The following is a 115,343-nucleotide window of genomic DNA, read 5'->3' as shown; positions in this document are numbered from 1 at the left end:
ACGCTTTATGACCAGTTTTGGCAATGAACGCGGCTCACGACTGAGCTGTAATTGTGTCTGTTCCATATGGTTGTTATAAAGATGAGTGTCACCACCAGTCCAGACAAAATCCCCCACTGCCAGATCACATTGCTGTGCCATCATATGAACCAACAATGCATAGCTGGCGATATTGAACGGCAAGCCAAGGAATACGTCACAAGAGCGCTGGTAAAGCTGGCAGGACAGTTTGCCATCCGCAACATAGAACTGGAAGAAAGCATGGCACGGTGCTAATGCCATTTTATCCAGTTCACCGACGTTCCAGGCCGAAACAATGATCCTGCGTGAATCCGGATCGCTTTTAAGCTGATCCAGCACCGTTTTCAGTTGGTCGATCTGGCGGCCATCTGCCGTTCCCCATGCACGCCATTGTTTACCATACACAGGCCCCAAATCGCCGTTCTCATCCGCCCATTCATCCCAAATAGTGACACTATTTTCATGCAGGTATTTGATATTCGTATCACCATCCAGGAACCAAAGAAGCTCATGAATAATTGAGCGGATATGACAACGTTTAGTTGTCACCAGTGGGAAACCATCCTGCAAATTGAAACGCATCTGATGCCCGAAAATGGAGACAGTCCCCGTCCCGGTGCGGTCTGCTTTCGGAGTGCCTTCTTCAAGCACTTTTTTCATTAAGTCCAGATACTGTTTCATTTTACCTCTTGTACCTTATTACCTTGGTGTTTGTATGCCCATATCATCATTAAAATTCCCGCAAGGATCATTGGAACAGAAAGAATTTGTCCCATGCTGATCCCATCGAATAAACCCAGTTGTGCATCCGGTTGACGGAAGAATTCCACTATTATCCTGAAAACACCGTAGCCAATTAAGAATAGGCCGGAAACACTACCCATTGGACGAGGTTTACGGATATATAAATTTAAAATAATAAACAGGACGATCCCCTCTAACGCCATTTCGTAGAGTTGTGAAGGGTGACGGGGAAGAACGCCATATTGTTCAAGTATGGATAACAGTGAAGGGTCAGTTGCTGCCAGTGCCATATCTTCACCACGGGAGCTTGGAAACAGCATAGCCCACGGTGTATCCAATGTGACACGCCCCCATAACTCACCATTAATAAAATTGCCAATTCGCCCCATACCTAGGCCAAAAGGGACTAACGGTGCAATAAAATCAGCAACTTGTAAGAAGTGGCGTTTAGTTCTGCGGCCAAATAACCACATTGCGCAGATAACCCCCATCAAGCCACCGTGGAAAGACATTCCTCCATCCCAAACTTTAAACAAATAAAGCGGGTTATCGAGAAAGGCAGGGAGATTATAAAACAGTACGTAGCCAAGACGGCCACCAACAAAGACGCCAACAAAACCTGCATAGAGCAAGTTCTCTACTTCGTTTTTTGCCCAACCACTATTGGGTTTCGCGGCCCTGCGTGTCGCCAGCCACATGGCGAATACAAACCCTACCAAGTACATAAAACCATACCAATGAAGGGATACGGGACCTACTGAAAAAATAACCGGGTCAATATTAGGAAATGCCAGGTAGTTGTTACTCATCGTTCCCCACTTAATATTTAAAATGAATACCCTAAAGCAAATGATTGCGAATCATAGTATAAGCCGTTAAACGGATTAAATTCCGCCTCTGACCAAACCACCAATCCCATGCTGCTCCATAAACGCTGCTGACAGCTCCTTTACTCTTACACTGGTTTCAGCCTGTAGTATTTCAGTCATCAATTTCTCAACCTGAACCCTCTCCAAATGACGTAATAAATATTTAATCCTTGGCACACTACAACCACTCATACTCAGGCTACGATAGCCAAGGCCAATTAATAGCAGAGCACCCATAGGAGAACCTGCCATTTCACCACAAATATTGATAGCAAGACCTGCTTGCCGGCTATTTTCAAATACCAGTTTTAATGCCCGAATTACAGCCGGGTGCAAACAGTCATAAAGGGAAGCGACATGGGTGTTATTTCGATCTACGGCCAACAGATACTGGGTCAAGTCATTGGTGCCAATAGAAACAAAATCGACTCTGCTTTTTAGTTGCGGCAAGAGAAAAATAGCCGAAGGAACTTCTATCATCACGCCAAGTTGCGGCGTAGGTATCTGACGTGCCAGAATTTGCTCAACTTCCTCTTTCGCTCTGTCAATTAACCGCTTGGATTCATCAATTTCTTCCATACTCGTGATCATGGGCAGAAGTATTTTCAAATTACCGCGATTAACGTTAGCTCGGAGCATAGCCCTAAGCTGAATAAGAAAAATTTCCGGTTGATCCAGTGTCACCCGTATACCGCGCCACCCCAAACAAGGGTTTTCTTCGCTGATGGGCATATATGGCAGTTGTTTATCCGCACCGATATCAAGTGTACGCAATACCACCGGTTTATCGGGAAATAATTGCAGCATCTCCTGATAACGGGCTTTTTGTTCCTCTTCGGAGGGGAAACCACTGTGCAACATAAAGGGTATTTCGGTTCGATAGAGACCAACACCATCAATATTATTGCCTATCTGTAACTCATATTTCAGACTCAACCCCGCATTAAGCTGAACAAGAATACGCTCACCACTTTTGAGACGCGCTTCCCGATCAACATCCCCTTCAGCCAGTTTGCTAAGTGCTTTTTCTTCTTCGATGATCTGTTTATATTCCTGAGAAATCAGCGGTTCAGGTTCAATAAAAACTTCGCCACGGAAACCATCAAGGATCAGCATACGATTGTGCAGGAGTTCCGGCTGGATATCAGCCCCCATAATGGCCGGGATCCCCATCGCACGAACCAATATGGCAGAGTGTGAATGCGTCGCGCCATCACGAACAATAACCCCGGCTAATCTTTCCTGCGGCATTTCTGCCAATAGGTTAGCACTCAGTTCATCAGCAACCAGAATAAACCATTTAGGCCACTGATGGCTGACAGTCGGTGAATCATCCAGATGGAACAGTAATCGTTGCCCAAGTGCCCGCAGATCCGATGCCCTTTCCCGCATATAGGCGTCTTGTAAGCGGGTGAATTGCTCTGCGTATTTCTCAATAACTTGTTTAACCGCCCATTGCGCGACAGACCCTTGTTCAATACAAGAAAACAGATCTTGTTTCAATTGAGGATCATTCAAAAGGTAGGAATAGAGATCAAAAATCGCAGCGCTCTCTTTTTGAGAACCGGTAGTAAAACGCCTACTGAGCCGCCGGCATTCCGCCATCGTATCTTCAAGTGCCTGAATCAGACGAGAACGTTCCGCTGCATGATCAAGGGTTGATGCTTCAAAAATTTGTTCAAGTGAGGGCTGGGAACAATCCTGCCACCCTTGGGCCATGACGATGCCATTAGAAATTGCCAACGCTTTAATTCGAGTCTGCCGGTAGTGACCAAACACGCCCTTGGTCTGAGCCTGAGCAAGGATCACGGCCAGCTGCGTCGCAAGCGTCACCATAAAGGATTCTTCGGTTTCATTAAACAAGCGTTGTTCCTGCTGCTGAACGACCAGAACCCCTTGCAACTGACGACGATAAATAACCGGAACCCCTAAAAAAGCACGGAAGTTATCTTCCTTAACCTGAGGCAGGTATTTGAAACTGGGATGGCTGCGTACATCCGCCAAATTAATCAGTTCAGATAATTGACCAACTTGCCCAACCACTCCCTCACCAAATGCCAGGCTGACAATTCTTCCCCGGGGTTTCCTCAATCCTCGGGTTGCCATCAGGTAATAACATTGCCGTTGATGATCAGCAAGATAGATAGAGCACACATCTGTGCTCATCGCCAGGCAAGTCTCATTCACCAATAGCTCAAGCGCTTCGGCCAGATTGGTTGCCATAGCAACTTTTTCAACAATTTCCCGTAAGCGCATAAGCATGGTGTTAACCTAACTTCTTTTGCGACGATAAGAATATGAAGAACGCGACAACAATATGCTTTCTTGCATTGGCATCACAACCGAAGCAAATTCTTTCATCACACGCCGGTAAACATCACGTTTAAAAGAGACAACCTGCCGGACAGGATACCAATAGCTGACCCAGCGCCAGCCATCAAACTCCGGGGTATTACTGTGCTGCACATTAATATCTTCTTCATTACAAAGTAGTTGTAATAAAAACCACCGCTGTTTTTGACCAATACAGACAGGTCTTGTATCCCAACGCACCAAACGCTTGGGTAATTTGTAACGTAACCAATTACGGGTAGAGGCCAGAACGCGTACATCCTTCCGGCCCAAACCCACTTCTTCATACAGTTCCCGATACATAGCCTGCTCTGGTGATTCCCCCGGATTAATCCCCCCCTGAGGGAATTGCCAGGAATGTTGCCCATAACGCCGGGCCCACAAAACCTGGCCTTGTCGATTACAAATTACAATTCCTACATTCGGGCGGTAGCCATCATCATCGATCACCAGACTACCTCAATAAACTAAATTTGAAAGATGACTAATTGTTTCACACTACCCTCAAGTGGTAAACCTCTATCATTGGACTTTGCAGTCGCTAGCTAAATCTCTACAATAGCGCCATCTCAACGGGGTGCTGGCTGTTTAAAACAGTCTTGCTGAGAGTAAACCCGCCGAACCTGATCTGGCTAATACTGGCGTAGGGATTTGAGCTGCTAATTGTTTCACTGAAATTATCTTTTCGTTTAGCGCGCCCTCAGATCCTTTGCCAATCCTCTTAAATTAAGGAGAGCAAAGTGTTTAAGACGTTATTTTCGAAATTAATCGTACTGACGGTACTGTCAGCCTCTGCTTTGTTATTGAGTCAGGTTGCACAGGCAAAGCCGGTATTAACTGTCTACACCTATGATTCTTTTGCCACCGAATGGGGACCAGGGCCTGCGATTAAAAAAGCGTTTGAAGCTGAATGTGACTGTGAACTGAAATTTGTTGCTCTGGAAGATGGTGTGTCCCTGCTCAATCGCCTCAGAATGGAGGGAAAGCGAACGGCTGCCGATATTATCCTTGGTCTGGATAACAACTTGATTCAAGCGGCCCAACAAACCGGTCTGTTCACTGAAAGCCAAGTAGATACCCGCAAACTGAAACTGCCTGTGCCATGGAATAACAACGTATTTATTCCTTATGACTATGGTTACTTTGCTTTCATTTACAACAAAAATACGTTGCCAAATCCGCCAAAGAGCATGGATGAACTGATCAACAGTCACAATAACTGGAAAGTGATCTATCAAGATCCCCGTACCAGCACACCAGGGCAAGGTTTGCTGTTGTGGATGCAGAAAATTTATGGTGATGATGCCCCACAAGCCTGGCAAAAACTGGCAAAGAAAACACTGACAGTCACCAAAGGCTGGAGTGAAGCTTATGGTCTGTTCCTGAAAGGCGAAGGCGATTTGGTCCTGAGCTATACCTCTTCACCGGGCTATCACATTTTGTCTGAGAAGAAAGACTATTATGCTGCGGCAACGTTTAGTGAAGGTCATTACTTGCAAGTCGAAGTTGCCGCCCAACTGGCCTCCAGCAAGCAACCGGAACTTGCCCAGAAATTTATGCGGTTTATATTAACTCCAGCTTTCCAACAGGAAATTCCAACCACTAACTGGATGTATCCGGTCATTGATATTCAACTACCAGAAGTTTATTCACAGCTTTCAATACCAGAAAGATCATTACAGTACCGTGCGGAAGACGTCGCAAAACACCGTAACCAATGGATTCGTGCATGGCAAAGCGCTGTCAGCCGCTAATAGCCGGATGGCTGTTGCCGGGGGCGATTGCCTCCGGTTTTTTGCTATTGGTCGCTTTACTGGCATTCGGTACACTTTGGTGTAACGCGCCTGAAGGCGACTGGTACTTGCTGACAGAAGATCGCTATTTGTGGCATGTGGTGTGTTTTACATTCTGGCAAGCTTTTTTATCGGCTCTGTTTTCTGTTATGCCCGCTATTTTTCTTTCCCGGGCACTCTATCGCCGTCATTTTCCAGGCCGAACTTTGTTTTTGCGCCTGTGTGCTATGACGCTGGTTTTGCCTGTACTGGTCGCTCTGTTTGGCATTCTGACTGTCTATGGCAGAGTCGGTTGGCTGGCGCAGTTCTGTGAATGGGCTGGTATCAATTACCATTTTACACCTTACGGTTTAAAGGGAATTTTGCTGGCGCATATCTTCTTTAATATGCCACTGGCAACACGGCTGTTACTGCAATCACTGGAAAACATTGCGGTGGAACAACGGCAGTTAGCCGCACAGTTAGGCATGAGTGAATGGCAACATTTTCGTTTCGTTGAATGGCCTTACCTGCGCCGCCAAATCCTGCCAACCGGCGCGCTGATTTTTATGCTCTGCTTCGCCAGTTTTGCCACAGTGCTGGCTTTAGGTGGCGGGCCTGCGGCAACAACTGTCGAGTTGGCAATCTATCAGGCGTTAAGCTATGACTACGATCTCGGCCGTGCCGCGTTACTGGCTTTGATTCAGCTGACTTGCTGTCTTGGTTTTGTTCTTCTTAGTCAGAAACTTAACAGTGCTCTGTCCATCGGCTATAGCAATCAACAGCAGTGGCGTAATCCACAGGATACTTTGCTGAGAAAAATCTGTGACAGCATGTCAATTACCGCGGCATTGTTACTGCTGGTTCCCCCATTGTTGGCTGTTGTCGTGGATGGTCTGAACAGCGGGTTATTCAACGTATTACGCCAGCCTGTATTGTGGCAGGCATTTATCACATCCATTGTGATTGCGTTAGGCGCCGGATTACTGTGTGTTTTATTTACGATGATGTTGCTGTGGAGCAGCCGCGAGCTGTGCCTGCGTTATTCACCCCGCTGGGGACAAGCGATGGAAATAAGTGGTTTGTTGATCCTGGCTATGCCCGGCATCGTGCTGGCAACCGGTTTTTTTCTACTCCTTAACGACACCATCGGCTTACCCCGCTCACCCTATGGTCTGGTGATTTTAACCAACGCACTGATGGCGATTCCTTATGCATTGAAAGTTCTGGATAATCCCATGAAAGATCTGGCAGCCCGCTATAATCCGCTGTGTCGATCCCTGAACATTCAAGGTATTAACCGACTGCGTTGGATTGAGCTAAAAGCATTGAAAATCCCGCTGGCGCAAGCTCTGGCTTTTGCTTGTGTCCTTTCGATTGGGGATTTTGGTGTTGTCGCGCTGTTTGGTAATGAAGATTTCCGTACACTTCCTTTCTATCTGTACCAGCAAATAGGGGCTTACCGTAGTCAAGATGGCGCAGTCACCGCCTTATTGCTGTTATTATTATGTTTTATGCTGTTTAGTTTACTTGAACGCTTACCGGGGCGACGTAATGCTTAAACTTAAGAATTTGGCTTACACCTATGAACATCTGATGATGCTCTTTGACTTGCAGATTCAGGCTGGGGAGCGTATCGCCATTCTTGGGCCCAGTGGGGCAGGTAAAAGTACATTACTGAACCTGATCGCCGGTTTTCAAACAGCAGAAAAAGGTTCCGTATGGCTGAATGGAGAAAATCACACCAATACGCCACCTTCTCAGCGCCCGGTATCCATGTTATTTCAAGAAAATAACCTCTTCTCTCATCTGACGATTGAACAGAATATTGGGTTGGGATTACATCCCGGATTACGCCTTAATAGCAAACAGCAACAGACGTTACAGCAAATAGTCTCCCAGGTTTCGTTGGAAGATTGTCTTACTCGTTTGCCTGCTCAACTTTCTGGTGGACAACGACAACGGGCAGCATTAGCGCGTTGTTTAGTACGCCAGCAGCCAATTTTGTTACTTGATGAGCCCTTTTCCGCTCTTGATCCAGCCTTGCGTAATGAAATGCTGGTATTGCTGGAGCAAGTTTGCAATGAACGCCAGCTTACTTTGCTGATGGTTTCGCATAATCTGGATGATGCCGCCCGTATAGCTGACCGCGCTTTATTAATTGTTGATGGCAATATTCATTATGACGGTTCAACCAATGCATTGGTTGCCGGTACTGTTTCTGAAGCGGCTATTTTGGGTAGGAAGGTCGATTCTAGTTAGGCGTTATTAATGCCATTGCTGTCAGAATAAATGGGAACAGGATATGGCTTGGTATTTCGATTACTTCCTTCTGTGACCATGCGGGTACTTCTGCTTATAGCATCAGAGATGATGAGCCGCAACCAGAACGTCCATCATCACCCTGTCAGCTTTGTGAAGCTCCTTGATAAATCCTCGCCCTTGTTAGCGATGGCGATAGATGGTAACGAGTTGTTGGATGCGAGATTTATGTGTTATCGGACAAGCCCAATGGGGCAGTTGGAGTTTTTTTATGAAATCAAACTGACAGGTGCCACCATTGTTAATGTTTCCTACAATTATCCGCATTCAATAGACGACAACGGAGTAATTCCGTATGAAGTCGTTATGCTTGATTACAAGTCTATTTCGTGCAGTCACCTTGCAGCCGGAACGACAGGTTATAGTATTTCGCAATTAGCTGGGCGTGAAGAGGAAAAGCCGCTACTTTCTGGATTCTCAAATATTAAGCCACGGATTGAAACGGTTATCACTTCTTTGTTTAGCAAGCAATTCAAACTTAAACATCAGGGCGATGTTTGTCCAAATATTGCATATGGAGTGAGAACAGAAAAAGGATTAATAGAAGATATGTTTAAAACATCTGGTGTGACAAAACAGTTCGAAACAAAAAAAGAAGAAACTATCGAAGTTGAATATTTATATCAAACAAGAATAGGGCTCTAATTATGGCTATTTTAAAAACTAAAACGGTTAAGGGTGGGGCTGTTACAGAGATTGAAATGGATATCTTTTATTTAAATCAAATTCCTGATGCAATGGAGAGAATGGGTTGGGAAATGGCTCCAAAATTAATGCGGCATTGGTTTGATACTGAGCCAGTATTTTCATTTAAAAATGTAGAAGAAAAGAAAAAATATGCTGTAGAAATGGATTCAGTGGATATACCAAAAGAAATAATTAATGATTCTATTGTGAAAATGACGTGGGCAATAAATTATACACAGGTAAGAGCGCTTGTAGAAGAATTACATTATATGTGGGCTTCACCTTTAGGAATAAGACTACTAAGAAAAAGACTAAGCAAAAGCGAAGATAAACGCATAGGGTATACTGACTCAGCTATTGAATTAGATACATATGCTTAGGTGAGTGCCAGAGAGATAGGAGCGATGACCGATACAATTGATGATTATTATGGGGCCATAGGTAAAGCAACAATCAAATTAGCAGTAAGAGGTCATATTGATAAAAGAAATTCGAAAGACGTTTTTGTTACAGAACTTATTGGTATTTATCTGAAAGACAGTTATGATTTTGTAACGAAAAGTGAGTTTCTTGGCATATGGCATAAAAATGGGGTATTAAATAAGGCTAAGACACTGGCTTATATGGGACTTTATGAAAAAAGTGTATGGAAAGAGTTAGCTGGTGAATATTCAGGAACCGTTCCTATCTATAATGACGATTTCAAAGCATGGCAAAGAAAATATAAAAAAGGCGGTGATTTTATAGTGTTTTCGGATGTTTTATGGATGTTCGCATTACCTGAGCATAGGGTTATAGAACTATGATTTCCAAAAATACCATGAGAAAAATATTGTTCTCGATATTGGGAGTTATTTTACTTTGGTGGTTTTTCTTATCACACGTTACCTTTCTGAAAAATAAGGCTGAAATACATGAGAGTAAAAACGATGGATATATTGCCAAATATTATAAGCCCTTGCCAGTAAATTTGTTTGGAATGTATTTTCTTACAGTGGAAAGAGAATCTTTTTTTGTGGTTCTATATGATATTAACAATAATTATATAGGCCAAAGCTCTCCATTTTATATGTCTGGAATAATAAATGTATTAGAGAGAAATCCTATGTTTCCAAATAATGACGATTCTGATCCTTTTAACGACCGTTTCGTTGTTGTTAACTCAGAGGACTTTTCCAATGCTTATGAAATATCAATCAACCATAAGAAATGGTGGAGTAAAATACTTAAGTATTTTCATTAATTTTTCGGTAGTTAACTTTAGAAAATTCGGTTCTAAATTTGATACAATTAATGATTGGTATGGTGCTATGGGTAATTAAAATATGAAGATGTCTGTTAGAGGTTATGTGGATAAATTAAGTGGTAAAAATGTTTTTATATATCCAAGCGATAATGGATATGAAAGTGTTGATATAAATTAGAACGATAGGTTTCAATAAAAATGAGGGGGATACTACGGTATTCCTTTTTTTTACACTATTGGCGGGTTCAACCCCGAAATTCAACTTTTGTTATTACAAATTAAAAATGACGGTTTTATCACATATGAGATAATCTCATGGATATCACCAACAACCTATGTGAAAAATTTTGCTCTCATGTTTTCGTTTGTTTAATTTCGAATTTAAGAGAATTTTTTATTATTTTAACGGTGTTAAATCATGCCTTATCAAAATAATGTAAAAAAGGTAATTATTGAAGCTATCCTTAGCTTGGAATTAGAATGGGTACTAAATTGCCTATACTTCCTAATCGACCTGTCTATTAACGAACATAGGTACATCACTCTATTTAAATTGATTTTTAGACGATCACGTTACCGAAATCATTCCTTATCATAAAGAGGGTTTCTATTGCATCCTAATAGTTCAAAAAAACAATTAAACGCAATCATTTTTTAAGGTGATGAACATCACACTATCTGTTAATTTTAGTTTTAAAACCGAATAATAAATGTAACATATTTCTTCTTTTGAGGTTATTTAACATTATTATTTTTCAAAGAGAATGATGAATGGATTATCAGAATTTATTTCAATTAACCATGCAAGAAAAACATGACCTCTTTTTAGCATTAAACAAAATTGATTACGATCCTACCGGGAGTGATTCATATATTCATGCAGTAAGATCCGCAATGATGTCTTTTTTACCTATAAGGATAATATCAGCGCTAAATAAACAGCGGGCATCTATAAATCCTCGGCCATACATAATTTTAAAGAATGTTCCAATAGATTGTGAAATATTTTTCTCTCCATCACCAAACCAATATACCCCATCAGCAAAATCAGGAAATATTAGTGAAAATATTTTAACCGGCATAGCGTCACTCATCGGTGAGCCATATTCGATGTTTTTTGAAGGTAAAGAATTAATTAATAACCTTATTCCGACTCATGAATCAAAAAGCGAATATACGGGTTTAGGGTTTGATGTTGAACTTGACTTTCATATTGAAAATGCAGCTTTAAAGCATTTTGAACAATATAATGTTTCACCACTCGGCTTGCTACTTACAGGAATCAGGCATGATCCCAATGGCCCTCTGACACGAATATCCGATTCACGTCTATCCATTGCTCAATTAGAAAAAGAGGATATAGAAACATTAGCTGCACCATTGTACAGTATTAAATTGCCTTACCGCTGGAGACAATCCACATTGATTGGAAAAGAAGAAACCCACCTCGTTTCACTTATATCAGAAAATCATATATTACCCGACATTAGCGCTGTATTTTATCCTGGTATGATAGCAGCCAGTACAGCAAAAGCTGAAGTTGCTTTGGAAAAATTCTATAGTTTGATTAAAGAAAATTCGGTAGGAATACATATTAACCCAGGTGATTTATTATATATCGATAACAGATTTACTTTGCATTCAAGAGATAAATTTTCTCCAACATTCGACAATATAGGAACGCCATTACGTTGGTTGCAACGTGTATTTATCTCATCAAATCTTTGGAATCATAGATATTTAAACCAAATTGAACACAGAGTTTTCTCTATTTAGAAGGAACTTCAGATGTTAAATGTTTTCTTTTCAATTCTGCCCATATTCATGCTAATTACTCTTGGTTTCTTATCCAAGAAATACATAAAAGACGTTTCTAATTTCTGGCACTTTTCTGATAAATTTGTTTACTATCTCTTTTTTCCTACTTTATTAATCTTAGATATTAGCGAAGCTAATTTCTCTGGCTCTAATAACTTCTACCCAATAGTATCAACGATAAGTTCAACAATCATCATTGCTATTGTTATTTTTACTGGCAGATTTTTCTTTAATACTACTCCTGCTCTATTTACCTCTATCTTTCAAGGTGGAGTTAGATATAATTCATATGTTTTTATCGCACTTTCACAATCACTATTCGGCAGTGACGGGGTTGCATTATCTGGATTTTTCGTAGCCTATATGATAATTATTACTAATATTATGAGTGTATTGGTAATGAATCATTATGGCAGTGGAAGTAAAAAGAGCCTCAGTGGTGCTATTCTTGCTTTAGCCAAAAATCCGCTAATTATTGGTGCTATCATTGGTGTGTTACTAAACTTTTTTAATATTCATATTACCGGTCCAATTAAGCAACTTTTCGTCTATTTATCGAATGCAGCGACACCATTAAGCCTAATGTCTGTAGGAGCGGGGTTGATCATTAACATGCATATAAGAAAGATACTTTCGATCTCCTACGCAACAATACTCAAATTGCTTGTAATGCCATTGATAACCATATTAATAATTAAATACTTAGGTGCATCAGGCGTTCCTGCAAACATTGCTATTCTATATTCCGCAGTACCTTGTGCTGGTAATGCTTATATATTAGCTAGACAAATGGGAGGCGACCATGAAGCAATGGCATCTATTATCACATGGACTACGTTATTATCCATCATTACTGTCACTTTAATTCTTGGCAGTGTAAAATTATAGAAATACGTATAAGAATAAAGCCAAATAATATTAAAAACGTATTGCTAAAAATAAATGCAATACGTTTTATATTATTCTATTACTATGGATAAATTAAAAGTAACTCAAGATATTATAAATATCACCACAAATAAATAATCCATCCGCCTAATTTCATTAATATTTAAATAATCAAGAAATTAAACTATACATATTAAATTCTTATTAATGATTTATTATTATGCTGTTCTTGTAAAGCCAACATTTAAAGCCCAAAGATTATTTTCACATAAAAAATTTAATCTCTTAATAATATAATTTCTTACATGTAAACATATTTCACAATTATATTTTTTCGTTTTTATAAAATGTTGAATAAATAATGATAAATTTTAGGAAGGTTATTTATTAGCGAATGGTTATGTCTGATTCTTCTAAATTTGATATTTCAAGTTGTTGGGTTTTAATTGCGTAAGTGAGGGATTATACTTGCCTGTACTGAGAGAAACCCTTTCCCTCGATGACTACCTGAAACAAGTCAGGGAACGCACTGCATTTATTATCTCCGATGTTTTTGATGAGCAGGATTGGGTGCCTTTCGAACACGATTGCACCAGTCTCAGACGTTTTATCTATCAACATTACTCTATGCTGACCAGACACCTCTGGCTCAGGATTTTCAGAAGCAACTGTATGCACTGGTTTTTCTTGAACAGTCTTATCAGGCGTTTATTCGTAGTTATGTTACCAGTACCCTAAAAGGAAAATTTGGTGATAAACTAATCTACCGTAAACGATTGGACCGTATCGCTGATGCTATCCTGCCATTTTTACAGGATGATTTTATAACTTTGCTCACCGGACAGTTGATCATGCCTTTTGGTTAAATACTATTTGGTTGATTACTATTTTTTACAGGTGACGACCGGCTTTGCTTCCATTAACATATCGCCCCTTTAACGAGTGATCAGGCGATTTGTGAGCATCTTGCTATCTGCCCATTATCTTCGTTAGATCAAATAAAAGCTGTCGTCCTTCACCTATAAATAACATTTATCTAACAGAAACTGAGTCAAAATTTATGCCATTTACCCTCGGTCAACGCTGGATCAGCGATACAGAAAGCGAACTTGGATTAGGAACCGTTGTTGCATTGGACGCACGAATGGTCACTTTGCTTTTTCCTGCCAGCGGTGAAAACCGCCTTTACGCCCGCAATGATTCTCCTATTACCCGCGTTATGTTTAACTCGGGGGATGTTGTCACCAGCCATGAAGGCTGGCAACTCAAAGTGGATGAAGTCCAGCAAGAAAATGGCCTGATTATTTATACAGGTACACGTCTTGATACTCTAGAAGAAAATGTCAGTCTGCGCGAAGTGTTCCTCGACAGCAAACTCACCTTCAACAAGCCACAGGATCGCTTGTTTGCCGGTCAGATTGACCGCATGGATCGCTTTGCCTTGCGCTTTCGCGCTCGCAAATATCAAAGTGAACAATTTAAACTGGCTGAAAGTGGTCTGCGGGGTATCCGCGCGAGCCTGATCCCCCATCAGCTTCATATCGCGAATGAAGTCGGCAAACGCCACGCTCCAAGGGTATTGTTGGCTGATGAAGTCGGCTTGGGTAAAACCATTGAAGCCGGGATGATCATCCACCAGCAACTGCTGGCAGGTCGCGCTGAACGTGTTCTGGTTATTGTGCCAGACAGTCTTCAACACCAATGGCTGGTAGAGATGCTGCGCCGTTTCAATCTGCGTTTTGCCCTGTTTGATGACAGCCGCTATACCGAAGCCCGACATGACAGCGATAATCCATTTGAAACAGAACAATTGATACTTTGTTCACTGGATTTTGTCCGCCGTAATAAACAACGTTTTGAGCATATGCTTGAAGCTAATTGGGATCTGATGGTGGTGGATGAAGCTCACCACCTGGCCTGGAGTGAAGATGCACCCAGTCGTGAATACCAAGTTATTGAAGAATTAGCTGAACAGATCCCTGGTGTACTGCTACTAACCGCCACACCAGAGCAGTTAGGGCAGGAGAGCCATTTTGCCCGCCTGCGTCTGCTTGATCCAAGCCGTTTTCATGATTATCAGGCTTTTATTGACGAACAACAAAACTACCGCCCAGTTGCTGATGCTGTAACTCTGCTGTTATCGGGTGAACAACTTAACAATAATCAATTAAATCTGATGGGTGAGCTGATTAGTGAGCAGGACATTGAGCCTTTGCTGAAAGCCGCCAACAGTAATAGTGATGAAAGTGAAATCGCACGCCGTGAACTGATTTCCATGCTGATGGATCGCCACGGCACCAGCCGTATTCTGTTCCGTAATACCCGTAATGGCGTGAAAGGCTTTCCTCATCGGGAACTGCACCAGATTAAATTACCTCTGCCAACTCAATATCAAACAGCCATTAAAGTCTCCGATATTATGGGCGCTAAAAAATCGCTGGAATCACGCGCAAGGGATATGCTTTACCCAGAGCAGATTTATCAGGAGTTTGAAGGCGAAAATGCCACATGGTGGAATTTTGATCCCCGCGTAGAATGGCTGCTGGGTTTCCTGACGGCAAACCGTGATGAAAAAGTGCTGGTAATTTGTGCTAAAGCGACCACAGCTCTGCACCTGGAACAGGTACTGCGTGAACGCGAAGGCATTCGCGGTGCCGTTTTCCATGAAGGATTATCACTGGTTGAACGTGACCGCGCCGCAGCCTACTTTGCTTCTGAAGAAGGGGGGGCACAGGTGTTGCTGTGCTCCGAAATTGGCTCAGAAGGCCGTAACTTCCAGTTCGCCAACCAGTTAGTCATGTTCGATTTGCCATTCAACCCGGATTTATTGGAACAACGTATCGGACGTCTGGATCGTATCGGCCAAAGCCGTGATATCCAAATCAGTGTGCCCTATCTGGAAAATACCGCACAGGCCGTTCTGATCCGGTGGTATCACGAAGGTCTGGATGCATTCGAACACACCTGCCCAACTGGCCGTACTATCTACGATAACTATTATGAAACTCTGCTGAACTATCTTGCCAAACCGAATGAACAGGATAAATTTGGTGAATTTATTGAACAATGCCGCCAACAACATGAGCAGCTCAAATCACAACTGGAGCAAGGCCGCGACCGACTGCTGGAAATGAACTCCAATGGCGGAGAACATGGCTTACAGTTAGCAGAACAAATTGCAAAGTATGATAATGATACTGAACTGGTGAATTTCTCTCTCAACTTGTTTGATATCGTTGGTATCAATCAGGAAGATCGCAGCGACAACATGATAGTGTTGACACCCTCCGATCATATGTTGGTTCCGGATTTCCCAGGGCTGCCACAAGATGGCTGTACTATCACATTCGATCGTGAACAAGCACTGTCCCGTGAAGATGCCCAGTTTATCAGTTGGGAACACCCGATTATCCGTAATGGGTTGGATCTGATCCTTTCCGGTGACACCGGCAGCTGTGCTGTCTCTCTTTTGAAAAATAAAGCCTTACCCGTTGGAACCTTGCTGGTAGAGCTGATTTATGTGGTTGAAGCACAAGCGCCAAAACATCTGCAATTGACCCGTTTCCTGCCGCCAACCCCATTGCGGGTACTGATGGATTTGAAAGGCAACAATCTGGCTGGTCAGGTGGAATTTGAAAGCTTTAACCGCCAGCTTAATGCAGTTAATCGTCATACTGCGAGTAAACTGGTTAATGCGGTACAAAAAGAAGTTCACGCTATTTTACAACAGGCAGAAGGTTTGATAGAAACTCAGGCTCAATCATTGATTGAACAAGCGAAACATGAAGCTGATGAAAAACTCACCGTTGAGCTTTCCCGCCTGGAAGCACTTAAAGCCGTCAATCCGAATATTCGTGATGATGAGTTGGAAGCGATTGAATCTAATCGCCAACAGTTACTGCTTAACCTGAATCAGGCAAGCTGGCGTCTGGATGCTATCCGCCTTGTTGTTGTTACACACCAGTAAGTATTAGCAATACCCAGAGGCTAGACCGGGATGGGGTGTTTCTCACCAAGCCCTCCATTCCTGTGCCTCCCTTGATATTCTGCTACCGGAGCCTCAATGGAAGCTTATAACCCTCCCACCGACCCCTGGTTACATGTGCTCTATCAGGATCAACACATCATTGTGGTTAATAAACCCAGTGGGCTACTCTCTGTTCCTGGCCGGGCAGAAGAACATAAAGACAGTATTATGACGCGGATACAGCAGCAGTTTCCGACAGCAGAGTCTGTTCACCGGCTGGATATGGCAACCAGCGGCGTAATGGTGGTTGCATTGATCAAAGATGCGGAGCGTGAATTGAAACGCCAGTTCCGTGAACGGGAACCGAAAAAAACCTATATTGCACGGGTTTGGGGACATATGGAACCAGAAACCGGCATTGTCGATCTACCATTAATTTGTGACTGGCCGAACCGACCAAAGCAGAAAGTTTGTTTTGAAACCGGAAAATCAGCTCAAACTGAATACGAAGTACTCGCTTATGAAAATGAAGCGACCCGGGTAAAACTCTCACCGATAACAGGTCGTTCACATCAGCTTAGGGTACACATGCTGGCACTTGAGCACCCTATTCTGGGAGATCGGTTTTACGCCCATCAGCAGGCAAGAGCAATGTCACCTCGCCTGCAATTACATGCACAAGAGCTCCATATCACCCATCCGGCCTATGGAACCCCAATGCATTTTCAATGTAAAGCCGATTTTTAATTAATAAAACTGCGGAATTCTCCCCCCTAAATTCTCATTGAGCGTGAAACGAACTTTTAGGATTAGGGGAGATGGATAGCTAACAATCCATAGGGCTGTCAGCGCAGGGATTGCAACGAAAGCGATTAGCCGCTGTGCTAATAGGAGTCATAAGAAGTCTCCGCCAGAGTCACGGGTGACTTAGCGGTGGAAACAAGTCACCTTTCATAATATTTTACGACATGAGATATTTATCGGTGGAGGGATAAAGCTTTAGTAATTCTTAACAGGAAATTATCTTCGTAAAGAAAGGCAATAGAATTTTTTATTGCATGATGATCTCTTGTTTTATATTCATCAATAATGAGTTGTAATTTTTTAGACAACTCAAGAATACTACCTGATTCATAAAGTTCACCATTTAAATCATTGATAATATCGTTTGGACCACACTTACAATCTGAACTTATACAATAGATACCATAAGATATTGCTTCCGCTAATACCATACCAAAACCTTCATATTTTGATGTTAAAATAAAAGCTGACACTTCTTTTATACTATCCATAACAAATTCCCAAGGCTGATCTTTCCAACCGTGCCAAATAATATTGTTATTTATATTAAGTTGTGAAGATAATTCTTTTAAATAATCCTCATCATCACCGGAACCTATCATATGTAACTCCCAATGACCATACAATTGGGAAAGAGCTAAAAATAGTTCAGTTAGATTTTTTGACTTGTAGGCAAGAATTCTTCCAACATATAAGAATCTAGCTATATTTTTAGGTTGAGAAATTATAAAAGAGTTCATTTTGATAGGGTTGAAAATAAGATGAAGTTTCTCTCTTTTTATCCCAAAGGATAACATTTGGTCTCTTAAACCAGAACTAATTACAATGTGCTCGTCAGCACAGCACAAATCTTTAATTTTCTGTAAGGTAGGATCCCTAATGGAGGTATGCAGCCAAGAGTAAGTTCTTACCGGGAAATTAATTTTTTTACAAGAAAGTCGAGCAATATTGCAGGATGTAGTGTCTAAACTTATTAGAATCTCGGGGTGGAGTCTTTCTAATATCAAGGACAATTCACATGCAATATCTTGGTGAGATTCGTCACTGCTTGATGCCAAGGAGATATGCTGAGCATGAGATAACCAAGTACGGTTTTCAATTCTGTTTATCTTATTTAGGGATATGAAAATGAAATTAATTTCAATGTTGGCACGGTTAATCAAATCTATTAAATTTGAACATACAGTTTCTACTCCGCCATATCCATTCAAGAAGAGATCATGGTATATTATAAATATTTTTTTCATTATGAATCCTTTACTTAATTAACCAAAAACGTTCTTGGATTTGGGTTTTACTAATAGAGTGATGATATTCTTTCAATGAGATTGAAAGATTTGATTTGTTATCAAACAGAGGTTCTAATTGAGACTCATAAAAGAGGATATTTTGCATTTTTTCTTTTAAATCAATATCCACCAATATGGCATTCTTATCAAATTTGTTATTTCTTAATAAAGCACTTTCCAAACTATCTGGGTTAATAGTAGGATATTTACCTAAAACATAGGGAAAGTCTTCATAAAGTAATATTTTAAAATTACGTGAACCTTTTATGTTATATGCCAGATTGTTTATTATGATGTGATCTACATGTCGACCTATACCTAAAGGGGCATATATATAATCAGGTTGATAATTTGACAATGTTTTGTTGATAAGATCTTCAGCCATATCAGATGCGTAGTCTGATTTATGTACCAGACCACTATAAATCATGGCAGAATGCTTATATATAGGCTCACCGCATTGATCGACTCTGTAAATACAATCTAAAATTTTACCATGTATTGGAATAGCTGATGATTTTTTGCAAAAAGCGATATCCTCATTAACTCGCTTTGAATAAAGTTTCGTAAATGAATTCATATTATCATTATTTACAGAGTCTAAATAATGAGATGTAAGATATTGGTCATGCTCAGTAAAAAATGTTAAAATAACCACTTTTTGATTTTCTGAAATTAATTTATATATTAAACCACCAGCACTTAAGGCTACATCATCTAAATGGGGTGATAGAAATAAATGAATCATTTCAAATCTCCATGCAAAGGCTGTTATATTTTATTTCCATTAGTACTATATAAATAGCTGCTAGATCAATACGTATCCCATCCCTGTTTTTTATAAAATCTGAGTTGTTAATGTTTGGCTTTTCTTGGAATTGAACTCTTTCATCATGGGCATAAAATTCTTTCATTATATCAAACCAGCTAGCATGGATTTTTTTTGCTGCAACTTCTATTATGCTGTCACTGTGGCCTAATATTGTCATTAAATCTGAAAAAATAGCATCGTTTGTAGAAATTAGAATTTCATAATTAAAATTATCAGATACGATATTATCATCGTATAAATAAAGATTTTCTATTACTTCTGATATAATACTTAAATCGCTCTTTATTAACCTTTTCTCAAACTTCTTCTCTTTTTCAGTGAATGCTTGATAAGGTTTTAAAAAATTGATTTGCAAGTTGTACTCAATTTCAAGTTTTGTTATTGAATCTTGTATAGCCGTTTTATTGTCGATTAAATATTTTGCACACCATAGATCATGTATGCAAGAAGCAAGGATATCTAAGTTGTCTTCCCGTTCCAAAAACACACATATCTCAGAAAATAATTTAATTTGTGAACTACTTAGCTGGGAATTCAAAGTTGTATGGCTTGGATTAAATATAAATGACGCTTGCTTTAATCTTCTCTGAATCTCTTTAGTTAAATATGTTGAATTTAAATTAATTTTGCTATCCAGCAATTTTTTATTATTTTCTTTACTCATGATCTATCTCCTGTTCTTTGTTCATTAACCTTATTTCCGTTGATGATATATCTAAGCGAAATAAATTTTCCGGAATAGATTCAAATAAAAAACGGTGTTCATTTCTAATATTTACCAAATCATTAACTGTATGATATCTATTATTAAAAAAACGTCCAGCCACAAGAAACCTACAATCATTACTCTTAATTTTCATAAGAGATTTTTTTAATTCCTCTTCACCTCCATAATAAACAGGGTTATTAATTTCTTGACATAAATCAGCTCCAATGACGAAAATTGCCCCTTGATAAATATGTGATTTTTCAATAAAAAATTTAGCATCACTTAAAATAACATCACCTTTTCCTTTGAATTGCCTTATCCTCTTGAAAATTTCATCAGTTGAAATTGTAAGTTTTACCGCATTCTTGATTGACAGTTCATAATATGGTTTTCTTTTAGTCATTTCTGTAGCGATTTCTTTTAATTCTTCATGTCCTTTATGAAGTGGATTGAAAGAACCAGATAAAATTATAGAATTTTTCCAGTCTATCTTTGTATTGTTAAAATATCCGTTTCTATCAATATGTATATAATTCGACTTACCATTAATTAAATCGATTAGATAATTATCATTCTTGTTAGGAATATTCATATATATTCTCATATGCTATTATTGTTAATCAAATTTATAATACTTCCTTATAAACTCACATATTTCTGAAGTTATATCATTGTATTCTTTACCAATAGTGATTAATGACATATTTTCATTCTTTTGAAAGAAATATAAAATTTATTTCCCTAGTGATCACTTGGCCGTTTGTCAGTAGCAAATCCTTTGTGTTTTAACATTAAGACTATGAGCTTTAAATATTTTACTCGCAGCTTCGCTGATCGCTAAATCGCCTAAGTTGTCTGAACGATTCTCATTAATTATAAGTACTTCCTTCATAACTTTCCTCAGTGATTTTAGCTAAGGCTGATTTTATTTTTAAAATATCTTCCATTGTATGCGACGTATCAATACTAACCCGAACAGCACCATCGGGATAAGTTCCAAATTTTTTATGGGCTAACGGTGCACATTGTAATCCGGGACGTGTAATAATATTGTATTTATTTTCTAGTATATGAATCATGAAATATTTTATTTTATGATCTGTATCATGATTTAAAGATCCAACAGGAGCAAAAAATGCAATTATTTATTCTGAGAAGTTAAATTTAAGTTTCCCCCAATCATGCAAGACCATAGGGCTGTCAGCGCAGGAACTGCAACGAAAGCGATTAGCACCTGTTAATTGGGGTTATTAAGAAGCGCCCACGATAATCACGGGTGATTTAGTGGGGAGAGCAAGCCACTAGACAAATACGGTAACCGAATTCAATGAAGCTAATATTAGGCACAAGGCCAAGCCAAAATAACCTACGAGAATACGGATATTTGCCATTTTTTGCATTCCTTTTTAATTGAAAGTAAAAAATATAAATTTTTCTAATATTCTAGAGGAATGAAAAATAAACTCAATAACAATAGGGGATTTTATTCCCCCATATGTTAATAGGATGTTTTTAAAAAGAAAATAGGATTCATTTAAAACCTTTCTCTTTTTTAATCAGATCATAAGCAGCTTGAATTGACTGGGCTTTTTGTTTAGCAATCTCCATCATTTCCGGTGGTAAACCTTTTGCCACCAGCTTATCAGGATGGTGCTCACTCATCAGTTTACGATAGGCTCGTTTAATTGTTGTCACGTCATCACTTTCACGCACACCCAGCACCTTACAAGCGTCCGCCAGTGTTGGCCCCTGAGCGGCTCTCTGGTAGCTGCCATACTGCTGTTGCTGCCACTCTCCTCCACCACCGAAATTGCGGCCACCTTCCATCATGGCAAGAAATTGTTCAAACTGGCTACGGGAGATCCTAAGTTCATCAGCAATGATAAACAGCACGTTCCTTTCATTTGGATGCAGCTGACCATCAGAAAATGCAGCCTGTAACTGAATCTCCAAAAACATCCGAATTAAGTCAGATCGGCCAAAGCAAGCACGACGCAATTGTCTGAGTGTCTCACGCAAAGGAAAATTCAGCTCTTTACCTTCACGAAAAGCATGCTGTGCCGCAGTCCTTGCTTGCCCGTGAAGTTGCATTCGGTCCATTAACTGGCTGGCAAGCTGGATGTCTGTTTCGGTCACCCGTCCTTTTGATTTAGTAATATGCCCCATCACCTGAAAGGTACTGCTGAAAAACAGCATCTGGCGGGACTGATTATCCGCAAAAAAACCTTGGTTTCTCCGTACACTGGCCCTATCAAACAGATGACCAATAAACAGGCCAATGACAATACCCCAGAAGCCTGCTCCAGACATGACACCAAAGATCAGTCCAAGCAATTTTCCCCAATAATGCATATACTCCTCAATTCATCAATGCTCTGAGTGTAGTTTTGCATTATCATACTATTCATTCAGCTCCGTGCCTAACGGCAAGATAAATAAAGGCATGACTTTACACTAGCGCATATTCATTGAGTGCGTTAGTCTCTTGAGGTTTGCCGGCATAACGCCACTGATGACGGAACCGCATAAATATCTATGAAGAAATGTTATCCAACTTTGCTGGCCACAATGGTATGGGCCGCACTTTATAGTCAGCATGTACATGCTGATCTCGCAGCACAATGTATGCTGGGTATACCTATTTACGATCAGCCAATAATTAATGGTGATCTAAATCAACTTCCTGTCAATATCCTGGCAGATGATTCACGCACAGATTATCCGCGTTCTGCTAAGTTCAGCGGTAATGTCCATATTAAACAGGGTAATAAAACGCTGACCGCTGATAAGGTACAACTTGATCAGACAGAAGATGAAGTTCCGCTAAGGACTGTTACTGCAACGGGCAATGTTCATTATGACGACCCCCAAATTATTCTGAAAGGTCCACGCGCCTGGTCTAATTTAAATAATAAAGATACAGATATGGATCAAAGCGATTATCAGATGGTCGGGCGTCAGGGACGCGGCATCGCAGATAAAATGAAACTGCGTGGTGAAAACCGCTATGCCATTCTGGATAATGGTTCTTTTACTTCCTGCCTGCCTGGTAATGATAGCTGGAGCGTTATTGGCTCCGAAGTCATTCTCGACCGTGAAGAAGAAGTGGCTGAAATATGGAACGCCCGTTTCAGAGTGGCGAATGTTCCGGTATTTTATAGTCCGTATCTGCAATTACCGATCGGTACTAAACGCCGCTCCGGTTTCCTTATTCCTAACGCCAGCTATTCCAAAAATGATGGCTTTGAATTTCTTTTGCCCTATTACTGGAATATTGCACCGAATTATGATGCCACGATTACGCCGCATTATATGAGTAAACGTGGTTTAAAACTGGATAATGAGTTCCGTTACTTAACGAAAGCAGGTATAGGTACACTTGCGTTCGACTGGCTGAATAATGACGATCAGTATATCAAAGATAAAAATGCAAGAACACGCACCGCCAGAGAGAGTGATAATCGCTGGTTATTTTACTGGGGACACAATGGTGTGATGAATCAGGTATGGCGCTTTAATATCGATTATACCAAAGTCAGTGACCCTGAATACTTTTCTGATTTTAGTTCTCAATATGGTTCTACCACCGACGGCTATGCCACACAGAAATTCAGCATGGGATATGCTCAACAAAGCTGGAATGCCACCTTATCGACTAAACAATTCCAGATTTTTTCTAAAGATACCAATAGAAAAGCCTACAGAGCTGAACCACAGTTAGATCTGAACTATTACAAAAACGATCTGGGGCCATTTGATCTTAAGGTCTATGGTCAGGCGGTAAAATTTACCAGTGTAGGTAAAGATAATCCGGAAGCAACCCGTTGGCATCTGGAACCCTCCATTAACCTGCCACTTTCCAATGGCTGGGCCAGTATAAATAATGAAGTTAAGCTGATGGCGACTCATTATCAGCAGGATATTCCCAAGGCTCTTGAAAATGCTGAATATAAAGAGTCGGTTAACCGGGTTCTGCCGCAGTTCAAAAGTGAGGCCAAAATGGTGTTTGAGCGTTCAACATACCTGAACAGCGATTACACCCAAACGTTAGAACCACAGATTCAGTATCTGTACGTGCCATACAAAAATCAGGCTAATATCAATAACTTCGATTCATCTTTACTGCAAACTGACTATACTGGCCTGTTCCGTGAACGCTTTTATGGTGGCCTGGATCGCATTTCATCTGCTAATCAAGTGACTACTGGCCTCACTACTCGCATTTATGATGAGAGTTTGGTTGAACGTTTTAACTTGTCGTTAGGTCAAATCTATTATTTTGAACGTCCGCGCACCGGTGAGGAAAATATCATTAACAGTAAAGACAGAACAGGTATGATGACCTGGGCTGGTGATACTTACTGGCGAATTAATGATTCCTGGGGTTTGAAAGGCGGTATGCAGTACGATACTCGTCTGGGCAGCGTAACGATGGGGAATACAGTACTGGAATATCGCCGTGATGCAGACCGGCTTGTGCAGTTGAACTATCGTTTTGTTGACCGAGATTATATCCAGGCCACAGCTAAAAATGCCCCCGCTTTCCAGCAAGGTATTTCTCAACTTGGTCTGGTTGCAAGCTGGCCGTTGAGTGATCGCTGGGCTTTGGTCGGCGCTTACTACTATGATACCAAAGAGCAGCAACCTGCAAGTCAGTTAGTGGGCTTGCAATACAACACTTGTTGCTGGGCGGTTAACGTCGGTTATGAGCGTAAAATCGTGGGTTGGAAAGACAACAATAGTGAATTTGACAACAAATGGTCATTTAACTTTGAACTCCGAGGCTTAAGTAACAATCATAGTCTGGGTAGCCAGAAAATGTTGCAGTCTGGCATCATGCCATACCAGCGTGCATTCTGATGCTAATAACGCTTTGATATTAAACAATATAAGTCCGCTATCGCGGAACCTACATATGATGGGAAAAGTATGAAGAATTGGAGAACTCTCATTCTCGGATTGATGTTTTCAGTGAGTACTGCCTTCGCTGCACCTCAGCAAATGGATAAAATCGCTGCGGTTGTTAATAACGGGGTAGTACTGGAAAGTGACATCAGCAGCCTCTTACACTCGGTTAAACTGGATGCGCAACGCGCAAACCAGCAAATACCGGACGAGAAAATGCTGCATCGTCAGATCCTTGAGCGTCTGATTATGGATAATATCCTGCTACAAATGGCAAAGCAGATGGGGATTACCATTCCTGATCAAGCGCTGGATTCCACAATTGCAAATATTGCAGCCCAGAACCACATAACCGTGGATCAGATGAAACTCCGTATCGCTGCTGACGGAATGAATTTCGATACTTATCGTAGTCAGATCCGTAAAGAGATGATAATCGCAGAAGTGCGCAACAATGAAGTTCGCCGTCGTGTCACCATTCTGCCTCAGGAAATTGACGCCTTAGTGAAACAAATTGGCAACCAGAATGCCTATGATACTGAACTGAATATCAGCCACATTCTGATCCCATTACCAGAAAACCCTGACCAGGCACAAATGGAAAAAGCCACGGCTGTAGTACAGAAAATTATGTCTGAACTTAAGCATGGCGTTGACTTCGGTAAACTGGCTATCGCTTATTCCGCTGATCCACAAGCCCTGAAAGGCGGTAATATCGGTTGGAGCAAGCTTCAGGAACTGCCAACCCTGTTTGCCGAACAGCTGCAATCAGCCCCGAAAGGTGCCATCGTTGGCCCAATCCGCTCCGGTGTGGGTTTCCATATTCTTAAAGTCAATGATATCCGTGGCGGTAATGCGACAATCGCAGTCACTGAAGTTCATGCCCGTCATATTCTACTGAAAACTTCACCTGTCATGACCGATGATCAGGCACGCACTAAGTTGCAGCAAATCGCCGGTAATATTCGCAGCGGAAAAACGGATTTCGCTGACGCCGCGAAAGCGTTTTCAGAAGATCCCGGTTCAGCCCTGCGTGGTGGTGATCTCGGCTGGACAACCCCTGATATCTATGATCCGGCTTTCCGTGACGCGTTAATGCGACTGAATAAAGGTGAAATCAGCCAACCGGTTCATTCCTCTTTTGGCTGGCATCTGATTCAATTGCTGGACACCCGCAAAGTCGATAGAACAGATGTCGCTCAGAAAGATCGTGCTTACCGTATGTTATTCAACCGTAAATTCACCGAAGAAGCACAAAGCTGGATGCAGGAACAACGCGCCTCAGCTTATGTGAAAATTTTAGATGGCAGCGATGCACAACAATAAACCTATTGTTATCACCCCCGGCGAACCAGCCGGGGTTGGGCCTGATTTGACTGTCGTTCTTGCTCAACAAAGCTGGCCAATACAGTTGGTCGCCTGCGCAGACCCCAATTTGCTTCTGGGCAGGGCCAGACAACTCAATTTACCTTTGCAATTATTGGAATATTCGCCAGATAAAACACCCGAACCCCAGGCTGCCGGAACGTTGACTATACTGCCAGTTCCTCTTCATGTACCGGCAATCGCCGGCGAGTTGATGCAGGAAAACGGTAGATATGTGACTGAAACTCTGGCAAGAGCCTGTGACGGTTGCCTGAATGGAGAGTTTTCAGCGTTAGTCACAGGGCCGGTTCATAAAGGGAATATCAATGACGCCGGCGTGCCTTTTATCGGCCATACTGAATTCTTTGCTGATCGCAGTGGGTGTCAACGGGTTGTCATGATGCTTGCAACAGAGGAACTTCGGGTTGCTCTGGCAACAACTCATCTGCCCATTGTTGATGTGCCAAAATCCATCACTTCTGATAGCCTGCGGGAAGTTATCACGATCCTTAACCATGACTTAAAAACAAAGTTTGGCCTGGCAAAACCCTGTATTTATGTTTGTGGCCTGAATCCCCATGCAGGAGAAGGCGGCCATATGGGGCGGGAAGAGATCGATGTCATTATTCCCGTGTTAGAAAGCCTGAGAGCAGAAGGTTTCGTATTAGAGGGGCCTCTGCCGGCAGATACCCTGTTCCAACCTAAATATCTTCAACATGCAGACGCCGTTCTCTCGATGTATCACGATCAGGGATTACCCGTGTTAAAATACCAAGGTTTTGGCAGAGCAGTGAATATTACGTTGGGCCTGCCGTTTATCCGTACTTCTGTCGATCATGGCACAGCATTGGAACTGGCTGGCACAGGTCAAGCTGATGTGGGAAGTTTTATCACCGCATTGAATTTAGCAATTAAAATGATACAAAACAGTAATGAATAATAGAGTCCACCAAGGGCATTTTGCCCGTAAACGCTTTGGGCAAAACTTTTTAACCGATCAGTTTGTCATTGACAGTATTGTTACCGCTATCAATCCACAACCGGGCCAGGCCGTACTGGAAATTGGCCCCGGTCTTGGTGCATTGACAGAACCGGTTGGTGAGCGCATGGATAAAATGACTGTGGTTGAGCTCGACCGCGATTTAGCCGCACGTCTACAAGTTCATCCGCAATTAAAAGATAAGCTGACCATTATCCAGCAAGATGCAATGACCGTTAATTTTAGTGAATTGTCTCAGCAAAGAGAGTTGCCGCTGCGGGTTTTTGGTAATTTACCTTACAATATTTCCACGCCATTAATGTTTCACCTTTTCAGCTATACTGATGCTATTGCTGATATGCATTTTATGCTGCAAAAAGAGGTAGTAAACCGCTTGGTAGCCGGCCCCGGCAGCAAAGCTTTCGGACGTTTGAGTGTCATGGCCCAATATTATTGTCAGGTTATCCCTGTGCTGGAAGTACCGCCAACCGCATTTACTCCCGCACCTAAAGTCGATTCAGCAATTGTACGTCTGATACCGCACAAAAGCATACCTCACCCGGTCAAAAATATTCGTATGCTGAGTCGGATCACAACTCAGGCTTTCAACCAACGGCGTAAAACTATCCGTAATAGCCTCGGTGACCTTTTTACTGTAGAACAGCTCATAGAACTGGGTATCGACCCAGGTACACGTGCAGAGAATATTTCTGTTGAGCAATACTGCAAAATGGCAAACTGGTTATCGGCACAAGCTGAAATGCAGTCATAACAGGAGTCAACCATGATTAATGCGCCCAGAGTTTCTATTCAGGTACAAAGTGTTTATGTCGAGAGCCAATCGTATCCCGAGCAACAGCGTTTCGTTTTTGCCTATACAATCACTATCCGTAATCTTGGGCGCGAACCGGTTCAGTTAATCAACCGTTATTGGCTAATTACCAACAGCGATGGTCACCAGACTGAAGTGCAGGGGGAAGGCGTTGTTGGTGAGCAACCAATAATCCTGCCAGGTACAGAATACCGTTACACCAGTGGCGCTATATTGGAAACGCCTTTAGGCACGATGGAAGGCCATTATGAAATGGTCGATCACAATGGTGATCCATTCCGCGTTGCCATTCCGGTTTTCCGTCTGGCTATCCCAACGCTGATTAATTAATTATGTCTACCTATCTGATCGGTGATATTCATGGCTGCTATCATGAATTACGAACTTTATTAACTAAAGCCAATTTTGATCCTCAAAAAGATACATTATGGTTGACTGGAGATTTAGTTGCCCGTGGCCCGGATTCTCTTGAAGTTTTGCGGTATGTTAAGCAATTAGGTTCAGCCGCAAAAATAGTATTAGGCAATCATGATCTTCATTTATTAGGCGTTTATGCCGGGATCAGTCGCAATAAACCGAAAGATAAAATTAATGAATTACTGTCCGCTCCAGATGCAGACGAATTAATTAATTGGCTACGCAAACAACCGCTATTACAGTGCGATGATGATCTGAAACTGGTCATGACCCATGCGGGTATTACGCCCCAATGGGATCTGGAAACAGCTAAAATATGCGCTGGCGAAGTTGAAGTCATGCTCAATAGTAGCAGCTATCCCCTGTTTCTCAATTCAATGTATGGGGATATGCCGAATAACTGGTCACCGGAACTTTCTGGGCTGGCACGCTTACGTTTCAGTACCAATGCATTAACACGTATGCGTTACTGTTTTCCAAATGGTCAGTTGGATATGCTTTGCAAAGATAAACCCGAAAGTGCTCCCGCGCCGTTAAAGCCCTGGTTTGAGCTGCCACAGCAGATCTCAGCAGAATACTCTATTGTTTTCGGTCACTGGGCATCACTGGAAGGTCAGGGAACATCAGAAAGATTTTATGCATTGGATACAGGTTGCTGCTGGGGAGGTGAGCTAACAATGTTACGTTGGGAAGATAAGCAATATTTTACACAGCCATCCCTGTCAGCCGTAAAACAGCACTAAAGCCAGACACGCCGTGAAGAAAGTTCATCGGCGTGTTTTATCAATTAGGTACGACGTTGTAGAATCTCAAAACAGTAGCTGTGAGAATTTGATTCATCTGCATCATGGTATTCAGTAAATTCAGAATCCCACTCATCTGGCTCATAATCAGGGAAATGAGTATCACCTATCACTTCTGCATCAATATGGGTTAGGTACATACGGCTAGCCAGCGAGATGAACTGGTCATAAATTTTGCCGCCCCCCATCACCATAATCTCTTCTGTATCACCAGCTACTGCCAGTGCTTCATCAACTGAACTTACCCAGGTTACACGTTCATCATTACCCGGTTGATTACTCAATACAATATTGAGCCGCCCCGGCAATGGGCGACCTATGGATTCATAAGTTACTCGTCCCATAATGACTGGTTTATTCAATGTATTACGTTTAAACCAGGCCAAATCCCCCGGCAAATGCCACGGCATTGCATTCTCCATGCCGATAACCCGATCCATAGCTAAAGCAGCGATCAAGCTGATATTCATTGAGTCACCTTATAGGCAAATAGTATAAAAATTGGTGACACTATACGGAAAGGGATGTACCCAGTCGATAGGATCAACACTTTCTTAAGTGCAAAAAATTCATTTATACTTGATTTGTTGTTTAAGACATTTATTGATCAAAATAATAACAAATCTAATATTAACTATAGGGTACATTATGCTGGAAACATCGCTGCTCGTCATCACCATCTCAACTTTGGGCATGCTCTCTCCTGGTCCCGATTTCTTTCTGGTAGTCAAAAATGCCATACGTTATCAACGCTCTGCCGCAATGATGACGGTAATGGGATTAATTGCCGCTATCGCCTGTCATATGACTTATTGCGTCGCCGGGCTGGCTATTCTTATCACCACCACTCCGTGGCTGTTTAATCTGATGAAATATGCCGGAGCGGCTTATCTTATTTGGATCGGGATCAATAGCCTGCTTTCCCGCGGAGGAAATACCGTCACTCTTGATGATCAAACACGACAAATTGTCACTTTTAAAAAAGCGTTTATGCAAGGATTTCTATGTAATCTGCTGAATCCAAAAGCAACCTTATTCTTCCTGGCAATATTTACTCAGGTACTAAACGTCAATTCGGGTGTTGATGAGAAATTATGGTATGCCTTTATTATTTGGAGTCTGTCGGCCATCTATTGGCCATTATTGGTAATATTGATCCAGAGTGCACCAGTTCGCTGCGGATTAGTTAAATCCCAAAAGATTATTGATAAACTGCTTGGCGTTGTTTTGATTGGCTTAGGTGTCAAAGTGGCTCTGGGATAACAGGAGTTCATTCCCTCCCTTTAGGTTTTCAATGAACATAAAAAAGTGCGCTTAATCGAGCGCACCTTTTTATTACTTCAATTAATCAGAATACGGACTAGCTATTAATCTCCGCATGCATTTCCTGTACAGAGGTCACCTGCTCGGTTGGATCTGCGCTCTGTGCCATTGTTGTAGCAAAACCACCATTCAATGTGGTGTCATAATGCACTTTATATTGTAGTGCACTACGGCGAATAAGCTTGGAATCCTCAATCGCCTGACGACCCGCAGTGGTGTTCACAATATAGCTATACTCACCATTTTTGATTCTATCTTGAATATGCGGACGCCCTTCATGAACTTTGTTCACCAAGCGAGGATTGATACCTGCTTCACCTAGTACAACTGCCGTACCGTGAGTCGCATCCAATTCAAAGCCCTGTTTCAGCAACTTAGCAGCCAAATCTACGACCCGGCCTTTATCACCATCACGCACCGACAAAAGAGCTCTGCCACTCTGTTGCATTCTGGAGTTACATCCCAACAGTGCTTTTGAGAAAGCTTCTGCAAAAGTACGGCCAACGCCCATCACTTCCCCGGTTGAGCGCATTTCAGGCCCAAGAATCGGATCCACACCCGGGAATTTGTCGAAAGGCAGTACAACCTCTTTCACCGAGTAGTATGGCGGGATGATCTCCTGAGTTGTGCCCTGCTCTGTCAGAGACTGACCCACCATCACTCGAGCTGCAACTTTCGCCAGTGGCAAACCTGTAGCTTTAGAAACAAATGGTACAGTACGGGCCGCACGAGGGTTGACTTCAATCAGGTAAACCTCGTCGTTCTTAACTGCAAACTGAACATTCATCAAACCACGGACACACAATTCAAACGCCAGTTTTTCTACCTGCTGGCGCATGACATCCTGAATTTCCTGACTCAATGTGTAAGCCGGCAGTGAACAGGCGGAATCACCAGAGTGAACACCTGCCTGCTCAATATGTTCCATAATGCCACCAATCAGCACGCGTTCACCGTCACAGATAGCATCAACATCCACTTCTATTGCATCATCAAGGAAACGATCAAGCAGTACCGGAGCATCATTAGATACACTGACCGCCGTCTGGAAGTAACGACGCAAGTCAGCTTCGTCATATACGATTTCCATCGCACGGCCGCCCAGAACATAAGATGGACGAACTACCAGCGGATAACCTAACGCATTCCCTTTCTCAACCGCTCGTTCAATCGTCGCCACAGTGGCATTTTCTGGTTGTTTCAGGCCAAGACGATTGACCGCCTGTTTGAAACGTTCACGATCTTCAGCACGATCAATCGCATCCGGACTGGTCCCAATAATTGGCACACCTGCGATTTCCAGCTCACGGGCCAATTTCAGTGGGGTCTGCCCGCCATATTGAACAATCACCCCTTTTGGCTGCTCAACACGCACAATTTCAAGCACATCTTCCAAAGTAACCGGTTCGAAATAGAGGCGATCCGAAGTATCATAATCTGTCGAAACTGTTTCCGGGTTACAGTTCACCATGATGGTTTCATAACCATCTTCACGCAGTGCCAGTGATGCATGAACACAACAGTAGTCAAACTCGATCCCTTGTCCAATACGGTTAGGACCACCGCCCAATACCATGATTTTTGGCTTGTCGCTATTCGGATTGGCTTCACACTCATCTTCATAAGTGGAATACATGTATGCGGTATCGGTCGCAAATTCTGCCGCACAGGTATCAACCCGTTTGTAAACCGGATACAGATTATATTTGTGACGCAGCTTGCGGATCTCTTTTTCCGCCACACCGACTAAGTTCGCCAAACGCGCGTCAGCAAAACCTTTGCGTTTCAAATGACGCAGGAAATCGACAGTCAGGCTGTTAATTCCCTGTTCAGCTACTTGCTCTTCCAGTCGCACCAATTCTTCAATTTGCACCAAGAACCAGCGGTCAATATCAGTCAGATTGAAAACACCATCAACCGACATACCGGCACGGAAAGCATCGGCGATATACCAGATACGCTCCGCACCAGCATCTTTCAATTCACGGCGTATTTTGGTCAATGCCTGTGGATCATCCAGACTAACTTTCGGATCAAAGCCAGTTGCTCCCACTTCCAAACCACGCAATGCTTTTTGCATGGACTCCTGCTGAGTACGGCCAATCGCCATCACCTCACCAACAGATTTCATCTGAGTTGTCAGGCGATCATTGGCACCGGCAAATTTCTCGAAATTGAAACGAGGAATTTTAGTCACTACGTAATCAATTGAAGGTTCAAAGGAAGCCGGCGTGCGGCCACCAGTGATATCATTCATCAGTTCATCAAGGGTATAACCTACCGCTAATTTGGCGGCAATTTTGGCAATCGGGAAGCCTGTCGCTTTCGAAGCCAACGCAGAAGAGCGGGAAACGCGTGGGTTCATTTCGATGATAACCAAACGACCATTTTTTGGGTTCACCGCGAACTGTACGTTAGAACCTCCGGTTTCCACACCGATTTCACGCAGTACCGCCATCGAAGCGTTACGCATGATTTGATACTCTTTATCGGTCAGCGTTTGTGCCGGTGCGACGGTGATGGAATCGCCAGTGTGAATCCCCATAGCATCGAAGTTTTCAATTGAGCAGACGATGATGCAGTTATCATTTTTATCACGCACCACCTCCATTTCATACTCTTTCCAGCCAATCAAAGATTCATCAATCAATAGCTCGTTGGTTGGCGAAAGATCTAAACCACGTTCACAAATTTCTTCAAATTCTTCGCGGTTATAGGCAATACCGCCACCACTTCCTCCCATAGTAAAGGAAGGACGGATAATACAAGGAAAACCGACTTTATCTGCGATGGCCAGCGCTTCTTCCATCGAATGGGCGATACCAGAACGTGGGGTTTCCAAGCCTATCTTTTTCATTGCTATATCGAAACGGCGACGATCTTCCGCTTTGTCAATCGCATCTGCGGTGGCACCAATCATCGTCACGCCAAATTCTTTCAAAACCCCCTGACGTTCCAGTTCCAACGCACAGTTCAGCGCAGTTTGTCCACCCATGGTTGGCAAAACCGCATCAGGACGCTCTTTTTCAATGATTTTACGTACCACTTCCCAGTGGATCGGCTCAATATAAGTGGCATCCGCCATGTCTGGATCAGTCATGATGGTGGCAGGGTTTGAGTTCACCAGCACAACACGATAACCTTCTTCCCGTAACGCTTTACAAGCCTGTGCACCTGAGTAGTCGAACTCACAAGCCTGGCCGATAACAATTGGGCCAGCACCCAAGATCAGGATACTTTTAATATCAGTACGTTTTGCCATTTTATTTTCTCCTGATTACTTGGTGTTATGACGATTATTTTGCTGACAATACTGTTTAATCAGCTCGATAAAGTGATCGAACAATGACGCAGTTTCATGTGGGCCAGGGCTGGCTTCCGGGTGCCCCTGGAAGCTGAATGCCGGTTTATCTGTACGATGAATTCCTTGCAACGTACCGTCAAACAGGGATTTATGGGTCACACGCACATTTGCCGGCAGTGATTTTTCATCCACAGCAAAACCGTGGTTCTGTGCCGTAATCATCACAATATTACGATCAAGATCTTTTACCGGATGGTTGCCACCGTGATGACCAAATTTCATTTTCATTGTTTCGGCACCACTCGCCAATGCCAGCAATTGGTGCCCAAGGCAAATACCAAAGATCGGAATATTTATTTCAAGGAAAGTTTTAATTGTTTCAACCGCATAGCCACAAGGCGCTGGGTCACCTGGACCATTGGACAAGAAAATACCATCTGGATTTAACTTTAATACATCCTCAGCCGGTGTCTGAGCGGGAACCACTGTCAGGCGACAGCCACGATCTACCAGCATCCGCAAAATATTGCGTTTTGCGCCAAAGTCATAAGCAACGACATGATAAGGCAGCTCCTGTTCTTGTTTCTCTTCCGGTAACCCATCTGCCAGCGTCCAGCTTCCCTGTAACCATGGATAAACCTGCTCCGTTGTCACCTCTTTTGCTAAATCCATCCCTTCCAACCCTGAGAACGCTTGTGCTTTTTCCAGAGCAACCTGAGCGTCAATCTGCTTACCTGCGATAATACAACCATTCAGTGAGCCTTTTTCCCTCAACAAGCGAGTCAGTTTGCGGGTATCGATATCCGCTATCGCAACAATATTATGGCGTTTAAGGTAATCAGAAAGTGTTTCTTCGCTGCGGAAATTACTGGTTAGTAGTGGTAGATCACGGATTACCAGCCCCTGAGCCTGTACTTTTAGTGATTCTTTATCGACTGAGTTAACACCGACATTACCAATATGGGGATAAGTAAGAGTGACAATTTGGCGGGAATAGGAAGGGTCTGTAAGAATTTCTTGATATCCGGTCATTGAGGTATTGAAAACCACTTCCCCAACTGCCGCCCCTTTAGCCCCTATGGCGCGACCGTGGAATTGGGTTCCGTCTTCCAGAACCAATATAGCTGACTTAATCAAAACACCCTCCAGAGAATAATAAATCACAATTAGTGCATATTAATTCAGATTTGTTCGTCAAAATCAATGCCAAAGCTGCTTTTTAGGCAAAATTTTGGCAAATTGCGCGCATTCTAATGATGAGAAGGATAGTTGTCTACAAAAAATGTTACTTTTATTATTTTTTTGCACACTTCACCGAAAAAACCAACAAAAGAAGACTAAAAACAGAAATAAAGTTAACTTAGAAAACGGTTGCCAGCATAGAAGATTTAATTTTCAGACGAAAAACTGAAAAGAATCATAAAAAGGAGAAAAAATAAGACAATAAAGGTAAAAAATAAGACAAAAATAAGAAAAACCAATGATAATCAAATAAAAATAAACAAAACAACTAAAAATCGCACAATATATAAATTAATTATGCGATATCAGGATGTTATAAAAATACTTTTTTAAAGTAAATCGAGATCCAATACATCTTTCATATCAAAAAGACCTCTATTTTCACCACTTAACCATAATGCTGCCTTCACTGCTCCATTTGCAAATGTCATCCGGCTTGAAGCCTTATGAGTTATTTCAACTCTCTCGCCGATATCTGCAAACATAGCGGTATGTTCACCTACGATATCCCCGGCACGGATGGTGGCAAAACCAATACTTTTCGGATCACGTTCACCGGTATAACCTTCACGAGCATAGACCGCACATTCTTTAAGATCCCGCCCTAAAGCATGGGCAATCGATTCTCCCATCGCTAACGCCGTTCCTGATGGAGCATCCACTTTATGGCGGTGATGTGCTTCGATAATCTCAATATCAGTATATTCACCCATCACTTTCGCCGCTTTTTCCAGTAATTTAAGCACTAAATTCACACCAACACTGAAATTCGCAGCAAATACTATCGGGATATCCGCAGAGGCATCTTTAATCGCCTGTTTACCTTCATCATCAAAGCCTGTGGTACCGATAACCATTGCCTTACTGTTTTGACGGCAAATTTCAAGATGGGCAAGTGTTCCTTCCGGGCGGGTAAAATCGATAAGCACATCAAAATTATCAACAACTTTTTTCAGGTTATCACAAACAGTAACGCCTGTATTACCAATACCCGCCAATTCTCCGGCATCCGTGCCAATCAGAGAAGAGCCTAAGCGTTCTAAAGCTGCACCAAGAGCGACGCCACTTAATTGATGGATAGCCTGTATTAACTGACGCCCCATACGCCCACCAGCACCAACAATAGCAACACGAATTTCTGTATCAGCCATAAGCCCTCACTGTGAATTAGTCCGTTTCCTGATTTAACACAGGCGATCAGTCAGATAAATATTTTAAATCAATATATTATGAGCAATCTCACTCTTAATCTGGCGCAGTACTTTTTAACTAATCTGTTTAACCTCAACACGTAACTCTTTGGGCACTTCGAAAACAATATTCTCTTCTCTGCCATGTAATTCCTCGACAGAATCAGCACCAAGATTTTTCAGCCGCTCAATGACTTGTTGAACTAAAATGTCCGGTGCCGAAGCTCCCGCAGTCACTCCAACCAGAGAAACGCCAGTTATCCATTCTTTTTTAATATCATCAGCAGAATCTATCAGGTAAGCAGGTTTACCAACACGTTGAGCTAACTCCGCAAGGCGGTTAGAGTTAGATGAATTCTTCGAACCAACAACCAATACAACATCAGCATCAGATGCCAGATCCCGTACCGCTTCCTGGCGGTTAGTCGTCGCATAACAGATATCATCTTTACGGGGACCGACAATGTTGGGGAATCGCTCATTAAGCGCATCAATCACTTCTGAAGTATCATCAACTGATAACGTAGTTTGAGTCATAAAACACAAGTTATCTTCATCTTTGACTTTCAGATTCCACACATCTTTAGGAGATTCAACCAGATACATTCCACCATCAGCATTATTGTACTGACCCATTGTCCCTTCAACTTCCGGATGCCCAGCATGACCGATCAGAATAGCTTCTTTGCCTTTGCGGCTGGCTCTGGCCACTTCCATATGGACTTTAGTTACCAAGGGACAAGTCGCATCGAACAGCATTGTCAGATTGCGGGAACGGGCTTCTGCGCGGATCGCCTGTGAAACGCCGTGGGCAGAAAAAATCAGAATCGCATCATCGGGTACTTCTGCGATGTCTTCAATAAAGATAGCCCCCCGCTTGCGCAGGTTATCCACAACATAGCGGTTATGTACAACCTCATGGCGAACATAGATCGGTGCACCATATAATTCCAGAGCACGTTCTACAATACTGATGGCCCGGTCAACGCCGGCACAAAAACCACGAGGGTTAGCCAGCAATATCTGCATGGTTTTTCTCCAACTGTGGATCAATTTCCAACACTTCAATCTCAAATGTGATGTTCTGATCAACTAACGGGTGATTGAAATCAACAGTGACGGACTCCTCTGCCACTTCTTTTACGATGCCTGGCATTTCACTGCCATTCATTGCCGTAAATAACATTATAGTTCCAATTTCAGGAATACCCGTTTCGGCAAAATCACGCGGCGTAAAATATTGGATCAGATCAGGATTCGGTTTACCAAATACTGCTTCACCAGCCAGAGTAAATGTGCGTTTATCTCCCTCTTTCAGACCGGTAAGCTGCTGTTCCAAAGGTGAAGAAAGGGTTCCATCACCTAAACGGAATAATGCAGGTTTGCCCTGATGGTGGGTGGAATCGGCTGTAGAACCATCTTGCAGTTTTAAAGTGAAGTGCAGTAAAACTGCACTATCTGCATGTACCTGCTTTGACATATTACTCAGAACCTATTTTTATTTGCTGCTCTTTATCGTAAAAAGCGAACTTGGGCACTGCCCAAGTTCACTATTCACTCACAAGAACCGCCTGAACAATAACGCCTACTGAAATAGGCTTTTATCCCGCTTTAATTGTCTTTTCATCCGGGCTTGAAAAACTATCAATAATAACCAATGCTGCTCCGATGCATATCGCCATATCAGCGATATTAAAGGTTGGAAAGTGCCAATCACCGACATAAAAATCAATAAAATCAATGACAAAACCATGAACCAACCGGTCAAACAGATTGCCCAATGCTCCACCAATAATCAGGGCATAAGCGATATTACTCAGTTTCTTCTTTGCACTGGAGCGATACATCATCACCATCAATATGACTGAAATAGCAACGGCAATTAATGCAAATAACCAACGCTGCCAGCCGTCTTTATCCGCAAGGAAACTGAAAGCCGCCCCCAAATTCTGGGCATAAGTCAGGTTGAAATAAGGTATTAATGGAACGGATTCATACAGATAAAAGTGTTTCAGCACCAACTGTTTACTACCCAGATCCAGAATCAATACCACGACAACTAACCAAAGCCAGCGAAGGCCAGTGGAGCAAATGGGTCTATTCATCAGGCAAACTTACGCTCTTCGCCGTTACCGGCAACATTAGTTACACAGCGGCCACAAAGTTCTGCATGCTCCGCCACCAATCCCACATCTTTAGCGTAATGCCAGCAACGAGGGCATTTTTCACCATCCGCTTTATGGAAAGCAATTTTCAGGCTGTCGATTTCGCTTTGCTGCGCATCGTCACCCGCCTGTTTATAAGCTGCAACAGAAACCTGAGATGTCAGCAGCACAAAACGCAATTCATCTCCCAGACTGTTCAATTTATCAGCCAGTTCATTATTTGCATACAGAGTGACGGCGGCTTCTAAAGAGCTGCGAATATGTTTATCTGCACGTGCCTGCTCCAGCACTTTGTTGACTTCACCACGAACAGCCAGTAAATCAGCCCAGAAAGCATCATTCATTTGTTCGCCTGCGGCCAAACCAAACAAGCCGTCATACCACTCTTCGGTAAATACATATTGAGCATGTTTACCAGGCAATTCCTTCCAGACTTCATCCGCGGTAAAGGAGAGAATAGGCGCCATCCAGCGAACCAGTGCTTCTGCAATATGATACAGCGCAGTCTGGCAACTGCGGCGAGCCAGACTATCACCCTTCGCGGTATACTGACGGTCTTTAATGATATCGAGATAGAACGACCCCATTTCTACAGAACAGAACTGCATTAAACGCTGAACAACAGAGTGGAAATCATACTCATCGTAACATTTTGTAATGTCTGCTTGAGCAGCCTGAGCACGACCCACAGCCCAGCGATCCAACACCGCCATCTCTTCCGGTTTAACCCTATGTTGTTCCGGATCAAAACCATTCAGGTTTGCCAGCAGAAAACGCGCTGTGTTACGGATACGACGATATGCATCAGCAGAACGTTTCAGGATTTCATCTGATACCGCAATTTCACCGGTGTAATCAGTAGAAGCAACCCACAGACGCAGAATATCCGCCCCTAATTTATTTATCACATCCTGCGGACTGATGGTGTTGCCGATAGACTTAGACATCTTACGGCCCTGACCATCTACAGTGAAGCCGTGTGTCAAGACCTGGCGGTAAGGCGCTTTGCCTTTCATTGCGGTTGAGATCATCAGGGAAGACATAAACCAGCCACGATGCTGATCTGAACCTTCTAGATAGATATCCACAGCGTTGCTCTGGAATTCAGGACGGGCATCAACAACCGATGAATGGGTTGAGCCAGAATCGAACCATACATCCAGAGTATCAAAGATTTTGACATAGTTAGCCGCATCATCACCCAGCAGTTCGGCTGGATCCAGATCCCACCACGCCTGTATACCATCAACTTCAACACGTTTAGCCACTTCTTCCATCAGTTCGATAGTACGTGGATGAAGTTCTTCCGTCTCTTTATGGACAAACAGGGACATAGGCGTACCCCAAGTCCGCTGACGTGAAATACACCAATCAGGACGATTCTCAACCATTGCCTCAATACGGGCCTGCCCCCAGCCTGGGATCCACTGAACACCTTTGATCTCTTTCAGAGATTGCTTGCGCAGACCATTTTGATCCATGCTGACAAACCACTGTGGCGTGGCACGGAAAATGATAGGTGCCTTGTGACGCCAGCAGCAAGGATAGCTATGCTGTAATTTTTCTAGGTGGAGCAACGCATTATTTTCACGCAGGATATTCAGCACAACATCATTCGCCTTAAAGACAAACACGCCATCCAGAGAAGGATAAGTACCTGGCAGATAACAGCCATTCGGACCAACTGGGTTTGCCACTTCCAAACCATATTTCTGACCAATAACAAAATCGTCCGGACCATGACCTGGCGCAGTATGGACAGCACCGGTACCCGCATCCAATGTAACGTGATCACCCAGTACAACTGGTGAATCGAAGCCCATAAACGGATGTTTGAAGCGCAACAGTTCCAACGCAGAACCCGCACAGTGTCCCAGCACGGTCCACGATGTCACACCCGCACGCGTCATCACACTTTCGACCAAATCAGCAGCCAGGATCAAACATTCACCCTCAATCTGTACTAATTGATAGTCAAATTCAGCATGCAAAGCGATCGCCCGGTTAGCCGGTAACGTCCACGGCGTGGTTGTCCAGATCACCAGAGAAACAGGTTGATCTGATGCCTGTACGCCAAATTTCTCGTAAACAGCTGCCGTATCAACAGCGTCAAAACGCACGTCAATAGATGGAGATGTTTTGTCGTAATACTCAACTTCCGCTTCCGCCAATGATGAACCACAATCAGTACACCAGTGAACGGGTTTAGCGCCTTTCAATAAATGTCCATTGGCAATAATACGGCTCAGTGCACGAATAACGTTGGCTTCAGTCTTAAAGTCCATCGTCAGGTATGGGCGATCCCAGTCACCTAATACGCCCAGACGGATAAAGTCTTCCTTCTGACCTTCTATCTGCTCTTTAGCATATTTGCGGCACTCGGCACGGAATTCAGCAGCGGAAAACTTTTCTCCCGGCTTACCAATAATCTGCTCAACCTTAAGCTCAATCGGTAAACCATGGCAATCCCAACCGGGTACATATGGCGAATCATATCCCGCCATCCCTTTGGATTTAATAATAATATCTTTGAGAATCTTATTGACTGAGTGACCAATATGAATGCTGCCATTCGCATAAGGAGGGCCGTCATGCAGAATAAATGTTTTTTTACCGGCTTTTGCTTTACGAATTACCTGATACAACTCATCTTTGTACCAACGTTTTAGCATGTCTGGTTCGCGCTTTGCTAAGTCTCCGCGCATTGGAAACCCTGTTTCTGGTAGGTTCAGGGTATTTTTATAGTCACTCATTCGATTCTCAATTCCAATTTTCCGCTAGATACATGACACTGGTTGCTGTTTAAAAAATGCCTTCGCAGCGACCAAATCATTAGCAATTTGCTGCTTGAGTGCATCAAGAGAAGCAAACCGCTGCTCATTACGCAGTTTTTTGCGTAACACCACATCAATATGACGCCCATACAGATCCATTTGGGTATCAATCAGATGTACTTCAAGTTGTTGGCCCTGACCAGAGACGGTTGGACGTGTACCAATATTGGCAACACCCGGTAAAGGTTTATCTCCCAGGCCATAGACTTCAACGACATAAACGCCCTGTACAGGAGCCACTAAACGTTTTAATGGCAAATTCGCTGTTGGAAAACCAATAGTACTCCCCAGCCGTTTGCCATGAACGACCCGGCCACAAATGCTATATGGATGGCCCAATAATATTTCAGCTAGTACCAAATCATCATCTTGCAGTGCCTGACGGATAGCTGTACTGCTGATCCGCAAGCCACTGTCACAAAAGCTTTCGCTGTTGGTCACGTCAAAACCGTATGTTTCGCCGGCTTGCTGTAGAAAGGCAAAGTCACCACTGCGGGATTTGCCAAAACGAAAGTCATCGCCTACCGCCAGAAACTTAACACCCAATTTTTCCACGAGCAACCGCGAAACAAAGGCTTCTGGCGTATTTGCCGCAAAATTCCTGTCAAATTTCACACATAATAAATAATCCACTCCATACTGGGCGAGATATTTAGCTTTATCCCTCAATCTCGTCAGACGGGCTGGTGTATTATCCTTGGCAAAAACTTCCAAGGGTTGTGGTTCAAAAATCATAACCGTTACTGGTAAACCCAGACGCTGCCCTTCGCGTTTTAAGTGCCTCAATAGTGCTTGATGGCCTCTGTGGACGCCATCAAAATTACCAATCGTCAGCACGCAACCATGGTGATGCGCCCGGATATTACGTATACCGCGAATTAGCTCCATAGCTGGCTCAATACCCTGGAAATTACCAAATTATACCTTGTACAAAGCGCAAGGTTAACCCACCATCATAAGATGGCTAAAATTAATAACCCTGATTCATACAACAAAAACGGGCAGGAATCCCGAAAAATATTTATTTTATTTCTCATTAGGACTATTCAATGAGATTTTTATTGTGAAAGACTGTATTCCAACTAACTAAGCTGATAAAATCCTGCGCCATCACAACGTAACAAGTGCCGCAGTACAACGGCGCTTATTTGCACAAATCCATTGACAAAAGAAGGCTGAACAGGCATATTCCTCGGCCTTTGAATTGTCCTCGATAGAATATATTTGGGAGTTGGACCTTGGCTAATATCAAATCAGCTAAGAAACGCGCCATTCAGTCTGAAAAACGTCGTCAGCATAACGCTAGCCGTCGTTCTATGGTGCGTACCTTCATCAAGAAGGTCTATGCTGCTATCGCCACTGGCGATAAAGAATCTGCACAGAAAGCATTTAATGACATGCAACCTATTGTCGATCGTCACGCCTGTAAAGGTCTGATCCACAAAAATAAAGCAGCACGTCATAAATCTAATCTGGCTGCTCAAATCAACGCAATGTAATCATTTGCGTTTAGATTACTGAAAAACCGGCTTTCGCCGGTTTTTTTGTTGTTTGCAATTATTATCAATTATTTTTTAAGTCCGCTTCTTAGATGGCGCATTAAACAACGCGGAAAAATCTTTATTACACACGCGCTGAACAGCCGGATGTTGAATCATTCGTTCAGCAAAAATCACATAATACTCTTCCTGCACTGCATCCAGCCGGCCAATTTCAGCAATATCGTTGTCAGCAAAAATATCATTGGTATACAAAGACGGCGCAACGAAAATCGCATTATGATACATACCAAACGCTTTCATTAATGCTGCATCATCAAATTCACCCAGAACTTCAACCTGAAGATTTTTATTACGGATCCAAGTCAACAGTTTACGCCCTAACATAGAGCGACGTCCTGGAACCAACAGGCGACGTTCCTCTAAACATTCTGGGAAAGGCTTTTCCGGAACAGGTTGCCGGCAGAAGAAACTGACGTTGCATTCACCCAGTTTTACCGAGAACAACCCTTCCTGCTGGGAAGAATCCACCGGGCAATCAGACAGTATCATATCGAGTTTGTGCTGACTAAGTTGCTCAAGCAGCAATTCATGGGTTGATTCAAAACAGCGCAGATGGATCTGCTCATGTTCCACTACCGCTGTTTCCAATACCTGGCTAACCAGACGTTTGGATAATGCATCAGCAACACCAACATCAAACAACAGGTTGGATTCACGGCTGTAGTTAACAATATCCAGCATCTCCTGACTCAGCATAAACATCTTATCCGCATAGCGGAAAATAAGCTGTCCCAGTTCTGATGGCACCAGACCCCGTCCTTGGCGTTTGAACAGCTTCCCGCCTAAACGCTCCTCCAGTGCTTTTATTTGCCCTGTAATCGTCTGCGGCGTCAGATAAAGCGCTTCTGCCGCCCCAACCACAGATCCTTCCTTGCAAACATGCCAGAAATAATAGAGATGATTAAAATTCAGATGTGACACCCGCATATGTTTTTCCTTGTGTATCGCTTTCGTCTGATAACCAACGCCAGCCATACATTCCTAATTTACCGTTTTACGGCGATTTCCTGTTTTTTCGCTACATAAAATATTCGCGATACAATTTTTTGTTGTACCGCGAGTACAAAAATGAGAGTCAGTTCGGAAATTCTTTCTGAAACTATCAGGCTAAATTAATTAATTTATCACGGCTCTGCCATTACTTTTTCGTTGGTAAGACCATTCGTAACAAGCCATAACCCATTAACGCGGCAGTTGTTGAGCCAATCAGAATTCCCAGACGGGAATAGGTACTGAAAAATTCACCTGCACCTTCAAAAGCCAATCCTGAAATAAAGATGGACATGGTAAAGCCTATCCCACAAAGAACCGAAACAGCAAATATCTGTTTAAGACTAATCCGTTGCGGCAATTTAGCAAATCCTATCTTGATGGAAATATAGCTGAACAGGAAAATTCCCAATGGCTTACCAAGAAACAGAGCCGTCGCAATGCCCAGCGGTAACATATCAGTCAAACCATTTAGCGTAACGCCACTCAGGATCACACCTGCATTGGCAAATGCAAATAACGGCAAAATAAGATACGCCACCCAAGGATGTAATCCATGTTCAAGTGATTCGGAAGGAGAATGACCACTCCGGCAACGCAGAGGAATAAGAAAACCAACGATGACGCCGGCTAATGTTGCATGAACACCCGATTTCAGGATACAGACCCAAAGAATTGTGCCAATAACCAGATAAGCCGATGTTTTTTCGACACCACGCCAATTCATCCAAATCAACGCAGCAATCATTGCTGCCGATAATCCAAGCGCGACCAGGGAAACTGTTTTGGTATAAAACAGAGCGATGATCACAATAACACCCAGATCATCAATAATCGCTAATGCCAGTAGAAAAACCTTAAGTTCTGTTGGTACCCGTTTAGCCAATAGCGCCATCACACCCAGAGCAAATGCAATATCTGTTGCCGCAGGAATAGCCCATCCCTGACGGGTAAACTCATCACCACCGTTAAATAACAGATATATCAGTGCAGGTGCGACCATGCCACCAATAGCCGCTATTACTGGGAATATCGCTTTATCACGTCCCGCCAGAGAACCTTCCAGCAGTTCACGCTTAACTTCCAAACCAACAATTAAAAAGAAGACAGCCATCAAGCCGTCATTTATCCACAACAATAAAGGTTTATTTATCTCCAGTGCAGAAAATTGTACTGCTACCGGAATGTTAAGAAATTGCTGATAAACACTCTGTAATGGCGAATTTGCCATTATCAGCGCAATAATGGCAGCAATGATAAGAAGTAGCCCGCCAGCTGCTTCTAATTTCAGGAATTGACGAATAATTGCTGTCACAATGATTAACCTCTGAAATTGATCGGGTTATGAATAGTACTTCAACTATCATTTCGAAAAAAATCGATTTTATAGCCATAATAATTCGTTATAACCGATCTATTGATGATCTACATCTCAATAAAAGTAGATTATCAACCAGAGGGAGAGCGTTGAATGACGGCTCAATTACCTTACATCAGCACCTATTTCCCGCATTTTAGTTAAAATGCGGTTTAGATCATTTTCTGATAGTGTAAGTTGTACCGCTATATAGAATAAAATATGCGAAGACATAACACACGGCATTTTCCCACCCGTGTATTTTCTCCATTGGCGGCCATTCCGCTACCTTAATATTTACATAATTAAAAATATATTAAGAAGATCCTTAAAATATATAAAAAACTGGAGAAATAAATCAATATTGATTAATCGTCAGAAAATAATCTTTACACCCTATAACTTCTTTTCTCTTAGTCGGAATTATTGAGCAATATTCTTCACTATTAGTAACAATAATTGGCGATATTAGTTGAATCTGATTCTCTTGAAGAAAAGAGATATCAAAATTAACTAATATGTCACCGGCAACCACAGTCTGGCCTTCCATAACTTGCAAATTAAATCCCTTTCCTTGTAAATCTACAGTTTCAATACCAATATGAATCAATAATTCAATCCCTTGTTCGGAAATTAAACCAATAGCATGTCCCGTTGGAGTAATCATTGAAACTTTACCATTAAAAGGCGCTTTCACCACACCTTCGGTAGGAATAATAGCAACACCATCACCAATAATTTTTTCAGAAAAGGTATCATCAGGTACGCTTGAGAGAGGTTTAATTTCACCCGTCATAGGAGAAAGTAATGTGAGTTTTTTAGTTTTCGAAGCGTATAGGTTTTTTAATACCATAGACTCAGTATTAGATTCTAATTTCATTAATAACGTGAGTATAAACGCAACTAAGAAACTACTGCAAATCCCAAATAAAATAAAAAGGAAATTATTACTATCTTTTTCCATATAAAAAGGGAGTGACACCAACCCTGGCATACTAAAAGTAAATATTTTTACAGAGAAAATACCCACAATAGCCCCACCAACTGCTCCACCAATTAATGAAGCATAAAAAGATTTTCTTAATTTAAGAGTCACACCATACATTGCAGGCTCAGTGATCCCTAAAAAAGCAGAGAATGAGGCTGAATAAGCTAATGACTTCATCTGTCTATCTTTTATTTTAATTGCAACTGCCAATGTAGCACCCGCTTGTGCAATATTACTGACGAAGCTAATTGGTAATAACATAAAATCGTATCCGAGAGATTTAAAGTTAGCAAAAACACTCGGTAAAAAAGCATAATGCATCCCAGTAATGACCAAAACAGGTATCAGCCCTCCTAGCAATAATCCGGCAAATGGTCCAACTACAGAAAATAACTCTAAAATCACCTTCTCAAGATACAGGCCAATTGCATTTCCTAACGGCGCAGCAATAATTAATAAAATTGGCACGGAAATCAATAAGACTAATAATGGCGTAAATATTAACTTTAATACTACCGGAATAAATCTGTCTACCCATCGATGAATATAACTAAGCAACCAAACACCTAAAATAATTGGAATAGCAGTGTAGTTATAATGAATAGCTGGAACAGAGATACCAAACACATCGAGATATCCACCGCCGGATGCGATTATAAGATCAGATAATGTTGGATAAATTAAAATACACGCTAACGTTGCCGCAATAAATTCGTTAGTTTTAAATTTTCTTGCCGCTGAAAAGGCAAGAAGAACAGGCAAAAAATACAGAGGCGCATCAGAAAGAATATATAATAATTTATACTCATTACTCTCCGCTGAAACCCAGTTCATCATATAGAAGAAAATCAATCCGCCTTTCAGTAATCCAGCGCCGACTATCACCGGCAATATGGGAACAAATATACCTGAAATTATATCGAAAATATGACTTATCCGGCTTTTATTTTGGTCATCACAGCCACTTTCATTCTCTTTTAATTGCTTAATTATTTCACTAAATATTTCAACAACTCTATTACCAATAATTATTTGCAACTGTCCACTGTGGAAGCGTGCCCCCATAATTCCCTGCATTTTCTTTATTGCAGCAATATCTACTCTACTATCATCTATAACATTAAAACGTAATCTGGTAACACAATGCCAACTTTTATTTATATTTCCCTCTCCCCCGATAAATATAATAATATCTTTCGCAATGTCTTTATAATTCATTTCTACCACCCACATCTAATCTTTTGTTAAAAAAATCGAAAACACATAAATCCATTTATCTCATATTATTTAAATTAATACTTGTCTACAAACCTGTTTGACGGTTCACTTACTATAAATCTCTGGCCTTATAACTATCATTGACCACCCGTTCTATATGAATCACCAAATAAATCAGTTCATCATCGGGAACTTTCCACTGATATTTTTCTCGCAGATATTTTATTAATTTCACTGCACAGTTGTAACTTTTGAAATACTTTTCCTCTATCAATTCTTGCAATGAGAAATCCATTTCAATAGCAGACGAATGCTGATTTTTATTTTGTCTGATCAAGAAATATCGCAGATGAGTAATAAAACGAGAATAATTCACTGACGTTGAATCAAGGTTAACATGAAAATAGTAGTGAATGAGTTTAACAGTTTTATTAATTAAATTCGTTAATTTTAATGTGTCCCCCATCGTTTGCCCTTCATATTGAGCATTAACGAAATGTAAGGCAATCAATGAGGCTTCTATCGGCGGTAATGGCGTTTCAATCTGGTTATTAATATGAATAAGCACCTGTTTGCCGATTTCATATTCTAACGGATAAAGATGAGGAATCTCCCACTGCAAGACATTACCAATCTGATACCCTTTGCGCACACGCTCAAATGCGAAGTTTAAATGTTCTGACAAAGTAATGAGTAATGAATCGTTAAGAGGCCTGGCAAGAAAATCTTTACCTAATGTGATAATTTTTTCAGTTAGCTCTATAACTGAAACAGGGATAGTAGAAAGGATCTGATTTATCTTATAGTGTTTTTCGACAGTAAAAATTTTTGCAACATCTTGAATATGCAGCCTGTCCCCTTTTTTCCGATTAAATCCTATGCCCTTATCCATAAGAATCATTTCATTATTATTCTCATCAATAGCAAGAACGACATTATTATTTATGAGTTTTATTATCGTTAACAAAAGGTGTACCTTAAGGATAAACTATTATCAGCCCTAACCTATAGAATAGGTAAAATATATCCGTAACCTGGTTGTGCCTGATCTAGTCAGTCCTAGTCATTGACACTCTTGTTCACTAATTCATATAGATATTCCATCTTTCAGGCTAAGGTATAATTTTTATAAAGTCAATGACACAACAACAAGCGCAGTTTACTTGGAACATTTATGATAAGTATCACATTTTTGCCAAAATTACGCTTAATGACTTGCAAGTATCATAAGGAATAACTAATTTCTAGATATTAATCTAGGCTTGTTACCGACTTAGTTGCGACTGATGTCGGGCAAAACCTAATCCATTATCGGCAATGTCCCTATTCCAGGGCTATTAGATGGTGGGTTAGGTTTTTTTTTGACTTAAATTCGGCCTTTCGCTGTTTTCAACTTAATTCAAAGAAGGGGAAGTCTAATGAGGTACGAAAGTCTGGCTGATCAGATAGTCAGCACAATAGGTGGGAAAGAGAATATATCCAGCCTTGTCCATTGTGCTACACGTTTACGATTTAAACTTAAAGATAGAAACTTAGCCAACAGCGAATTACTCAAGCAAGTTACAGGAATTATCACCGTAGTAGAGAGTGGTGGGCAATATCAGGTGGTTATTGGTAGCCATGTAGGCGATGTCTACGATGATATTAATAATAAATATTTACAAGAGAATGCGGAAAAAAACGAGGTTAAACAAAATGTAACTTCACAGCAAGAGATAAAAAAAGAGAATACAAAAGGTTTAAAACGTATTTTTGATGTAGCAATTGATATTATTTCCAGTATTTTTACACCACTATTAGGCGTGCTGGTCGCTGCCGGGTTAATTAAAGGAATACTCGCTTTATCCAACGTGTTTGATTGGATGAGTGTAGACAGTGGCACCTATAAAATCTTATTCGCTACCGGCGATGCAATGCTTTATTTCATGCCTATTTTATTAGGGTATACTGCCGGTAAGCGGTTTGGCGGAACCCCTTTTATTACTATGGTTATTGGGGCGGCATTAACCTATCCAACAATGACCGAAACATTTAAACTTTCGCAAGCCACCCCAGGCCTTCACCTAGATTTCCTTGGTATTCCCATTACTTTCATTAATTACAGCTCAACAGTTGTTCCTATTATTTTATCCGCATGGTTTAGTTGTTTTCTGGAGAAGAAACTAAATAGTTGGTTTCACGCCTCTTTCAAGATATTTATTACGCCTTTCCTGTGCCTGTTGATTACCGTTCCTTTGACCTTTCTGGTAATTGGCCCTGTAGCAACAGAACTCAGTAATGGTCTGGCGGCAGGCTATCTCTTTTTCTATCAACTAAACCCGGTCATTGCAGGGATCCTGATGGGAGCAATATGGCAAGTTTGTGTCATTTTCGGTCTGCACTGGGGACTCATCCCAATAATAATCAACAATATGATGACACAGGGAAAAGATATGCTCTCCCCACTGCTCCAGCCAGCAATATTTGGTCAGGCAGGTGCAACACTGGGGGTCTTTTTACGTACACGCGATAAGAATATGAAAACGTTATCAGGAACTGCATTCATATCAAGTCTCTTTGGCATTACGGAGCCGTCTATTTATGGTGTGACATTGCCACTGAAACGTCCATTTATTATCGGTTGTATTGGCGGTGCACTTGGTGGCGCTGTTGTCGGTTTCTATTCAGGGACAGCACATAATTTCGGTGGTATGGGTGTCTTTGCATTTACCTCATTTATTTCTCCGGCAGGAATAGACAACGCTTTCTGGAGTGTCATCTTAGGTTCACTGGGTTCATTCATTTTCTCCTGTATCGCAACCTATTTATTCGGCGTACCGTCAGAGGCTAAAGTTTCACAAAGTATATCCGCACAACAAATTAATTTAAACGCCGATAAAAAACATCGTATTAAGACAATATCACCCAAGTTTAACAAGTAATAAAGAGAGGAAAACCATGAAAAAACAATTTCCAGAAGAGTTCCTTTGGGGAGGCGCATTAGCGGCAAATCAGGCCGAAGGCGCTTATCAAACAGGTGGAAAAGGGTTATCAACCTCAGATATGCAACCTCACGGCGTCATTGGCCCCAGTATAGAACGCAATCTGGGCGATTTTCATATTAAGGATATTGGTATTGATTTTTACCATCGTTATCCTGACGATATTGCGCTGTTTGCTGAAATGGGATTTAAATGCCTGAGAACATCTATTGCCTGGACACGTATATTTCCTGAAGGGGATGAAGAAACACCGAACGAAAATGGTCTGGCCTTTTATGATCGCCTTTTTGATGAAATGAGAAAATATCATATTCAGCCGTTAATTACGCTTTCTCATTTTGAAATGCCTTATGGCTTAGTAAAAAAATATGGCGGTTGGGGAAATCGTAAGATAATTGAGTTTTTTGATCGTTATGCCAGAACTGTTTTTGAGCGTTACAAACATAAAGTAAAATACTGGCTGACATTCAATGAAATTAACATGTCGTTATTTTCTTGCTTTACTGGCGCAGGCTTATCGGAAAACAGTAAAATTCAGGATATTTATCAGGCGCTACACCATCAGCTCGTTGCCAGTGCCAAAGCAGTTAAAGCCTGCCATGAAATTATTCCCGATGCAAAAATTGGTAATATGGTAGCGGCAATATCTCACTACCCATTAACTTGTCATCCTGATGATGTATTAGAATCATTGAAAAAGAATAGAGAATGGCTGTTCTTTTTTGATGTACAGGCTCGTGGGTATTATCCATCTTATATGACACGTCTGTTTAAAGAGCAGAATATTACGCTCGATATAACAAATGAAGATACACAAATACTCAAAGAAACCGTCGATTTCCTTTCTTTCAGTTACTACATGAGCTGTTGTGCAACGACAGATCCGGAAATAACCAAAAACGCAGGAAATCTGATTAACCCGGTGAAAAATCCTTATTTATCCAGCTCAGAATGGGGATGGCAAATAGATCCTCAGGGCCTTCGTTATCTGCTTAATATGCTATATGACCGTTACCAGAAGCCACTGTTTATTGTCGAAAACGGTTTGGGTGCCAGAGATATTATTCAAGACGATGGCACTATTATTGATGATTATCGTATTCAATATCTCAACGATCATCTATTCCAGATACGGGAAGCCATCGAAGATGGTGTCCAGTTATTAGGATATACCTCATGGGGGCCAATAGATTTGGTCAGCGCCTCTACTGCGGAAATGTCAAAACGATACGGGTTTATTTATGTCGATCGAGATGACCAAGGCAATGGCACGCTGGAACGGCGGCGTAAAAAAAGTTTTAGTTGGTTTCAAGATGTTATAAACAGTCACGGGAATATTCTTAAAGCTCCAGGGGTAAAAAATGAAAATAGCCAATAAATTTCTTTTCGCCATGTTTCCACTTATTTTTCTTTATAGTAATGCGGTAGCGGCAGAAAATGACTGTAACGCATATAATGACCTTTTACCTAGAGGGCCGGAAACACCTTCGGTTGCATCCGTATGCGATACCGTCTTTCCTGAATGGGGCGGTTTCAGGAAAAAAATGGCAGATCATGGCTTTTACGCAAATTTTCAAATGCTAACAAACCTGACCTACGATCTTGCAAGAAATTGGAAAAATACGCCTAACCCTAACTATATGGGGCAGCAATTAACCACCGGGAACATGGTGATTACAGAACTTACCTATGATTTATCGCGGATTGGTTTTACTGATAAAGCACAGCTACGCGTAGGTCTAAACTACGCCTACAATAATTTTAAAAATAATGGTCAAGATGGGCATCCTTATATTTCAGCCTTTTCTATTAACCAACCTCTATTTAACGATCGGGTGATATTAAATTACGGCTATACCACAATGCTCTCGCATTTCTATGGGCTGTTTTTGGGTAGCAGTACCGCATCATCAGCGTTGGGACCAACGAGTGTGATGTTGTCCCAGGCAGGCTTGCCAAGTACAAAACCAAGCCCATCGATAGATATTCGGTTTTTATCAGAAAATAAACGTTGGTATGACCATATTGGGGTTGCCAGAAGCCAAAGCTCCGAAGGTTTAAGAGCAGACTCAAAATATAATACTTACGGTCTGCGCTGGAAAGTTCCCAGTGCAGGTACATTGGTCATCAATGAATTAGGTTATCGTGTTAATGCCAATGAAACGGAAAATATGATCTGGATTCGAGGAGGATCGGTATTCAATAAAACACCTTATTTTAACTATAACACCTCGAAATATAAGGATTATACCTACTCCCACTATATTGCGGCTACCCGCCAGATAACCAAGCCAGATGCATCAATGCCTTTCCGGGGCTGGTATGTTGATGGCAAAGCCAATTATGCACCAAAGGATCGCAATCTGTTCAATGCCGACGTTTCATTATCACTGTTTAACATTGGCCTATTCGATTCACGGCCAAACGATATGCTGACTCTTGGTTTGTCATACAACAAGTTCAGTGATGATGCGAAAAATTACTTTGCCCGCAATGGTCAAGTTGCTGAGAGCTATAGCGCAACCGCTTCCACAGCGTATACGTACCGCGTTTCCAATGGGATCTATTGGACAAACAGCTTATCGTATACTCATCATCCATCGGTGACGCCAAAAGAGGATGATGCTTACAATTTACTCACACAAATTACCTTTAGTTTATGATCCTCCGCCAGAGCAAAAAGTCCTCGTATAAAAGCGAGGACTTTATCAGTAATCTGAGCTTTGTTTATAAACGTAACTCTTAGAGATACCGGCTCTATTTGGTCAAATCATCAAAAAATTTCTTTACACCATCGAAGAAACTTTTAGAACGTGGGCTGTTGGTTTCGCCACCAGTGCCGCCTAAAGATTCACCCAATTCACGCAGTAATTCTTTCTGTTTTTCGTTCAATTTAACCGGCGTTTCTACGACTACCCGGCACAATAAATCACCCTGAACGCCACCACGGACAGATTTAACCCCTTTGCTTTTCATGCGGAACATTTTACCTGTCTGAGTTTCAGCAGGTATTTTCAGTTTCACACGGCCATCAAGGGTTGGGACTTCGATTTCTCCACCCAGTGCTGCCATTGCAAAGTTAACCGGCACTTCACAATAGAGATTATTTTCTTCACGCTCGAAAATATGGTGCTTTTTCACCTGTACTTGAACATACAAATCACCTGCCGGCGCGCCCTTACCACCCGCTTCACCCTCACCACTCAGGCGAATGCGGTCACCGGTGTCCACACCCGCCGGGATCTTAACAGACAGTGTTTTATATTTTTCGACACGACCATGACCATGACACTTGTTACAAGAATCTTTAATGATCTGACCACGACCATGACAATGTGGGCAGGGTTGCTGAACGGTGAAGAAACCCTGACGCATATGAACCTGACCAGAACCCTGACAGGTTGAACAGGTAACAGGGCTGGTACCTGCTTTAGCACCACTGCCACGACAGCTATCACAGGTTTCCAGTGTCGGGATACGGATCTCTTTGGTCACACCACGAACCGCTTCTTCCAGTGTCAGTTCCATGCTGTAACGCAAATCAGCACCGCGGCTTGGACGCTGCTGGCGACGACCACCACCGAAGATATCACCGAAAACGTCACCAAAGATATCACTGAAATCAGCACCGCCACCCCCGCCCATGCCACCTTGCTCGAAAGCAGCATGACCATATTGGTCATAAGCAGCCCGTTTCTGCTCATCAGTCAGAATTTCATAGGCTTCTTTAACTTCTTTGAATTTGCCTTCTGCATCTTTGTCACCCTGATTACGATCAGGATGATATTTCATTGCCAGCCGCTTATAGGCTTTTTTAATCTCTTTTTCGTCCGCTGTTTTGGCAACCCCCAAAACCTCGTAACAATCTCTCTTTGCCATCTCTTATTTTACCCTTAACATGCGCGCACGGGCGCAGAGTTCCCTCAACGCCCGTGCCGGTTAATCAGCAACAGTCGTCATAACTGTCACCGCGCCCGCTAAGGGCAATTATTTTTTGTCTTTAACTTCTTCGAATTCAGCGTCTACAACGTTGTCATCTTTTTTCGCGTTGTCACCCGCGTCTGCTGCGCCAGACTGAGCCTGCTGTTGAGCAATTTCCAACAGTTTGGCGGAAGCCTGAACCAGAGCCTGAATTTTCGCTTCGATATCAGCTTTGTCTTCGCCTTTAGCCGCAGTTTCCAATGCAGTTACCGCGCTTTCAATGGCGGTTTTATCTTCTGCCGGCAGTTTGTCACCCGCTTCTTCTACTTGTTTACGAGTACCGTGAACAAGTTGATCTGCTTGGTTACGCGTCTGTACCAACTCTTCAAACTTACGATCAGATTCAGCGTTGGCTTCTGCGTCACGCACCATCTGTTGGATCTCTTCCTCATTCAAACCGGAAGAAGCCTTGATGGTGATCTGCTGTTCGCGGCCACTGTTTTTGTCTTTAGCAGAAACATGCAGAATACCGTCAGCATCAATGTCAAAAGTCACTTCAATCTGAGGCATACCACGAGGTGCCGGCTGAATACCATCGAGATTGAACTGCCCCAGAGATTTATTATCGTTAGAGCGTTTACGTTCACCCTGCAACACATGGATGGTTACCGCAGACTGGTTATCTTCTGCCGTAGAGAACACCTGGCTGTGTTTCGTTGGGATAGTGGTATTTTTCGTAATGAGAGAAGTCATTACGCCACCCATCGTTTCGATACCCAAAGACAGAGGTGTTACGTCCAGAAGCAATACGTCTTTCACATCACCAGCCAGAACACCGCCCTGTACCGCAGCACCTATCGCTACCGCTTCGTCAGGGTTCACATCTTTACGTGGTTCTTTACCGAAGAAGTCAGCAACCACTTTCTGCACCATTGGCATACGGGTCTGACCACCCACCAGAATCACATCTTGCACATCAGAAACTGACAGGCCAGCATCTTGCAATGCAACCCGTACAGGTTCCATAGAACGTTTAACCAAGTCTTCTACCAGTGATTCCAGTTTCGCACGGGTCACTTTGATGTTCATGTGCTTAGGACCAGTTGCATCCGCAGTAATGTACGGCAGGTTAACATCGGTCTGCTGTGCAGAAGAAAGCTCAATTTTTGCTTTTTCCGCCGCTTCTTTCAGACGTTGCATTGCCAGTGGATCATTACGCAGATCCATGCCCTGATCTTTCTTAAATTCGTCAACCAGATAGTTGATCATACGGCTGTCGAAGTCTTCACCACCCAAGTGAGTATCACCATTGGTTGCAAGAACTTCATAGGTTTTTTCGCCGTCAACTTCATCAATTTCGATAATAGAGATATCGAAAGTACCACCACCAAGGTCATAAACTGCGATAGTACGGTTACCTACTTCTCTGTCCAAGCCGTAAGCCAGTGCAGCCGCAGTAGGTTCGTTGATAATACGTTTTACTTCCAGACCTGCGATACGACCTGCGTCTTTTGTTGCCTGACGTTGAGCATCATTGAAATAAGCAGGTACAGTGATTACTGCTTCAGTTACCGGCTCACCCAGGTAGTCTTCAGCTGTTTTCTTCATTTTCTTCAGAACTTCAGCAGAAACCTGAGGAGGAGCCATTTTCTGGTCTTTCACTTCCAGCCATGCGTCACCGTTATCTGCCGCAATGATTTTGTATGGCATGATAGCGACATCGCGTTGTGCTTCATCGTCTTGGAAACGACGACCAATCAGACGCTTAATAGCAAACAGCGTATTTTGCGGGTTAGTAACAGCCTGACGTTTAGCCGGTTGACCAACCAAGGTTTCGCCATCCTGGGTATATGCAATAATGGAAGGAGTTGTACGATCACCTTCGCTGTTTTCCAGTACACGAGCTGTCGTGCCATCCATAATAGCTACACAAGAGTTGGTAGTTCCCAGGTCGATACCAATAATTTTACCCATCTAAACGCCTCCACAAGAAATTCATAATCAGTCAAGTTGCTAATCAATATGAGGATGGTTATCAGCTTTTCAACGGCACCTATTTTTATTGCCTCTATGCGATTCCTCACCTTTGCTTATATACATCAGCTGTATAGGACAGCGATTAGCAACTGCGGTTGATTATAAGATGGGGCCGTTAAAACCATCATCAAGGGGGGGAGTGAAAAAAAAACCTTTTTATTATTTCTCAGGTTATTGTTTCCTTGCTGACAGATCATTATGATTCGCCACCTTTGCTATTTATTACTTTTACGATTTTCTTTCAGAGGACTTATGAGCACTAATCAGTTGGCAAATCCCGGCCCTTTAGGTTTGATGGGTTTCGGCATGACAACCATTCTGCTTAACCTGCACAACGCAGGTTTCTTTCCACAGGCATCAGTTATCCTGAGCATGGGCATTTTTTATGGCGGTCTGGCCCAAATACTGGCGGGGCTTTTTGAATATAAGAAAGGCAATACTTTTGCCGCAACGGCTTTCACCTCTTATGGGCTGTTTTGGCTCAGTTTGGTCGGGTTATTGTTTCTGCCAAAAATGGGACTGGCAGAAGCCACCAGCAGTCAATATTTGGCGGTATACCTTGGCTTATGGGGTGTTTTTACTCTGTTTATGTTCTTTGGCACCTTCAAAACTAACCGCGTACTCCAGTTTATCTTTGGTGGCCTGACACTGTTATTCGCTTTGTTAGCCATTGGCAACTTTACCGGAAACACCGCTCTTCTGACGATTGCCGGTTATGAAGGAATAATTTGTGGTGCCACCGCATTTTATCTGGCAATGGCGGAAGTACTGAATGAACAGTATGGCCGCACTATTCTGCCTATCGGCGAGATAAAACAGTCATAAACCGCAGGTTGGAAGCGGGAAGGTTCTTCCATTCCCGCTTTCAATCCAGTAGAGCGTATTGCCATCTTAAAGCACCTGCCATTTCATTGCCTATAGGGTTTCAACCAGACTCGCACCATCCGTAGCCTGACACACATAAATGGTTTCTTTCAGACCTGTCGAGGCAAAATAGTGCTGTTCTACCGCAGCTTTAACGACATCAACTAATGTTTGTGGCACTAAAGCTACCACACAGCCACCAAATCCCCCTCCGGTCATTCTCACGCCACCTTGTTTACCGATAGCTTGCTTCACAATATCAACCAAGATATCAATTTCAGGTACGGTAATTTCAAAGTCATCACGCATTGACTGATGTGATTGTGTCATGAGTTCTGCTATTAATGGCATATCACCCCCTGCCATTAACGCTTTTGCTGCCAAAAGTGTACGCTCATTTTCTGTGATCACATGGCGTGCACGTTTAGCGACTACCCCATCAAGCTCAGAAATACGCTTTTTAAATTCATCCATTGTCACATCCCGCAAAGCTTTAACACCAAATAATGCCGCTGCTTGCTCACATTGAGTCCGACGTATATTATATTCACTATCAACCAATTCTCGTTTCTTATTTGAATTAATAATAATAACCGCTATATCTTTAGGCATAGACACAGCCTGAGTGGTTAAATGCCGGCAATCAATTAATAACGCATAATTATTTTTCCCTTCTGCTGAAATTAATTGATCCATAATGCCGCAATGACAACCCACAAATTCATTTTCCGCTTGCTGTCCATTTAGCGCAATTTCTGTTTGGCTAATGGTTAAGTGGTAAAGGGTTTTAAATGTTTGACCAATAGCCGTTTCCAATGCGGCCGATGAGCTTAATCCCGCGCCCTGCGGTACATTTCCAGTCACTACAATATCTGCCCCTTTAAATGCATATCCACGATGGAGCAGATACTTCACAACCCCTCGAATATAATTGGCCCACATTTTACTTTCGTGAAATATAATAGGTTGACTGATATCAAATTCATCTAATTGATTACCATAATCAATTGAAACAACACGAATAATATTGTCCTGCCGTTTCGCCGCAGCAACCACAACTTGGTAATTAATGGCACATGGTAATACGAAGCCATCATTATAATCAGTGTGCTCTCCAATCAAATTAACCCGACCTGGCGCTTGAATAATATGCGTCGGTGTATAATGGAATACTGAATTAAAAATATCTTTAGTGCAATTAATTAAAGTTTTCATTACGTTATTCTCAAATATAGCGTTAACCGCACGATACTTTCAATGAAATATCGCCACCGAGCATAATCACTTTTGCTCTTTATAATGCACGTCACTCAAAGCACGCAAAATTTGAGCTGATTGCTCTGCGGTTAAATCACGTTGCGTTTCAGCAAACATTTCATAACCCACCATGAATTTTCGCACGGTAGCAGACCGCAATAATGGCGGATAGAAAAGTGCATGTAATTGCCAATGTTCAATATCTGTATCTTGTTCAAAAAATGGGGCAAAATGCCAGCCCATAGAATAAGGAAAAGAACTTTGAAATAAATTGTCATAACGACTGGTGAGTTTTTTAAGTGCGACCGCTAAATCACCGCGTTGTTCATCTGTTAATTCATTCATACGACGAACATGAACTTTAGGTAACAACATGGTTTCATAGGGCCATGCTGCCCAATAAGGCACAACCGCCAACCAATGCATGGTATTAACCACGACTCGCTCACCATCAACTAATTCAGCCTGAACATAATCCACCAGTAAGTTAGAATTATGTTCCTGGTAATAAGCTCGCAACTGTTTATCTTTACGCTCAATTTCATTTGGCAAAAAACTATTTGCCCAGATTTGCCCATGCGGATGAGGCTGAGAACACCCCATTGTTTCTCCCTTATTCTCAAATAATTGCACCCAGAGATATTCTTTACCCAGTATTTCAATTTGTTCATTCCAGGTATCAATTAATTGACGAATTTGTTCAACAGACAATTCAGGCAATGTTTTACTGTGATCAGGAGAAAAACAGATCACGCGGCTTAATCCCCGTACTCCTTGCATTTTAAATAACGGGTGATGCGATTGTGGTACCTCAGGCGAATCTGGTATTAAAGCCGAAAAATCATTATTGAAAACAAACGTTGCTTGATAAGCAGGATTTTGCTCACCGGAAATACGCACGTTTGATGGACAAAGGAAACATTGCTCATCATAGTTTGGGATATCGTCTATTAATGACTGCTCATCTTGACCACTCCATGGCCGCTTCATTCGATGGGGAGAGACCAAAACCCATTGGCCGGTTAGAGGGTTATAACGACGATGGGGATGTTCAACAGGATTAAATTTAGACATAACAGTCTCGACTTTATTTATATTTTCCAACATCATTTGTGAAAATATTTGTTAATACTTGGACTGACCGCAGTGTAACAATGGGCCTCAATACCAATCTGAGATATCAATCACGCATACGAATAAAAGCAAGTATCAAGAATTGTATTTAATGATGACCTTGTAACTCTAAATTGCATCCCAACCAAATGGTAACGTTTACAATCCCATAACAAATAAACCCGTCATTTCCTCTTTGTCGAATCCTCTTTGGTAGCACAATGACCAATTATGCCCTGTAAATCATATTAGTGGCACGACTTATAGGAAAGCGTGACTTATAGTCCGTGGTTTGATAAGTAACATCGTTCGATACTTATCAGATGAAAAAGCCTAATACGATAAAATCTATTTTTGGACAAAGAGTTAGATATATCAGAGTGACATCTGGTATGTCTCAGGAAGCTTTTGCTGATAAATGTGGGCTTGATCGTACCTATATCAGCGGTATTGAACGTGGAGTCAGGAATCCCACGCTTGAAGTTATCAATGTCATCGCAAATGGTTTGCAGATCGAGTTGAAAGATCTGTTTGATTTTAGTGCGGAAAAAAAGAGTTAACTGATTTTATTTGCACATCGTTTTATTACCTTTTTGTTTTGTCATTTCCTTCTGGAAGATTTTATTTTTTTGCCAATTTCACCGAGTGATATAAAACATGTTGAGGTAGCTCATCTCGTTGATGAGCTACGCCATTTTGCTCTACAGCCACTTACCCTCTGTGTACCTCGAAGGCCATATCTCGGCAGGGTCGCAATCTAAAGCATCTGCAATGAGCTGCTGCCCTTTAGGCCAACGGCGTTGCAAGGTATTGGCAAGGGTCGATGAGGCTAACCCTGCCTTTCTTGAAACTGCGGCTAACGATGTTCCTCGTTTTTTTAGTGCTGCTATGATGTCTGCTGGGTGCCAGTCCTGATTTTTCACTATTAATCCTCCACGTTACGGATAACTTTGATATGAAAAGATAAATCGTTACATAGTAGACTATAAGTCACATATGATAACATAACTTACCGAGAAAAGTGACTTATAGTCCGTGGTCTGATAAGTAACATAATTCGATACTTATTAGATGAAAAAGCCAAATGCTGTAAAATCCATTTTTGGACAAAGAGTTAGGCATCTCAGACAGTCGTCTGGGATGTCTCAGGAAGCCTTTGCCGATAAATGTGGAATTGATCGTACCTATATCAGCGGCATTGAGCGGGGGATCAGAAATCCTACGCTTGAAATCATCAATATCATTGCAAGTGGTTTGCAAATTGAGCTAACAGAGCTGTTTGATTTCAGTGTAAAACCAAAAGGCTAGCTGTATCTTTCGCTTTATTTCTTGGGAGTTTTCTTATTTTTTGTTGGAATGAATGATGGTGTTAACTCTGAATGAAATTGAACAAACAGGTTAATGGTGATTGGCAAGTACGATTGAGGAAATGTCACGGTGAGTAAATTGCATAAAGGCATGAGTCAAGAAGCGTTCGAGAATGGTTATTTTTACGCAGTTGAACTGCGACAATTTGCTAAATCTTTGGGAATTACACCAGGTAATTTAAAAAAGAATGAGCTTGAGCTGCATATTCGGTCACGTTTATTTGGTTATTCTGGCGATTTACCGATTGTGATACCCAATAAAAGAGATCGTGCCGGTCGGGATTTACTCACCCTGAAAAGTTTGGTCATAAATTATGTGAGTGACAGGCAAAGGGAAAAAACAAGCGTTGGAAATATGGCAAGAGCTGAAAGAGAAAAACTTACCTAAAACGTACCTCGCTTATAAACAGAATAAATAATCAGCTGGGGCGTAGTTTATAGAGAGAGAATCAGGTTCTCCCTCTATAAATGGTTCTATTAGATATTGATGATTTGCTGGCTACCTTTCCGTTCAATTTTTATTGTCAGTTTACCCGATGGTGTCTCTGACAACTGATTACGAACATAGGTGATATCTTTAGGAAGGACCTTCTGACCATTGACTTCCAGTACAACATCACCGTTCTTCAAGCCAAATTTTTCAATATCTTTTGGCTCGTTGTAAAATATTTCTACTTTATTATTAAAATAGCGAACTGCAATCGTGCGCAGTAATTTACTATCATAACGGGTGAAATTCTTGGCGTTAAAACAGAGCAACATTTTATTGGGGATAAATAGATAGTCATCAAAACGAGAGAGGAAACTCATACCGAGATAGTATTGGTCATTTTTATTTTCGCTGACTCTCAGACGACCAACAGGCAGTTGTTGTAAATAAAAGCCGTCAATCAGGTACTCTTTGCTACTATCAAGTCCGCTGGCTGAGGCATATTTAACATTGATTCCTTCATAAATTTTATCTTTATGTTCTTTTTTCAGATATGTGATAAATTCCTGAGAAACATAGCTGTAATCGGCCCCGGTATCTACATTGAAAATGACATTAGAAACCTGGATTGCGGGAGATTTCCCGTAGCTGTCACTGTAAGGTTCACATTGCTGATAATTCAGGATTGAAGGTGCATGGTGCCATACTGTCAGGGTATGGTTCAAATTATTCACTTCCCAGTTTAATTGGCGGAAAGTATCAATCCCAAGGATACCATCCAGCTTCTGACCAATGGATTGATTGAAAAGATTCATATCAATGCCAATCCAGGGATCGGAAGCCGGAACACTATAATTACCGATGGTAAGAGCAAGCGGTTGCCATAATGTCAGATCATCTTTATGTAATCGTTTTTCACTGGTTGTAATTAATCCATCGGATAACATATGGTGGAATGTCACCGGTATGTTTGATTCTGGCGTGATTTGGGTCAGTGTCTTAGCCAGTTCATTGTCGATGAAGGTATAACTGGCCCCGGTATCCAGCAGGAATTGATATTTTTTACCGGAGATCGTGACAGGAACTATGATCGAGGTAGGTTGATGGATATTCAGTTTAGTAGAGAGTGCCGGCTTATTTTCTCCGGGAATATGGATTTTTCCTATATGACTACAGCCGGTGATCAGTGTCAGTAAACCAGCGGTAATAAGTGCTTGGCAGGTTATTTTTCCCTGTTTTTTCATAGGATTGGATTCCTTTTCTGTGGTGTGGAAGATGAAAGTCGATGGTTCAATAAAAGTTCAATATGGTGCAATGGAAGCAAATTAAGATGTAGCGGCATGGCGTGGTGCCAATACAGGTTAGCTTTGTTTCGAATATTATTATCCGCTTCTTTGCTAAAACCAAAGATAAACAACCACATCATTATACTTGGTTAACATAAAATTCAGTCAGTTACTGTGTAGTTACGATTATGGCGTCTGGCTTGTCGATATTCACGGTCTAAGGTAGCGTTGAAAGCCGTTTAGTATTAAGTCACGGCTTTAATTATGATTTTATGCTTGAAGTGATTTTCCACCTTAATTGCAGGTATCGCCAATGTTGTTCAACGCATCAATGACTAATTGCCAGAATCGTTGTTGATCGAGTTTTACCGCAACCTGGGTATGGCAATCTTCTGGTGGTGGAAAACGGAAATCCACCACGGTCATACCGACGGTTAAAGTACCGTTCAGTTCAATATTGACCGGCACTTTTTGTGTCGTCATCACCGTAGGATCGATCACATAAGCGACGGCACAAGGATCATGTATTGGAGGGCAATTGAAGCCGTGTTTCTCCTGATAACTTTTGCCGTAGAACTCCAGCATGTCCACGACAAACCGGGAAGCTTTGGTATTGATACGTGAAATCGCCTTGGTGATTTCTTGTGTGGCTCGTGCCTGATGTGTCAGATCCAGGCCAACCATCGTCAGCGGCCATTTTTCATTGAAAACAATATGTGCTGCTTCTGGATCAACTTTGATATTGAATTCTGCAACTGCACTTCTGTTAGCCGTGTGATATCCACCTCCCATTAAAACAACTTCTTTTACCCGCTCGACGATCTGTGGTGCTTTACGGACAGCGAGAGCAATATTGGTCAGACTGCCGACAGGAACCAGTGTTACTGTTTTGGGTGGATGAGACATGATGGTATCAATGATCAGATCCGTCGCGTGACGAGGATCAAGCGTCCGTGAGTGTTTCGGGATTTTCACGCCTCCCAGACCCGATTCGCCGTGAATATCCGGTGCTGTTTCGAGATCACGGACCAATGGGCGATGACAGCCTGCGGCAAAGGGCACCCCGTTAATACCGGCAATATGCGCTATCGCCAGCGCGTTACGAGTGACTTTATCCAATGTCTGATTACCGGCAACAGTGGTGACGGCTAATAGCTCAATATCAGGATTACCATGTGCCAGTAACATCGCAATGGCGTCATCATGTCCCGGATCGCAATCAAGAATAATTTTTTTGGTGGTCATTTTTACTCCTTACTAGAAAAAGTGATATAAAAAATGAGAATAATCCAGTTAAAAAATCTATTCCGTGATGAGATCTCAGGTCTGCGTGAGGGTGCTCATAAATAATTAATAAAATGCTTCATAATTGTGATTTTATTAGCATATAAACGAAAATTGAGTTGTATAACCAGTTTGAGTGTGATTCTTATATAGTTTCGCTATGGAATTGGCGGGCAATATCTACTTCGGATTTATTGTTAATCTCTTAATAATTGCGAGGACTGGAATGGATATTCATGTGGATAGATTGTCAGCAGTGATTGAATCTGTGGCAACCAGTGAATTTTATCCTAATTTACTTAGTTGGTTGGAACAATTTATTGCCTTTGATAACGCCATTGTCTATGCCTTTGAGCAAGACTCTCCTCCACGTTGTTTAAGTAAAGCAGAGAAGAAAAACAGCGATGCGGTAAACCAGATTTATCAACAGGGTGCTTATCTGCAAGATCCTTTCTATCAGGCTTTGATAAAGGGGGTTGAGACTGATCTGTTTACCTTACGGGAACTCGTGCCTACAGGATTTTATCATACTGATTACTATCTAAATTTTTATCGTAAGACCGGCTGGCGGGATGAAGCGGGCGTTTTGCTGAAACTCTCTCCTCAAAGGCAGCTTGGCCTGTTTTTTGGTAATGAAAATCAGCCATTTTTCATGCAAAAACAGCACCAGAAAAACCTGCAAACAGCGCTGGAAATTGTTCGCAGTGTCACCCGGTTACATGGTGAAATGGTGCAGCAAGCCTCTTCTGCTGACATGGTTTGTCTGGATACCCAGTCCCGTTATGCTTTGACGCCAAGGGAATGTGAGATTGTTGAATTAATATTGCAAGGTAAAGGCTCGCCACAGATTGCTGAAAAACTGTTTATCAGTACTGGAACGGTGAAAAACCACCGGAAAAATATTTATCAAAAACTGCAAATCAGATCACAAGCAGAGCTGTTTAGCCTGTTTTTGACGTCTCCTGTGCGTTATTTCGCTTGAGTCACAATTGTTAATACCGTGTTGCAAATATCCCTAAAGGGACATGGTGATGTGACTCCGCACTACAGATAATCCGGTGATTATGTCAGATGCTAACTGGGGTATCACATGAACAATAATATTGATTCATTAACTTATTATGCAACGACCAAGAAATATGATCTTCGTTTTCCGATATTAAAAGAAGATCTGGATGTGGATGTTGTCATTATCGGCGGTGGATTTTCCGGTATCAATACCGCGCTTGAACTGGCGGAAAAAGGCATCACCAATATTGCGATTCTGGAAGGGCGTCATCTTGGCTATGGTGGTACTGGCCGTAATGGTGGTCAGGTTATGGCGGGTATTGGTCATGACTTGGAAGTGATCAAACGACATGTTGGTGAAAAAGGGCTGGAGACGATCTTTAAGATCAGCAACCTCGGCGCGGGTATTATTCGTGATCGTATTGCGAAATATAACATTGATGCTGATCTCTGCCGTGGTTATGGCTATCTTGGTTTTAATCAGCGGCAGGAAAAAACGTTACGTGGCTGGTTGAAAGATTTCCAGGCGGTTTCTCCTGATGAAGAAATTGAGCTGTATACCGGCTCTGATGTGAAAAAAGTTGTGGGTTCTGATGTCTATACCTGCGCGTTGAAGCATATGGGGGGTGGGCATGTTCACTCCCTGAACCTGTTATTGGGTGAAGCTAAAGCCGCGACAGGACTTGGCGTAAAAATCTTTGAGAACAGCCAGGTGCTGAATGTTGAATATGGTTCTAGGGTGACGGTTCGTACCTCAATGGGATCTGTTCGCGCCAATAAAATGCTGTGGGCTTGTAACGGTTTCCTTAATGGCCTTGAGCCGTATATCTACAAGAAGACAATTAACACTTATGCCTTCCAGCTAATGACGGAAGAATTATCGGATGATTTGATCGAGAAAATCAGCCCAATCCGTGGTGCATACAGTGATATTCGTCCGGTTATCGATTACTACCGGGTGACTAACGAAAATCGCCTATTGTTCGGCAGTACAACGCCTTTCATTGAACACATTCCATCGGATTTGAAAGCCTGGAACCGCCATTTGATGCTGAAGGTTTTCCCCTATCTGAAAGATGTGAAAATTGAATTGGCATGGGGAGGACCATTATGTTGCAGCGCCAACCTGTTCCCGCAAATCGGCTCTTTGCCGCAGCATAATAATGTGTTCTACGTGCAGGGATATTCCGGCTTTGGGGTAACGCCAAGCCATATCGTTTGTAAGGTCCTGGCGGAGGGGATAAGTGAAGGATCTGAGCGTTATGACCTGATGAGCTCAATTCCTCATGCGAACATTATTGGCAAAGATACGTTACGACATCTGATGGTGTCGGCGGGTAAGATCTGGCATCAAACGTCAGGGTACTGGAAAGGCCGCCGTTAACTTATTGAGATTTTTGGTATCAATAGCGTTCACTGAACGATCTATAAATTCTTTTATTTGAAGCGAGAACATCATGATTAAATCTCTTTTATTGAACAAATCACTGCCTGAACTATTGGACATTGGTAGCGTAAGCAATCTGGGTTCTACCGTTGTGGAAGGTGATCCACAGGCAAGTATTGCAATGATATTTGGCGAACCGACTGATAACCTGACTTGCGGCATTTTCGCCTGTACCCGTGGCAAATTCAGTATGGTGTACCCGTTTGATGAGCATGCAACCGTTTCGGAAGGTTCGGTAAAACTGACCGATGTGAAAACCGGTGAGACAGTTGAATATCATCCGGGGGACTCCTGGTTTACCGCGAAAGGAACTGAAGTGCTGTGGGAAGTGACCGCAGACCGTTTTGTGAAGCATTATCTGGCTTGTGTTAAAGGTTAAAAAGCACCCGTTTGATCAGAGGTAAGTTAAGTAATGAGTGATATAACCCTGTTACAGCAGGTTACGGCCTTTCTGCAACGCAATCATGGTCATTATATTCATGGTCAGTTAGTCAGTGGTCAGGGGAATGAAACATTTTCCGTGGTGAACCCTGCGACTGATGAAGTTATTGCGACAGTGAATCAAGGTGGTGAAGCGGAAGTCAATGCAGCTATGCAAACGGCACATGCTGCATTTCATGGTGTGTGGGCGCAAACTTCACCTATGGAGCGTGGTAACTGCCTGAATCGTCTGGCAGATCTGTTACTGGTACATCGGGAAGAACTGGCGCAATTAGAAAGTGTTTGCTCTGGTAAAACGATCCAATTGTCCCGCATGCTGGAAATTGATTCTTCTGTTCAGTTCCTGCGTTATTTTGCCGGATGGTCAAGTAAGATCAGCGGTGAAACGCTGAATGTTTCTTTGCCCTCTTTTAAAGGTGAACAATACACGGCGTTTACCCGTCGTGAGCCGATTGGTGTTGTGGCAGGGATCATTCCGTGGAATTTCTCCATTATCGTTGCCATCTGGAAAATGGCGGCTGCACTGACCTGTGGTTGTACCATTGTGTTGAAACCAAGTGAATACACCCCGCTGACCATGCTCAGGGTGGCTGAATTGGCAAAAGAAGCGGGTATTCCTGATGGTGTCATCAATGTGGTTAATGGTTCAGGCTCAGTATTGGGTCCTGTGCTGATAAGTCATCCATTGTGTGCCAAAGTGACTTTCACTGGATCTGTGCCAACCGGTATTGCCGTGGGTAAATCAGCGATAGAGCAGGGATTGACCCGCGTCACGTTGGAGCTGGGTGGCAAAAACGGCGCAGCGTTTTTGGCAGATATGTCTGTTGAAAAGATCGTTGATGGTATTCTGGAAGCGGGTTATCTCAATCAAGGGCAAATTTGTGCTGCGGCTGAACGTTTCTATATTCCTGCCGGCCACATGGATGAAGTGCTGAAATTGTTGTCTGAAAGACTTGCTGCAATGAACATGGGTTCCCCGCTGGATGAATCAACGGAAATGGGACCGCTGGCGAACAAAGAGCACTATAACAAGATACTGTCCCTGTTTGACAAAGCTCGTCAGGAAGGCAGTGAAATTGTTTATGGTGGTTATGCTCTGGAAAGACCTGGTTGTTTTGTGGCGCCAACCGTTATTCGTGCTAACAGCCCGGAAGATTCGTTGATGAAGGAAGAGACATTTGGTCCTGTGGGCACTTTCCTTAGTTATAACGATGAGGAAGAGCTGATTGGGTTGATGAACAGCACGCCGTTTGGTTTAGCGGCGAGTTTATGGACCAATGATCTGGGCAAAGCTATGCGTATGATCCCACGTATTGAAGCCGGGACTGTTTGGGTTAATATGCATACATTCCTTGATCCGGCATTACCGTTCGGTGGTACGAAATCTTCAGGTATTGGCCGTGAATTCGGTAGCGCCTTTATTGAGCACTATACTGAATTGAAATCGGTTATGGTTCGTTATTGATTTTATTTCGGAATTAGAAAAAGGGTGGCCCCTGAGTAGTAAAAGGGGCAACCTATTTTGTTCAATATCAAGAAAATCAGAAAAAATACAGCGTTAAGCTTCTCTGGTGATTAATACCAGGTCTATCAACCGGGCAAGGTAACTAGGTTGAATAAAGCTTTAGTGATTTAGCTAATATAAAACCGGTTTCTAGCGAGATTATCGGCATCTTTTGTGACCTAAACTACATAAGACGAAAGAAAGATGGACAATCAAGCCCGTTGTCGGTTCACTGAAGGCAGCATTCTGTTACCGGAAGGCTATCAGGAACAGACGGTAAACATCCTCATCGCGCCCGAGGCCCCGGCGCTGAATATCTCGCGTGATCAGTTAATCGAAGGCGAAGATCTCCCCGGTTACCTCACCCGTCAAAAAGGTCTGTTGAAAAACGGTCTGCGCAACTGGCAATTATTGGAAGAGCAGCCCGCGACGCTGGGCGATAACTTGCGGCAGGGCACCGCGCTGCTTTCCCGTTATCGGCCCAAAAAAGGCCAACAAGTCTATCAATATCAGGCCGTAATTCCGGCTGGATGAGAAAAAAATGCTGATTTTCACCCTGTCATCCCCGCAGAAATTCACCGATGCTCAACGGCAGTGGCTGGATGACGGCCTGAAAAGTTTCCAGTTCTAGGGCGGGGACGTTATGCCAGAAGCTGCACGACTCGGAGACACGATAGGCCATGCCAGCGCCATGGCGGGACTGATGGTGGGAACCGTCATCGGTTCATTAATTTCAGCTGCCGGGGGGATTCTCGCCGGGGCCCTCTTTGTGGCCGGATTGGCCGCATCCTGTATCGGGGTGGGCGTTTTGCTGATTGGTGCCGCCATTGCGGTGGGCATGGCTGCGGGTTATTTAGGCGACATGGCGCGTGACTGGACGGCTCAGGGCCTGATGGCATGGCATCAGGATGCGCGGGGGTTGCGCTGTGATTACCAGTGGGAACAGGGCGAAGCGGGCCTGTGGCGGGTGATTGCGCAACAAACCAGTGAAGGGGCGGGCTATCGGCTGGAATCGGCCCTGTCATCAACCGACTATGATTTCAGGCAAAACCTGCGTTATGCGGGCCAATACTTTGACAACGAGACCGGGCTGCATTTTAATACGTTTAGGTATTATGCCCTGAATCCGCTGAGTTGGATCGATCCTTGGGAGTTGCTCCCAAGGCACCATTATCTTTGCCTGATGGCTATAAAGGACGAATAGATAGATTTAATGTTGGTAGTGGAACTTCATTTGAAATTCATGTATATGCTCCCAGCGGAAAAGAGGTTGGTATATATGGACCTGATGGTTTCTTTAATAAGCATGGAACTATCGCGAATGAGGTTAAAATTCCTAAAAATGTTTCTGATACATTAAAACGGTATTTCTGTTGATGAATTAAGAAAAATAGGAAAGCTTCCTCATAAAGGTATTTCTGGTAGCAGGAAATCTGTTAAGGAATATTCTGAAAAAATTAGAAATAATCGGCGTGCGGGATGTTAATGATTATTCTCATGGAGATTGGCTAATTGATGGAATATTATTATCAAGTGATAGTCTCTTAATGCATGAGATTATATTTACAGGCTCATATCTCCACCCAGTTCAGCCGCTTAACCAATTGAGCCAAGGCCAGCGCTTCAATGTGGGTTAATTGAATATTCTGCAAATGTTCAATCACCACTTTCATTTTATCCCCTCCCTTATCCCGCATTGTACTCAGCCAGCACCTCACACATCCGCAGCTTAATCTCCCGCAGCTAGGCTTGTTGGTATTTGCTGTTGCTGTGTAGCCTCACTGTCCGGGAATATTAGACCACAACAAACTGATAGCTTCGGGAAGTACGCTGCGGCTTTTTTTAACATGTCCCTCTCTTCGGTTATCCACTCAGTTCTTTCTGCAAGTCATTTTATATGACTCAGAGGTGTCTACGAAACCCGTGTCGATTCAACCCACAACCCTTTTGATTACCTGCCTGAAACTGATGGAAATCGATTTTGATGTAGAAACGGCCAATCAGCAGTGGTTAGTTTTTCATGGTTATAATTTCATTAAATGACTATTTACAGATTTTACTATTAGGCGTAGCATTGGGAGATTGATTGCTTTCTATACGATAGTTATCCGGTGTGAGTCATCTTAGTCACTTACTCCTTCTAAATTGCGTTGTTTTGGATGGTTATTCTCCATCTAATCAAGGTCAAGCAAACTGATGAACAATTATTTTTAATCTATCCAATGAAAGGAGCATAACAATACTTAACTCGTTATAGAACAATCTTTGAGTTCCTTTAGCACTAACTAAAGAGGAAAGACTATGAAAGGTCACAATAGATTATCGTTATTCACGCTTTTACTGTTCACTGCCAGCGCGGCGGCATTTTCGGTGCAGAACAATTGGCCCGGCACGAAAGTAGGCGAACCAACACCTAAAGTCAAAGGGATCCCCCAAGCTCTGGCAAGGAATCTGGCTAACTTTGACGACCTTGATTTCCGTGTCTACACAGACCAAAGATGGTGGGAGCTACATAAGAGCCATGCCATGGACATTATTGTTCACTATCCTGATGGTCATACTACTAAGGGCATTCGAAAGCATATTGAAGATCTGAAGTATATGTGGACATTTGCCCCTGATAACCGAATTACAGAGCACCCGGTACGGTTTGGTACTGCTGATGCGGAATGGACCGCTGTAACGGGGTTTGATGATGGGACATTTACGAAACCCATGGTTCTCGCGGATGGTAAGGTGATTCAACCTACAGGTAAGGCGTATCACCTCCCCATGGTAACACTTGGGCATTGGAACAAAAAAGGGGTGATGGATGAAGAGTATCTGTTCTGGGACGATGCTGAACTTATGAAACAGATAGGTGTTAGTAATTGATTCAACAACTTCGTACGGACTTGCTTAAGGGCGAGTCCGTAAATGTTGCAATGTACATGTTTGGGTTTTCCCCAATGGTGGTTGAGAGCATGATAACTTGCATGCGCAATTCTTTACAAAACCGGCTAGGCAGAAAAAGGCTTTGATCTGACAGTCAGCAAATGCATAAAAGTTTTCGATACTTCAAGTCTATTTCCCTCCCGTCAGATCGATGAAACTATCTGTGACATATGAAGCTTAGTCCGATAATGACCAAGCTGTCTCTTGTGCGACTTCTATTGGTCGGCCACCATGTTTTATGAGCTATCCGATCAATTACAAGTGTCGAGTAATAAACCCACAGGAAACCAGCTCGGTGCGGTTGGTGACTTTAGTTTTGGCAAAGATATTACGCAGGTGGGTTTTTACCGTAGACAGGGAAATATCAAGTACTTGAGCAATACGTTTGTTACTTGATCCTTCTCTTACCAGGTTAATAATTTCCTGCTCTTTCGCAGTCAGAATAGCCGGTGTTTCAGGTAGTAAATCTCTGGCGGCTAATTCAATTAGTGGCAAGATAGTACTGAGGCGGTTAAGGTCTTTTGGGGTAAATGGCATATCCTGTAATAGAGAAACACCGGCAATAATCCGGTTATGCTGGCGGATAAATATTTCCACAATGTCCTGTATGTTATTTGGCAACATAAATTCATGGTAATACTTATTATTCTTCGTAAGTGTTTGTTGATCCATGCCAACCATATTTATCCCATTTTGCTGATAATTGGCAGGTCTTAATGGATCTAAATGCTGGAAATGCGCCAGATAATTTTCATGTGTTGCGTCTGAAATACCGTACAGAATGTAATTCTCAGGGTGTAACTCATTGTTCACCAGATAGAATGCTGCTGCTGAGATAGGAACCAGATGGGCAATGGTGTTCAGGCAGCTACTGATTAAGGCATTTGCACGGCTTGCCGGGAGTACGGTAGACAAAAAAGTTCTCTCTTTAGAATGTACCTAACTGGATAAATCAATATCGATGATTAGTTAAATACTAATTAAAATGCAAAATTAACACAAAACAAACATATTAATAATGTGATGTAGATTGCAATAAACGAAATTTCCTAAGGTGATGGTAACTCACTAATAACACTATGTTGGTACATATCTGAAATAATTTCTTTATATATTAATAAACGGATCTGTTTTTTATTGATTGATATTTAAATGGTTATTTTTATTTTCCTCTATCTGTTTGTATTTTTCATCATACTTATTCAGTCACTCATCTCCCTTTGGATATCGTTCTTTAGGGCGATGGTCGGTATTCCCGTTCACTTTCTATAGTGTATTTACCCTCAATAAAGTTTACAAAAAATTTACATATGAACTGTTGTGAGCGTTATTTTTACGACTGGAATAAAAGGGAACATGATGAATATGTCAACACGGCTTACTTCGCACATTGAAAAGGGCGTGGTGGGGTTTCCTACCACACTGGCAAGCTCTGTCGGGGTTATCATGGCAAGCCCGGTTATTCTGACTGCGACAAGTGGTTTTGGCATCGGTGGTGATACGTTCGCCCTGGCAATGCTGATCAGTTTTATCATGATGCAGGCTCAGGTAACGACGTTTGCTGAGGCGGCAGCTATTTTGCCTACATCCGGCTCTGTCTATGATTATATCTCTTGTGGGATGGGACGGTTCTGGGCGATTACCGGCGCGCTTTCAGCTTACTTAATTGTCCATATTTTTGCTGGTACGGCAGAAACGATCCTGTCCGGCGTTATGACGTTAGTTAATTTTGAGAACCTCAATACGGTGATAGAAAGCCATAACGCGTCGTGGATGGTGGGGGTTGGGCTGGTTATCACATTCGGATTACTGAATGCGCTGGGTATTGAAGCGTTCGGTAAAGTCGAAATTGTGCTGACATTCTGCATGTGGAGCACGTTGGTTATTTTCAGTATTTGTGGGTTATTGATACCGTTTGCTGTGCCGCTGGAGAGTTGGTTTGGTGACGAGCTGAATCTGGGCGATCCATTGGCGGTACTGAGTCTGGTGGGTATGGCGATGTTTATGTTTGTCGGCTGTGAGCTGGTGACACCGATGGCGCCTGAAATTAAAAACTCGGCAAGAGTGATTCCGCGAGCAATGATGACGGGCTTGTGTGGCGTGGCTTTTTGTATGGGTATATATGGGGCGTCAATCAGTCATCAGGTAGAGAATGTGCTGGTGGATGCAGAAAATAATGTTCGTTTACTGGAAACACCAATGGCGATCCCTGCTTTTGCCGGTCAGGTGATGGGTGATTTTGGTAAATATTGGATTGGTATCGGATTATTACTGGCGGGAGCGGCAACGATTAATACCCTGATGGCGGCGGTGCCTCGTATTCTCTACGGTATGGCATTGGATGGCGCATTGCCGCGGATTTTCGCTTACCTGCATCCACGTTTTAAGACACCAATATTTGGGATTCTGGTTGCCGTAATGATCCCTTGTTTACATGCCTTTATTATTCAGGGTGATTTGAGCCGGATTATGCCGTTGGTGCTGGCTGCCGTATGTGCTTGGTGTGTGGCTTATTTGCTGGTGACATGTTCGGTGATATTACTGCGTATCCGCAGGCCTGATTTGCATCGTGCCTATAAATCACCGTTTTTCCCGTTACTTCAGATCATCTCCAGTGTGGGGATTATCCTGGCGATTATTCATATCACTCCGCCGGGAATGAACCCAAGTGAAGTGTATATTCCATTCGCCATCATATTGGGTCTGACTGCCTGCTATGCTCTATTCTGGACGTTATGTGTACAACGGGTGAATCCGTTTAAACCGGTACCCGTTGAGTTGGTGCTTTCGCATACTTTTGCTAAAGGTGAATTGCCGGAGGTGAAACTTGAGCCGCTTCGCTCCCTTGTCTGATCGTGTGTGGCGACGGTTGAATAAGCCCCGCTATCCTGCCGGCTATCAGGCCGGTGTTACCCTGAGCCGGTTGGAACAGAATCTTTCACCTTATTGTTGCGAGCGTTTATCAGCAAAAAGTATGCAAATCATTTTGCCTGATGGATTGCAGATTGAAGTTTATGAAAAGCCGAAGGCGTTATTTCTGGCTCACATTGTCAGTTGTTATTTTCGTTTACAGGGAATAACGTCACTTAAGGAAAAAATAGTTATTAAAGCCAAAGTTAAAGGGATATTTCGGCGAAAAACAGTGATTTATTATTGTTGTCATGGTGCAGAATTTGGGCAACAGGTTATTGATTTACTTAATCAGTATCCGTTAATTGGTGAAACGTTGGCGGAATTAGATTTTCGGGATCTCACATTGAATATTCATCAGGGGCAATGGCAGTTTGAGATGGAGCATTTTGCCGCTTCTGAGATTGTCAGCCGGTTGCCAGCCAGTCGTCGTTATTTACGCCTGACGGCTGAACAACGTCATCTGTTGCTCAGTACATTGCTGATGTTTAGTCAATTAATGGGAAAGCTTTAATTTAGGCAATTTCTCTGCATTGTGAATATCAGAAAAAACAGCAAGTTGAGTCTATACGTGAAATTTATTGGAACATATAAGCAATATGATGTGATGGACGCTAACACAATTGAGTCATAGTAAAGGACAAAATATCAAACTTACCCTTTAAATCATCAAGTAGGATTTAACCCATACGGGTATGTATATAATCCAGTAAATTTATATTCATCCTCATGATGAAAGAGGTATATCCACAATAAATCGTATTCCTATGTATAAACTAAGATAACGATCACAAATATTCAGGTAAATTTATTGAAATCTCTTATCGAATAATTATTATGCCAGCTAAACTTATATATAGTAGATGTAAAAATTTAGAATAATATAAATAGGAAAATTTAAATATCAGTTACCATTCCAGAATCTATCTAACATTTATTCAATTTCGGAGGAAATTATTATGTCCAGAACAGGTGAGCAATATATTGAGAGCTTGCGTGATGGAAGAACCATTTTTCTCAATGGAGAAAAGATCACTAATCACGTAGATCATCCTGCTTTTCGGAATGCAATCAGGAGTGTTGCTTCACTTTATGATTACCAGGCAGAACATGCTGATCGAATGACATTCAAAACGCCTGATGGTAAGAGCGTAGGATTATATTGGGAGCTTCCTGTTACCCGAGAGAAATTGATTGCCAGAGGTGAGGCAGCGTATGCTTGGGCAATGCAGAGTTGTGGCTGGTTAGGTCGAAGCCCAGATCATGTTTCTGCTGCTGTCACCGGCATGATAACTCACCTGGAATTATTTGAGGAATATTCCCCAGAAAGGGCAGAGGCATTAAGAAATTACTATTCATATGCTCGCGATAAAGATATTTATTTGGCTTTTACATTAGTTAACCCACAAGGCGATCGATCTAAAACGCCCAGTGAGCATATAAAAAACGTATTTCATACTCTTGGTGTGCTGGAGGAAAAACCGCAAGGGATCATTGTTCGAGGGGCAAAGATGTTAGGGACCGCAGCCGTCCTTGCAGAAGAGGTTTTTGTTGGTGTGTTCAATCCACTCAAAGAATTCGTTGATGATAAATATGCGTTGTCTTTTGCGTTACCGTTGAATACGAAAGGGATAAAAATTCTTTCCAGAAAGTCCTATGAAATGGGAAGCAATAAATTTGATTCTCCTTTATCACACCAATTTGACGAAAATGATGCTGTAGTTTATTTCGACGATGTTTTCGTTCCGTGGGAAAGAGTTTTTGTTTATAAAAATACGGGAATGTGTCGCGACCAATTCCAGGTAACTGCTGCTGATGTTTTAATGGATGTTCAAGGCATGGCACGGTATGCCGTTAAGCTGCATTTCTTGTCGGGTTTGGCCCATTCAGTGACTGAAGCCACTGGTGTCAATGAGTTTCCTGCTGTTCGAGAATCATTAGCTGAACTTGCGTGTTATGCCACTAATATGGAAGGACTCTTTCGGGGCTTGCTTAATAATCCTGATAGACATAATGAATACTATATTCCCAATCGATTACAACTATATGCTTGCCAGGTTGTACTACAGTCAATTTATCCAAAGGTAGTAGAAAACATCAGAAAACTCTCAGGAGGTGGTGTGATTATGTTACCGTCAAGTTATGTTGACTTGGCAAACCCAGAAATCCGTGACTTAATAGAAAAAACGCAATATTCAACCTCATTAGCACCGATTGAACGAGTGAAATTATTGAAATTAGTGTGGGATGCCATTGGCTCTGAGTTTGCATCACGTCATACTCAATATGAAATGTTCTATTCTGGCGCGCATTTTGTTGCTCTGTCTCGTCTTTATGATAAATATGATTGGGATTTTGCCAAGAGTATGAGCAGAGGGATTTTAGATTCTATTGATGTGAGCTAAATTCTGTATTTAATTCCAGATGCAGTTAATCGTCTTAATTTTTATAAAATTTTAAGATGCGGGATGAAATATATCCCGTTTCTTTGCTAAAGATGCGTCGTTTAATTGCTTAAAAAGCAGATTCTATCAAAATTATCTCAATGCGCTGAATTATTCATATATCTATCCGTGCATTTTGCTAGAGAATTAATTTCTCTGAAATATTTTCACATATTTATCTTCGTATAGAAAAGTCAGCACACAATTTATGCTATTGATAATAGTAATCTCAGGCAGGAAAATGCCAGTTGGCAGTAATGTGTTCAGTATGTCTGGTTCATATTGGTGGGCACCGAAGGGAGGAGAGCCGGAATGGTTGATTCGTGAGTTTGCTAAAGTGAAGAAAAAACCATTTCATTTTTATCTACAGGCGGGTTTGTTTGAAGTCAGCCGGGGTGATCGGGAGAGCATTTTGCCTAATAACCGCCACATGAAAAAAACGTTATTGCAGAAGGGTTATCCGGTTGAATCCAGTGAAGTCTCCAGTGGTCACAATTATATCTCATGGTGTGAGACGCTTTATCACCGAACACCGTCGTTGGTAACAAAATAGTAAATTGGATCTATTTTCTTCACATAATTGTCACATAGTTTATTTAGTATCCCTTTATCAGACTTAAAGATGATTTTTACTCCGATTGTTTTCTCATTAAGGAAATTCTATGTCCAAAAAGTATACGAAAAGTTTGGTTGCAGTGATGATGTCAGCTTTAATTTCAGGTGTCAGTTTACCCGTGTTGGCAGCTGGTAATCAGGATGCTAATCAAATTATGGTGGAAGGTCGGGCAATAAAAGGGAATATTACGGAATTTGGTGGTGCTCGCCGTATGACTCAAAATCAGACTGAGGCATTGAAAGCGGCAATTAATAATCATAAGGCCAAGAATGTTATTCTGTTTATTGGTGATGGTATGGGGGATTCTGAAATTACTATCGCCCGAAACTATGCGGAAGGCGCTGGTGGATTTTTCAAAGGGATCGATGCCTTACCATTCACTGGTCAATATACTCACTATTCTCTGGATAAAAAGACCCATAAACCCAACTATGCGACTGACTCAGCCGCTTCTGCCACTGCCTGGGCTTCCGGTATAAAAACCTATAATGGCGCACTGGGAGTTGATGTATTTGGTAAAGATCATCAAACTTTGCTTGAGCTGGCAAAAATGAATGGCAAAGCGACAGGTAACGTAACAACGGCGTCAATTCAGGATGCAACACCGGCGGCACTTTATGCACATGTGACCAGCCGTAAGTGTTATGGCCCAAAAGAGACAACTGAAAAATGCCCGACTAATGCACTGGAAAATAGTGGGCGCGGGTCTATCACCGAGCAATTGCTGATGGCTCGTGCTGATCTCACATTGGGAGGCGGTGCCAAGACTTTCGCCCAGAAATCGGTTGCTGGCGCTGGAAAGGGTAAAACGTTGGAAGAGCAGGCACGGGAACAGGGCTATCAGTTGGTAAGAGATGTTAAGTCTCTGACATCAATTACTGAAGCAAACCAGGAAAAACCGCTGTTGGGCCTGTTCCATGAAAGCAATATGGATATTGCTTGGGAAGGGCCTAAAGCGGTTTATCACGGTAATATTGATAACCCACCGGTGAGCTGTAAAGTTAACTCCAAACGGGATCCTGATGCGCCAACGTTGGCACAGATGACGCAGAAGGCAATTGATCTGCTGCAAGTGAATAAGAATGGCTTTTTCCTGCAAGTGGAGAGCGCTTCTATCGATAAGCAGGATCACAAAGCTAACCCTTGTGGGCAGATTGGGGAAACCGTCGTATTGGATCAGGCGGTGCAAGTTGGTCTGAAATATGCCCGCGAACATGGTGATACGTTGGTTATTGTTACAGCCGATCATGCCCACTCTAGCCAAATTATAGAAGCTGATGTGAAATCTCCGGGGTTAACTCAGGCATTAATTACCAAAGATGGTTCAATAATGGCGGTTAGCTACAGTGACTCTGAGGGTGAAGATCAGGAACATACTGGTACTCAGATTCGGGTTGCTGCTTATGGTCCTCAGGCCCCCAATGTTGTTGGTCTGACTGACCAGACAGACTTGCATTTCACCATACGTGATGCAATGGAGTTGAAGTAATTTTTGCCAGATGATGTGTTGAGTGGTAAAAAGTTGAGAGTAAGGTTTTTTTAAGATCCCGCCCGTTAGTCAGATTTTCTGATTAGCGGGTAGACCTGTGTACAAGTCTCATAACCCCAAATACCCTACAAATCCGATAAAACGGTTAACATCGTTATGTCAGACATTCGCCTGTATATGCTGTAAACCGGATCCATTTTAGAGAGTCTCAATATATTGAGCTATCGATTAAATAACATGTCTAAGTAGTTCATTCCCTATTTTTTATAACCAATATTGATATGCCAGATATTGGTTTGCATCGCCTGTTTTTTAGATTAAATGGTTATATTTCTATCCATATAAGTATTAATCAATAGTGAAGCATAACTATAAAAGGCTATTTGGTTAAAAAAATATGATGGGATTTATATAATTACATTATGGAATGTGATGATATCATAAGTTATTGTAAATATAACGTTGATATATTATTGGTATAAATGGAAAGTTGTGAATATTTTTTGTTAATGCTGACAGAAATTGTCACTAATTTATGAATAATACTAGTAAGCGGTAACCGTAGTTTTTTGTAAATAAAAATAATACAAATAACGATAGGAATAATTCAGATGAAATATGCCTTTATTACCGGTGCGACAGGAGATATTGGTTTCGCAATTACAGAAAAACTATCTGAGGATGGTTTTGAGCCAATATTATTATCACGCACTCCTGAACGTCTCGATAATGCAATTAGTAAGCTACGTAATAAATATGGTAATCAATTTGCAAAGAAAATAGTTTGTGATGTTTCTGATCATGAAGATGTCAGCAAAGCTTTTGATCAACTTGATTTTGAAAATAATAAGCTGTCTGTATTAGTGAATTGCGCCGGTATTTCCGGTGGTGGAATTACCGCTGAAATAAGTCCTCAAACTTGGCAAAATGTAATAAACGTTAATTTAAATGGTACTTACTTTGTCATACATGAAGTTCTGACAAGAAAGCTAATGCTATCTGGTGGAAGAATTATCAATATTGCGTCAACCGGCGGCAAGCAAGGTGTTATTTATGGCACGCCATATTCCGCCTCTAAACATGGTGTTGTCGGTCTCACCAAATCCTTGGGGCTTGAATTAGCGCGTAATGGTTCAGGCGTCACCGTGAATGCAGTTTGCCCTGGATTTGTTGAAAGTGACATGGCAGTGCGTGTCAGAGAACATTACGCCAAGATTTGGGGTACCGATAAAGAAGAAACGAAAAGAAGAGTAGAGGAACGCGTTCCTATCGGAAGATATGTTGAACCTAATGAAGTAGCTGAAATGGTTTCTTATCTCGCATCTCCGCTCGCTGGGGCTGTAACCGCCCAGGCGCTTAATGTGTGTGGTGGATTAGGTAATTACTAATCATGAGAAATATTTCTTTATCATCTGATTTTTTTGATCTTTGGATTATAAAAATCGATGATATTGATTTAGTGTCTATTGAACAGTTAGTTTATGGTTCTGATATTACTCGCCATAATCAGATCTGTTTAGCGGATAGAAGAAAAAAATTTATATTTAGAAGGGTTGCATTGCGTTATGTTTTAAATCAATATCTATCGGATTATGAAATAATAACGAATGATAACGGAAAGCCTTATATATCCACGGAGAAAGACTTCAAATACTATTTTTCACTGAGTGCCTCGGGAGATTATTGTGTCATTGGCCTTAGTTCAAGAGAAATGGGTGTTGATATTGAAGTCACGCCTTCTAAGATAAAAATCTCAGAAATTGTTGAGTATTTTATTAAGGATGAAAAACTGGAATATATGAAAGGTATCATGTTAAAACAATCATTAGGTCTCAGCCCCGGGTTTAAAAATTATTATTGTTTAATATCATTATATTATTGGGTTAGACTTGAAGCATATATTAAATTATTTTCTTCGACTTTGCATGAAGAGTTATTGGTTAATAGCGCTGTTTCTGTGAAAAATATGAGAGAGCTGGAGGAAAGCACATTGCTAATTCATAATCAGGAATTTGTTTGTGCTTTGTCTCAAAAGAAGATAATTCCCACTCCGAATATTAAGAGAAGAAACTACTCCGAAATTATAAGGAACAAAGATGGATAATATTATTGATTTAAGTGTTCCTATAGATAGCGATTTTTGGGAGCCTGAAAAAGTCACGAGGGAAATAGTCGATCATAAAGCAGGTGCCAATAAATTAGGTGAGAGTTATTTGTATTTTCATACGAATTCATGGTGGAAAAGAGTTTTTGTAAAGCTATTCAAACGTAAAAAGTGGATTATTGATCATAATGATTTCCCTGATGGTATGGGATTATCACTTATGTATTATCGACTGACAACTCATACCGGAACACATATTGATGCACCTTATCACTATGGGTGGCATAAAGGGCAAGAGCAGCCGGCAACCATTACCGATATTCCTTTAGATTGGTTTTATAGTCATGGTGTATTACTTGATTTTAGCCAAAATGATCAGTTAATTGATAAACAGGCGGTAGAAAACCAGTTAAAGGAAATCAATTATAAAATAAAAGAAAATGATATTGTTCTTATAAGTACTGGCGCTGATAAATTAATAGGCTCAAAATCCTATTTTACTCACTATAGAGCTATTGAAAGCAGTGCTGTTCAATGGTTAGTAGAGCAAGGCGTAAAGATTATTGGAACAGATGCATTCAGTTTTGATCGGCCTTTTATAGAGATGATCAACGATTATAAAAAGACAGGGAATAAAGCTTGCTTATGGCCTTCTCATTTTATCGGACGGGATCACCCTTATTTGCAAATAGAACGACTTTGCAATTTAAACAGTATCCCTAAACCTTATGGATTTAAAGTGTGTTGTTTTCCAATAAAATTAGAGAAAGCGGACGCTTCATGGAGTCGGGTTGTTGCAATATTTGATAATAATATATAACTGACTGATAAAACTGAGTGCATTGTGAATATAAAAGAAGTTTCAATGGTTAGGGCTATATAAAGCAGCGAAAGATAGATTATCTTTGCTGTGTTTTATTGTGAGCAGCTATACCAGCTCTATTGTAATAAATTTGTCATCTCCTTTCTGGATGATTTTTAAGAGTAAATTGAGCGATTAAGAAAAAGGCTGAATTATTATCTATAAAGATCGAATGGAGTTAACTTAATTTGGTTTAATCTGGAATATTCATGCCATTCTTGCATGTTTGGCAGATGATAAGTCAGTGAGAGACGCAAATTGATATGTAAAGGGAGTTATGGTTGGGCCTGGTGCTCATTCTCAAGAGTTTTGGTTAGGAGATAAAGATCAAATATATATATGACAAATATTAATTTAAAGATAATCAAAGTAGTTTGAGATAACTACTTTCAGATAGGGATTTTCTTAAGTGAAAATGGGTAAATTTTATGTGAATAAAACTTACCTGACAATAAATTTGTATTCTATTTCTATCGAGATAACTATTGTGATAATAAATAACAGAAATGAATCTCAAACACAGAGAGTGGTGGTGACAGGGTTAGGTGTTATTTCACCAACAGGTATTGGCATTAATGAATTTTGGGACAATATTCATAATGGGAAATCGGGGGTCAGTGAATATAAGTGGGGAAGAAAAAAATTCGGATTCAAAAGCGGAGCTATAGGAAAGGTTGGTGATATCGATAACAAAGAATATGTTTTGCAAAATGAGCACAAATATCTGCGGTTTGCTTTGGATGCCTCCGAGATGGCAATGCAAGATGCAAATTTAACGCCTTTAGAAATTGACGGTAAACGCTTTGGTGTTGCAATAGCAACCGCTATTGCCGATGCTGCTGGAATGGAAGAGTGTTTGCTCAGAATTACCAATGGAGGCAAAGAAGAGATCAGCCCTGATTTAATTCAACCAGAGGATTACGATAGTTTTGATTTCAGTTCTGCGGCAACCTCTGTGGCGAAAAAGTATGGTGCATCCATGTCGGTGAGTAATATATCGACGGGATGTGCGGCAGGGCTCGACGCTTTAGGCATGGCTCTTGAACATATTCGTAGTGGAAGAGCTGATGTCATGCTGGCTGGTGCGAGTGAAGCTCCGCTTTGTCCACTGTCTATTGGCTCTTTTGAGGCTTTGGGCGCACTGTCATCAAGAGAACTGGAAAATCAGCAATCGGCGACCTGTCCTTTTTCTCTTGAACGTGATGGATTTGTTATTGCTGAAGGCTGTGGAATATTAGTTTTAGAGTCTTATGAACATGCGAAGAAGCGTGGAGCACATATCTATGCTGAATTAGTAGGGTATGCATCAGTCAATAATGCTTATCATATGACGGATTTGCCCGCTGATGGATTGGCAATGGCACGATGCATTGATATGGCATTGAAAGATGCCAGGATCGCACCATCAGCAGTAAATTATATTAGTGCGCATGGAAGTTCTACAGCTCAAAATGATATTAATGAGTCAAATGCAATTAAATTTATTTTGGGAGAAAAAGCATTTGATATTCCAATTAACTCATTAAAGTCAATGACAGGTCATGCTTTAGCTGCCGCTAATGCTATAGAATCTGTTGCATTATGCCTGGAAATAGAAAGGCAATATATTCACCCAACAATTAATTATCAAACCCCGGATCCTGATTGCGATTTAGATTATATCCCTAATCAAGGTTGCGCATATCCTATTGACACCGCGTTAAAGTTGTCCAGTGGTTTTTCCGGTATTCACAGTGTTATTGTTATGAGGGCAGTTAACAATGCGTAGAAGAGTTGTTGTTACCGGTGTTGGCGCAATACATCCTGATGGCAAGGATGTGACATCCATCAAGTCAAATCTGATTCAGAAGCTCTTGGGCCAAAACTCGATAAATAATATGACCTCAAGCCCTGTAATCAGGACATTGAGTGATCCCGATGAAAAAAAATATATCAATAGTCGCTTAAAGCGTAAAATTGATGACTTTTCTATTTATGGTATCGTCGCTGTTGAGATGGCATTAAAAGAGAGTAGATTAGATTTAGACAAGATTGATCCTAATCGCGTTGGGATATATGTTGGCAATTGCTTTGGTGGATGGAAACATATTGAAGACGAAGTTAAAGCGCTCCATATTGAAGGAATACAGGGAATGGGTCCTTATGTCGCTACGGCATGGTTCCCTGCTGCACTCCAGGGGCAGTTATCACTTCTTTATGGTTTTAGTGCACAATCTAAAACATTTTCTACATCGGATGTGGCAGGGATACAAGCAATAGGTTATGCGGCTGAAGCTATTTCTAATGGTGTAGCGGAAGTTATGTTATGTGGTGCGTCAGAACATCTTTCGAGCCCATTAGTTAAAAATTTACTTGAGCAGAGATCAGCACAAAGAAACTCTGAAATATTTGGCGAAAAATTACCAGAAAATTTCTCGGAAGGGGCTGCATTTCTGGTTATAGAAGAAATGCAACATGCTTTAGAACGTGGCGCTTCGATATTGTGTGAATTAACCGGCTTTATTGATTATTTTTCACCTGATAAAAATACAAGAAGTGACACCTTGGAATATACTGCTGAACTATTCAGCCATAATGAGAATTCTGCATTTATTATGGATGGAGTATATGATGATGAAAAGGAAATAACGAGTAAAGTATTTTCAGATAAAGATATAAAAACATCTTTTGTAAATCTGAGACCTTATTTAAATAATCAATTTTCGGTCAGTGGCGTGATTGATTCAGTCCTGGCTTCGTCATTCTTATCAGAAAATAATGGAGAGCAGCAGCCTATTACAATAAATGAACTTTCAAATATTAATCAGATAGTCATTCAGCGTCTCAGTAACAAAGGTCATGTGTGTGCGTTGAGTCTTTCAGCTATTTAATCTATAAAATATTTAAATGTGCGAGTGAAATATATGAATAACAATCCAGAAGTAAAAATAAAAACTATTTTGTCGTCTTTTGTTAATGTTAATTTTGATGATTTCAATATGGATGCAGATCTTGCTCAAGCTTATGATATGGATTCTACGGAATTAGCTGACTTAGCAAAAGAAATTGGGAAAGAATTTGGTGTTTCTGTGACTAAGAGTCAATTCAGTAATTGGGAAACAGGAAGAGCTGTCCTTGATTTCGTCTCAGCAAATTTAAGTGATAAAAATTAATTGTTAATCAAAGGGAAGCAGAAATGAAGCTAATTTCTATGTTGTTACATTCAGAGCGTGATAATTTAAATAACGATTGTATTATCACTAAGGATTATCATTATACAAGAAAAGAGGTAATATTTTCTGTTTCCCATTTAATTGATAATTTACACAATAGAGGAATTCATAAAGATAATAAAGTTATCGTTATATTTGAACATGATGAATTAGGTATTTTCTTCTTGGCGGCGGCCAGTGCTATGGGATTACATTTGTTAATGCCCTATAATTTATCATCAGCGACAATCGATGAATGGATCAATTTTACTAATGAAGTTCAATACGATTTTGTTGTTTATCTTAAAAAAGATAAACATTTTGTTGAAAAATTAAAAGAAAACGGCATTAATGTTATTGATGTTTCAGATCATGAGATCAATGCTAATGATATAGAAGAAACCCCAGTTATTACCTATTCACCACAATCTATTGCTAATTTTATTGTACTTTTTACGAGTGGAAGTACGGGTAAACCGAAAGCAATTAGCATTTCAGAATCTTTAGTATGCCAACGAATTTGCACAGTAACAGAAAAATTAAAGTTTACTCAGGATGCTAAAATATTCATGTCAGGTTTATTGAATAATACTACCGGCGTGATTTTCTCTTTCGGTGCATTATTACATCAGTCAATACTTTTTATACCAGAAGACAGGAATATAGAGAAATGGCCTGCTTATATTTCACATAATAAAATTACGCATATTATGTTACGCCCAGAGTCGATGAAATTATTTGTTAAATCGGCAGAAAAACATGATATTGATCTCACTTGCTTACACGTTGTTGCTTATGGGGCTGCGGCTATGCCGCCCAGTGTACTTGAGAAAGGACGTAAATTAATAGGCTGTGAATGGATGCAGGGATACGGATTAAGTGAAACTTATGGTCCGTTCTGCTGGGTGGATGAGCAAGATCATCGTGATAAAAGATATCTCGACTCAGTTTATTGTGTTGGAAAGATTGATAATACATTGGAAGTTGCTATTAAACCCATTACGGGCTCATCTGATAATATTGGAGAAATTATACTAAGAGGTAACAGTATAATGGAAGGATATTATGATGTGATTTCAGGGAAAGTCACTCCTCCTGATGAGTGGTTTGCCACCGGTGATCTGGGTTATATCGATGATGATGATTATTTAATTTTAAAGGGACGTAAGCAAAATACATTTATGAGTGCTAACGGACATCGGATTTACCCTGAAGAAGTTGAATCTATTTTATCAAGAATACCCAATGTGAATGTTGCTACTGTTGTTGGTTTTTCTTTCCATGAAAATGGTGTTGCTATTAATCAACCTGTTGCCTGTATGAGTGGCGATATATCGAAGAAATTATTACCTGAAATTGAAAATATTCTTTCATCATTTCTGAGTGCTAAATTAAGTCAGGAAAAATGGCCTGACTGGTTCTATGTTACTGGTGAGTCTTTTCCGAAAAGCCATAACGATAAGATACTAAAATCAGAGTTAATTAAATTAATCGATCCTAATAAATTTTTTAAATTGAGGAATAAATAATGAATTATTACGAATCACATTCAATCATCTGTAATACACAGGTAGAAAAGGTATATCAGGTTATTGTCAATTCTGAAAAGTGGCCAGAAATATTTGAGCCTTGTCAGGAAGTGAAGGCTATCTTTAGAGATAAAGACAGTGAAAAAATAGAAATTAAAGCATTAATTAACGGTATCATTATGCAGTGGGTATCAGAGCGTAAATTTCATGCAGAAACATTCAGTATAAAATCAAAACTGACCAAGCCAATGACATTAGTCAAAGAGATGGAGACTTCATGGAGGGTTATTAAGATCAATTCTCAACAATGTATGCTTATGTTAGAGCATAATTATGATATTGAGCCAGAAATAACAGGATTAGTTGCTGGTGTTGAAACAACTCAGCAGGCTCATGAATTTATTAGTAAAGGAATTGATCTTAACTCAGTTAAGGAACTTAAGAATATAAAGAATATTGTAGAAATAAATGAAGGGTCGGAAAGAAAATTAAACGGAAATCTGACTCATTCAATAATATGTGAGGCACCGGCAGAGGACGTATATACTTTGGTTAAAGATGTCTCTTATTGGCCTGATATTTTCTCATTTTGTGAAGGTGCTGAGGTATTAAATAGAATAGACGATTCAGAACTTGTTGAGATTAAAGCAAGACAAAATAATAAAACAGTAAGCTGGCAAACAAAACGGTATTATTTTGATTCTATTTATAGGATTGATTATGTCCTGCTTAAACCTATGCCATTATTAAAGGCAATGAGTGGGAGATGGCAAGTTATTCCTATTAATGATCAACGTTGTCTTCTGACGGTACAGAGGAATTGGTCTTTATTAGACGATATAAGCGGGATTATTGATGATGTTGATAATCATGATCAGGCTAATTTCTTTATTATCTCATTTATTAATGACAATACTCAAATGGAGATGGATAGTATAAAGAATAAGGTGGAAAGTAATAAAAAGTCAGATTTATTGATTTTTACAACTGGATATTATATTCCTCATCAAATTGATAAAGTTTACGATGTTTTTTTAAATATCAATGATTGGAGTCAGATATTACCTCATTGTGATTCAGTGAAAATAATTCACAATGATGATAAGCACCAAGAGTTTAATATGGAGGTGTCAACGCCAAATGGAAATGAGACTTTCCGTAGCATACGATTCTGTGATAGAGATAATTTATTGATTGAATATTTTCAACCAGAGCCTCCATTAGTATTAAAATCTCATAGCGGTTCATGGCGTATATTTAGCAGAGGAAGTGGATCGTTCATTGCTTCTAATCATAGTGTTGAATTAGATCATGATTTATGTGCAATCAAGTTTGGTACAGAAGATAAATTAAGACAACAAGAAATAGTGAAGAATGCTATTTCAGAAAATAGCAAGAAAATGGTTTTTGCCTGCAAAGAGTGGTTAGACGATCGTATTTAGTAAATTAAAGGAAAATACAATGAATAATAAGAATAAACCAAATAGAATTTCGGCAGCACTTTTTTCTACTTGTGGTTATTTTATGCCAAGACTTTTTTTCTTAAACTCTCAATATGCACCTCAGGTTCATTGGGGAGATGTGGTTGAGGCATTAAGTCATTTTCAGGAGGAAAACTTAGATTTATCATCTGAAGAATTCTGGCATGAGTGGATGATTAATTGGTCAAAAGTGGGTGATAATTATATCAGCATCGCTAATTCTGCCAAAAATGAAGTCAGTTATGTTCGTGCTCTGAAGAGTGCTGCTGCTTGTTATCATTGGGCTGAATTTATGTATTTCAGTGATAAAAGTAGAAAGATCCAGCTCAGAGAGTATATTCGCTCATGTTTTTTATCCGGTATAAAATATAGTGATTTACTGGTTGAGCATCAGTATATTGTTGTTGATAAATTTCATATGCCGTTTTTCCTTATATTTCCTAAAGGGTATAAAGAAGAAGAGAATAATCCTTTACCTTGTGTTATTTTATCCAATGGATTGGATTCAATGACTGAAATTGAAATATTATCTTTGGCGGAATTTTTCTTGGAAAAAGGTATGGCGGTAGCTATATTTGATGGACCAGGGCAAGGAGTAAACCTTGGAAAATCGCCATTGGCTATTGATATGGAATTATATGTTACCTCTATACTTAAATTATTAGAAGATGATGCTAGAATTAATAGTAGCCTTCTCTGTTTCTTAGGAATTAGTTTCGGAGGTTATTTTGCTTTACGCCTTGCGCAAAAAATTGGCGATAAATTTTGCTGTATAGTTAACTTATCTGGTGGGCCTGAAATAGCAGATTTTGATAAGTTACCCAGAAGACTTAAAGCAGATTTTCAGTTTGCCTTTATGCAAGATAATCATATGCAGTCTCTTTTTGATGAAATAAAATTAGACATATCTTTAACTTGTAAAACAAAGGTTTTTACTGTTCATGGCGCATTGGATGATATATTTTCGATTGATAAAGTTAGAGAATTAGACCATTTATGGGGAGATGATCATAAATTATTATGTTATGAATCAGAAGCTCATGTTTGTTTAAATAAAATAAACGAATATATGATACAAGTTTTAGATTGGGTTAATGAACAATTCAGACTAAATGGCGGTAAGAAAAATTAATTTATTTTATACTTAGCACCTATTTTAGTTGGTGTAATTGTTTTAGACTGTTCTTATAAATGAATAGTGAACACAGACAGTGCGCAGGATCCGTATCGTACATATAATACGTAAGGATGACTCGTTTTCCTTGCCCTTTGGGTTGCTATATTAACGTGTGTTCAAAAGTTAACGCTTTTTCCTAAGTACTGTCTTGGTTCGCTGTTTATTTTTTCAATGAACGTGAAGGTAAAGCTTATTTTAGTTATGTCTTTTAGTTGCACGGCTCTTTTACTGTAAGTCATAAAATGAAATCATCTTCATAAACATTACGAAGCGAAATATCCGAATAATAAGTTCATATTTCTTCTGCTTAAATATTGACTGGCAGCATGAAGCTTGACTTTAATATTTAAGCTTTCTTATATTGTCAAACATAGTAAGTTTACTTATTGAAGGTAAATTTTATTTTTTGTATTGATTATCGCTATATATATTTTAAATGTTTACTCTATGATTCGATACTTACCTCTACCATGCTTCAATGTAATGTATCGAGCATTCACTCTTGATAGGGTAGAGTAATTATGAAAGGCGAAAATACTATTTTCGTTAATTAAGATAATTGAAAGCTATATTAAATATAAGATTTCCAGTTGATGGTTTTATAGTGAATTCTCGACATTGTTCCATTAATCAATGATGAAGAGTAAATAGTTCTATTGGATAGTTGGTTAGTAACTCAATATTATTTATTTAATAAAGATTTTTTTGTTTAATTTTTTATTAAAATGAGGAGTACGGAAATGTCAAGAACCGAAAGACTCATAGCATTATTGCAATACTTAAGACAAAGAAGATATCCTGTCAGTGGTAAGTTACTGGCGGGTGATTTAAATGTAAGTTTGCGAACCCTTTATCGAGATATTGCTTTGCTAAATAGTCAGGGTGCAAATATAGAAGGTGAACCAGGTTTAGGTTATACATTAAGACCGGGTTTTATGTTGCCTCCTTTAATGTTTACAATGGATGAAATTGATGCTTTAGTTTTAGGTAACAAATGGGTTATTGAACAAAATGATGTTGTTTTGGCTAAATCTGCTCATAGTTTTATATCCAAGATCGCGGCAGTACTTCCCGAAGAGCAGCGCGCTCAATTATACTGTTCGCCAATGTTTGTAAAAACGGAAGGTTATAGTAAAGTTACTGATAATAATTCGATATTATCTGATATTAGGAAAGCAATATATCATAAAGAAAAGATAGTGATAACTTTCTTTGATTTAAATAGTGTACGTACAGTGAAAACGACTTGTCCGTTGTCGATTTTTTTCAATAATGAATTCTTTTTGGTTTCTTGGTGTGAATTTAGTCATGAATTTATCAAGTTACAAGTAGAAAAAATAGAAAAATTAGAAGTGTCATCGGAAAAATATATACAAGATCGAATATTATTGCTAAAAAAATGGGGTGAGAAAGAAGGATTGTCTGAGAGTTATTTATCTTGATAAACGATTATTACCAAACAATTGATATGGATATTTATCTAATGCAAGCATGATTGTTATTTCTATTGAGTATCTGGTTGAAGATATATATTTATGACTTTAGTAGGCTTTGATGATTATCTGAATTTTCTGCTTTTATTTAAATTGTAAGCTTAAAAAGTTTAGTTTTTTCATCAGATTTACCGAAAGTTGATTTTTTTCCTTAAGTTCAGAAGCGAGAACGACTCTTTGGAAAGCAAGCCTTGGAGAGCCGATTGTGAGAATGTCAGGATAAATCACGATTTGGTATCTAGGGCAATTGATAAAAGAGCATTGTCTTGAAATTATGGGTATTGTTAGAATGGTACATAGAAAGTATTGAATTTTATAGCAGACTAAAATACAGTGTTTTTTTATGATTTAGGCATTGGTTTTTTAAAAAAATATAAGGTGATAACGTAGGTTAATTATATATTTGAGACCCTAATTACCCTATTTTAAGCCGGTTCAATAAAAATCATGATTTTTATTGAACCGGCTTTAGTTTATGGCTTAAGGCCTCGTATTCTCTATATAATTATTTTTACTTACATAAATAATTCAATGGAAGAAAATCTACCATTTCCATGTGTCTGGGCTGGTTCCAGAAGGTAATACACCAATGCCATAATCGCTAATGACAACAGCAACATATATATCATTGTCATAACAATCTAATTGATATTTCCTTCCTCTTTTAGTCCACTGCCAATAATCAGTTTTCCCGCTTTCAGGATAGAATTCTTGAAGAAGTGAAGCTGTTGCTGGGTATAATCCATCGATATTGAGTGCGCTCGTATTTCCAGAGTTATTCCAAACCACATCACCTGTTAAAATTTTATTGGTTATATTAACAACGAAAAAGTAATGGCTATTAACGCCAAGCATTTTACCTTTTTCTTTTTTCTCAATTTCTTTCATTTTAGGCTCCTGAACTAATGGATAAAGTTGTTGATAATCATAGAAATAACCGTAGTTTCTCTGCAATTGCTATAAATTCAATAGCCATGACGATAATTACAGTAGAAATAGATACAAAGTAAATATATTTTTATACTTCATTATGTTAACTTGGATAGGTTTCTCTTAAATAATCTATTCGTCATGACATTTTATGAATGTTCTGGGTAATTCATTGTTTATAATTTAATTATATTTATGAGCACAGATAGAAAATTATATATCAGATATTTTTATAGTAGCGTAAAAATACGGAATGTAAAGTATATCGTCATTATGTTTTATCTGAATGCCACAGGAAATTGAGCTAGTAATTTTTGGGCTAGTTGACTGAAATTGCCGGTGAGAACCTGAAAAATACTATTTCTGATGAAAATTAGTTTGTAAAAATCTGGATGGATGCAGTTTCATCTGCGGCTAACGAAACGTAACTGGATGTATTTTCGAATGAATATTCTGGAGTATGACATCAATATTATCATCGGGGTTTTATCCGGATTAATCCTCATATGTTTTTCACCGTGAGTGCTGATTTTAATAAAAAGGGGTTGTAATATATAGTAATATTTACTATATAAAATTTTGTTCGGCTTACGGAAATGAGAATTTTTGCCACAGATGATTTTTCAGTTTTCATAGAAGATAATTTATTGACTAATAAGGATATTTGTCAATCTGCCAGAGAAATAATAGGAGGATTGGTAGACGCTAATCTTGGCGGTAATCTGTTTAAAAAAAGAATCGCCAAAGACCTTCTTAATATCAGTGATAAAAATATTGAAGATAGCTTATTGTATGGTTTATTAATAGAGGTAATATGTGATGAATGATAACCGACTTATTAAAATGCAGAAAATGGCTGAACGTTTTCATAAATCTGGTACAGTATCGAATATAACCATGCGAGAAATTAATTCACTGGTTAAAGAAAATAAAGATTATTCTTCTCCTGATGTAATGACTGGTGAGCGCATAAAAAAATTCGTAAACATTATAATATAAGTCAAGGAGCTCTAGCTATTGCTATTAATATGTCTGCGAATAGCATCCAGAAATGGGAGAGAAATGAAACACACCCTACTGGTGCAGCATTGAAGCTACCCATGATTATTGAAAAAAAAGGGATTGAAGTATTAATGTGAATTCTGATTTTGGGGCTGGTGAAAGACAACTAGCCACCATATTTCTAGGGAGGGAACCTGAAATATAACTTGTTAAATTGACTGGCGATATTTCCCATAAAAAAGTATTTAGTTGAATTGTGTTTTTTCAAAATAACATAGAATTGTAATTTTAAATTAAACTCCGTAGATCAAGTGGTAATAATGTCTAAAGTGTGAGTTTTGTATTGTTTTTTTTAATAATAAAATTATTAAATAATAAAACTATCACGTAGGTAAAAGTAAGCCAATGTTCATATGTCGTATTATGAAATAGATTTTAACTAGTTTACTATTGTTATTTTTATTGTGTTGATAATATAGGATTGTAATTCTGGGTTAAATTGTGAAGTAAAGTGGTAAATGGTAACAATATTTAAAATATAAGCAGTATATTGTGCATCTTTGTGATTTTACCATAATAAAAACTTTTAGTTTTTTATTGAAATATAGTTATATATGGTATAACTTATTAGCAATTCTTATTTGGTTGTTATTGGGATATTTTATTTATTCTTAGGGGCGATAATATTTTATAAAGAAATCTTAACGTGAATAATTAATAAAGTAAGTAAAGTAATTATATAAAAGCAGATTTCTATCGTGTGTATAGAAATATGTTTTTTATTTCTAATTTTTTAATGGATTTTTTATGTTGTTAAAAAAACTTGATTGGTATTAGTCATATCATAAATTGCTTTTTTTAGGTGATGTAAATGTCGGTAATATAAATACAGATTTTCAATCTGTGTTTTTTATACTGCTGTAAGTAATTCGGCATATTTCTCATTACTGGATAGAAATAGACTATATGATACTTTTCTTGAAATGACTTGATTGTTAAAAGTAAAAACACCATTCCATTGATTTTAATAGTTATCTTTCTGGTAAAGATGTTTTTCCTATTGGTGAAATTTATTGAAAAATAACGCTGTTGATTATTATATTAACGATGGATTATGTGTAAACATTGTGGCGATTTCAGAATTCTATTTGTTTATTAAATGTTAATTATTGATGGTGAATTTGTATCTGGTGGTTTGGTTTTAACTGTTTTTTGAGCTATTGGCGTATAAGTAATTATGATTAGGTTCGATGATAAGGTTATTAAATATAAGTTCGTTATTACATTGGCCTTTGTTAAATCATAATTGTTGTATTTGTTTTTCTTTTCTTTACAAGGAATTAACAAATCTAAATATTATTTTTCCCAAAACGGTGACTCATTTTTATTTGGTTAAGTCGTTGTATTCAACATGCTGTCATTTTTTGCGGCAGGATATTTGGTTTCTACTTGCCGGATGATGAAACAACTTACTTATTATTTTAGGGGAGTAAATACCCTTTTTTCCTTATTTCTGGAGATGACTTTTGACTTCTCTTGCTTATGTTGACGCCTTTTGCGCGCTTGATCATCCTTATCGTGCAGATAGTGCTTGTGACCAACTGTTTGACGCGGCCATGCGCGAGCTGACGCGCTACCATTGTGAACACACTCCCGGTTATCACCAGTGGTTGAAGGCAAATGGTCTGGACGATCAAACATTGGAAAAAATGAGCGATTGGTCGCGTTTGCCGCCCATTTTCGCAAATTATTTTAAACGTCAGTTGTTGCTCAGTACCACCGGCCAGGATGCACTGGAATTGACCTCATCCGGGACAACAGGTCAGAAAAGCCGTATGCGTTACGATACACGCAGTATACAGGCGGCGCAGAATATGGTTGAGCGCATTTTCGAGTATTACGGCTGGAATACGCCGCAACAGCCTTGTAACTACTTGCTGTTGAGCTATGAACCTGCCGGAGCGATTACTCTGGGAACCGCCTATACCGATCAGTATCTATGTAAATACGCGCCGGTGAATCAAGCCTGTTATGCACTGCGCCACAATGGAAAAGGCAATGAGTTTGATCCGTTTGGTGTGATCCGATCCTTGCAGGAGTTTGCTGTGCAAGGGCTGCCGGTGCGTATGCTGGGCTTTCCGGCATTCCTGTGGTTTGCACTGGAACGGATGCAGGAAATGGGCCTGCCACCGATACAGTTGCATCCTGAGTCACTGGTATTTTTAGGGGGTGGCTGGAAAACACACGCCGATAAAGCAATTCCAAAATCGTTGTTGTACCAGCGTTTAGGTGAACAACTGGGGATCCCTGACGAGCGTTGCCGGGATGGTTACGGTTCGGTTGAACATCCGGTGCCTTATGTTGAGTGTCGGCATCACCATTTTCATGTGCCAACTTATGCCCGTGCCTATATTCGTGATACGGCTAATATGGCGGTTCAACCCTATGGTAAACCTGGTTTTCTGCATCTGACATCGCCTTATATCACCTCCAGCCCGGCACACAGTATCGTGGTGAGCGATTTGGCAGTGCTGCATTCAGCCGTTGAATGCGGTTGTGGGTTGGCTACTGATTGGTTTGAGTTACTGGGGCGTGCCGGTACAAGTAAAAGCCGCAGCTGCGCGATTGCGGCCTCTGAGTTGATAAAGGAGTCCTGAAATGTATTTAGTTAATGGCAAGATAATATCTGACTTGGAGCCCGCCGCTGTATTGGCCGAACTTAAAAACAGCCTTGTGGATACGCTGGCTTGCCCCCCAAGTGTACAACAAGTATTGGACTGTGCCGGGCGCTTTGCCGACAGTCTCGATACTGCCGCTTCTGAGCTTACACTGGATACAGCGACAATCGCCGCTTTACGCGGTTTTTGTCGTCGTGATTTGCTGGAAGCAAAGTTACGGCACGAGTTGGGCGAACAACCATTTTCCCTGCGTCGTTTTGACTATACACAGCCTCGTTTTGAAACCTGGCAACCTCTGGGGCTGGTAGTGCATATCACACCGGCTAATGCGCCGTTGCTGCCATTTATGGCTGTGTTGGAGAGTTTGCTGGTAGGTAATGTTAACTGGCTACGCCCCAGTAGCAGTGATCACGGCCTCAATGCACAGTTATTGGCAGAATTCCTGCGTTATGACCTGAGTGGCAAGTTGGCTCCTTATGTCTCGGTATTACCTTTACCGTCTGATCAGCTGTCAACGTTGCTGGAGTGGGCTGATGGGGTGTCAGCCTGGGGAAGTCATACCGCATTGACCGCCATCCGTAGTCAATTGCGACCGGGTTGTCGCTGGATCGACTGGGGACATCGTATCAGCTTTGCCTATCTGGATCCGCAGTCTGCCGACGATACTGATTACGACGCGTTGGCTGATGATGTTTGCCGGTTTGATCAACAAGCTTGTTCCAGCCCACAGTGTTTGTTGGTAGACAGCACTGATGAAAACGTTTTGCGGGAGGTGGCGAGTGCCGTGGCTGCTGCATTGGCACGACGGGCACCGGTATGGCCGGCCTTACTGCCTGACATACAGCAAGCGGCTGAAATCAGCAGCCAGATGGCATTTTTGCAATTAGATCACACTTTTGCTGGTCTGACGGGTTCGGTAGAAGAAGGGGATGGGTGGCGGGTCGCTTGGGTGCAACGTCAGGAACTTGCGCCATCACCATTGTATCGTACCCTGCAAATTCGCCCGGCGCCACGTGCGCGACTGGTAGAAATTTTGTTGCCGTGGCGCCCCTATTTGCAAAGTTGTGCTTTGATCGCTGAAACAAATGAACTGCCGATGTTGAGTCGCCAGTTGCTGGCCGCAGGTGTCAGCCGGGTATGTCAGGCTGGGGCGATGCACGATGGTTATGAAGGTGAGCCACATGACGGTGTTTATGCATTGACCCGACTTGCACGGCGTGTCTCAGTTAGCTTGAAAGCAGAGCAATTGCCGGGCCATGTCACACTGGATAAATTGGTGGTCAATCCTCCGGAACTGGCCGGGATCCCAGTGATGGATAAAGAAAAGTTTCAGCAAAATGGGGTAACGTCAAAAGCACAGGTGTTTTTCCGCAGCGGTGGCAGTAGCGGTACGCCGAAACTGGCGGGTTTCAGTCACAGAGATTATCACAGTCAGATGCAGGCAGCGGCGGATGGTCTGTTTTCCGCTGGTTTAGATCCGGCACAGGACCGGGTAATGAATCTGCTGTATGGCGGCAACTTATATGGTGGTCTGCTGAGTTTCTTCACTATTCTGGATAAGTTATCCGTGCCGCATTACCCGATGGGCGGCCCGGTAAACGATGATTTTAGCCAAATCAGGCATTTTATTGTCACTCAGGGGGTCAATACGCTGGTGGGGATGCCAAGCACTATATATCAGCTGTTTGAACGTGAAGAGGCTGCGTTACGTGCCTATGGTGGTGTGCGTAAAATTTTTTCTGGTGGTGAGCATATTAGTGAAGAACGGAGTCAGTTTTTATCCAGTTTTGGTATTCAGGTGATCCGCTCGGTAATTTATGGCTCCGTTGATGCCGGTCCATTGGGCCATGCTTGCGCTTGTTGCCACGATGGGGAATTCCATCTGTTATCTGATATTCAGTGGCTGGAAATATTGGCTCTGGATAGTGATCAGCCGATCCAGCCCGGCGAAACCGGTCGGTTAGTGTTCACGCCTTTGGCCCGGGAAGGGCAGCTGATTCAACGCTACGATTTGGGAGATTTGGGCTACTGGCTACCCGGTCTTTGTGCCTGCGGGTTGCCGGCACCGCGTTTTAGATTGGTAGGTCGTCATGGGACATTGATACGGGTAGGTTCTATTTTTGTGAATCCAACCGAATTGTCAGCCAGTTTGGCGTTTCCAGTGCAGTGGCTGATAGGGGATCACGCTGGTGGTGGCGAATACATCCATGTGTTAGCTGATGGTGATGTTAACCAAGTTCGCGGGCATCTTATGCAACATAGAATGCTGAATCAGGTTGTCAGTGGTGGAATGCTTCAACTGGAAATTATCCCTACGCCAGCCGGACAGTTCTGCCGTCACCCGCAAAGTGGCAAAACGCCGCTGGTGCTGGATAGCCGAACCTGAGACCCATAATATTACTTTTTGAGTAAATCATGACATTATCATTACACGATTTGGTTGAATATGCCCGCAATCATGCTCCTTTCTTTAGGGATCTTTATGGTGATCTACCCTGCTCTGGCTGGACGTTGACTGATCTACCATTAATCGATCCTGCTGACTATTGGCAGCAGTCGCAACCACTGGAAAACTGGCCGGTATTGACTGGTCCGATCAACGGAGGTCATGTTTTCAAAACCGGTGGCTCTACCAGTGAGGGTAGGTTGTCGGTGTTCAGTTGCAATGAATGGCGTGCTTTTGTGCGTGCATTTGGTCAAGGGCTGGCACAGCAACTACAGCCTGATGATCGCGTTGCCAATCTGTTTTTTGCCGGTGATCTGTATACCAGCTTATTATTTATTCACGGTGCTTTGTCCTATTCACCGGTGCCGGTGGTGGAGTTTCCGTTTACCTGTTCAGTTGATGATCGGGCGTTGGCTGACGCGATTGCCAGCCTGAGGATTAACGTTCTCGCCGGGGTGCCGGCGCAACTGTTACGTTTTGCCAGTACCTTGCAGCAGATCGGCCAGATCATGCCGGGTATTGAGCGCCTGTTGTACGGTGGTGAAAGCCTGTTTCCAGAGCAGTTGACACTATTGGGTCATGTATTCCCCAATGCACGCATTGGCTCAATTGGTTGTGCTAGTGTTGATGCCGGTCTCATTGGTGCCGCTTCTCCCGATTGTGATCACGGTGAGCATCGGGTTTTTGATACGGATACGATTGTTGAAATCATTGATGAGTCCAGTGGTCAGCCGATTACCGCGTCTGGACAAAACGGCATGTTGGTTGTTACCAACCTGCAACGGCGTTTGATGCCGGTTATCCGTTACCCTACTGGCGATCTGGCTTGTTGGTGTGAAGAATCTGGGCGGCCACGTCGCAAGTTCGCTTTGCAGGGGCGGGCGGGCAGTGCTCACCGGGTGCGGATTGGCACGTTATCCCTTTTTCCTGACCATATTGCTCATTTACTGCGCCAGCAAGCGGGCATACTGGCTTGGCAGCTATTACTGAGCCGTCAGGATGGTATCGATAAGATAAAACTTTTGTTAGCTGGCGATCCATTACTGGTGCCATCCACAACATCAGTGCGTCAAGCATTGTTAGTGGCTCAACCCGCTATAGCAAAGTTATGTGATCAGGGATTACTGCATGTGGACGTCACTTACTGCGCTTTGGAAGATATGGTCACTCACCCACGCTCCGGTAAATTGATGCGGGTGGTTGATCATCGTGGTTATCGTGCTGAAGAGAAGGCAGCATGAACATGAATCCAGGAATGCCATTAATTCGATTATTCCGGGAAGAGGACTCTACCGGTGTTAGTGCGTTATTTCGGGCTGTTTACGGTGAAGATTATGTCTACCCGGAAGTCTATTTACCTACCATGCTTGGCCGCTATAACGCGGCAAAACACTGGTATTCTGCTGTTGCGGTACAGGATGGCACAGTGTTGGGGCATGCGGCACTGTGGCGGGATGAACGTTGTTCATTAAGTGCTGAACTGGCGTTGATCGCAGTACATCCGCAGGCGCGTGGGCAGGGTATTGCTACCGCACTGGGTCGATATTTGTGTGATCAGGCTAAAAAAATAGGGTTAAGCATACTCACGATTAAACAGGTGTCGTCGCATAACTATAGTCAGCGTCTGGCCCAAAATCTGGGGTTTCACACCACGGGGTTGCTGCCGGACTATGTAACATCGCCGTTTGATCAGGCTCGGCCGGAAAGCATTGTTCTGGGTTGTTTGCCTTTACAAAGCTGGCCGTTTCCAGAGTTACATTGGCCTTCCGGTTGGCAAAGGTGGCTGACATCGGTGACTCAAGTGTTTGGTCAAGAGCCTCTGCAACCGGAGGAGTTGGCTGATGCGGATATCCGTATAACCAATCATGGATGTCGGTTGGAAGTGTGGATAGAAAAGCAGACAACCGATCGGGTAAAAGAGGTGGCAGAGCTACCGGCACACAAACTGGTCTATGTGAAACTGCCGGTAGGGGAAGGGACTCTCCAGGCTATGGAAATTTTGCAGCAAGCGGGATTTGCCTGTACGGGGTTTGTGCCCGGTCATCATCACCGTTGGGAAGCTTTACTGGTTCGGGGGCATAGCAAAAAAGAACTGACCTTAAGCTGCCAGTTTGCCCACAATCTACATCAGCAAAGTATGTTTGCCTGTGTAGGAGGGTAACTCTCCTGCAATGATTTGATTAGTTTAGCCATGCTCGTCAGAGCTTGAATAACGTTGCAGATTAGTGACAAAGTGTTGGTCTTTGGGTCAGCACTTTGAATGGATAGTGGTTAACCGTCTGACCATGATTTAAAAAAATCTACTGTGTACTTCTGCCAATTCGTCATTGCTTCTTAAATTCTCATTTTGATAATGAATTGTATCCAAATTGTTATAAATCATGAGGAATTACAATCATCAATCAATCTTATTTCTCTCATTTTCGGAATATTCCTATATATTTTTAAGTGAAACTCATTGCACTATTGATCACTTGTTAATCCATAAGTGGCAAGAACATGATGATGATTTCTGTTCAATTCACACTAATCAACACCGTTGATGATACTGGTACATATAGTGGTGATATGCCTGCTCCATTCCTTCACCAAATGGATAAAGTTACTGTCAGAGCATTTATGGGAGAACCTGATTCCAGTAGTGGCCCGGAGCGAGTTCCAGTAATTGGTTTAATAGGCGGATTTGATGCCTATACTCGTAAACTAAATGATCAGTACCCAAATACAGAAATTCGCTTCCTTTATCAATCTGATCTTCGTGTAGATGCACTGTTATTTGAACAGCCGGTAAATAATGATTGATGTTTTTGCAATCATAAATAGTTTAGGACAGAAAACCGATATGTTGGTTGAAGAACAACTTATCCCAGATAATAGATCATGAGTATGAATAATGACAGTCAACATAGATGCACTAATAAATAGCTTAGGGAAGTCTTATCAGGAGATTTTTGATAAAGGACTAATTCCTTATAAAACGAAGCCTAAAGGAGATCCAGGTTGTTATTATATATCATTGAATATGATCAAAGAAGGCGTGTATTTGGCATTTAGAAGAGATAGTAAAGCATTATTTAATGTAACTATTACTTTGATTGATAGAAATAAGCCATCATATCAATTTCCCAATCAATTACCATTGTCATTAGTTCCTATGATGTCTCGTCAATGGATTCATGAAAATTTTGGTGAGCCTGAGAAATTTCATCCTCCTGAAATAATTATGAAGCAACAATTTGGTTGGACAGAGTTATATACTCTACTAGATTTTCGGATACCTACCAGTATGCAGGTTGACTATGACTTGTTTGAGCGTGTTGAGTCTGTAATATTCTTGCCCGCCTCAGAAGTGCGTTAGTAGTTAATAGAAAGGAGGTGGTTTTTTCTTAAAATATTTTTCATTCGCGGTTTGAAAAGCCAAACCGCAGATGAATTCGCTCAACCAAATGTCGGGGTTATACAAATAATGACAATCAATGTTGAAGCGTTAATAAATGGCCTGGGAAAATCTTATCAGGAAATTTCTGATGAAGGATTAATCCCTTATAAAACGAAACCAAGAAATTTTTCTGGTGATAAAACAATATCGTTAGATATGGTAAAAGAGGGGGGCTAGTGTTTTATAGTGAGGTGATGAATTTAAAGTAAATTACATTACCCCTATTAAAGCTTTTATATCAAGGATGGATTTAACTCAATAAATGCAACTTTTCAAAAGGAGAGTGAATTGTATTTAATCGAAAATCATTAACCATTAATAGAGAGGTGAAAAATACTGCTAAGGATGTCGCTGCTATTATTATTCCGGCTGAGGTGCATCAAAAGCTCAGTACAACTTATGGAGGCCGAAATTCTCCGACTCAAATAGATCAGATTTGAAAGCAGTTTAATGCTATAAAACCAGCTTTGAAGGAGTATGGTGCAACAGAAAAACAGCTTGAAGATGCCAGAGCCAAAATGCACAAGCTTAACCAAGAACGGGGGTTATACAAATGACAGTCAACGTAGAGGCATTAATAAATAGTTTGGGGAAGTCCTATCAAGAAATTTTTGATGAAGGGTTGATTCCTTATAAGAGCAAACCAAGTGGTTTTTCCGGTGATATGGTTATATGTTTGGATATGGCTAAAGAAGGCGTTTTCCTGTCTTTTTATAGGGAAGAAAAGCATTTGAAAGAAATTACACTGATCCTGCTCGATGAGAAGAAAGGTTTGTATAAGTTTCCTAATGAATTGCCTTCACCATTAATTCCATTGATGTTCCGGCAATGGGTTCATGAGCAGTTTGCTAAGCCTAAAAAGGCTCTTCCACCGCGAAAATTTCTAAAGAAGGATGTTGGTTGGACTGAGCTATACACACTATTGGATTTTCGTATTCCAGTTAGCATGAAGTTTGATTACGATTTGTTGGAGCATGTGAAATCAATTGCCTTTTTACCTACGTCGGAAGTGCGTTGGTAGTTGAATAATAGATGGAAGGTTATTTTTTAACAGTTTTTTTGTTCCACGGTACAGAATATTAAAGAAGTAACATTTTTACTCGCATTAGAGTCAATAAAGAAACTCTTATTTAGAGCCTTAGCTGTTCAGATATCAAGTATATTTTTGACTAACTCACCTTTAATTGCCCCTTCGATAGACTATATCGCTAAAAAATAATTAAGATACGTCAACAATCTTTATTGCATTGATATTAAAGACTATTTTTGCACCGTTGTCACTATCATTCACCAATATTCCGACACACTGGGTATTACCTTATTCAAAGTGTGATATTGCGAACTATTATTGATTATTTGTTAAATTAATCATAAACATCAGTAAATATTTATTTTGTAAATTATATAAAGATAAAGTTATTTTATTGTTTGTGTTTTATTTTTTAATGTAATCAAGTTTTGTGATTTATTATATTTTTCCTCACACATTGTCGCTGTATATGACGTCTTTGGAAGGCCAGACGACCTGATGTCCTAATGTGCATGTTTGATCTGGTACCTCTCTTGAACGTAGCGATAGTGATCATCTTTTTGCACGAAAAAACCTGTTTCTCATGATAAATCTCAATTCAGGAGTTCGTATGAATCAACTCGCCAGCCCCCTGATTTCCCGTACCGAAGAGATCCATAACCTACCCGGTGAATTGACCGAACTTGGTTATGCTTCAGTGTTTGATGTGGTACGTATACCGCGTGAGCGTTTTATTCGTGAGCATCGTGCTGATCTTGGGCGCAATGCTGAGAAAATGTATGACCTGGCGGTAGGCTATGCTCATCAGGTACTGCACCATTTTCGCCGCAATTCTCTTAGCCAGGCTGTTCAGGTTAGCTTGAGAAGTCCGTTCTCTGTAGCGGGTCCAGATTATGCCAATCAGTTTCTGGATGCAGATACCGGTTGGAAAGATAAAGCGCCAAGTGGTTCACCGGAAGCGAACGATGCGCCAGTGGCCTATCTGACTCATATCTATCAATTGGTCCTTGAACAGGAAAAGAATGGTACCGGTGCCATTATGAATACGTTGGCGGAGCGTCGCCCAGATCTGGGAACTTTGTTAATTAATGATAAGGCAATCAATGAGGTAATACCGCAATTGCAACTGGTCAATGAAATCTTGTCCAAGGCCATCCAGAAAAAACTGAGTCTGACTGATCTGGAAGCGGTAAATACTAAACTCTCCACTACCCGTTACCCGAATAATTTGCCGTATCATTACGGTCATCAGCAAATTCAGACCGCTCAGTCGGTATTGAGCACGACTTTGCAAGATATTACTTTGCCTCAGACCCTGGATCTGCCGCAAAACTTCTGGGAAACGGCAAAAGAAAAATTGAGCGACGCGACCGCCGGCGCGTTGACCCGATTGCAAATAATGGCGAGTCAGCTTTCGCCGGAACAGCAGAAAATTATTACTGAAACCGTTGGTCAGGATTTCTATCAGTTTAATTATGGTGATAGTTCGCTTACTGCGGACAGTTTCAGCGATATGACCATACTGACCAGCCGAACTAATCTGACTGTACCCCAGGTGGAGCTGATGTTGTGCTCAACCGTCGGGGGTTCTACGGTTATTAAGTCTGATAATGTCACCACTGGTGACACTACAGCGACTCCATTGGTATACGGTGCCCGTTTTATTCATGCCGGCAAGCCGGAGGCTATTACTCTTAGTCGTAGTGGAAAAGAGGCTCATTTTGCTCTGACGGTTAATAATCTGGCAGATGATAAGTTAAACCGCATCAATCGTATGGTTCGTCTGCAAAAATGGTTGAATCTGCCCTATGAGGATGTTGACCTGTTGGTGACTTCAGCTATGGATGCTGAGGGAGAGACGAATACTGCCTTGCTGATGAACGACAATACCTTGCGTATGTTAGGTGTGTTCAAACATTATCAGGCGCAGTACGGTGTCACCGCTAAGCAGTTTGCCGGCTGGTTGCGCGTGGTGACGCCGTTTGCTATTACGCCAGCAATGCCGTTCTTAGATCAGGTGTTTAATGCCATTGGCACTTTTGATACGTCATTGTTGGTAGATAATCAGGATTTTGTTTATACATCAACCACGGGTGGTGATGGGGCGCGTGTCAAACATATCAGCACTGCGTTGGGACTCAATCATCGTCAGTTCTTGTTGCTGGCTGATAATATTGCTCGTCAACAGGGAAATATCACGTTAAGTACCCTGAACTGTAATCTGTTGGTTGTGTCGGCGTTTTACCGCCTGGCTAATCTGGCGCGTACATTGGGGATAGATCCGGAGGCCTTCTGTGCTTTGGCTGACCGATTGGATGCAGGCACAGGAATCGTTTGGCAGCAACTGGCAGGCAAACCGGCGATCACAGGACCGAAAAAAGATTCTCCTTTGGCGGCGGATATTTTGAGTTTGCTGCAAGCATCAAGCGCTATCGTTCAATGGCAACAGCAGCACAATTTATCGGTTGAAACCCTGATTTTATTGTTGAGTGATAATTCCACTTTCCCCACGCAAGGCACTGACGACCAGTTGAACTTTATCCGTCAGGTGTGGCAGAACCTGGGCAGTACGTTTGTGGATGCAACATTGTTATCCCGCAGTGGCGCGCCATTAGTCGATATCAGTGGTCACTCCATTGACTGGTTTACTCTGCTCTCAGCAGGTAATAGCCCGCTTATCGATAAGGTGGGGCTGGTGACCGATGCCGGCATAGACGGTGTCATAGCAACGGTGGTCAATACACAAAATCTGTCTGATGCAGATAAGAAGCTGGCAGTTACTACTCTGACTAATACGCTGAATCAGGCGCAGCAAACTCAGCAAGGTGTCGCGGTCAGTCTGTTGGCGCAGACGCTGAACGTGAGTCAGTCACTGCCTGCATTGTTGTTGCGCTGGAGTGGACAAACAACCTATCAGTGGCTCAGTGCGACTTGGGCATTGAAGGATACCGTCAAAATAGCCGCCGATATTCCGGCCAACTATCTGCATCAATTACGTGAAGTGGTGCGCCGATCCTTGTTGACCCAACAATTTACTCTGAGCCCCGTAATGGTACAGACCCTGCTGGATAATCCGGCCTATTTTGGAACTGCCGCAGAAACGGTGACAAATATCAGTTTGTGGACGCTTTATACCCTGAGTCGTTACGGCGATTTGCTGCTCCAGGTGGGTAAAGCCGGTGGTGGTACTGAAAATGATGTACTGGCCTATTTGCGTTCGGCCAATGCTGCCACGCCGTTGAGCCAATCTGATGCTGCACAAACGCTGGCAACGCTGTTGGGCTGGGAAGCTAACGAGCTGCAAGCCGCTTGGGCAGTATTAGGTGGGATAGCCAAAACTACGCTGCAACTGGATACGCTTTTGCGTCTGCAACAAGCACAGAGTCAAACCGGTTTGGGTGTTACACAGCAACAGCAAGGCTATGTCCTGAGCCGTGACAGTGAGTATGCCCTTTGGCAAAGCACCGGTCAGGCGCTGGTGGCTGGTGTATCTCATGTCAAGGGTAATGACTGAGTATGCAGAGTTCACTACCTGAGTGGATTTGATTTTTCCGGATGGCCCAATTGGGCTGTTTCTAAACCGCCATTTAAGTAAGGCAGATAATTATGTTATCGACAATGGAAAAACAACTGAATGAATCCCAGCGTGATGCGCTGGTGACCGGCTATATGAATTTTGTGGCACCAACCCTGAAAGGCGTCAGTGGTCAGCCAGTGACGGTGGAAGACTTGTACGAATATTTGCTGATTGACCCGGAAGTGGCTGATGAGGTTGAGACCAGCCGGGTAGCACAAGCGATTGCCAGTATACAGCAATACATGACCCGTCTGGTTAATGGCTCTGAGCCGGGGCGTCAGGCGATGGAACCCTCCACGGCTAACGAATGGCGTGACAATGATAATCAGTATGCTATCTGGGCCGCTGGTGCTGAGGTGCGAAATTACGCTGAAAACTACATTTCCCCCATCACCCGGCAGGAAAAAAGCCATTATTTTTCTGAGCTGGAGACGACTTTAAACCAGAACCAACTCGATCCAGACCGGGTTCAGGATGCAGCTTTGGCATATCTCAATGAGTTTGAGGCAGTGAGTAATCTGTATGTGCTCAGTGGTTATATTAATCAGGACAAGTTTGACCAAGCCATCTATTACTTTATTGGTCGCACTACCACTAAACCGTATCGCTACTACTGGCGTCAGATGGACTTGAGTAAAAACCGTCAGGACCCGGCGGGGAATCCGGTAACACCAAATTGTTGGAATGATTGGCAGGAAATCACGTTGCCGCTGGCGGGTGATTCGGTGTTAGAGCATACGGTTCGTCCGGTGTTTTATAACGACCGGCTGTATGTGGCTTGGGTTGAGCGTGATCCGGCGGTACAGAAAGATGCGAGTGGCAAAGATATCGATAAGACGCATGCCTATAGCATAAAGTTTGGCTATAAACGCTACGATGATACTTGGACGGCACCGAATACTACTACGCTGATGACGCGACAAAACGGAGATGGTGATCAGGATATATCGCGTACCAGTTTGCTGATTAATGAAAATGGAATCACGCTACGCGATGTGAATTTGCTGGCTACCACCGACTTTAGTATTGATCCGACGGAGGAAACGGACAGTAACCCGTACGGTCGTCTGATGTTAGGTGTATTCGTGCGCAATTTTACGGGAAACCCATATCAGAACCGCCCTACTGTGTACGGCTACTTGTATTGTGACTCAGCTTTCAATCGCCATATTCTCAAGCCGTTGAGTAAGAACTTTTTGTTCAGTACCTATCGTGATGAAACGGATGCTCAGAACTGTTTACAATTTGCGGTGTACGATAAAAAGTATGTGATTACTAAGATTGAACCGGGCAAGCCAACAGAAGATCCTGAAAAAACGGGCTGGGTAGGTAAAGTTGATGACTTGAAGCAGGGCACTACCGGAGCCTATGCATATATTGATCAAGATGGTCTGACACTCCATATTCAAACTACGACCAATGGGGGGTTTGTTAACCGCCATACGTTTGGGTATAACGATATTGTTTACGATTCTAAATCTGGTTATGGCTTTTCATGGTCAGGGGATGAAGGTTTTTATCTAGATTACCATGATGGAGATTATTACACTTTTCATAATGCAGCAATTAACTACTTTCCTTCCGGATATGGTGGAAGTTCTGTTCCTAATGGAACATGGGCGTTAGAGCAGCGGGTTAATGATGCATGGTCTATTACTCCCCTGCTTGCTGAGCGTCATACTGTTACTGTGAAGGGCAGTTATATCGCTTGGGAAGGGGATACACCTGCTAGTTATTATTTACCTATCCCAGACGGTACAAGGTTGCTAGATTGGTCTGATAAAATAAATTACGCTATTAGTCTTGATAAGCTTGAATCTGTATTTACGTCTCCAGATTGGCCAACACTAACCACTATCAAAAACTTCAAGAAAATCGCTGATAATCGCAAATTCTATCAGGAAATCAATGCTGAGACGGCAGATGGGAGCAATCTGTTCAAACGCTATAGTAGCCAAACTTTCGAACTTAGCAAAAATGCAACTTACTCGACTACGCATACTCTGTCTGAAGCGAATTTTTCCACCGATCCGAATAAAAACTACCTACAGGTTTGTTTGAACGTAGTTTGGGATCATTATGACCGCCCATCCGGGAAAAAAGGGGCTTATTCTTGGGTGAGTAAGTGGTTCAATGTCTATGTTGCGTTGCAGGATAGTAAGGCACCGGATGCTATTCCTCGTTTGGTTTCCCGTTACGATAGCAAGCGTGGTCTGGTGCAATATCTGGATTTCTGGACCTCATCATTACCCGCGAAAACCCGTCTTAACACCACCTTTGTACGCACCTTGATTGAGAAAGCTAATTTAGGACTGGATAGTTTGCTGGATTATACCTTGCAGGCGGATCCTTCTCTGGAGGCCGATCTAGTCACCAATGGCAAAAGTGAACCAATGGATTTTAACGGTTCAAACGGTCTCTATTTCTGGGAGCTGTTTTTCCACTTGCCGTTCCTGATCTCTTCACGTTTTGCCAGCGAACAGCAGTTCTCACAGGCACAGAAGTGGCTGCATTATATCTTTGATCCAGCCATGAAAAACAAACCGCAACATGCTCCGGCTTACTGGAATGTGCGTCCGCTGGTTGAAGGACACAGCGATCTGTCACGTCATTTGGGCGATCCTATCGATCCCGATACTCAAGCCTATGCCAATCCGGTGATATATCAGAAAGCGGTGTTTATCGCCTATGTCAGCAACCTGATTGCTCAGGGAGATATGTGGTACCGCCAGTTGTCTCGTGATGGTCTGACTCAGGCCCGTGTCTATTACAATCTGGCCGCTGAATTGCTGGGGCCTCGTCCAGATGTGTCGTTGAGCAGCATCTGGATACCGCAAGCCCTTGGTACCTTGGCCGCCGGGCAAAAAACGGCTTTACGTGACTTCGAACATCAGCTGGGTAACAGTAATACTGCTTTACCCGCATTGTCGGGCCGCAATGTCAGCCACTTGAAACTGGCAGATAATGGTTACTTTATTGAACCGCTTAATGTTCTGATGTTGTCCCATTGGGATACGTTGGATGCACGGTTATATAATTTGCGTCATAACCTGACCGTTGATGGCAAACCACTTTCCCTGCCGTTGTATGCTGCGCCTGCTGATCCGGTAGCGCTGTTGGCCCAGCGAGCTCAATCCGGCACTTTGACGAATGGTGTCAGCGGTGCAATGTTAACGGTGCCACCGTACCGTTTTAGCGCTTTGTTGCCACGTGCTTACAGCGCCGTGGGTACGCTGACCGGTTTTGGTCAGAACCTGCTCAGTCTGCTGGAGCGCAGTGAACGTGCTGGTCAGGAAGAGTTGGCGCAACAGCAATTGTTGGATATGTCCAGCTATGCCATCACGTTGCAACAACAGACGTTGGATGGACTGGCTGCGGATCGTCTGGCGTTGCAAGCCAGTCAGGCAACAGCGCAACAACGTTATGACCATTATTACACCTTGTATCAAAACAACATCTCCAGTGCGGAACAACTGGTGATGGACACCCAAACTTCAGCACAAGCCCTGATTTCTGCTTCCACAGGTGTACAAACCGCCAGTGGAGCGTTAAAAGTGATTCCGAATATCTTCGGTCTGGCCGATGGCGGTTCACGTTATGAAGGGGTGACTGAGGCGATTGCTATCGGGTTGATGGCTTCCGGCCAGGCCACCAGCGTGGTGGCGGATCGTCTGGCGACCACTGAGAACTACCGCCGTCGTCGTGAAGAGTGGCAAATCCAGTATCAGCAAGCGCAGTCTGAAGTGGAGGCATTGACCAAACAACTGGATGCACTGGCGGTGCGCGAGAAAGCGGCTCAGACTTCTCTGCAACAGGCGAAGGCGCAGCAGGTACAAATCCGGACCATGCTGACTTACCTGACCACCCGTTTTACCCAGGCGACTCTGTACCAGTGGTTGAGTGGTCAACTGGCAGCGCTGTACTATCAGGCGTATGACACAGTGGTTTCTCTGTGTTTGTCTGCCCAGGCTTGTTGGCAGTATGAACTGGGGGATTACGCTACCACTTTTATCCAGACTGGTACCTGGAATGACCACTACCGTGGGTTGCAAGTGGGTGAGGCATTACAACTTAATCTGCACCAGATGGAAACGGCTTATTTGGGCCGTCATGAGCGTCGTCTTAATGTGATCCGTACTGTGTCGCTCAGGACTCTATTGGGTGATGATGGTTTCAACAAGTTAAAAACCGAAGGCAAAGTCGATTTTCCATTAAGTGAAAAGCTGTTCGACAACGACTATCCGGGACATTATTTGCGCCAGATTAAAACGGTATCGGTGACATTGCCGACCCTGATCGGGCCGTATCAAAATGTGAAGGCGACACTTACCCAGACCAGTAGCAGTACGTTGCTTACGGCAGATATTCGTGGTGTTAAATACCTCAATAATTCGGCAGATCAAGAGGGCAATGCGACTCATATTGTTACCAACCTGCGTGCCAGCCAGCAAGTGGCACTCTCTTCTGGCTTGAATGATGCCGGTAGTTTTGAGCTGCGTCTGGAAGATGAGCGTTATCTGTCGTTTGAGGGGACCGGAGCGGTTTCCAAATGGACACTCAGCTTCCCGCGCGCTGTGGATGAGCATATTGATGGCAACACACTGAAGGCGGATGATATGCAGGCATCACTGTTGGCCAATATGGACGATGTACTGGTGCAGGTGCACTACACGGCCTGCGACGGTGGGGCTAGCTTTGCGGGGCAGGTCAAGAAAACACTTGTTTAAATCAACTTTTAACTAATACCTCCCACTCTGGCATGCCAGGGTGGGAGAACGTCTGTCATACCTGAAATCAATCTTGCGATCTTTCTCCATTTCATCATTGGAAGGGAAGCTTTGACACAAAATAAAAGGAATATGATTATGAGTACGTCTGATATTACTCTTTATACCCAAACTCCAACAGTCAGCGTGTTGGATAATCGCGGCTTGTCCGTTCGTGATATCGGTTTTCACCGTACTGTGGTAAGTGGTGATACTGACACCCGTATCACTCGTCACCAATATGATAACCGCGGACACCTGAACCACAGTATTGACCCACGTTTATATGATGCAAAACAGACCAATGACGCGGTGAAACCTAATTTTATCTGGCAACATGATCTGGCTGGTAATGCCCTGAGGACAGAGAGTGTTGATGCTGGTCGTATCATCTCATTAAATGATGTTGAAGGCCGTCTGGTCATGACCGTTAATGCGACAGGTGTTCATCAGACTCGTTTCTATGAAGGCAACACTTTGCCCGGTCGTCTGTTGTCTGTTAGCGAACGGGTTTCCGATGAAGAGACTCCCGATGTAACAGAGCGCTTTATCTGGGCTGAGAATACAACCGCGGAAAAAGACTATAACCTTTCCGGTCAATGTATACGCCACTACGACACGGCGGGAGTTACCCGGTTGGAGAGCCAGTCACTGGCAGGCACCATTTTATCCCAATCTCACCAATTGCTGGCCGAAGAGCAGAAAGCGAACTGGATGGGTGACGATGAAACCGTCTGGCAGAGTATGCTGGCAAGTGAGGTCTATACGACGCAAAGTACAACCAATGCCATTGGCACTTTACTCACCCAAACCGATGCTAAAGGAAATATTCAACGTCTGGCTTATGACATTGCCGGTCAGTTAAAAGGTAGCTGGTTGACTGTGAAAGGCCAGAATGAGCAGATTATTGTTAAATCCTTAACTTGGTCAGCCGCAGGTCATAAGTTGCGTGAAGAGCACGGTAATGGTGTGATTACGCAGTACAGTTATGAACCAGAAACTCAACGTCTGATAGGTATCACCACCCGACGTGCAGATAACAGAGAATCAACAGCCAAAGTGTTGCAGGATTTGCGTTATGAGTATGATCCGGTGGGGAATGTCATCAGTATCCATAATGATGCGGAAGCCACTCGCTTTTGGCGTAATCAGACAGTGGTGCCGGAGAATCGTTATGTTTATGATTCCCTGTATCAGCTTATTAGTGCGACAGGGCGTGAAATGGCGAATATCGGCCAGCAAAGCAGCAAACTTCCCTCACCAGCCATGCCTGTCCCTGCCGACGACAGCACCTATACCAATTACCTTCGTACCTATACTTATGATCGTGGTGGTAATTTGGTTCAAATCCGGCACAGTTCACCTGCAACGCAAAATAATTACACCACAGACATGACAGTTTCAAGCCGCAGTAACCGGGCGGTATTGAGTACATTAACGACAGATCCAACCCAGGTGGATGTGCTATTTGATTCCGGTGGTCATCAGAAAACGTTAATGCTAGGGCAAAACCTGAATTGGAATATCCGAGGGGAATTGCAACAGGTAACGCCAGTGAGCCGTGAAGATGCCAGTGATCGGGAATGGTATCGTTATGGCAGTGATGGAATGCGATTGCTAAAAGTGAGTGAACAGCAGACCGGTAACAGTACCCAAGTACAACGGGTGACTTATCTGCCGGGATTAGAACTACGCACAACCCAGGTTGCAGATAAAACAACCAAAAGTTTACAGATGATTACGGTGGGTGAAGCGGGTCGCGCACAGGTAAGGGTATTGCACTGGGAAAATGGTAAGCCAGAAGATATCAACAACAATCAGGTGCGCTACAGCTACGACAATCTTCTTGGCTCCAGCCAGCTTGAACTGGATAGCGAGGGGCAGATTCTCAGTCAGGAAGAGTATTATCCGTATGGCAGCACGGCGGTGTGGGCGGCGAAAAACCAGACAGAAGCCAGTTACAAATTTATTCGTTACTCCGGTAAAGAGCGGGATGCCACTGGGCTGTATTATTACGGCTACCGGTATTACCAGCCGTGGGTGGGGCGGTGGTTGAATGCGGATCCGGCGGGAACCGTGGATGGGTTGAATCTGTATCGGATGGTAAGGAATAACCCAATCACATTGATTGACCACGACGGATTAGCGCCTTCTCCGAACCGAAATCGGAATACATTTTGGTTTGCTTCATTTCTGTTTCGTAAACCGGATGAGGGGATGTCTGCTTCAATGAGACGGGGACAAAAAATTGGCAGAGCCATTGCCGGAGGGATTGCGATTGGCGGTCTTGCCGCCACCATTGCAGGTACCGCTGGAGCGGCTATTCCCGTCATTCTGGGTGTTGCTGCCATAGGGGCAGGGATCGGTGCGTTGATGGGGTATAACGTGGGAAGTCTCCTGGAAAAGGGGGGAGCATTACTTGCCCGTCTTGTACAGGGAAAATCGACGTTAGTGCAGTCGGCGGCTGGCGCTGCCGCCGGAGCGGGTTCAGCTGCGGCTTATGGTGCGAGAGCACAAGGGGTTGGTGTTGCATCAGCAGCCGGTGCGGCCACCGGAGCCATAGGATCATTAATCAATAATGCTGACCGTGGAATAGGTGGAGCTATTGGGGCCGGGAGTGCGGTAGGCACTATTGATACCATATTGGGTACTTCCTCTACCCTTACACATGAAATATCGGCAGCGGCGGGAGGTGCGGCTGGTGGGATGATCACGGGTACACAAGGGAGTACCAGAGCAGGAATTCATGCAGGTATTGGAACGTATTACGGCTCCTGGGTTGGTTTTGGTTTAGATGTTGCCAGTAATCCTGCCGGACATTTAGCTAACTATGCGGTGGGTTATGCCGCTGGTCTGGGGGCTGAAATGGCTATTAACCGAATAACCGGTGGTGGATTTTTGGGGAGGATCTTAGGGCGGGTTATTAGCCCATATGTAGCAGGTTTAGCCAGACAATTAGTGCATTTCAGTGTAGCCAGACCTGTTTTTGAGCCTATATTTAGCCTTATCGGCGGGCTTGTGGGAGGTATTGGAACCGGCCTGCACAGAACAATGGGAAGAGACAGTTGGATTTCCAGAGGGCTAAGTGCTATCGGCAGTGGTATAGATAATGTTGCCGGCATGATTGGTAATCAGATCAGAGGCAGGGTGCTGACCACAACCGGGATCGCCAATGCGATAGATTATGGAACCAGTGCTGTGGGAGCAGCACGACGAGCTATCTCTTTGTAGCAAACATCGCTGGATATCTTCGCCCAATATATGGGCGGAGATATCAGGGCAGGGAGCAGTTACTTTAATTAACCCCAACTCTGCTTAAGAACAGAGATTTCAGAAACACGTAGATTCAAACTCGGTCTTATCGCTTGGAATGTAAATGTGCCACTTCTATGTGTTTCGTGCATTGACTCAAGCATTTTTATGCCGATAACGTATCAACAGTAAGTTTGTTGGATATTTGTTCAAGCTCACTGGCTCAGTTCGGTGATTTTCATCACCGTTTCACGGTCGATACCCATACTTCGGTGACTGTTCTGACAGTCACCGTAAGATCCTTGTTTAACACGCATCGTTGAATGCTGATTAAGAGTTCTCAGCACGAGTTAGTGGCGTATTTGCTCAAGCTCGTTCTGGCTCAACCCGGTAGTTTTCATTATCGTTTCACGGTCGATACCCATGTCGATCATCGTACACGCGATTTTCAGGATCCCCTGTTTTTCGCCTTTATGCAATCCTTCTTGGAGTCCTTCCTGACGCCCTTCAATAAACCCTTTCTGGTGCCCCTTCTGCTCCAGTTTGTGTGCTATTGTCATCAGTACCTCCTCATACTTCGGGGACTGTTCTGCCAGTCGCCGGATAAAACCCTCTGGATCGGCGGTATCTCCCGCCTGTAATAAGTAGTTTAGCACGCTTTTTAGCTGTTCATCCGTATAGTAATCATACGTCAGCAGTATAACCAACTCTTGCAGCAGCTCCGCCATATCACGCTGTCGGATATGCTTTTGCACCATTTCCAGTAGCGCGACCCGTTTATGCGTCAGGATCTCATCATCCGAGATTACCGTCACATCGACCAGCGGGAATGGACCGGAATAGATTTCCTTCGCCAGAGCCGGATCATCGAAGCAGTCGAGCCAATGGGTACTCCAGGGATACGGCTGTATTTTCCCGTGATAGAACAACACCGGAATGACCAGCGGCAATTTTTCATGTCCCTGCTCCAGATGCCGTTGCATGGCTGAAATACTGTAACGCATAAGCCGATATGCTATCATCTTGTCCGGAGTGCTCTGGTGTTCGATCACGCAATACACGTAACCGTCACCTCTTGCCGTTTTCAATGAATACAAAATGTCGGAATAATGCGCCCGCAGATTGTCGTCAATAAACGATCCGGATTCCAACCGCAGTGTATCCAGATCACAAACGGCCCGTAATGTCGCGGGCAAATGTATCTCCAGAAAGTCTCTGGCCGTATCAATATGACCTAAAAACTGGTCGGGTAGCAGGGC

At 41.9% G+C, this 115,343-nt stretch carries 91 protein-coding genes, 4 pseudogenes and 1 riboswitch (1 of these 96 running past the window's edge); of the genes and pseudogenes, 62 read left to right on the top strand and 33 right to left on the bottom strand.

What is annotated here, in order from left to right; translation table 11 throughout:
- From thyA to rppH, 4 genes are all read right to left on the bottom strand, one after another.
- On the bottom strand, nucleotides 1-702 hold the 5' portion of the coding sequence (gene thyA, locus ACGF7G_RS00475) for a thymidylate synthase (RefSeq protein WP_387462824.1). 93 nt of this gene lie to the left of the window's left edge; only the first 702 of its 795 coding nucleotides appear in the window; its start codon is at nucleotides 700-702; the stop codon falls past the left edge of the window.
- Nucleotides 699-1,574 (bottom strand): prolipoprotein diacylglyceryl transferase, encoded by an 876-nt coding sequence (gene lgt, locus ACGF7G_RS00470; RefSeq protein ID WP_387462823.1) that lies wholly within the window; start codon nucleotides 1,572-1,574, stop codon nucleotides 699-701. The genes thyA and lgt overlap by 4 nt, the downstream gene beginning before the upstream one ends.
- A 75-nt stretch (nucleotides 1,575-1,649) precedes the next feature.
- On the bottom strand, nucleotides 1,650-3,896 hold the full coding sequence (gene ptsP, locus ACGF7G_RS00465) for a phosphoenolpyruvate--protein phosphotransferase (RefSeq protein ID WP_387462822.1): 2,247 nt from the start codon (nucleotides 3,894-3,896) through the stop codon (nucleotides 1,650-1,652).
- Nucleotides 3,897-3,905: 9 nt separating this feature from the next.
- Nucleotides 3,906-4,436, bottom strand: a complete 531-nt coding sequence (gene rppH / locus ACGF7G_RS00460) for an RNA pyrophosphohydrolase (protein WP_387462821.1) — start codon at nucleotides 4,434-4,436, stop codon at nucleotides 3,906-3,908.
- Nucleotides 4,437-4,549: 113 nt separating this feature from the next.
- Nucleotides 4,550-4,654, top strand: a riboswitch (TPP riboswitch).
- Between the two features lie 72 nt (nucleotides 4,655-4,726).
- Between rppH and thiB the strand changes: the two genes are divergently transcribed.
- The 11 genes and pseudogenes from thiB to rluA all read left to right on the top strand — a co-directional run bounded on the left by thiB (nucleotide 4,727) and on the right by rluA (nucleotide 17,433).
- Nucleotides 4,727-5,740 (top strand): thiamine ABC transporter substrate binding subunit, encoded by a 1,014-nt coding sequence (thiB, locus tag ACGF7G_RS00455; RefSeq protein ID WP_387462820.1) that lies wholly within the window; start codon nucleotides 4,727-4,729, stop codon nucleotides 5,738-5,740.
- Entirely contained in the window at nucleotides 5,716-7,320 is a 1,605-nt protein-coding gene (thiP, locus tag ACGF7G_RS00450) for a thiamine/thiamine pyrophosphate ABC transporter permease ThiP (protein WP_387462819.1), read from the top strand. The genes thiB and thiP overlap by 25 nt, the downstream gene beginning before the upstream one ends.
- On the top strand, nucleotides 7,313-8,020 hold the full coding sequence (thiQ, locus tag ACGF7G_RS00445; RefSeq protein WP_387462818.1) for a thiamine ABC transporter ATP-binding protein ThiQ: 708 nt from the start codon (nucleotides 7,313-7,315) through the stop codon (nucleotides 8,018-8,020). Before thiP ends, thiQ begins: the two co-directional genes overlap by 8 nt.
- A 108-nt stretch (nucleotides 8,021-8,128) precedes the next feature.
- Nucleotides 8,129-8,725, top strand: a complete 597-nt coding sequence (gene tssD, locus ACGF7G_RS00440; RefSeq protein ID WP_387462816.1) for a type VI secretion system tube protein TssD — start codon at nucleotides 8,129-8,131, stop codon at nucleotides 8,723-8,725.
- A 2-nt stretch (nucleotides 8,726-8,727) separates the two neighbouring features.
- Nucleotides 8,728-9,573: pseudogene (locus ACGF7G_RS00435) on the top strand (DUF6402 family protein).
- Nucleotides 9,570-10,010, top strand: coding sequence for a DUF6201 family protein (locus tag ACGF7G_RS00430; RefSeq protein ID WP_387462814.1), 441 nt, complete (start codon nucleotides 9,570-9,572; stop codon nucleotides 10,008-10,010). The pseudogene ACGF7G_RS00435 and the gene ACGF7G_RS00430 overlap by 4 nt, the downstream one beginning before the upstream one ends.
- A gap of 774 nt (nucleotides 10,011-10,784) precedes the next feature.
- A complete protein-coding gene (locus ACGF7G_RS00425) occupies nucleotides 10,785-11,789 on the top strand; it encodes a TauD/TfdA family dioxygenase (protein WP_387462812.1) in 1,005 nt (334 codons plus the stop codon).
- 12 nt (nucleotides 11,790-11,801) lie between these two features.
- Nucleotides 11,802-12,719 (top strand): AEC family transporter, encoded by a 918-nt coding sequence (locus ACGF7G_RS00420; protein ID WP_387462811.1) that lies wholly within the window; start codon nucleotides 11,802-11,804, stop codon nucleotides 12,717-12,719.
- A gap of 632 nt (nucleotides 12,720-13,351) precedes the next feature.
- A pseudogene (locus ACGF7G_RS00415) lies at nucleotides 13,352-13,585 on the top strand (hypothetical protein); the annotation flags it as partial.
- 194 nt (nucleotides 13,586-13,779) lie between these two features.
- Nucleotides 13,780-16,686, top strand: a complete 2,907-nt coding sequence (gene rapA / locus ACGF7G_RS00410) for an RNA polymerase-associated protein RapA (RefSeq protein ID WP_387462809.1) — start codon at nucleotides 13,780-13,782, stop codon at nucleotides 16,684-16,686.
- 96 nt (nucleotides 16,687-16,782) lie between these two features.
- Nucleotides 16,783-17,433: a bifunctional tRNA pseudouridine(32) synthase/23S rRNA pseudouridine(746) synthase RluA gene (rluA, locus tag ACGF7G_RS00405; protein ID WP_387462808.1), complete on the top strand. Its 651-nt coding sequence runs from the start codon at nucleotides 16,783-16,785 to the stop codon at nucleotides 17,431-17,433.
- Nucleotides 17,434-17,663: 230 nt separating this feature from the next.
- Here the strand turns inward: rluA and waaB are convergent, their stop codons facing one another.
- The 6 genes from waaB to djlA all read right to left on the bottom strand — a co-directional run bounded on the left by waaB (nucleotide 17,664) and on the right by djlA (nucleotide 22,672).
- Nucleotides 17,664-18,737 carry a lipopolysaccharide 1,6-galactosyltransferase gene (gene waaB / locus ACGF7G_RS00400; protein WP_387462807.1) on the bottom strand — a complete coding sequence of 358 codons (1,074 nt, stop codon included), beginning with the start codon at nucleotides 18,735-18,737 and terminating at the stop codon, nucleotides 17,664-17,666.
- Between the two features lie 10 nt (nucleotides 18,738-18,747).
- Nucleotides 18,748-19,527: a PIG-L family deacetylase gene (locus tag ACGF7G_RS00395; protein WP_387462806.1), complete on the bottom strand. Its 780-nt coding sequence runs from the start codon at nucleotides 19,525-19,527 to the stop codon at nucleotides 18,748-18,750.
- Nucleotide 19,528: 1 nt separating this feature from the next.
- Nucleotides 19,529-20,275, bottom strand: coding sequence for a hypothetical protein (locus tag ACGF7G_RS00390; RefSeq protein ID WP_387462805.1), 747 nt, complete (start codon nucleotides 20,273-20,275; stop codon nucleotides 19,529-19,531).
- Nucleotides 20,268-20,912: a hypothetical protein gene (locus ACGF7G_RS00385; RefSeq protein WP_387462803.1), complete on the bottom strand. Its 645-nt coding sequence runs from the start codon at nucleotides 20,910-20,912 to the stop codon at nucleotides 20,268-20,270. Before ACGF7G_RS00385 ends, ACGF7G_RS00390 begins: the two co-directional genes overlap by 8 nt.
- Before the next feature lie 277 nt (nucleotides 20,913-21,189).
- Entirely contained in the window at nucleotides 21,190-21,399 is a 210-nt protein-coding gene (locus ACGF7G_RS00380) for a hypothetical protein (protein WP_387462802.1), read from the bottom strand.
- A 451-nt stretch (nucleotides 21,400-21,850) separates the two neighbouring features.
- Nucleotides 21,851-22,672 carry a co-chaperone DjlA gene (djlA, locus tag ACGF7G_RS00375; RefSeq protein ID WP_133813694.1) on the bottom strand — a complete coding sequence of 274 codons (822 nt, stop codon included), beginning with the start codon at nucleotides 22,670-22,672 and terminating at the stop codon, nucleotides 21,851-21,853.
- A 183-nt stretch (nucleotides 22,673-22,855) separates the two neighbouring features.
- On the opposite strand from djlA, the gene lptD reads away from it, so the two are divergent.
- From lptD to apaH, 6 genes are all read left to right on the top strand, one after another.
- Entirely contained in the window at nucleotides 22,856-25,180 is a 2,325-nt protein-coding gene (gene lptD / locus ACGF7G_RS00370; RefSeq protein WP_387462800.1) for an LPS assembly protein LptD, read from the top strand.
- 69 nt (nucleotides 25,181-25,249) lie between these two features.
- Complete coding sequence (gene surA / locus ACGF7G_RS00365) at nucleotides 25,250-26,551, top strand: peptidylprolyl isomerase SurA (protein WP_387462798.1); 1,302 nt, start codon at nucleotides 25,250-25,252, stop codon at nucleotides 26,549-26,551.
- Complete coding sequence (gene pdxA / locus ACGF7G_RS00360) at nucleotides 26,538-27,530, top strand: 4-hydroxythreonine-4-phosphate dehydrogenase PdxA (protein ID WP_207627278.1); 993 nt, start codon at nucleotides 26,538-26,540, stop codon at nucleotides 27,528-27,530. Before surA ends, pdxA begins: the two co-directional genes overlap by 14 nt.
- Nucleotides 27,523-28,341 carry a 16S rRNA (adenine(1518)-N(6)/adenine(1519)-N(6))-dimethyltransferase RsmA gene (gene rsmA / locus ACGF7G_RS00355; RefSeq protein WP_387462797.1) on the top strand — a complete coding sequence of 273 codons (819 nt, stop codon included), beginning with the start codon at nucleotides 27,523-27,525 and terminating at the stop codon, nucleotides 28,339-28,341. The genes pdxA and rsmA overlap by 8 nt, the downstream gene beginning before the upstream one ends.
- Nucleotides 28,342-28,353: 12 nt before the next feature.
- Nucleotides 28,354-28,731, top strand: a complete 378-nt coding sequence (gene apaG / locus ACGF7G_RS00350) for a Co2+/Mg2+ efflux protein ApaG (protein WP_133813689.1) — start codon at nucleotides 28,354-28,356, stop codon at nucleotides 28,729-28,731.
- Between the two features lie 2 nt (nucleotides 28,732-28,733).
- Nucleotides 28,734-29,561, top strand: a complete 828-nt coding sequence (gene apaH, locus ACGF7G_RS00345; protein WP_021326147.1) for a bis(5'-nucleosyl)-tetraphosphatase (symmetrical) ApaH — start codon at nucleotides 28,734-28,736, stop codon at nucleotides 29,559-29,561.
- A gap of 44 nt (nucleotides 29,562-29,605) precedes the next feature.
- On the opposite strand, the gene folA is transcribed toward apaH, so the two are convergent.
- Nucleotides 29,606-30,091, bottom strand: coding sequence for a type 3 dihydrofolate reductase (gene folA / locus ACGF7G_RS00340; RefSeq protein ID WP_387462796.1), 486 nt, complete (start codon nucleotides 30,089-30,091; stop codon nucleotides 29,606-29,608).
- Nucleotides 30,092-30,269: 178 nt separating this feature from the next.
- Here folA and ACGF7G_RS00335 point away from each other — a divergent pair, with 178 nt between their 5' ends.
- A complete protein-coding gene (locus ACGF7G_RS00335; RefSeq protein WP_387462795.1) occupies nucleotides 30,270-30,884 on the top strand; it encodes a LysE family translocator in 615 nt (204 codons plus the stop codon).
- Nucleotides 30,885-30,981: 97 nt separating this feature from the next.
- On the opposite strand, the gene carB is transcribed toward ACGF7G_RS00335, so the two are convergent.
- From carB to ribF, 8 genes are all read right to left on the bottom strand, one after another.
- A complete protein-coding gene (gene carB / locus ACGF7G_RS00330) occupies nucleotides 30,982-34,206 on the bottom strand; it encodes a carbamoyl-phosphate synthase large subunit (RefSeq protein WP_387462794.1) in 3,225 nt (1,074 codons plus the stop codon).
- Nucleotides 34,207-34,221: 15 nt separating this feature from the next.
- Complete coding sequence (gene carA / locus ACGF7G_RS00325; RefSeq protein WP_387462793.1) at nucleotides 34,222-35,385, bottom strand: glutamine-hydrolyzing carbamoyl-phosphate synthase small subunit; 1,164 nt, start codon at nucleotides 35,383-35,385, stop codon at nucleotides 34,222-34,224.
- Nucleotides 35,386-35,819: 434 nt separating this feature from the next.
- Nucleotides 35,820-36,641 carry a 4-hydroxy-tetrahydrodipicolinate reductase gene (gene dapB, locus ACGF7G_RS00320; RefSeq protein WP_387462792.1) on the bottom strand — a complete coding sequence of 274 codons (822 nt, stop codon included), beginning with the start codon at nucleotides 36,639-36,641 and terminating at the stop codon, nucleotides 35,820-35,822.
- Nucleotides 36,642-36,755: 114 nt separating this feature from the next.
- Nucleotides 36,756-37,709 carry a 4-hydroxy-3-methylbut-2-enyl diphosphate reductase gene (gene ispH, locus ACGF7G_RS00315; protein WP_133813682.1) on the bottom strand — a complete coding sequence of 318 codons (954 nt, stop codon included), beginning with the start codon at nucleotides 37,707-37,709 and terminating at the stop codon, nucleotides 36,756-36,758.
- A complete protein-coding gene (gene fkpB, locus ACGF7G_RS00310) occupies nucleotides 37,690-38,160 on the bottom strand; it encodes an FKBP-type peptidyl-prolyl cis-trans isomerase (protein WP_133813681.1) in 471 nt (156 codons plus the stop codon). The genes ispH and fkpB overlap by 20 nt, the downstream gene beginning before the upstream one ends.
- Nucleotides 38,161-38,281: 121 nt before the next feature.
- Nucleotides 38,282-38,785 carry a signal peptidase II gene (gene lspA, locus ACGF7G_RS00305; protein WP_133813680.1) on the bottom strand — a complete coding sequence of 168 codons (504 nt, stop codon included), beginning with the start codon at nucleotides 38,783-38,785 and terminating at the stop codon, nucleotides 38,282-38,284.
- Nucleotides 38,785-41,598, bottom strand: coding sequence for an isoleucine--tRNA ligase (ileS, locus tag ACGF7G_RS00300; protein ID WP_387462791.1), 2,814 nt, complete (start codon nucleotides 41,596-41,598; stop codon nucleotides 38,785-38,787). The genes lspA and ileS overlap by 1 nt, the downstream gene beginning before the upstream one ends.
- A 24-nt stretch (nucleotides 41,599-41,622) precedes the next feature.
- A complete protein-coding gene (gene ribF, locus ACGF7G_RS00295; RefSeq protein WP_387462790.1) occupies nucleotides 41,623-42,567 on the bottom strand; it encodes a bifunctional riboflavin kinase/FAD synthetase in 945 nt (314 codons plus the stop codon).
- Nucleotides 42,568-42,917: 350 nt separating this feature from the next.
- Between ribF and rpsT the strand changes: the two genes are divergently transcribed.
- Nucleotides 42,918-43,178 carry a 30S ribosomal protein S20 gene (rpsT, locus tag ACGF7G_RS00290; RefSeq protein ID WP_021326156.1) on the top strand — a complete coding sequence of 87 codons (261 nt, stop codon included), beginning with the start codon at nucleotides 42,918-42,920 and terminating at the stop codon, nucleotides 43,176-43,178.
- Nucleotides 43,179-43,253: 75 nt separating this feature from the next.
- Here rpsT and nhaR read toward each other — a convergent pair whose 3' ends face one another.
- The 4 genes from nhaR to ACGF7G_RS00270 form a co-directional block, all read right to left on the bottom strand.
- Nucleotides 43,254-44,168 (bottom strand): transcriptional activator NhaR, encoded by a 915-nt coding sequence (gene nhaR / locus ACGF7G_RS00285; protein ID WP_021326157.1) that lies wholly within the window; start codon nucleotides 44,166-44,168, stop codon nucleotides 43,254-43,256.
- Nucleotides 44,169-44,379: 211 nt separating this feature from the next.
- Nucleotides 44,380-45,546, bottom strand: coding sequence for a Na+/H+ antiporter NhaA (gene nhaA, locus ACGF7G_RS00280; protein WP_387462789.1), 1,167 nt, complete (start codon nucleotides 45,544-45,546; stop codon nucleotides 44,380-44,382).
- A gap of 400 nt (nucleotides 45,547-45,946) precedes the next feature.
- Nucleotides 45,947-47,794 (bottom strand): beta-glucoside-specific PTS transporter subunit IIABC, encoded by a 1,848-nt coding sequence (locus ACGF7G_RS00275; protein WP_387462788.1) that lies wholly within the window; start codon nucleotides 47,792-47,794, stop codon nucleotides 45,947-45,949.
- Between the two features lie 112 nt (nucleotides 47,795-47,906).
- Nucleotides 47,907-48,761, bottom strand: coding sequence for a PRD domain-containing protein (locus tag ACGF7G_RS00270; protein WP_387462787.1), 855 nt, complete (start codon nucleotides 48,759-48,761; stop codon nucleotides 47,907-47,909).
- 451 nt (nucleotides 48,762-49,212) lie between these two features.
- Here ACGF7G_RS00270 and ACGF7G_RS00265 point away from each other — a divergent pair, with 451 nt between their 5' ends.
- The 3 genes from ACGF7G_RS00265 to ACGF7G_RS00255 are packed head-to-tail and all read left to right on the top strand — an operon-like array spanning nucleotide 49,213 to nucleotide 53,438.
- Nucleotides 49,213-50,715, top strand: coding sequence for a PTS transporter subunit EIIC (locus ACGF7G_RS00265; RefSeq protein ID WP_387462786.1), 1,503 nt, complete (start codon nucleotides 49,213-49,215; stop codon nucleotides 50,713-50,715).
- 16 nt (nucleotides 50,716-50,731) lie between these two features.
- Complete coding sequence (gene ascB / locus ACGF7G_RS00260; protein WP_387462784.1) at nucleotides 50,732-52,153, top strand: 6-phospho-beta-glucosidase; 1,422 nt, start codon at nucleotides 50,732-50,734, stop codon at nucleotides 52,151-52,153.
- On the top strand, nucleotides 52,137-53,438 hold the full coding sequence (locus tag ACGF7G_RS00255) for a carbohydrate porin (protein WP_242688632.1): 1,302 nt from the start codon (nucleotides 52,137-52,139) through the stop codon (nucleotides 53,436-53,438). The genes ascB and ACGF7G_RS00255 overlap by 17 nt, the downstream gene beginning before the upstream one ends.
- A 94-nt stretch (nucleotides 53,439-53,532) precedes the next feature.
- Here the strand turns inward: ACGF7G_RS00255 and dnaJ are convergent, their stop codons facing one another.
- Both dnaJ and dnaK read right to left on the bottom strand, forming a co-directional pair.
- Nucleotides 53,533-54,654 (bottom strand): molecular chaperone DnaJ, encoded by a 1,122-nt coding sequence (gene dnaJ, locus ACGF7G_RS00250; RefSeq protein WP_133813672.1) that lies wholly within the window; start codon nucleotides 54,652-54,654, stop codon nucleotides 53,533-53,535.
- 108 nt (nucleotides 54,655-54,762) lie between these two features.
- A complete protein-coding gene (gene dnaK, locus ACGF7G_RS00245) occupies nucleotides 54,763-56,670 on the bottom strand; it encodes a molecular chaperone DnaK (RefSeq protein ID WP_387462782.1) in 1,908 nt (635 codons plus the stop codon).
- A 315-nt stretch (nucleotides 56,671-56,985) separates the two neighbouring features.
- Between dnaK and satP the strand changes: the two genes are divergently transcribed.
- Nucleotides 56,986-57,558 (top strand): acetate uptake transporter, encoded by a 573-nt coding sequence (satP, locus tag ACGF7G_RS00240; protein ID WP_387462781.1) that lies wholly within the window; start codon nucleotides 56,986-56,988, stop codon nucleotides 57,556-57,558.
- A gap of 90 nt (nucleotides 57,559-57,648) precedes the next feature.
- Here the strand turns inward: satP and galK are convergent, their stop codons facing one another.
- Together galK and ACGF7G_RS00230 are read right to left on the bottom strand one after the other, a co-directional pair.
- A complete protein-coding gene (galK, locus tag ACGF7G_RS00235) occupies nucleotides 57,649-58,812 on the bottom strand; it encodes a galactokinase (protein WP_387462779.1) in 1,164 nt (387 codons plus the stop codon).
- Between the two features lie 66 nt (nucleotides 58,813-58,878).
- Nucleotides 58,879-59,928 carry a UDP-glucose--hexose-1-phosphate uridylyltransferase gene (locus ACGF7G_RS00230; protein WP_387462778.1) on the bottom strand — a complete coding sequence of 350 codons (1,050 nt, stop codon included), beginning with the start codon at nucleotides 59,926-59,928 and terminating at the stop codon, nucleotides 58,879-58,881.
- 362 nt (nucleotides 59,929-60,290) lie between these two features.
- Between ACGF7G_RS00230 and xreR1 the strand changes: the two genes are divergently transcribed.
- On the top strand, nucleotides 60,291-60,527 hold the full coding sequence (xreR1, locus tag ACGF7G_RS00225) for a cell morphology transcriptional regulator XreR1 (protein ID WP_133813667.1): 237 nt from the start codon (nucleotides 60,291-60,293) through the stop codon (nucleotides 60,525-60,527).
- A gap of 141 nt (nucleotides 60,528-60,668) precedes the next feature.
- Here xreR1 and xreR2 read toward each other — a convergent pair whose 3' ends face one another.
- A complete protein-coding gene (xreR2, locus tag ACGF7G_RS00220; protein ID WP_133813666.1) occupies nucleotides 60,669-60,890 on the bottom strand; it encodes a cell morphology transcriptional regulator XreR2 in 222 nt (73 codons plus the stop codon).
- A 148-nt stretch (nucleotides 60,891-61,038) separates the two neighbouring features.
- Here xreR2 and ACGF7G_RS00215 point away from each other — a divergent pair, with 148 nt between their 5' ends.
- Both ACGF7G_RS00215 and ACGF7G_RS00210 read left to right on the top strand, forming a co-directional pair.
- The gene (locus ACGF7G_RS00215) at nucleotides 61,039-61,275 is read left to right on the top strand and encodes a helix-turn-helix domain-containing protein (RefSeq protein ID WP_387462777.1); all 237 of its coding nucleotides are present in this window, start codon (nucleotides 61,039-61,041) and stop codon (nucleotides 61,273-61,275) included.
- 129 nt (nucleotides 61,276-61,404) lie between these two features.
- Complete coding sequence (locus tag ACGF7G_RS00210; RefSeq protein ID WP_387462776.1) at nucleotides 61,405-61,722, top strand: hypothetical protein; 318 nt, start codon at nucleotides 61,405-61,407, stop codon at nucleotides 61,720-61,722.
- Between the two features lie 89 nt (nucleotides 61,723-61,811).
- On the opposite strand, the gene ACGF7G_RS00205 is transcribed toward ACGF7G_RS00210, so the two are convergent.
- Both ACGF7G_RS00205 and ACGF7G_RS00200 read right to left on the bottom strand, forming a co-directional pair.
- Nucleotides 61,812-63,008 (bottom strand): aspartyl protease family protein, encoded by a 1,197-nt coding sequence (locus ACGF7G_RS00205; protein ID WP_387462775.1) that lies wholly within the window; start codon nucleotides 63,006-63,008, stop codon nucleotides 61,812-61,814.
- A 336-nt stretch (nucleotides 63,009-63,344) separates the two neighbouring features.
- The gene (locus ACGF7G_RS00200; protein ID WP_387462774.1) at nucleotides 63,345-64,295 is read right to left on the bottom strand and encodes a nucleoside hydrolase; all 951 of its coding nucleotides are present in this window, start codon (nucleotides 64,293-64,295) and stop codon (nucleotides 63,345-63,347) included.
- A gap of 265 nt (nucleotides 64,296-64,560) precedes the next feature.
- Between ACGF7G_RS00200 and ACGF7G_RS00195 the strand changes: the two genes are divergently transcribed.
- The 7 genes and pseudogenes from ACGF7G_RS00195 (at nucleotide 64,561) to ACGF7G_RS00165 (ending at nucleotide 71,608) form a co-directional block, all read left to right on the top strand.
- The gene (locus tag ACGF7G_RS00195) at nucleotides 64,561-65,316 is read left to right on the top strand and encodes a helix-turn-helix transcriptional regulator (protein WP_387462773.1); all 756 of its coding nucleotides are present in this window, start codon (nucleotides 64,561-64,563) and stop codon (nucleotides 65,314-65,316) included.
- Nucleotides 65,317-65,424: 108 nt separating this feature from the next.
- Entirely contained in the window at nucleotides 65,425-66,726 is a 1,302-nt protein-coding gene (locus ACGF7G_RS00190) for an NAD(P)/FAD-dependent oxidoreductase (protein WP_387462772.1), read from the top strand.
- 73 nt (nucleotides 66,727-66,799) lie between these two features.
- Nucleotides 66,800-67,168, top strand: a complete 369-nt coding sequence (locus ACGF7G_RS00185; RefSeq protein WP_387462771.1) for a cupin domain-containing protein — start codon at nucleotides 66,800-66,802, stop codon at nucleotides 67,166-67,168.
- 33 nt (nucleotides 67,169-67,201) lie between these two features.
- On the top strand, nucleotides 67,202-68,695 hold the full coding sequence (locus tag ACGF7G_RS00180; protein WP_133813659.1) for an aldehyde dehydrogenase family protein: 1,494 nt from the start codon (nucleotides 67,202-67,204) through the stop codon (nucleotides 68,693-68,695).
- Nucleotides 68,696-68,938: 243 nt separating this feature from the next.
- Entirely contained in the window at nucleotides 68,939-69,268 is a 330-nt protein-coding gene (locus ACGF7G_RS00175) for a DcrB-related protein (protein ID WP_387462770.1), read from the top strand.
- Between the two features lie 109 nt (nucleotides 69,269-69,377).
- Nucleotides 69,378-69,608 (top strand): annotated as a pseudogene (locus ACGF7G_RS00170) (hypothetical protein); the annotation flags it as partial.
- A gap of 1,427 nt (nucleotides 69,609-71,035) precedes the next feature.
- Nucleotides 71,036-71,608 carry a hypothetical protein gene (locus ACGF7G_RS00165; RefSeq protein WP_387462769.1) on the top strand — a complete coding sequence of 191 codons (573 nt, stop codon included), beginning with the start codon at nucleotides 71,036-71,038 and terminating at the stop codon, nucleotides 71,606-71,608.
- A 315-nt stretch (nucleotides 71,609-71,923) separates the two neighbouring features.
- Here ACGF7G_RS00165 and ACGF7G_RS00160 read toward each other — a convergent pair whose 3' ends face one another.
- Nucleotides 71,924-72,583: a response regulator transcription factor gene (locus ACGF7G_RS00160; RefSeq protein ID WP_387462768.1), complete on the bottom strand. Its 660-nt coding sequence runs from the start codon at nucleotides 72,581-72,583 to the stop codon at nucleotides 71,924-71,926.
- Nucleotides 72,584-73,027: 444 nt separating this feature from the next.
- Between ACGF7G_RS00160 and ACGF7G_RS00155 the strand changes: the two genes are divergently transcribed.
- The 15 genes from ACGF7G_RS00155 (at nucleotide 73,028) to ACGF7G_RS00085 (ending at nucleotide 90,913) form a co-directional block, all read left to right on the top strand.
- Entirely contained in the window at nucleotides 73,028-74,521 is a 1,494-nt protein-coding gene (locus ACGF7G_RS00155) for an APC family permease (protein WP_387462766.1), read from the top strand.
- A complete protein-coding gene (locus ACGF7G_RS00150; protein ID WP_387462765.1) occupies nucleotides 74,496-75,092 on the top strand; it encodes a DUF3156 family protein in 597 nt (198 codons plus the stop codon). Before ACGF7G_RS00155 ends, ACGF7G_RS00150 begins: the two co-directional genes overlap by 26 nt.
- Before the next feature lie 445 nt (nucleotides 75,093-75,537).
- Nucleotides 75,538-76,983: a 4-hydroxyphenylacetate 3-hydroxylase family protein gene (locus tag ACGF7G_RS00145; protein WP_387462764.1), complete on the top strand. Its 1,446-nt coding sequence runs from the start codon at nucleotides 75,538-75,540 to the stop codon at nucleotides 76,981-76,983.
- A 280-nt stretch (nucleotides 76,984-77,263) separates the two neighbouring features.
- Nucleotides 77,264-77,575: a hypothetical protein gene (locus ACGF7G_RS00140; RefSeq protein ID WP_387462762.1), complete on the top strand. Its 312-nt coding sequence runs from the start codon at nucleotides 77,264-77,266 to the stop codon at nucleotides 77,573-77,575.
- A 109-nt stretch (nucleotides 77,576-77,684) separates the two neighbouring features.
- Nucleotides 77,685-79,127: an alkaline phosphatase gene (gene phoA, locus ACGF7G_RS00135; RefSeq protein WP_387462761.1), complete on the top strand. Its 1,443-nt coding sequence runs from the start codon at nucleotides 77,685-77,687 to the stop codon at nucleotides 79,125-79,127.
- Nucleotides 79,128-79,738: 611 nt separating this feature from the next.
- Nucleotides 79,739-80,515, top strand: coding sequence for an SDR family NAD(P)-dependent oxidoreductase (locus ACGF7G_RS00130; RefSeq protein WP_387462760.1), 777 nt, complete (start codon nucleotides 79,739-79,741; stop codon nucleotides 80,513-80,515).
- Between the two features lie 2 nt (nucleotides 80,516-80,517).
- Nucleotides 80,518-81,231: a 4'-phosphopantetheinyl transferase family protein gene (locus tag ACGF7G_RS00125; RefSeq protein WP_387462759.1), complete on the top strand. Its 714-nt coding sequence runs from the start codon at nucleotides 80,518-80,520 to the stop codon at nucleotides 81,229-81,231.
- The gene (locus ACGF7G_RS00120) at nucleotides 81,224-82,051 is read left to right on the top strand and encodes a cyclase family protein (RefSeq protein WP_387462758.1); all 828 of its coding nucleotides are present in this window, start codon (nucleotides 81,224-81,226) and stop codon (nucleotides 82,049-82,051) included. Before ACGF7G_RS00125 ends, ACGF7G_RS00120 begins: the two co-directional genes overlap by 8 nt.
- A 457-nt stretch (nucleotides 82,052-82,508) precedes the next feature.
- On the top strand, nucleotides 82,509-83,861 hold the full coding sequence (locus tag ACGF7G_RS00115; RefSeq protein WP_242688624.1) for a beta-ketoacyl-[acyl-carrier-protein] synthase family protein: 1,353 nt from the start codon (nucleotides 82,509-82,511) through the stop codon (nucleotides 83,859-83,861).
- Nucleotides 83,854-84,963 carry a beta-ketoacyl synthase N-terminal-like domain-containing protein gene (locus ACGF7G_RS00110; protein ID WP_387462756.1) on the top strand — a complete coding sequence of 370 codons (1,110 nt, stop codon included), beginning with the start codon at nucleotides 83,854-83,856 and terminating at the stop codon, nucleotides 84,961-84,963. The genes ACGF7G_RS00115 and ACGF7G_RS00110 overlap by 8 nt, the downstream gene beginning before the upstream one ends.
- Before the next feature lie 33 nt (nucleotides 84,964-84,996).
- Complete coding sequence (locus ACGF7G_RS00105) at nucleotides 84,997-85,245, top strand: acyl carrier protein (RefSeq protein ID WP_133813224.1); 249 nt, start codon at nucleotides 84,997-84,999, stop codon at nucleotides 85,243-85,245.
- A 23-nt stretch (nucleotides 85,246-85,268) separates the two neighbouring features.
- Entirely contained in the window at nucleotides 85,269-86,813 is a 1,545-nt protein-coding gene (locus ACGF7G_RS00100) for an AMP-binding protein (protein WP_387462755.1), read from the top strand.
- Nucleotides 86,813-88,255: an SRPBCC family protein gene (locus ACGF7G_RS00095; protein WP_387462754.1), complete on the top strand. Its 1,443-nt coding sequence runs from the start codon at nucleotides 86,813-86,815 to the stop codon at nucleotides 88,253-88,255. The genes ACGF7G_RS00100 and ACGF7G_RS00095 overlap by 1 nt, the downstream gene beginning before the upstream one ends.
- A gap of 19 nt (nucleotides 88,256-88,274) precedes the next feature.
- Nucleotides 88,275-89,426 carry an alpha/beta hydrolase family protein gene (locus ACGF7G_RS00090; protein ID WP_387462753.1) on the top strand — a complete coding sequence of 384 codons (1,152 nt, stop codon included), beginning with the start codon at nucleotides 88,275-88,277 and terminating at the stop codon, nucleotides 89,424-89,426.
- A 785-nt stretch (nucleotides 89,427-90,211) separates the two neighbouring features.
- Nucleotides 90,212-90,913 (top strand): helix-turn-helix transcriptional regulator, encoded by a 702-nt coding sequence (locus ACGF7G_RS00085; protein WP_387462751.1) that lies wholly within the window; start codon nucleotides 90,212-90,214, stop codon nucleotides 90,911-90,913.
- A gap of 594 nt (nucleotides 90,914-91,507) precedes the next feature.
- Here ACGF7G_RS00085 and ACGF7G_RS00080 read toward each other — a convergent pair.
- Nucleotides 91,508-91,852: a hypothetical protein gene (locus tag ACGF7G_RS00080; protein WP_387462749.1), complete on the bottom strand. Its 345-nt coding sequence runs from the start codon at nucleotides 91,850-91,852 to the stop codon at nucleotides 91,508-91,510.
- A 638-nt stretch (nucleotides 91,853-92,490) separates the two neighbouring features.
- Between ACGF7G_RS00080 and ACGF7G_RS00075 the strand changes: the two genes are divergently transcribed.
- The 14 genes and pseudogenes from ACGF7G_RS00075 to tccC all read left to right on the top strand — a co-directional run bounded on the left by ACGF7G_RS00075 (nucleotide 92,491) and on the right by tccC (nucleotide 114,063).
- Nucleotides 92,491-92,721, top strand: a complete 231-nt coding sequence (locus ACGF7G_RS00075; protein ID WP_387462747.1) for a type II toxin-antitoxin system RelE/ParE family toxin — start codon at nucleotides 92,491-92,493, stop codon at nucleotides 92,719-92,721.
- The gene (locus tag ACGF7G_RS00070) at nucleotides 92,714-92,893 is read left to right on the top strand and encodes a hypothetical protein (protein WP_387462746.1); all 180 of its coding nucleotides are present in this window, start codon (nucleotides 92,714-92,716) and stop codon (nucleotides 92,891-92,893) included. The genes ACGF7G_RS00075 and ACGF7G_RS00070 overlap by 8 nt, the downstream gene beginning before the upstream one ends.
- Nucleotides 92,894-92,922: 29 nt before the next feature.
- Nucleotides 92,923-93,033, top strand: a complete 111-nt coding sequence (locus ACGF7G_RS00065; RefSeq protein WP_387462745.1) for a hypothetical protein — start codon at nucleotides 92,923-92,925, stop codon at nucleotides 93,031-93,033.
- A gap of 1,389 nt (nucleotides 93,034-94,422) precedes the next feature.
- Nucleotides 94,423-95,553 carry an acyl-protein synthase gene (locus ACGF7G_RS00060; RefSeq protein WP_387462743.1) on the top strand — a complete coding sequence of 377 codons (1,131 nt, stop codon included), beginning with the start codon at nucleotides 94,423-94,425 and terminating at the stop codon, nucleotides 95,551-95,553.
- 1 nt (nucleotide 95,554) lies between these two features.
- The gene (locus ACGF7G_RS00055; RefSeq protein ID WP_387462742.1) at nucleotides 95,555-97,960 is read left to right on the top strand and encodes an acyl-CoA reductase; all 2,406 of its coding nucleotides are present in this window, start codon (nucleotides 95,555-95,557) and stop codon (nucleotides 97,958-97,960) included.
- A gap of 29 nt (nucleotides 97,961-97,989) precedes the next feature.
- Nucleotides 97,990-99,261 carry a phenylacetate--CoA ligase family protein gene (locus ACGF7G_RS00050; protein WP_387462740.1) on the top strand — a complete coding sequence of 424 codons (1,272 nt, stop codon included), beginning with the start codon at nucleotides 97,990-97,992 and terminating at the stop codon, nucleotides 99,259-99,261.
- Nucleotides 99,258-100,181, top strand: coding sequence for a GNAT family N-acetyltransferase (locus ACGF7G_RS00045; protein WP_387462738.1), 924 nt, complete (start codon nucleotides 99,258-99,260; stop codon nucleotides 100,179-100,181). Before ACGF7G_RS00050 ends, ACGF7G_RS00045 begins: the two co-directional genes overlap by 4 nt.
- 338 nt (nucleotides 100,182-100,519) lie before the next feature.
- Nucleotides 100,520-100,822 (top strand): hypothetical protein, encoded by a 303-nt coding sequence (locus ACGF7G_RS00040; protein WP_387462737.1) that lies wholly within the window; start codon nucleotides 100,520-100,522, stop codon nucleotides 100,820-100,822.
- A 91-nt stretch (nucleotides 100,823-100,913) separates the two neighbouring features.
- A complete protein-coding gene (locus ACGF7G_RS00035) occupies nucleotides 100,914-101,378 on the top strand; it encodes a DUF6392 family protein (RefSeq protein ID WP_387462735.1) in 465 nt (154 codons plus the stop codon).
- Nucleotides 101,379-101,486: 108 nt separating this feature from the next.
- Nucleotides 101,487-101,630: pseudogene (locus ACGF7G_RS00030) on the top strand (DUF6392 family protein); the annotation flags it as partial.
- A gap of 382 nt (nucleotides 101,631-102,012) precedes the next feature.
- Nucleotides 102,013-102,480, top strand: coding sequence for a DUF6392 family protein (locus ACGF7G_RS00025; protein WP_387462733.1), 468 nt, complete (start codon nucleotides 102,013-102,015; stop codon nucleotides 102,478-102,480).
- A gap of 619 nt (nucleotides 102,481-103,099) precedes the next feature.
- The gene (gene tccA, locus ACGF7G_RS00020) at nucleotides 103,100-106,003 is read left to right on the top strand and encodes an insecticidal toxin complex protein TccA (RefSeq protein ID WP_387462732.1); all 2,904 of its coding nucleotides are present in this window, start codon (nucleotides 103,100-103,102) and stop codon (nucleotides 106,001-106,003) included.
- A 92-nt stretch (nucleotides 106,004-106,095) separates the two neighbouring features.
- Entirely contained in the window at nucleotides 106,096-110,793 is a 4,698-nt protein-coding gene (gene tccB, locus ACGF7G_RS00015) for an insecticidal toxin complex protein TccB (RefSeq protein WP_387462730.1), read from the top strand.
- 138 nt (nucleotides 110,794-110,931) lie between these two features.
- A complete protein-coding gene (gene tccC, locus ACGF7G_RS00010) occupies nucleotides 110,932-114,063 on the top strand; it encodes an insecticidal toxin complex protein TccC (protein ID WP_387462728.1) in 3,132 nt (1,043 codons plus the stop codon).
- A gap of 371 nt (nucleotides 114,064-114,434) precedes the next feature.
- On the opposite strand, the gene ACGF7G_RS00005 is transcribed toward tccC, so the two are convergent.
- On the bottom strand, nucleotides 114,435-115,340 hold the full coding sequence (locus ACGF7G_RS00005) for an Rpn family recombination-promoting nuclease/putative transposase (RefSeq protein ID WP_387462948.1): 906 nt from the start codon (nucleotides 115,338-115,340) through the stop codon (nucleotides 114,435-114,437).
- Between the last annotated feature and the right edge of the window lie 3 nt (nucleotides 115,341-115,343).

The sequence above is a fragment of the Photorhabdus sp. RM323S genome (assembly GCF_042879375.1).
GTDB classification, from domain to species: domain Bacteria; phylum Pseudomonadota; class Gammaproteobacteria; order Enterobacterales; family Enterobacteriaceae; genus Photorhabdus; species Photorhabdus tasmaniensis.
Note: the sequence above shows the minus strand (reverse complement) of the source record. Positions and strands in the feature narration are given on the sequence as shown.

Excerpts from the sequence above, each read along its gene's own strand:
- lgt (WP_387462823.1), bottom strand. The coding sequence starts at position 1,574 with ATGAGTAACAACTACCTGGCATTTCCTAATATTGACCCGGTTATTTTT.
- ptsP (WP_387462822.1), bottom strand. The coding sequence starts at position 3,896 with ATGCTTATGCGCTTACGGGAAATTGTTGAAAAAGTTGCTATGGCAACC.
- thiP (WP_387462819.1), top strand. The coding sequence starts at position 5,716 with ATGGCAAAGCGCTGTCAGCCGCTAATAGCCGGATGGCTGTTGCCGGGG.
- thiQ (WP_387462818.1), top strand. The coding sequence starts at position 7,313 with ATGCTTAAACTTAAGAATTTGGCTTACACCTATGAACATCTGATGATG.
- tssD (WP_387462816.1), top strand. The coding sequence starts at position 8,129 with ATGATGAGCCGCAACCAGAACGTCCATCATCACCCTGTCAGCTTTGTG.
- ACGF7G_RS00430 (WP_387462814.1), top strand. The coding sequence starts at position 9,570 with ATGATTTCCAAAAATACCATGAGAAAAATATTGTTCTCGATATTGGGA.
- ACGF7G_RS00425 (WP_387462812.1), top strand. The coding sequence starts at position 10,785 with ATGGATTATCAGAATTTATTTCAATTAACCATGCAAGAAAAACATGAC.
- ACGF7G_RS00420 (WP_387462811.1), top strand. The coding sequence starts at position 11,802 with ATGTTAAATGTTTTCTTTTCAATTCTGCCCATATTCATGCTAATTACT.
- rapA (WP_387462809.1), top strand. The coding sequence starts at position 13,780 with ATGCCATTTACCCTCGGTCAACGCTGGATCAGCGATACAGAAAGCGAA.
- rluA (WP_387462808.1), top strand. The coding sequence starts at position 16,783 with ATGGAAGCTTATAACCCTCCCACCGACCCCTGGTTACATGTGCTCTAT.
- waaB (WP_387462807.1), bottom strand. The coding sequence starts at position 18,737 with ATGAAAAAAATATTTATAATATACCATGATCTCTTCTTGAATGGATAT.
- ACGF7G_RS00395 (WP_387462806.1), bottom strand. The coding sequence starts at position 19,527 with ATGATTCATTTATTTCTATCACCCCATTTAGATGATGTAGCCTTAAGT.
- ACGF7G_RS00390 (WP_387462805.1), bottom strand. The coding sequence starts at position 20,275 with ATGAGTAAAGAAAATAATAAAAAATTGCTGGATAGCAAAATTAATTTA.
- ACGF7G_RS00385 (WP_387462803.1), bottom strand. The coding sequence starts at position 20,912 with ATGAATATTCCTAACAAGAATGATAATTATCTAATCGATTTAATTAAT.
- ACGF7G_RS00380 (WP_387462802.1), bottom strand. The coding sequence starts at position 21,399 with ATGATTCATATACTAGAAAATAAATACAATATTATTACACGTCCCGGA.
- djlA (WP_133813694.1), bottom strand. The coding sequence starts at position 22,672 with ATGCATTATTGGGGAAAATTGCTTGGACTGATCTTTGGTGTCATGTCT.
- lptD (WP_387462800.1), top strand. The coding sequence starts at position 22,856 with ATGAAGAAATGTTATCCAACTTTGCTGGCCACAATGGTATGGGCCGCA.
- surA (WP_387462798.1), top strand. The coding sequence starts at position 25,250 with ATGAAGAATTGGAGAACTCTCATTCTCGGATTGATGTTTTCAGTGAGT.
- pdxA (WP_207627278.1), top strand. The coding sequence starts at position 26,538 with ATGCACAACAATAAACCTATTGTTATCACCCCCGGCGAACCAGCCGGG.
- rsmA (WP_387462797.1), top strand. The coding sequence starts at position 27,523 with ATGAATAATAGAGTCCACCAAGGGCATTTTGCCCGTAAACGCTTTGGG.
- apaG (WP_133813689.1), top strand. The coding sequence starts at position 28,354 with ATGATTAATGCGCCCAGAGTTTCTATTCAGGTACAAAGTGTTTATGTC.
- apaH (WP_021326147.1), top strand. The coding sequence starts at position 28,734 with ATGTCTACCTATCTGATCGGTGATATTCATGGCTGCTATCATGAATTA.
- folA (WP_387462796.1), bottom strand. The coding sequence starts at position 30,091 with ATGAATATCAGCTTGATCGCTGCTTTAGCTATGGATCGGGTTATCGGC.
- ACGF7G_RS00335 (WP_387462795.1), top strand. The coding sequence starts at position 30,270 with ATGCTGGAAACATCGCTGCTCGTCATCACCATCTCAACTTTGGGCATG.
- carB (WP_387462794.1), bottom strand. The coding sequence starts at position 34,206 with ATGGCAAAACGTACTGATATTAAAAGTATCCTGATCTTGGGTGCTGGC.
- dapB (WP_387462792.1), bottom strand. The coding sequence starts at position 36,641 with ATGGCTGATACAGAAATTCGTGTTGCTATTGTTGGTGCTGGTGGGCGT.
- ispH (WP_133813682.1), bottom strand. The coding sequence starts at position 37,709 with ATGCAGATATTGCTGGCTAACCCTCGTGGTTTTTGTGCCGGCGTTGAC.
- fkpB (WP_133813681.1), bottom strand. The coding sequence starts at position 38,160 with ATGTCAAAGCAGGTACATGCAGATAGTGCAGTTTTACTGCACTTCACT.
- lspA (WP_133813680.1), bottom strand. The coding sequence starts at position 38,785 with ATGAATAGACCCATTTGCTCCACTGGCCTTCGCTGGCTTTGGTTAGTT.
- ileS (WP_387462791.1), bottom strand. The coding sequence starts at position 41,598 with ATGAGTGACTATAAAAATACCCTGAACCTACCAGAAACAGGGTTTCCA.
- ribF (WP_387462790.1), bottom strand. The coding sequence starts at position 42,567 with ATGGAGCTAATTCGCGGTATACGTAATATCCGGGCGCATCACCATGGT.
- nhaR (WP_021326157.1), bottom strand. The coding sequence starts at position 44,168 with ATGCGGGTGTCACATCTGAATTTTAATCATCTCTATTATTTCTGGCAT.
- ACGF7G_RS00275 (WP_387462788.1), bottom strand. The coding sequence starts at position 47,794 with ATGAATTATAAAGACATTGCGAAAGATATTATTATATTTATCGGGGGA.
- ACGF7G_RS00265 (WP_387462786.1), top strand. The coding sequence starts at position 49,213 with ATGAGGTACGAAAGTCTGGCTGATCAGATAGTCAGCACAATAGGTGGG.
- ascB (WP_387462784.1), top strand. The coding sequence starts at position 50,732 with ATGAAAAAACAATTTCCAGAAGAGTTCCTTTGGGGAGGCGCATTAGCG.
- ACGF7G_RS00255 (WP_242688632.1), top strand. The coding sequence starts at position 52,137 with ATGAAAATAGCCAATAAATTTCTTTTCGCCATGTTTCCACTTATTTTT.
- dnaJ (WP_133813672.1), bottom strand. The coding sequence starts at position 54,654 with ATGGCAAAGAGAGATTGTTACGAGGTTTTGGGGGTTGCCAAAACAGCG.
- dnaK (WP_387462782.1), bottom strand. The coding sequence starts at position 56,670 with ATGGGTAAAATTATTGGTATCGACCTGGGAACTACCAACTCTTGTGTA.
- satP (WP_387462781.1), top strand. The coding sequence starts at position 56,986 with ATGAGCACTAATCAGTTGGCAAATCCCGGCCCTTTAGGTTTGATGGGT.
- galK (WP_387462779.1), bottom strand. The coding sequence starts at position 58,812 with ATGAAAACTTTAATTAATTGCACTAAAGATATTTTTAATTCAGTATTC.
- ACGF7G_RS00230 (WP_387462778.1), bottom strand. The coding sequence starts at position 59,928 with ATGTCTAAATTTAATCCTGTTGAACATCCCCATCGTCGTTATAACCCT.
- xreR1 (WP_133813667.1), top strand. The coding sequence starts at position 60,291 with ATGAAAAAGCCTAATACGATAAAATCTATTTTTGGACAAAGAGTTAGA.
- ACGF7G_RS00215 (WP_387462777.1), top strand. The coding sequence starts at position 61,039 with ATGAAAAAGCCAAATGCTGTAAAATCCATTTTTGGACAAAGAGTTAGG.
- ACGF7G_RS00205 (WP_387462775.1), bottom strand. The coding sequence starts at position 63,008 with ATGAAAAAACAGGGAAAAATAACCTGCCAAGCACTTATTACCGCTGGT.
- ACGF7G_RS00200 (WP_387462774.1), bottom strand. The coding sequence starts at position 64,295 with ATGACCACCAAAAAAATTATTCTTGATTGCGATCCGGGACATGATGAC.
- ACGF7G_RS00195 (WP_387462773.1), top strand. The coding sequence starts at position 64,561 with ATGGATATTCATGTGGATAGATTGTCAGCAGTGATTGAATCTGTGGCA.
- ACGF7G_RS00190 (WP_387462772.1), top strand. The coding sequence starts at position 65,425 with ATGAACAATAATATTGATTCATTAACTTATTATGCAACGACCAAGAAA.
- ACGF7G_RS00185 (WP_387462771.1), top strand. The coding sequence starts at position 66,800 with ATGATTAAATCTCTTTTATTGAACAAATCACTGCCTGAACTATTGGAC.
- ACGF7G_RS00180 (WP_133813659.1), top strand. The coding sequence starts at position 67,202 with ATGAGTGATATAACCCTGTTACAGCAGGTTACGGCCTTTCTGCAACGC.
- ACGF7G_RS00175 (WP_387462770.1), top strand. The coding sequence starts at position 68,939 with ATGGACAATCAAGCCCGTTGTCGGTTCACTGAAGGCAGCATTCTGTTA.
- ACGF7G_RS00165 (WP_387462769.1), top strand. The coding sequence starts at position 71,036 with ATGAAAGGTCACAATAGATTATCGTTATTCACGCTTTTACTGTTCACT.
- ACGF7G_RS00155 (WP_387462766.1), top strand. The coding sequence starts at position 73,028 with ATGAATATGTCAACACGGCTTACTTCGCACATTGAAAAGGGCGTGGTG.
- ACGF7G_RS00145 (WP_387462764.1), top strand. The coding sequence starts at position 75,538 with ATGTCCAGAACAGGTGAGCAATATATTGAGAGCTTGCGTGATGGAAGA.
- ACGF7G_RS00140 (WP_387462762.1), top strand. The coding sequence starts at position 77,264 with ATGCCAGTTGGCAGTAATGTGTTCAGTATGTCTGGTTCATATTGGTGG.
- phoA (WP_387462761.1), top strand. The coding sequence starts at position 77,685 with ATGTCCAAAAAGTATACGAAAAGTTTGGTTGCAGTGATGATGTCAGCT.
- ACGF7G_RS00130 (WP_387462760.1), top strand. The coding sequence starts at position 79,739 with ATGAAATATGCCTTTATTACCGGTGCGACAGGAGATATTGGTTTCGCA.
- ACGF7G_RS00125 (WP_387462759.1), top strand. The coding sequence starts at position 80,518 with ATGAGAAATATTTCTTTATCATCTGATTTTTTTGATCTTTGGATTATA.
- ACGF7G_RS00120 (WP_387462758.1), top strand. The coding sequence starts at position 81,224 with ATGGATAATATTATTGATTTAAGTGTTCCTATAGATAGCGATTTTTGG.
- ACGF7G_RS00115 (WP_242688624.1), top strand. The coding sequence starts at position 82,509 with ATGGGTAAATTTTATGTGAATAAAACTTACCTGACAATAAATTTGTAT.
- ACGF7G_RS00110 (WP_387462756.1), top strand. The coding sequence starts at position 83,854 with ATGCGTAGAAGAGTTGTTGTTACCGGTGTTGGCGCAATACATCCTGAT.
- ACGF7G_RS00105 (WP_133813224.1), top strand. The coding sequence starts at position 84,997 with ATGAATAACAATCCAGAAGTAAAAATAAAAACTATTTTGTCGTCTTTT.
- ACGF7G_RS00100 (WP_387462755.1), top strand. The coding sequence starts at position 85,269 with ATGAAGCTAATTTCTATGTTGTTACATTCAGAGCGTGATAATTTAAAT.
- ACGF7G_RS00095 (WP_387462754.1), top strand. The coding sequence starts at position 86,813 with ATGAATTATTACGAATCACATTCAATCATCTGTAATACACAGGTAGAA.
- ACGF7G_RS00090 (WP_387462753.1), top strand. The coding sequence starts at position 88,275 with ATGAATAATAAGAATAAACCAAATAGAATTTCGGCAGCACTTTTTTCT.
- ACGF7G_RS00085 (WP_387462751.1), top strand. The coding sequence starts at position 90,212 with ATGTCAAGAACCGAAAGACTCATAGCATTATTGCAATACTTAAGACAA.
- ACGF7G_RS00080 (WP_387462749.1), bottom strand. The coding sequence starts at position 91,852 with ATGAAAGAAATTGAGAAAAAAGAAAAAGGTAAAATGCTTGGCGTTAAT.
- ACGF7G_RS00075 (WP_387462747.1), top strand. The coding sequence starts at position 92,491 with ATGAGAATTTTTGCCACAGATGATTTTTCAGTTTTCATAGAAGATAAT.
- ACGF7G_RS00070 (WP_387462746.1), top strand. The coding sequence starts at position 92,714 with ATGAATGATAACCGACTTATTAAAATGCAGAAAATGGCTGAACGTTTT.
- ACGF7G_RS00065 (WP_387462745.1), top strand. The coding sequence starts at position 92,923 with ATGTCTGCGAATAGCATCCAGAAATGGGAGAGAAATGAAACACACCCT.
- ACGF7G_RS00055 (WP_387462742.1), top strand. The coding sequence starts at position 95,555 with ATGTATTTAGTTAATGGCAAGATAATATCTGACTTGGAGCCCGCCGCT.
- ACGF7G_RS00050 (WP_387462740.1), top strand. The coding sequence starts at position 97,990 with ATGACATTATCATTACACGATTTGGTTGAATATGCCCGCAATCATGCT.
- ACGF7G_RS00045 (WP_387462738.1), top strand. The coding sequence starts at position 99,258 with ATGAACATGAATCCAGGAATGCCATTAATTCGATTATTCCGGGAAGAG.
- ACGF7G_RS00040 (WP_387462737.1), top strand. The coding sequence starts at position 100,520 with ATGATGATGATTTCTGTTCAATTCACACTAATCAACACCGTTGATGAT.
- ACGF7G_RS00035 (WP_387462735.1), top strand. The coding sequence starts at position 100,914 with ATGACAGTCAACATAGATGCACTAATAAATAGCTTAGGGAAGTCTTAT.
- ACGF7G_RS00025 (WP_387462733.1), top strand. The coding sequence starts at position 102,013 with ATGACAGTCAACGTAGAGGCATTAATAAATAGTTTGGGGAAGTCCTAT.
- tccA (WP_387462732.1), top strand. The coding sequence starts at position 103,100 with ATGAATCAACTCGCCAGCCCCCTGATTTCCCGTACCGAAGAGATCCAT.
- tccB (WP_387462730.1), top strand. The coding sequence starts at position 106,096 with ATGTTATCGACAATGGAAAAACAACTGAATGAATCCCAGCGTGATGCG.
- tccC (WP_387462728.1), top strand. The coding sequence starts at position 110,932 with ATGAGTACGTCTGATATTACTCTTTATACCCAAACTCCAACAGTCAGC.